Source organism: Paractinoplanes durhamensis (assembly GCF_016862175.1).
GTDB classification, from domain to species: domain Bacteria; phylum Actinomycetota; class Actinomycetes; order Mycobacteriales; family Micromonosporaceae; genus Actinoplanes; species Actinoplanes durhamensis.
In genome coordinates, this window is record NZ_BOML01000050.1 from 1 (window position 1) to 112,546 (window position 112,546).

Here is a 112,546-nt window from a genome sequence, read left to right on the forward strand (position 1 = left end):
GGGCAAGGGCTTCGCGGTGGTCGCCTCCGAGGTCAAGGACCTCGCCCAGGAGACGGCCAAGGCCACCGAGGACATCGGTGCCCGGGTCGCGGCCATCCAGCAGGACACCGGCGGCGCGGTCGAGGTCATCACCCGCATCTCCGAGGTCATCGCGCAGATCAACGACTTCCAGACCACGATCGCGTCCGCAGTCGAGGAGCAGACCGCCACCACCGGCGAGATGAGCCGCAGCATCGGCGAGGTCTCCAACGGCTCGGCCCGGATCGCCACCAACATCAGCGACGTGGCCACCGCCAGCGCCACCTCCAAGGAGGGCGTCGAGCAGACCCGCCAGGCGTCGGCCGAGGTCGCCCGCACCGCCGAGGACCTGCGCGGCCTGGTGAGCGCCTTCAAGTACTGAACTCATCCCCCCGAGGCGCCGCCGCGCCGGCCACGGATGGCCGGCGCGGCGTCGTCATTTCTCGTACGTCACGGCGTTCAGGTTCTCGCCGATGGATCGGCTGCCGCTCAGCCGCAGCGGTTCGCGGGTCGGCCTTTATGTACTCACCCTGCGCGGCGACCGGATCAGCGCGCTGACCAGGTTCGAGTCCTCATTCGGGGTATCCGCGGTTCCCAAGGAGGTCGCGACTTCGTAGCGTGTCCGGCGTGACCATCCTGGACGATTTCGCGAGCACGCTGCTGTTCCGCCGTTCCGTCACCCCACCGCCGACCCGCGACATCGAGCGCCTGTCCGACGGCGTCTACCACGTCGACCAGCACGACGAGGACCACGTCTACCTGCTCACCGTCCAGTGCATCCCGCGCGTACGGCTGGAGTTCGACCGCCCCTTCACCGTCGGCGAGATCGCCGGCGTCCCCGCCGACCTGGTCGAGGTGACCGTCGCCAACCACGTCGAGGTCACCCTGGATGCGACGCCCGGCGCGCAGCGCTTCGACGAGGGTGCGCCATCCGGCTCGTCACCGGCCGAGGAGCTGGCCCAGATCACCGTGACGGTCGCCGACGACGCCGGCACGTCCTACCAGCTCACGTCCGGCCAGGCCGGCGGCCCCGGCACCGAGTGGCAGGTCCGCTGGAACTTCCAGCCGGCCCCGCCGCCCACCGCCCGCCACCTCACCCTGCACTTCACCGCCCCCGGCACCGCACCGGCCGAGATCCGCCTCCCACTCCCGGCGAACTGATGCCCGCCCGCGCGGTCTACCCGGGCACCTTCGACCCGTTCACCCCCGGCCACCGCGACATCGTCGACCGGGCGCGGCGGTTGTTCGACGCGGTCACCGTGCTGGTCGCGGTCAACGCGGACAAACAGCCGACCACGACGCAGACCGAGCGGCTGACGGCCCTGCGCGACTCACTGCCGGCGGCCTGGACCAACGTCACGGTCACCGCATGGTCCGGCCTGACCGCCGCCTTCTGCCGTGCACACGGGTACGACGTGATCATCCGCGGCGTCCGAGGCCCGGCCGACCTGCCGCACGAATACCAGCTGGCCGCGATGAACGAGACCCTGGGCATCACGACGCTGCTGCTCCCGGCCCGCCCCGAGCTGGCCCGGGTGTCGTCCACCGCCGTGCGGGGCTGCTAGAAGGACGAGACCCGCAGCCAGCCGGGCCGCTCACCGCCGCCCTCCCACTGCCCGAGCCCGTCGAGCAGCTCGACCAGCCGAGAGGCGGAGACGCCGCTCTCCCACGCGACGAACATCCCGTCCTCCGGCCGCTCCAGCTGATACGCCGCGACTTCGGCCCGCGGCCCGTAGAACAGCGCCACCTCGGCCTCGATCACCCGCCCACGCAGCCGAAGAATCCAGGTCGGATCCATCCCGGCGGTATCCAGCGGCCCGAGAACCTCAGCGCCCCGCCGATCTCCCCACTCCCGCAAGCCCAAGCCCAAGCTTTCGTACGGCTCGTCACGCTGCGACATGCGCCGAAAGATACCCGTAGGCCGCGAATGCCTCGCGCCGGCGGACATGTCGGCGGCAACTCCGGCGCCCGTTCACCCTCCGCGTAGGCGATCAAGAAGCCCAGGAGACATGGTGCGCACTTCTGCCGACGAGCGGACGCGTTCCAATTTCCAGGATGTCGGCGTCTCAATGAGTCTGGATGGCCCCGACATCCTGGAAACTGTGTTGATCTAGGTGCAAACCAACGTACCGGGTGCGGCGGCAGCCAGCGGTCGCGGCGACGCATCCGGGTCTGCCGCCGGCAAGGCACGTCGCGCCGCCGGGGAACGGCGACGACGCCATCCGGCGACAGCCACGGTCTGGCGATCCCTGGTTGGGCTGTGCCTTCATCCGGATCGGCGGATGCCGTGCACTGGGTGTTGTCAGCTCACGTCGTGCCGAGGAGATTTCGATGACCGGATGGACCGCAAGTCAGCTGCCGAACCTGAGCGGGAAGACCGTGCTGATCACCGGGGGTGGGCGGGGGCTCGGGCTGATCGTCGCGCGTGAGCTCGGGCGGGCGGGGGCGCGCGTGATCCTCGGCGTACGGGAAACCGGGGTTGCTCTTGACGCTGTTGCCGGCATGGCCGGGGAATTTGAGGTTCGGGAGCTCGATGTTGCTGATCTTGACTCGGTGCGCGGGTTTGCCGGGGCTTGGGACGGTGAGCTCGACGTTCTGATCAACAACGCCGGGGTCATGGACATCCCGGCGGCTCGGACCGCGCAAGGTCTCGACGTGCAGACCGCGACGAACTATTTCGGGCCGTTCGTGCTCACCAACCTGCTGCTGCCGCATCTCGCCGATCGGGTCGTCACGGTCACCAGTCAGCTGCATCGCACCGGCAGGCTCGACCTCGGTGATCTTGACTGGCGGGCGCGCCGCTACAGCCGGATGGGCGCCTACGAGGCCTCCAAGCTCGCCGTCGTGCTCTTCTCGCTGGAGCTGCAGCGCCGCCTCGACGCCGCGCACAGCCCGGTCCGGTCGGTCCTCGCCCACCCGGGCATCGCCCGCACCGCCCTCGCCGCGCATTCGCGTTCCAACATCATCAACCGGCTCCGGTTTCTGACCAACGATCCAGAGCAAGGAGCACTGCCGATTTTGTACGCCGCCACGCAGGACGTTCCGGGTAACGCGTATGTGGGGCCGGACGGTTTCGGTGGCCTCAAGGGGCGGCCTGCGCCGGGTAAGCCGAGCCGCGCCGGATCGGATCCCGCGGTGGCGGCCGGGCTGTGGCGGGCGACCGCCGCCCTCACCGGAGTCCGGTAGCCGCTCCGACCAGGCCGGCTACCGCCCGCGACCGGCTGTGTGCCGGCCAGGCCAGGACCGTGGTGACGTGCGGCGCGTCGGTCAGCGGGACGGCGGTGTGGGCGCTCCACAGCCACCATCGGGACGAGGCGCAGAGGACAGCCGTGGTCTGGCCGAGGGCGATCAGCTGGGCCAGCTGCGACAGGTCGTGGATCTCCGGGCCCGGGCCCGGCTCGTAGGTGCCGTCCGGCCGCGGCCAGCGCGCGACCGGCAGGCCGGCGACCGCGCCGATCTCGGCCATGGTCAACGCCGTACGCGTGGCCAGCGGGTGTTCGGCCGGCAGGATCGCCACCTGCTGCTCGGTCAGCAGCTCCTCGGTGTCGAAGCCGGTCAGCTCGTCGAACGGCCGCTGCATGAGCGCCACGTCGGCCCGGCCGTCGCGCAGCATCCGGGCCTGGTCGCCCATGCCGCACAGCAAAACCTCGACCTCGGCGGCGTACGCGTCGAGCAGGGTACGCAGCAGCTCGTGGTTCGCGCCGGCCTTGGTCGCCAGGACCAGGCGGTTGCCGCCGTCGGTGGCGGCGCGCTGGGTGCGGCGGGCCGCGGCGGCCGCGGCGTCGAGCAGGGTGCGGGCCTCGTCCAGCAGCACCCGGCCGGCGCCGGTGAGGGCGACGCCGCGGCGGTTGCGTTCGAGGAGGGTGACGCCGAGCCGCCGTTCGAGCTGCTGGATCGCCCGGGACAGCGGCGGCTGCGCCATCCCGAGCCGGTCCGCCGCCCGGCCGAAGTGCAGGTCCTCGGCCACCGCGACGAAGTACCTGAGTTCCCGGGTCTCCAGCACGTCCATCGGGCCAGCGTACGTCGGTGATACCGGCCGAGTATCACCGACGGACCGGATCGGTGTCAGGACATCGCCGGCCGGCGACGCAGCATCGACGTCATGAGTGAGATGAAGACCGCGCTGGTCACCGGCGCGAACAAGGGACTCGGGTACGAGATCGCGGCCGGGCTGGCCGCACTGGGCTACCGGGTGGCGATCGGCGCCCGCGACCGGGCCCGCGGGGAGGCGGCGGCGAAGACCCTGCCCGGCGCGTTCGTGGTGCCGCTCGACGTCACCGACGACCGGAGTGTCGCCGAGGCCGCCGGAATGCTCGACCGGCTCGACGTGCTCGTCAACAACGCCGGCATCTCCGGCGAGACCGGGCCGGGCTGGGCGCAGGACCCGACCACGCTCGACCTCGGGATGGTCCGCGAGGTGGTGGAGACCAACGTCTACGGGGTGATCCGGGTGACCAACGCGATGCTGCCGCTGCTGCGCCGGTCGCCGCAACCGCGGATCGTCAACGTCTCCAGCAGCGTCGGCTCGGTGACCTGGCAGGCCGACCCGGCCGTCGACGTCGGCCCGATCATGGCGGCCTACTCCCCGACGAAGTCGTATCTCAACGCGGTCACCGTGCACTACGCCCGGCAGTTCGCCGGCACCAACATCCTGATCAACGCCGCCTGCCCCGGCCTGGTCGCCACCGACTTCACCGGCTTCCAGGGCCGGCCGCCCCGGGAGGCCGCGGCCACCCCGATCCGGCTGGCCACCCTGCCCGACGGCGGCCCGACCGGCTCGTTCCAGAACGACGACGGGGTCATCCCCTGGTGAGCCCGGCTGGCATCATCGGGGCATGGCCGACCGCAGGAAGCGCGCGAACCTGTTCCCGACCGACGGCGCACCCGACCCGCGCATCGAGCCGCTGCGGCAGGGCGACGAGCGGGCCACCCTGGTCCTGTTCCTGCGCGACCAGCGCCTGACCCTGGAGGTCAAGTGCCGCGGGCTGGGCCCGGAGGAGCTCGCCGCCCGGTCGGTCGAGCCGTCCACGATGTCGCTGCTGGGCCTGGTCCGGCACATGGCCGACGTGGAGCGTCAGTGGTTCCGCCAGCGCCTGTCCGGTGAGGACGTGGCGCTGCGCTACCAGACAGCGGCCGACCCGGACGGCGATTTCGACTTCGACAGCGCGACCACCGACCCGGCCGAGGCATGGGCGGCGTGGCGTGAAGAGTGTGCCTTCACCGACCGTTTCATCTCCTCCGCCGACCTCGGCACTGTCTACGACGGCATACCCGGGGTCGGCCGGATCTCTTTGCGCGAGACGGTCGTCCACATGATTGAGGAGTACGCCCGGCACAACGGCCACGCCGACCTGCTCCGCGAACGCATCGACGGCCGGATCGGCCAGTAGCGCTTGATCACGCGTTTCCGCAGGTAACCTGCCGTTTCGGAGCAATGCCGTCGGAGGGGCCGGCCGTCCACCTGGCCCAGGATCTCGACGGGCGGCGGGTGGCGGTCAAGCTGATCCGGTCCGGGCCGGCGGCCGACCCGGAGTTCCGGGCCCGGTTCCGCAGCGAGGTCAACCGGGCCCGCCAGGTGCCGCCGTTCTGCACGGCCGCCGACATCTTCGCGTGGGGCGTCCTCGTGGCGTACGCGTCCACCGGGCGCACGCCGTTCGCCGCCGACAACCCGGTCGGGAAGATCCGCACCCAGGAACCGGACCTGACCGGCCTGTCCGGGCCGATCCGCGACCTGGCCGCCGTCGCCGGCTAGCCCGCCTGGACGGGCAGTTGCAGGTACGAGGCGTGCTCGCCGCCGGTGTGGATGACATGCAGGCCCTTGTTGGCCGGGGTGTACTCGCGGAGCGCCGGCATCATCGGGCCGAGCAGGTGCCGGCCGCTGACCACCAAGCGGAGCTGTTCGCCGGGCCGGAACGAGATGCCCAGCGGGAACAGGTCGATCTCGACGGCGACGATCTGGCCGTGGTCGCTGCTTCGCGGTCTGGGGTGGCTTCGCGTCAGCGGTTGGAGACGCTGAAGTGCATGTAGTCCTTCAAGCTTCGCCACTGGCCGCCCCAGAAATAGCCGTTCGCGGTGAACGCCCTGCCCGCTCCCTCGGCGTGGATCATGCCGATCTTGTAGCTGTTGCGGTTCAGGTAAGCGCGGCCTCCGCCCGGTGACACCGACCCACCCCGGATCATCGGGTTCTGCAGCGGGTTGATGTCGATGGCCGTGCCGTACGCATGCTCCGACCACACGTCCGTGCCGCCGACCGGGCGGCAGTTGTAGCCCGCCGTCACGATGCCCATGTCGGTCTCGCCGGGCATGTTCACCGACATCGGGGCCATCGCCATGATCCGGTAGCGCCAGCGGAACAGCGTGAAGAAGATCTTCTGGACCCTGGTGACCACGTCGCGGTGCACGACGATGCTGCCGTCGTGGTAGGCGCCCTGCAGGTCGATGTAGGAGACCCACACCTTGCGCAGCGCGGCCGGCGGGACCGGGCAGCGGTCGGCCGGATCCCAGTTGACCATGGCAGGGGTGACCCATTCGACGTGCGTGCGCCAGTCGCGCAGCTGCACCGCAGGCGGGGCCAGCCGCAACGTCTCGTCGATGTGCACGGGATACGGCGGCACGATCTGGTTCCAGCGCCCGATGTCCGCCATCCGCAGCCCGGCCGCCCGCGCGATGCTCCGCATGGTCTCGCCGGGCGCGACGACATGCCACACCGAGCCGGCCCGCACGACGGCGGCCTGAGCCGGGCGCCCCGGCAGGACGGCTGCCGGGACGACCAGGACCAACAGTGCGGCGAGCAGTCTTTTCAGCACGGTTACCGACCGTACGAACAGCTTTGCCCCATCGCAGGCGAAACGCGAAAATGATACGACTTTCTCAGTTCACCGAAACATCGAGAGCTACGGGTACGGGCTGGAGCGTCACCCGCACCGCAGTGCCGGGCGTCAATGACGGCAGCAGGCCGCTGGCGACCTGGGCAACGACGAGCGTCTCCCCCACGGTGACCGTCACCCGGCTGGTCGCACCGAGGAAACTGCTGGTCAGCACGCTCCCCTCACCGTCCGCGGCGGGCGCCACGTCCACCGCCTCGGGCCGCACCAGCGCCGTCGCGGGCCCGGCCGGCGCCGGCGTGACCAGCGGCAGCGAGGTCCCGAGAACGGTGATGGACGAGTCGGCGACGACCCCGGGCAGCCGGTTGCTCAACCCCACGAAGTCGGCGACGAACGCACTCGCCGGTTGTTGATAGACCTCGGCCGGCGGGGCCAGCTGCTCGAGCCGCCCGGCCCGCATCACCCCGACCCGGTCGGCGACCGCGAGGGCCTCCTCCTGGTCGTGGGTGACGAACAGCGTGGTCGTGCCGACCTCGGTCTGGATCCGCCGGATCTCCTCGCGCAGCTGCACCCGCACCTTGGCGTCGAGCGCCGACAACGGCTCGTCGAGAAGGAGCACGGCCGGTTCGATGGCGAGGGCCCGGGCGAGGGCGACCCGCTGCTGCTGCCCACCGGACATCTGATGCGGATAGCGGTCGCCGAACGTCGACAGCCCGACGAGGTCGAGCATCGCCGCCGCCCGGCCCGGCACCCTGCGCCGGCCGCGCAGCCGGAGCCCGAACTCGACGTTCTCCAGGGCGGTGAGGTGCGGGAACAGGCTGTACGCCTGGAACACCATGCCCATGTCGCGACGGTTGGCGGGCAGCCGGGTGACGTCCTTGCCGCCGACCAGCACCCGCCCGCCGTCGGCGTCCTCCAGGCCGGCGAGCACCCGCAGCGCGGTCGTCTTGCCGCAGCCGGACGGCCCGAGCAGCGCGATCAGCTCACCGGCCGCGATCTCCAGGTCGAGGCTGTCGAGGGCGTGCACCGTGCCGAACGTGCGGCGCAGCCCCTCCAGGTGCACGGCGACGCCGCTCATGCCGGCTCCTCGCTGCGCTTCGAGCTGCCAAGAGCAAATTCCGCACTGAGCTTGCCGATTCGCTCGCTGCGCTCGTTCATGAGTTCTCCTTGGTGGAACGGCGCCGGTCGCCGGCCAGGGACAGCAGCAGGAGCAGCACGAACGCCAGCAGCAGCGCCGCGAGCGACACCGCGACCGACATGGTGGCGCTGCTCTTGCCGAGCAATTCGATGGAGACCTGCAGGTTGGTGCGGTTGAGCAGGGACGCGATGGTGAATTCGCCGAGCACCAGGGCGACGGTGAGGAACGCGGCCGACAGCACCGCCGACCGGATGTTCGGCAGCACCACTCGCAGGATCACCGTGGTCCAGCTCGCGCCGAGACTCCGGGCCGCCTCGGCCAGGGTTTTCACGTCGATCCCGGAAAGACCGGCGTCGATGGCGCGATAGGCATAAGGCAAAACCAGGATGGTGTACGCGAAGACCAGGGTCAGCGACGACCCGCCCAGGAAGTACGTGACCCAGGCGTAGACCGGCGCGAGCCCGACGACCAGCACGATCGCCGGAATGGTCAGCGGCAGCAGGCACAGGAATTCGACGAGCCGGCGGAGTTTCGGCAGACGTAGGCGTACCCAGATAGCTGTCGGAACAAGAAGAACCAGCATGAGTACGGCGGTGAGCGCGGCCTGCTCCAACGAGGAGACGATGCCCTCGGCGAGATCCGGATAGGTGTCGCTGAGCTTCGGCCAGTTGACCAGCAGCGGCCACGTCTCCGCGTTGCGCGTGCTGAATTCCACCATGGCGGCCAGCGGCAGCAGGAAGAAGATGCCGAGCACGACCAGCACCGCCCAGCGGAAGATCCGCTGTTTGCGGTGCCGGCGGGCGATCACCCCAGCCATTTCGCGGTCCTCCGCTCCAGCAGTGCGTAGAGGGCCATCACCACGGCGACCACGATGACCATGCCGAGCGCCATCGCCTTACCGAGGTTCTGCTGGCCGAGGACGACCTCGCTGGTCAGCGCGCCGCGAATCTGCAGGGGAATGATCGGGCTGCCCTGGCTGACCAGGGCCGCTGCCGTCGCGTACGCCGAAAAGGCATTGGCGAAAAGCAGCAGGGTGGAACCGAGGAACGCGGGGGCGAGCAGCGGCCCGGCGACCCGGGTCCAATACTGCCACGTGGTGCCGCCGAGGCTTTCCGCGGCTTCCCGCCACTGCGGCCGGATGCCGTCGAGGGCGGGCAGGAACACGATCAGCATCAGCGGGATCTGGAAATACGTGTAGACCAGGATCAATCCCGGAAGCTCGAAGAGCCACACGCCGTTGGCGTACAGATCAATGCTCAGATGATCTTGAAGCCAGACCGTGACGAAACCGCTCAGGCCGATGGTCGCCAGGAACGCGAACGCGAGGGTGACGCCGCCGAACTGCGCGAGCACCCCGGCCGCGGAGGTGACGACGCGCCGCAGCGTGCCGCCGGCTTTCGAGGTGACCAGGGCGTACGCGAGGAGCGCGCCCAGAATGGCACCGATGACGGCGCTGACCGCGGAGAGCGTGATGCTGCGGCCGAACGCGTCCAGGATGTAACCGTTGGTCAGCGCCTTGACGTTGGCGAAGCTGACCCCGCCGTCGTCACCGGCGAATGCGCCGATCACGACCACCAGCGTCGGGATGATCAGGAAGATCACGACGTACGCGAAGAACGGAACCGTGCCCAACAGCGCGGTGCCCCGCGGCTTGCGCCGCGGGGCCGCTACGGCCTGGTCAGCCAATGGTCTTGGCCCAGTTCGCGGTCAGGTACTCCTTCGCCTTGGCGTTCTGCGCCTCGGTCGGGACCACCGGGGTGCCCTCCACCTTGGGCAGTGCGGCGAACGCGGCCGCGTCGATGGTGCCGGCCTTCTGCATGGCGTCGGCGCGGACCGGGCGGGCGCCGCCGTTCAGCCACAGGTTCTGGCCGTCGTCGGAGTAGAGGAACTCCTCCCACAGCCGGGCGGCGGCGGGGTGCGGGGCGTCCTTGCTGATCGCCTGCACGTAGTACGACCCGAGCACCGCACCGGACGGCACGAAGGTCTTCCAGGTCTTCAGCTTGGCGGCCTCGGCCACGTTCAGGTAGTCCCAGTCGAAGACGACCGGGGTCTGGCCGGACTCGATGGTCGCCGCGGTCGGGTCGACCGGCAGGAAGTTGCCGGCCTTCTTCAGGCTGCCGAAGAACTCGACGCCCTTGGTGATGTCCTCGACGGTGCCGCCGTTGGCCAGCGAGGCCATCTGCACGCCACCGAACGCGGCACCGGCCTGGGTCGGGTCACCGTTGAGCGCGACCTTGCCCTTGTACTCCGGCTTGAGCAGGTCGGCGACGCTGGTCGGGGCCGGAACCTTGGCGCTGTCGTAGCCGATCGACATGTAGCCGCCGTAGTCGTTCACCCAGGTCCCGGCGGCCTCCTTGAGCGAGTCCGGGATGTCGGCGAAGGTGGCCACCTTGTACGGCGCGAACATCGCCACGTTGGCGCCGGCCACCGAGCCGCCGAGGTCGAACACGTCGGGCGCCTTGTCCTGGCCCTTGAGCTGGTTCGCGGCGTTGATCTCGTCCTGGCTGGAGCCGTCCGGCTGGGCCGAGTTGACCTTGATGCCGTACTTGGTGCCGAACGCCTTGATGATCTCGCCGTAGTTCGCCCAGTTCGGCGGCAGCGCGATGACATTCAGCTCGCCTTCCTTCTTGGCCGCGGCGATCAGGGCGTCGAGGCCACCGAGGTCGGCGGCGCTGGTGGCGGTCGCCGCGCCCCCGACGGCGGACTTGGAGTCGTCCTGCTTCTCCGGGGGCGAACAGGCCGCGATGGCGACGGCCGTGGTGGCGGCAATAAAGACGGCCAGGGGGCGGCCGATTGGCGTGCGCACTGAGCTCCTCCTTCTGCGCGACCGCAACCGGTGCGCGCTGGGTGGATCATGAAAGTGCTGAGTTGCGGACAAGCGTCCGTCACACGTACAGCCGGAAACATTACGGCCGGTAGTAGCGAAGAGCACAGCGGAAAATCAGGCGATGTCGGCGAACCCGTCCGTTACCGCTCATCGGCCGAGCGGAAACGTGGTGAGGACCTTCCACTGACCCTCTTCGGACACCATCACCGCGGCGTACGTCGTGCGCGCCCCGGCCGGCGGCGTGATGGTGACGAGCATCGTCCCGCCCCCGATCCCGTCCGGCGCCCACGACCCCGGATCCGGCGAGACCACGGCCCCGACCGGCACCGCCTTACCGGCGTCAGCGCCGACCCGCGCGGCCGCCGCGCTGGAAACCAGCGAGCCTGGATCAGTGCTGAGGCGTTGAAGAGCAGCCGCCACCGCCGGCCCTTGATCAGCGGCCGGCCCCGACCCGCGCAGCGCATCCGGCGACGTGGCCGTCGCCCCGGGCCGGGGATGCACCTTCCAGATCGCCACCCCGGCCAGGGCCACCGCAAGCACCCCAAGAACCGGCCACCAGAGCCTGCGCCCCAACGTCTACCCCCTACACCGGACGAACGGTGAAGATCACGATATTGAGGAGTTGGCATCCGCGAATCGCTCGAATGGGCGACGCAGGCGACCTGGCGGACGGCGATTACCGCTATCGGTCCACCAGGTGATCCTCCCTAGAGACCCGCCGGCTCGCCCTGGTCGAGCGTCTCAAGCAGATAGTGCAGCTCGGCCGCGGCCATGTAGTGCAGTTGGGCAGCGTCGGCGACGGCTGGGTCACGATCACCCGCCAGGATCATCTGAAGGCACCGCAGGACATCCGGCACCCACTCGGGAAGGTCAGTGGCGAGCAATGCGTCCAGCTGTTGATGCGCCTCAGCCTGGCGGTTGTCGCGGATTGCGCTGGACGTTACTGCGAAAAGATCGGCTAGTCCGGTGCGGTCCTCACCGCCGGCGTGCCGGTAGGCGAGGTAGCTGTCGAGCGCACGCTGCCGGGCTACCTGAGCTTGTTCGGGATGACCGGTCTCATCCTCGACCATCGCCAACATCGACCACGGCATCCAAACCTGGCCGGCATGGCCGTACGGCTCGCTGCACTTGATCGCTCGGTGCAGCTCGCCCCGCGCCTCCTCGTAGCGGCCCAGTGTGAACAGGCTGCTGCCCAAGTTGTTGCGTACGGTGCCCTCGGAGGCGAGGTTTCCCAGTCGCTCGAAGATCTCTGCAGCTTGCCGTTCGAAGGCCGCCGCTTCCTCCTCCCTTCCCATTTCCGAGTAGAGATAGCCGAGCTCAACCAGAGTGGATGCCTGGCCGCTGAGGTTGTCCTCCTTAACTCTGATCGCCAAAGCCTCGCGAAACGCTGCCTCGGAAGCCTCGAAATTTCGTACATATCGGTGCACATCGCCGATCTTTTGCCACGCGACAGCCACATGCATCCGCTCGCCCATCTGCTGGAATGCGTCGCGCACCTCCGCATAGGCCGTCAGGGCTTCGTCATACCTTTCCTGGTTCATCCGCACCGTAGCGAGCTGGCCTTTGTTCACCGCCGCACCTCGCATGTCGCCGAATGTCAGGAATCTCGGGTGCGCCTCTTCATAGATCTCCGCAGCCTTTTCCAGACGGCCCAGCAGGGCCATGCAATCGCCGAGTTCGGTAAGGATAGGGCCGATCATCCGATTGGCCGTCTCGTCACCGGCGTCGGCCAGCTGCTGAAGACCATGTAATGCAGCCTTCAGCGGAGTGATCGCCATCTCGGCCGCACGGCTGAGCTTCATTACCCGGCCGAGGCGGGCGTGCGCCATGGCGATGTCGTAGGCCGCGTGCGGGTAGGCATCCCCGCCCGCTGCGAGACTCTGGGTGGTGAGCTGTTGGGCAGTCGCGTATGCAGCGGGCAGATTTCCCTTGTCCACATGCCGGTCAATCTGCGCGGTGGCAGCAAGGTAGCCGGAGTGTGTCCAGTCATTGAGCTTCTGGGCCGCCTGTTCACGCACGGCTACGGCCCTGGCAAGGGCCTTCGGCCGTCCCAGCGGTTGCAGCAGCGTCTCCAGGTTGTGGGCGACACTCACCAATTCCTCGGCAGACTGGAGTGGCGGCAGTCGGTCCAGCATTACCATGAGGTTAGGCAGCTCGAGGGCGGTCAACCGGCGTGCATGCTGCGCATCTCTGAACGACTCCCGATACAGGCTCTTCGTGAGGGAGTACATCAGGTCGATCCAGCGGCGGCCGAAATCCTCGGCCTCCTCGGCGGTCAGCTCGCCGAGCAAGTACGGCGCCAGACCCGGGTCCAGGCGCAGATGGCCCTCGCCCAGGTATTCCCCGAGACCGACGGCGATCAGCTCCTGGGCGAGCTCCGTGACCGGCTCGATGCCCAGTCCGGTCAGCTCGGAGAAAACGCCGAGGTGCACGCCGCCGTGGCAGACGCCCAGCACCCGCACATGTTGCCGCGAAGCCGGCCCGAGGCGGCGCAGCGAGAGCTCGACGCTGGCGTAGAGGGAGTTCTCCCGATCACCGGGATGCTGCAGCTGGAGGTGGTTCATCAGCGACCGCAGATCCGCGGTGGTCGTGAGCACCCCGCGATGGGCGACCTCACGAGCCAGCAGCACCAGAGCGCGCGCATGCCGGTTGACCGCCTCCACCAGATCGGTGATTTGCTGCGGAGTCTCCCCCTCATCGCGTTCGGGCGGGGTCCAGTCGTTCCGCTTCATCACCTCGCCGACCAGCTCGACCGCATCGGCCCGATCGAGAGCGCCCAGTTCCCGCTCGCGTCCCGGCTCGCCGAACGGCGCGGGAAGCGACTCGCGGGTGGTGAAGACCAGCCGAGTGCGCTCGTCCGCGTCGAGCAGCGTCCGACAAACCGCAAAGATCGCCGCGGACGCGTCCGCCGGATCCGGCGCCTCCGCGGCCCGATCCGGCAGCACACTCTCACAGTTGTCGATCACCACGATGGTCGGCTGGTCCGCTAAGGCCCGCTCCAGAGGTCGGAACGCCTCGTCGAGTTCGCGGTAAGTCGCCACCGTGTAGTTCGGGCCGACGATCTGGTGGCCGAGGGTGTCGAGCACGGCGCGGGCGTCCTGGTGGTGTTCGAGGCTGACGAACGCGGCCCGGGCGAACCGTCCGGTTCGCACCAGCCATCGGGCCAGCTCGGCGGTCAGGGTGGTCTTGCCCTGCCCGCCGGTGCCGCGCACGACCGCCCACGACCGCCGGTGCAGCAGCCGCTCCAAGGCGAGAAGTTCCCGGCTGCGCCCCTGGAACTGATGCTCCGGCGGCTGCGGAAGATCACCGAGACTGAGCTGCCGGCGCCGTGCCTCCTGCCGGCGAACCGCCGCCGCGGGAATCCGGGTGATCAGCTGTGGGTCCTGTTCCTCCTGGTAGAGCACCGGAACGAACCAGTCCTGCAGCCTCAGCTCACCGGCACCCAGGATCTTGCCCCGCACCGGGTCGGCGTGCAGCTCCTGCTGCCCGGCCAGCATCGCGGCGCCCACTCGCGCACCCCGGGCCAGCTCGGCATAGAAGCGGTGCACGAACCGACGGGCGGTCTCCACCAGCACGCTGTGGCTCATCGCCACCACCGACGTCACACCCTCGTCGAGCAGCCGGGCCGCGACCGACGCGGTCGGGTCCACGTCGGTTGTCGCGCTCTGGCACGCCTCCAGGAACACCAGCGGAATGCGGTGCTGACGCACCAGATTGGCCAACCGGCCGGCGTCCACGAAGTCCATCCGGCGCTTCTCCAGGCGGTCCTGGTCGGCCGGGTCCTCGAAGCACAAACCACCCAGACCGAGCCGCCGGTCGTAGACGCCGTGGCCGTCGAAGTGCACCACGTCGAACGGCTGCCCCTGGTCGCCGTCGCGCAGCGCCTTCTCCAGCGCCGCATACGTGGGCGGCTGCAGCACCGTCAGCCGGGCCAGGTCACCCAGCTCCTCGACCGCCTCCACCAGCGGCAGGGCGCTCACCCGGTGGTCGATGTAGCCGACTCGGCGGTCCTCCTCGGGGCGCGGTGAGACCAGCAGGATTCGTACCGGAAGGGCGGTCGGGTGTTCGGTCTGGGGTTGCCGGTTGGGCAGGCGCCGCCGGACCCGGACCGGGTCGCGGCCCTGGAAGAGCCACCCCCGCCCGTCGTGCAGCAGCTCCCACGGCAGGGTCAGCAACCCGGTCGCCGCCTCGCTCGCCTCGGCCTGGGCTTTGGCCAGTGCGCCGCTGGGCAGGTCGCCGTCGACCATCACGGAGAAGCGGCGCTCGGCCCCGCCCGCCGCGTTCTGCCAGGCGTTGAGGGCCTCCCGCGCCACCGGATCGCTCAGCGCGGCCTCGTAGAGGTCGTGACCCCACCCCGGCAGGCGGTCCTGGATGGCCGAGGCTCGCTGGTGGAAGACGCCGACCGGCCACAGGTAGTAGCTCTCCAGGTACCACTTGAGGTCAGCCGCCTCGATCGGGCCCAGCGGCGCGGTGAACTCGAACCGACGGCTCTCGATGTTGCGGGCGCCGGCCCGGGCCGGTTCGTAGATCAGCGTTGCGGTGGCCTGAGCTCGGCGTTTGCCGTCGGCGGTCGCCAGCCGGGGGTCGGTCAGCTTCAGGACGAGCTCCGCGACCGGCTTCGCATCGGGTTCCGAGAACGGCTCGGGGTCGGTAGGCAGCCGCTGGCCGAGCGCGGCGAGCAGCGCCGGCATGGCCGCGCTCAACCCGCCCGGCCCGACCTCGACCGGGACGGCCAGGGGCGGCTCCGGGAACCAGGTCGCCAGCGCCTGCGGCGTGATCCCGGGCAGCAGTACCGGAACGACCCGGCGGCCCAACGAAAGGGCCTTGGCGATCTCCTTCGGCACCCACGGCGAGTTCACCGTGTTCGGGCTCAGCACCGCGATCACCTGCGAGGACGCGGTGATGCCCGCCTCGACCGACGGGGCCAGCAGGTCGCCGCCGCTCATGTCGCGGGAGTCCACCCAGACCGGGATCCGGAAGTCCTCCAGCCGCGCGCGCAGCTCGGCGACGAACGGGTCGTCGGCGGTCGAGTGCGAAATGAACACCGTCACAGATCCACAGTGCCCGCGCGGTCATGCACCAACCACCACCGAAGGTGGACTGTCCGATAGCCGTCAGTAGGACAAACCCGCGCCTCGCTCGAACAGCGGGTTTGCCGAGTCGTCCGGCACGTCGGCCTTCTGGGCGGACACCGCCTGCGGCGACGACGGCAGCTCGAACGGCAACCGGCCACCGGGCCGGCGATCGCCGAACACCGTTGCCAGCAGCACCTCGTCGGAGACGCCGTAGTTGGCGAGCACCGCCCGGGCCCGGTCGGCGACGTTGGTCAGGATCAGCGGGCGGTCCAGCTTCGGCACGGCCACCGTCGGGACGCCGGCCGCCACCGCCGCCTGCATGGCCCGGTAGTCGGGCTCGGTGCCGGTGAAGTTCAGGTCGGTCAGGTCGGTGCCGCCGCGCGGGTCGGACAAGCGCACGATCGCCAGGTCCGCGGTGGCCGGGTCGGGCACGGCGGTCAGGCCGCGCGCTTGCAGCGCTTCCGGGGCGATGCCGTACGCGTACACCCTGGTGCCCTGGCGACCGCGTACCGGAAGGAGGTTGCCCTTGTTGGTCAGGAGCGTCAGCGACTGTGCCTGCGCCTGATCGCCGACCGCCTGGAAGTGGGCGTTGCCGGCGATCCGGGCGGCGCGCTGCGGGTCGGCGTAGGGGTTCTCGAACAGGCCGAGCCGGAACTTCTGCTCTAGGATCCGGCGGGCCGCCTGGTCGACCCGGCTTCGCGCGATCAGCCCGGCCTCGACCGCTCGCACCACGTAGGACGGCTCGTTGGAGCCACCGATCTGGTCCACCCCGGCGGTGATCGACAGGGCGAAACGCTGCAGAACGGTCAGATCCTCCACGCCCCACGGCATGCCGACGCCCCACGGACCGATGAACGACGCGGGCGGCCGGGTGTCGCGGCACTGCTGCGGGCAGTCGCCGGTGATGCCCCAGTCGGAGACGATCACCCCGTCGAAGCCGTACCGGCCACGCAGAAGATCTTTCAGGAGGTACGGGTTGAAGCCCGCCCCCACCTGCGGCATCGCCAGGTCCTTGAGGATCGAGTAGGTCGGCATGATCCCGGCCGTGTCCGCCGCGAACGCGCCGGTGAACGGCACGATGTGCTGCGCGAACCGCCCTCCCGGGAAGATCGCGTACCGCCCGTAGAAGTAGTGGCTGTCGTAGCCGTTGGCCTGGGCGCCGTAGCCGACCCAGTGCTTGGTCACGGTGGCCACACTGCCGGGGTTCAGGCCGTCGTCTCCCTTTTGCAGACCCTCGACGTACGCCTCGACCTGCCCGCGAGCCGCCCGCGGATCGGCGCCGAAGGTGCCGTTGATCCTGGTCCAGCGCGGCTCGGTGGCGATGTCGGCCTGCGGCGAGAGTCCTTCGGTGATGCCGACCGCGCGGTATTCCTGGCGGATGATGTCGCCCAGCCGGCGAGTCAGCCGCGGGTCGCCGGCGGCGCCGATCCCGATCGCGTCCGGCATGGCGGTGGTGCCGACCCGGGACACGGTCTGCCCGGCGGTGACCGAGAAGCCGTTGCGCGGATCGGTGGAGACCACGACCGGGATGCCGAGCGGTTGCCGTTCGGCGATCTCCTGCACCGCGTTGTTCGCCGCGGCGACCCGGTCGGGGGCGGCGGCGAGCCGGGTGATGAACGTCGTGATGCTCCGGTCGGCGGCCAGCTGGGTGACGCCGGCCGGGTCGTAGCCGGTGCCGGACACCGGCAGCGTGCCGTGCACCATGAGCCCGGCCTTCTGCGCGAGGCTCATCCGGGAGAGCAGGTCGGCGGCACGGCGACCGGCCGGCAGGCGCCAGTCCTCGTAGGGCGTGAGCCGGCCGTTGCGGTCCAGGTCCCGGAATTTGAGGTGGCCGGCCTTGATGATCGGCACCCCACGCGAACCCAGCAGCGGCTGCCGCCCGCCGTGGGCCTCGGCGGCCGACGGGCTGAGCGCCAGCCCGGCACTGACCACGACCGCAACAGCCAGCGACAGATTCGCATTCATGACAGCGAAGTTACGCCGTTGTTAAGATCGTTAATAGACGGTCAGGGATCCACCACGGTGCTGTGTTGCCGCCACCAGTCGGCGGCGACGCTCGCCGATTCGTCGAGGAGCAGGGCGGCGATCAACTTGTCGTCGAAGCCCCAGGCGATCTTGAAATAGTTCTCGCCCTCGAGCAGCCCGGTCCAGCACACCATCGGGCCGGCCCGCTCGCCGTTGTGGTTCCAGTAGCCGAGGTATTCGCCGCCTTCCAGGCAGTCGCCCTGACCGTCGCCGTCGACCTGGGTGCCGAGCCCGTCGAAATAGGCCGTCATCGCCGACGTGCTCGAGAACTGGATCACCGCGATCTTGCGACCCATTGCCGGCTTTCCGCTGCACTGGACGGACGCCTCCGCACCGGCGGCCCTGGAGACGTACTCCTCGCAGGTGGACCCGCGCAGATCGCTGAGATCCAGCTTGTCGTAGAGGTCCTGCTGGGCCGGGCTCAACACGTCGCGCGCGCTCGGCGTAGTCGGTCTGGTCGTTGGCGGGCTGCTGGTCGGGATCACGATGAGCCGGCCCGGCCGGGACGACGGGCCGGGCTCCGGGGATCTGGTCGTGGTGATCACCGGCGGTGTCGTGATGGTCGCCGTGGTGGAGCCGTTGTCGTCCGAGCCGGCGATCGCGGCGTAGGCGGTCGCAGTCGCAGCGACGACCAGGGCCACGACCGCGGCCGCCACGATCACGACGCGTGGGCGGCTCTGCCATCCCGGCCGCGGCAGCGGCTCGACAGGAGGCGCCTGCTCGATGGGCGGCGACTCCTCCATCAGCTCGACCGGGATGCGGGTCAGGCGCGCCGGTGACGGGGCGGCCATGATCGAGGCGAGCGCACCCAGGCAGACCACCGCCTTCGGGTCGCCCTCGGCCACCGGCAGCTTCCCGGTGCGTTCGGCGATCAGCGAGGACACCAGCGGGATCCGGCTCGACCCGCCGGTCAGGTAGATCGCGGCGATGTCCTCGACGGTGCGCCCGGCCGCCTCGATCGTGCGGATCAACTCGTCCACCGTGGGCCGCAGCCGCTCCTCGATGGCCGTCTCCAGCTCGGCCCGGGTGATCCGCACCTGGGCGTCGGCGGCGTGCACCGGCACCGTCACCGTGGTGCGGGCGGACAGCGACTCCTTCGCCTGGGTCAGGTAGTCGAGCTGACTCACCCGGCGTTGCCGGCCGCGCACCGACGTGTCCGACCACAGCCTGTCCCACTCCGCGGCCGCCTCGTCCCGCAACTGCGCGCCGACCACCTCGCGCAGGGCCTCGCTGACGTCGGCGCCGCCGAAGCCGGGATCGCCGCCGGGCGGCCCGCAGATCTCGAAACCGCCGGCGGTGCGCCGCAGCACCGCGGTGTCGAACGTGCCGCCGCCGAGGTCGTAGACGGCGATGTGCGCCCCGACCGGGACCTGCGCGCCGCCGGTCGTGTAGTGGATGGCGGCGGCGACCGGCTCCGGGACGAATACCGGCTCGGGCAGCCCGGCCAGGGCCGCCGCGGCCGCGAGCCGGCCGGTCTCGGCGACCGTCCAGCCGGCCGGGTGGGTCAACGAGACCCGCTCGGCGGGCCGGCCGAACCGCCGGGTGGCCTCCTCGGCGACCCGGCGCAGGGTCGCGGCGGTGATCTCCACGGTGCTGATGTCACGGTCACCGAGCCGGATCTCGGCCTCGGCCACCAGGGCGCGTTTGGGCTGCCGCTCGGCGCGGCCGGGATGGATCGCCGCTTCCTGGGCGGCGTCGCGCCCGGTAACGAGGTGGCCGTCCTCGTCGAGGCAGACGACCGACGGCAAATACCGACTGTTGTCTATTTCCAGGATCTCCGACACGCGGCCGTCGGCGGATATGGCGGCGCAGGTGAAACTGCTGCCGTAGTCGATAGCCATTGACCAGCTGCCCACCGCCGCAGTTTAACGAGAGACGCACTGCCCATTCGGGTGACAAATTCCGGGCGAACGAGCTGGACGAAAGGCTCGAAGTCCGTTGTGGACGCCCGCCCCGCCTGGAGCTCCTCGATTGAGTAGGGTGCGCCGCATGGATTGGCTCGACGACACCCGCGATTCCTATGACACCGTTGCCGTCAGCTACGCCGACCTGCTGCGCGACTCGCTCGCCCGCGAGCCGTTCCAGCTCGGGCTTCTCGCGCTGTTCGCCGAGATGGTCCGGGGTGCGGGCGTCGGGCCGGTCGCCGACGTCGGGTGCGGGCCCGGCCGGCTCACCGGGCATCTGCACCGGCTCGGGTTCGACGCGTTCGGCGTCGACCTCTCCCCCGCGATGACCGACGTCGCCCGGCGTGACCATCCCGGCCTGCGGTTCGAGGTCGGCACGATGACCAAGCTGGACCTGGACGACGCGTCGCTGACCGGGCTGCTGTCCTGGTTCTCGCTGATCCACATCCCGGACGACGAGGTGCCCACGGTCTTCGCCGAGTTCCACCGGGTTCTCGCGCCCGGCGGCGCGCTCATGCTGGGATTCCACGCCGGCGACGAGATCAAGCACAAGACCGAGGGGTACGGCGGTCATCCGATGAACGTCTACGTGCACCGCCGCCGCGCGGCCCCGGTGGTCGCCTGGCTGGAGGCGGCCGGCTTCACCGTCGAGGCGGTGATGACCGCGGGCCCGGAGCCGGGCGCGGTCTTCCTGTTCGCCTACCGGTGAGGACGGTGCGGGGGATCACCGCTCTTCCGCACCCGGTTCGGCCGGGTCGCTAGGCTGTTGAGGGCGACGAGGAGGTCCGGATGCCGAGTGTGTACGAGGCGGCAGGCAGCACCGAGGGCCTGGTGCGGCTGGCCGCGGCCTGGCACGCCCGGGTGCTGGCCGACGAGGTGGTGAGCCACGCGTTCAGCCACGGCTACCACCCGGAGCACACCGGGCGGCTGGCCGCCTACTGGGCCGAGGCGCTGGGCGGCCCACCCGCCTACAGCAGCGAGTACGGCACCGAGGCCGAGGTCGTCGGCATGCACAGCGGCAACGGCCCGCACGAGGAGATGGACCGCCGGGCGATCGCCTGCTTCGACGCGGCCCTGACCGACGCCGGCTTCACCACCGGCCCGCTGCGGCAGGTGCTGCACGACTACTTCGCGTGGGCGACCACGACGACGATGACCGGCCACCTCCCGGCCGGCGCCTCCATCCCGCGCTGGTCATGGGACGGCCTTGAGACCCGCCACGACTAGACCGACCATCCGCCGGGCGTCGTAACCCGGCAACTCGGCACCGACGCACAGGTTGCCGACGCCGCGCATCAGCGTGAACGCGTCCAGGCCCGGGGCGATCTCGTCGGCCTCGACCGCCTCGGTCAGCAGCTCGGCGCAGACCGGGACCAGCCGCTGAAGGAAGTAGGCGTGCAACGTCTGGAACGCGCCGGCGTCCGACTGCAGCGCCTCGGCCAGGCCGTGCTTGGTGACCAGGAAGTCGACGAACAGGTCGATCCAGCGGGCCAGCGCCGCGTGCGGCGACGAGAACTGCGCGAGCAGCGTCGGCCCGGCCGCCGCGCACGCCTCGACCTGGTGTTTGTAGACGGCGACGATCAGGTCGGCCCGGGTCGGGAAGTGCCGGTAGATGGTGCCGACCCCGACGCCCGCCTTGGCCGCTACCTCGCGCACCGGCACGTGCACGCCGGACGACACGAACGCGTCGGCCGCCGCGTCCAGCAGCGACTGCTCGTTGCGCCGGGCGTCGGCCCGCTTCCGCTCAGCCATGGAATCCCTTGGTAAAACGGAACACGGTTCCGTATGGTGGTAGCGGAACAACGATCCGCTTTGCCGCCCCAGGATACGGAGCAACCATGCCGACCACCAGTTTCGGGATCATGACCGCGCCGATGCAGGTCGGCTACGACGACATCCGTCGCGTCTGGCTCGAGGCCGACACCGTGCCCGAGCTCGACAACGCCTGGCTGTTCGACCACCTGATGCCGATCGGCGGCGACCCCGACGGGCCCGCCTTCGAGGGCTGGACGCTGCTGTCCGCGCTCGCCGGGCAGACCGCCCGGATCGACCTCGGCCTGCTGGTGACCAGCAACCGGTTCCGGCCGCCCGCGATGCTCGCCAAGATCGCCGCGACCGTCGACGTCGTCTCGGCCGGGCGCCTGATCTTCGGCATCGGCGTCGGGTCCCGCCCCGGGCATCCGCTCGCCGCCCGCGAGTACGCCGCGCACGGCCTGCCGTTCCACGACACCGCGCACGCCGTCGGCAGCTTCGGCGAGGCGTGCGCGGTCATCCGGCGGCTGTGGAGCTCGGACAAGCCGTTCGACTTCCACGGCGAGTACGTCGAACTGACCGGGGCGTTCTGCAACCCGAAGCCGGTGCGGAAGCCGCCGTTCCTGATCGCCGGGCGCTCCGCCGCGGTGCTGCGGCTGGCCGCCGAGCACGCCGACATCTGGAACATCCCGGGCGGCGACGGCATCGCCGACCTCAAGGCCCGCAGCGCGCTGCTCGACCGCTACTGCACCGAGATCGGCCGCGACCCGGCCGAGATCACCCGCTCGCTGAACATCGGCGTCTCCTACGACCGGCCGGCCACCACCCGGGACGCGATCGCCGAGGCGGTCGAGGCCGGCTTCGGGCACATCGTGCTCAGCGTTCCGGCGCCCTACCCGGCCGGGGTCGCCCGGTGGGTGGCCGCCGAGCTGATCAGCTCGGCGCGGTGACCGGCCGCGCCGGCCCGTAGGTGGTGCCGGCCCGGTCGCGCTCCAGCCAGCCGGTCTCCACCAGCATCCGGCGAACCCCGGCGACGTCGTCGGTGACCGCCGACAGCCGGGTGTTGATCTCGGCCTCGGAGTAGAGCCCGTCGAGCGCCAGGAAGCGGGCGAACAGCTCGCCGACCTGCAGGTAACGCTCGCTCATCGTCGGCGGCAGCGTGCTCAGCCGGCCGTGCGCGAAGTTGCCCCGCAGCTGCGGATAGTCGGCCAGGTATCGGGCGATCGGCTGGGCCCGGTCGAGCGCGGTCGCCGCGTCGCGCAGGATCGCGGCGTTCGTCCGGTAGACACCGTTGCCGGTGCCGGTGGCCAGCCCCGCACCGACCAGCCGGGCCAGCAGCTCGCCGGCCTCCTGGATCGGCACGTCCAGCGTGTAGGCCAGCTCGGCCAGGGTCGCGCCCTCCTGGCCGCGGCGGGCCAGCTCGGCGAAGGCCGCCAGCCGGGCGGGGACGGCGAGCTGGGAGAGGAATTCGGACGCACGCGCGGCTTCGGCGGACATCCGCTCACCGTAGGCAGGTCTGCTTTTCCGCGCATCCGGATTTCCCGCCGGAGGCCCGGTGGGGCCCCCGGCGGTCGGTTGCGAATCAGAGATCGGCCACGAAACCCGAGACCCAGGCCAGCGCGGCGTTCCAGTTGATCGCTTCCTCGTTCGTCGACCACGACTGGATGTCGTCGATGTAGCAGAACTGCCCGACGCAGCCGGTCAGCTTGCTCTGCGCGTACGGGTCCTGGATGGACGAGTTCGCGCCACCGGCGAGCGTGCCCGCGGGCGGGTGGGGCAGCGCCGGGTCGAGCTGGTGGGCATACCACCGGCTGTGCTCGTTCTGCGAGCTCACCTCGCCGTACCCGGTCACGTAGGACTGGTTGAGCGCGTTGCGCCCGAACACGTAGTCGAGGCCGGTCAGCGCGGCGTCCTTGAACGCCGGTCGCCCGGTCAGCCGGTAACCCGTGGCCAGCACGACGATGTTGTTCAGCACCGCGCTGTTCGAGCCCCAGTCCCACGAGTTGTTGTTCGGGGCGTAGGGCACGCCGTACGCCTGGGCCTCGGCGACGGCCAGGTACTTCTCCGCCCCCTTGACCACCGACTTCTGGACGGCCGGGAGGCCGGGCAGCCGGTTCGGCACGGTGGCCAGGTCGAGCCGGCCGGCCGCGGCGGTCGACGCCCAGTCGAACGCACCGCTGCCGAACACGTCGGCGGTGTGCTCGGGCGAGGCCAGCACGTCGCTCTGGTAGGCGCGCTCCCCGGTGGTCAGGAACAGCTCGGCGGCCGCCCAGTAGAACTCGTCGCTGACCTTGCTGTCGTTGTAGGCCCCGCCGCCGACCCCGTCCGACTCCGGCGCGAGCAGCGCCGGGTTGGCCTTGGCCGCCGTGTAGGCGGTCCGGGCCCCCGCGAGGGCACGCTTCGCGAACGCCGGGTCGTAGGGCCGGTAGACCCGGGCGGCCTGCGCGGCCACCGCGGCGAGGTTGAGCGTCGCGGCGGTCGAGACCGGGTGCAGCTCGCGCGGCTGCGGGTCCTGGTCGGGCAGCAGCGGCAACCCGGTCCACGCCTGGTCGTGGATCTTGTGGTGGACCATGCCGGCGAGCGGCTTCCCGGCCGGGACCTGCATGCTGAGCAGGAAGTTCAGCTCCCAGCGGGCCTCGTCGAGGATGTCCGGGGTGCGGTTGCCGCTCTCCGGGATCGCCAGCGACACCTTCCGCACGGCGTGCGACCGTTCGTACTCGCTCAGAATCTCCCACGTGGTGATGCCACCGTTGACCACGTACTTGCCGTGGTCGCCCGCGTCGTACCACCCGCCGCGCACGTCGAGCGTGTAGTCGCACACGCCCGCCTGGCAGGGCACCTTGCCGTCACCCTGGTTGGGCGCGACGTCGACGTGCCCGGCCGCGCGGCCGTAGCCCGGCCGCAGGGTGTCGTCGATGGTTATGCCGCTGCGCTGGGTGTAGTAGAACTTCAGCGCGTCGGCCCGCAGCTTGTCGTAAGCAGCCGCCCCGATGTCGAAGGGCCGGCTCGTCTCCCCGTCCGCCACAACCGTATAGCCCGAGCCTGCCCGGGAATACCGACCAAAGTCGATGGTCTGCACGTTCTGCCCCGAGGACACGTCCACCCCGCGCGGCGTCGAGGTGCCACGGGCGACGGCGCGACCGGCGGAGTCGAGCAACTGCCACGGCAGCGGCGTGGTCGAGTCGGTCACGACCGTCGCCACCTTGGGCCCCGAAGGCAGATAGGCCACCTGGTTGACCCGCACCCGCGGCCCGGTGTCCGGCACATACACCTCCGGCGGCACCCCGCCGACCAGCGAGACGTTGTCGACGCAGAAGTGCCACGGATCAGCGCTGCCGCCGAGCTGGAACGCCACCTGCCCCTGCGTCGTGTCGGCCGCGGCGGTGAACGTGGACGAGTAGTGCGTGAGGCCGCCGAGGACCGGCGACTGCTCGACGTAGGTGTCGTACGGCGAGACCGCGAGACCCACGATGGCCCGCACGACGTGCCCGGCGTCACCGGACGCGTCGAAGCTGAACCGGTAGCTCTCGCCGGCGACCAGGGGCAGATCGTTCTGCCCGATCGCCACGTCCCAGCGGTTGGTGGTGCCGCCGGGCACGTCCACGCAGGCCTGACCGTCGGTGAGGGTCATCGGCATACCCGCGGTGGACCAGAAGGGATCGGTGGTGCCGTCGAATCCGCCGTTGCGGACCTGCTCGACCTCATCGGCGAGGGCCGGGGCGGCGGCCCCGCCAACCAGGAGGACGGTGAGGACGGCAACCGTTCGGGAGCGCTCCCATAGAGACATGGAAAGGATTGAATCGGTGCCGTGACGCGCTGTCAACGCCCCGGAAACAGCACGGTCATGGCCGGAGTCCCCGCCTCAGAGGACTCCGGCCATGGGGTGATGCGTTGGATCAGTTGGTGAAGACCGCCGGCGAGCCGGCGACCGTGGTGTCCAGGACGGGCGCGTAATTGGCCGTGAAGAAGCCCGCGCTCGGGCAGGTGATCGGCCCCGACGACTTCGTGAACGCCTGGTTCGCGAAGCTGATCGAGTTGTCGGTGTTCGCCGAGACGCCGGTGATCGAGCCGCCGTTCGCCTGGAAGACGCAGGTCACCGAGCCGAGCAGGGTGCCGAGAACGATGGTGGTCTGGATCGGGGCGCCGGCGGCACCGCTGACCGTGACCGCACCGGTCGCACTGTCGATCGTGGTCGCGAACGGCAGGTTGTTGACCGTCACGCTGTTCACCTTCGTGACGCCCAGGATGTTGGCGGTGCACGAGGCGAACGTGTGGCCGGTGGCCGACTCGGTCGCCACGCCGGGCGCGACCGGGTTGTCGACGACCGCCGCGGTGAACGCCGACGCGGCGCACTTGATGCCGGTCGTGCCACCGGACGCGGTGGTGAAGTCGGCGGTCGTGCCGGACGCGACCGCGGCGTTCAGCACATCGCCGACCGCCACGTTGGCGCCCGCGGCGCTGCCGGTGGTCAGCACGGCCACCGCGTCTGCTTCCGCGGCGCGGGCCGGGCCCGCTACCAGGGCTACCGAGAGCGCCACGACGGTGGCGATCGGCAAGCTTCTGGATGCACGCATGGGTGTTCCTCCCTACCTCGGGGACAAGGCACCCGGGCGGCCACCTGCGGGGGGATGCGGGAGACCGGGTCCGGATGTGAAACGCGCGCCGAGCTTCGATATCCGGAAGCATTGTGTACAAATATCGATACTTAGCGCCGTCGATGTATAGACCGCCCGAATGCGACAAGTCAAGCGACTTGACCTGCGCGATACCGAGCGGTAACTTCGGCCAGATACATAGACAGCGGCCTTTACATAATGTCGTTGTTCGTGAGCCACAATTTCGATACGCCTATTTGTTTATGGCACACAAGGGAGTTTCTGATGACTGCACCGGACGACGCTTCCGCCGGCGGTGTCCGCTGGCGGCGCTTCGGCGTGATGTTCGGCCTGACCGCGGTGGCCACCGGGGGCCTGATGGCCCTGACCGCCCAGGGCGTGCTCGCCGCGAACTTCTCGATCTCCGGCATGCCGTTCGTGGTCGCCGCCGACGAGCTGAACGGGCAGGGCTTCGAGCAGTTCGCGACGCTGGACACCACGCGTGAAGGCAACCCGAACCTGGCCGACGAGGGCGGGCAGAAGGTCCTCATCGTGTCGGCGATCAACAGCGCGACGCTGACCAAGCTCTGCCAGAGCGTCTCGCTCGGCGGCGCCTACCTGAAGATCACCGCCGGTGACGCCGGCACCCCGGTGTCGGCCAAGGCGCTGGTCGTCGACTCCGACCAGATCAACGGCAACGCCGACTTCACCAATATCGAGGTCGGTGGCGACGCCGGCGAGTTCAACAAGGTGAGGAACCCGAATACCGGCCAGCAGGTCGTCGGCCCGGACTACGTGTTCGGTCAGCAGGCCGACTCGGTCGTGATCAAGAATCTGTGGCAGAACAACTACGCGACCACGGCCGCCAAGTTCACCCTGCCGCACCTGCGGATGTCGTTCTCCTCGGACGGCTGCTGAGAAATGCCGGAACGCTCCGCCTTCTGGCGCTGGCGGCACGCCCGTCCCTTCTGGGGCGGGCTGCTCGTCTTCGTGGCCGGACTCGAGATCTTCCTGACCGTGATGGCCCCGTTGCCGATCATCATTCACGTCGGCATGCAGGGCTTCATCGGCTACCTGCTGCCGATCCTGCTCGCCGTGCTCGGCGGCCTGATGATCTTCAACCCGCAGCAACACGTGTTCTACGCGCTGGTCGCCGCGATCCTGGCGATCTCGTCCTGGATCACGTCGAACCTGGGCGGCTTCATCTTCGGCATCGTGCTCGGCGTGGTCGGCAGTGCCCTGGCCTTCGCCTGGTCACCGACGAAACACAAGGCTGTTCTGCCGCCGATTGAAGAAGAAGATCAAGATCCGGAAGCTACGAGTACGCCGGGGGTCCAGCCGGACACGTCGCAGAGCCTCCCGCGCCACAGGCGTCCCTCACCGGGAGTGTTGTCCGGCGAGTAGATCCGGGTATTGCGCAGGTGGATGTATTTCGTCGGGGCCAGCAGCGCGCTCATCTGGCGGTGGGTCACCTCACCGCCGATGTCCCGCTGCCGGATCGCGTCGTGGGCGAGGTCGGACTGTTCCTTCATGTGCTCGGCCATGCCGGTGTAGAAGGCGTCCTCGTAGTCGTCCATCTCGCTGACCTCGGCGAACCACTGCCACTGCGGGATCAGGTCACCGCTGACCAGCAGGCCGTGCACGGTCAGGGTGAGCGGCACCCCCGGCTCCTGCGGTTTGATCAGACGGTCCATCTGGGCCACGTACGTCCCCAGGACACTGTCCGGCTCGCTCCAGTCGGAACGGCTCATCAGCGTATCGAGCATCGGATCGGACACCATGCACCCCCGTGTCAGGCTCCCCGACCGACTCTAGGACAGCCGGGCGGGGCGCCGGACGGAAACCGGGAGAACTTCTCAGGAGTGCAGGTGGTGGCGCCAGTCGTGCGGGACCGCGCCGGCCGGGCCGGGAACCGGCTGATCCGCCGGGCGGCTGTCGGCCGGGGCCAGCTGCGGGCCGCTGCCGGCCTCCTCGGTCGCGTAGTCCCAGAACCAGTCCTCGCCCGGCTCGAAGGACTGGATGACCGGGTGACCGGTCTCCTTCCAGTGCGCGGTGGCGTGCTGCGACGGGGAGGTGTCACAGCAGCCGATGTGGCCGCACTGCGCGCAGCGGCGCAGGTGGAACCACCAGCCGCTGCCGTCGAGGCACTCCACGCAGCCGGTGCCGGACGGTGGGACGTCGGGCTGAATCGGGTCGTCGCTCGTCACGGGGGAAACCTACCGCACGCTTTCGTCGGTGACATCCGCGAACGTACCGGCCAGGGCGGCCACCGCTTCGTCCGCCGCCACCTGCAGTCCGACGCCGCGCTCCCCCGCCCCCAGGTTGATCGTCCGGCCCTCGGTGCGGGTGTCGGCGATCACCGGCCACGGCTTCGCCGAGCCGAACGGGGTGATCGTGCCGCGCTCGTAGCCGGTGGCCTCCTTGGCGGTGGCCGCGTCCGGCAGCGACAGCCGGTTGACGCCGAGCAGGGCACGCAGCTTGGGCCAGGAGATCTGCCGGTCGCCCGGGACGAGCACGAAAACGTACTCGCCCTCGGCCCGCCGCACCACGATCGTCTTGACCAGGTCCTGGATCTCCACGCCCTGCGCGGCGGCGGCCTCGGCGACGCTCGACACCGGCCCGTGATGCAGCACACGGTGGGCGACTCCGAGCGTGATGGCGGCCTGTTCGGCTGGTCCGGGCATGTGATCAACGATAGCCACCGGTCCGACCGGAGTAGGTTTCACGTATGTCTGACAAGCCGGTTCTTCAGCCCGGGCCGAACCACCCGATCACCATCACCCCCACCGCCGGCCGGGTCGTGGTGACCGCCGGCGGCAAGGTCGTCGCCGACAGCCGCAACGCCCTCACCCTGCAGGAGTCGACCTACCCGCCGGTGCAGTACGTGCCGCTGGCCGATGTCGATCAAAACCTTCTGGAGCGTACGGCCACCGAGAGCTACTGCCCGTTCAAGGGCGACGCCAGCTACTGGTCGATCCCGGCCGGCGGCGACCAGGCCGTCGACGCTGTGTGGGAATACTCGAAGCCGCACGAGGCGGTGGCCGAGATCGCCGGCCACGTCGCGTTCTGGACCGGCCGGGTCGACTCGATCGAGGTCCAGCAGTAACGCAGTCTCAGGACGCGGTCACCGACGTCGCCGTGATCGAGCCGTCGGTGGCCGTGGCGCCCTGCACCGACAGGGACTGACCGGCCTTCAGCGTGGCCAGGGTCGTCGTCTGCTGGATCTTGGTGGACTCGCCGATGGTCACGGTGACCGTCTTGCCGGCCGCGGTCTGCATGGTCAGCGCACCAGCCGTGATCGACTTGAGCGTGCCGGTGGTGGCGTTTCCTCCTCCACCAGGATTGAAACCCCCGCCGGGCCCGCCGGACGCGCCCATCCCGCCCGGCATCTGCCCGCCAGAGCGAGTGGCGGACGACGCGGTCGAACCTGCCGTCGCCGTCTTCCCCCAGTGCTTCTGCACCACGACGCCGCCGAGGAAGCCACCAGCCAGCAGAAACACGCCGAGCAGCGCCGGCGTGGCCTTGTTCGACCACCGGCGGGGCGCCGCCGACGACAGCTCCCGGGGCAGGTCGGTGTTGTCCGGGGGTTCCTCGGTGACCCCCTCCAGCACCTCGGTGTCGCTGTCGCTGCTCATGAAGGACCCCTCTTACTCGTACCGGAGCGCGTCGATGGGCCGCAGCCGGGCGGCCCGGGCGGCGGGCAGGCCGCCGAAGAACATGCCGATCACCACGGAGACCCCGAGGGCGAGCGCCACCGAGCTGGGCACCACCAGGGGTTTCACCCCGGCGATGGTGAAATGGGCGCCGATCAGCGCGGCAGCCACGCCGAGCGCGCCGCCGAGGAAGCTGAGCAGGGTCGCCTCGATCATGAACTGGGTGAGGATCACCCGCCGCGGCGCGCCGAGCGCCTTGCGGATGCCGATCTCCCGGGTCCGCTCGGTGACCGTGACCAGCATGATGTTGGTGATGCCGATCCCGCCGACCAGCAGGCTGATCGCGGCGACCGCACCGAGCAGTGTGGTGAACGTGTCGGCCGTCTCGGTCTGCGTCTCCAGGAGCTGCGAGGCGCTGCGGATCCGGTACGGCGTGCTGGTCGAGCTCGTCGACGACGTGGCGGCGGTCATCCGCTGGTCCAGGATCGTGGCGACCTCGGACTGCACGGTGGCGACCATGCCGGAGTTGGCCGCCTCGACCAGGATCGAGCTGAGCGCGCCGTAGCCGGTGAGGACCTGCCGGACCGCGATGATCGGCGCGATCGCCACGTCGTTGGCGTCCGACTGGCCGGTCGACTCGCTCTTCTCGGCGAGCACCCCGACCACGGTGAACAGCGCGCCGCCCACGGTGACCTGCTGGCCGACCGGGTCCTCGCCGGCGAACAGATCCTCGGCGACGGTCTGCCCGATCACCACCACCCGCCGGCCCTGGCTGTTGTCGTCGGCGCTGAACGCCGACCCGGTCTGCACCGGCGTGTTCGACGCGGTGAAGTAGCTGGGCGTGGTGCCGACGAACGAGCTCACGTCGTGCGAGGTGCTGCCGTAGGCGATCGTCGTCGACGTGCTGACCACCGGCGACACCGACTTCACGTCCGGCGCGAGCACCGGGTCGTCGAGTGCGTCGGCGATCTTCAGGGTGAGGCCGCTGCTGCCGGTGGCGTTGCGGCTGGTGCTCATCACGGTGAGCGTGTTGGTGCCCAGCGCCGAGATCCGGTCGCTGATCTGCTTGGCCGAACCGTTGCCGACCGCCACCAGCAGGATCACCGCGGCGACACCGATCAGGATGCCGAGCATGGTCAGGGATGACCGCAGCTTGTTCACGGCGATGCCGCGTAGCGCGAATCGGATGATCTCGAAAGTGTTCACCGGGCTCCCACCGCGTGCCGGCCGACGGCCTCCTGGCGGACGTCGGACTCGATCTGACCATCGAAGAGCTTGATCAGCCGGTCGGCCCGGGCTCCGACCTCGGGCTCGTGGGTGATCAGGACGATGGTACGACCGGCGGCCCGCAACTCGTCGAAGACGGTCAGTACGTCGTCGGTGGAGTGACTGTCCAGATTTCCGGTGGGTTCGTCGGCGAGCAGCAGGGCCGGCTCGGTGACCAGGGCCCGGGCCACCGCGACCCGCTGCTGCTGGCCGCCGGAGAGCTGGTTGGGTTCGTGGTCGTGCCGGTCGGCGAGCCCGACCGTCTCCAGGGCCCGCATCGCCCGCCGGCGCCGTTCCTTCGCATGCACCCCGGCGTAGGCGAGCGGGAGCTCCACATTGGCCAGCGCCGACGTCCGCGGGATCAGGTTGAACGACTGGAAGACGAACCCGATCAGCCGGTTCCGGACGAGCGCGAGCTGCCGGTCGGTGAGCCGGGAGACGTCCACGCTGTCCAGCAGGTAGCGGCCGGCGCTGGGGATGTCGAGGCAGCCGAGGATGTTCATCAGCGTCGACTTGCCGGACCCGGACGAGCCCATGATCGCCACGTACTCGCCGCGCGCGACGGTGACCGACACCCCGCGCAGTGCGTGCACGGTGGTGTCGCCCTCGCCGTACACCTTGGTGACCGACCGGACGTCGAGGACCGGATGCATCAGGGCGGTCCCCCGCCCCCGCCGGGGGCGCCGCCGCCACTGCCGGTGCCGAAGCCGCTGCCCGGGCCGTCCTGGCTGCTGGAGGTGGAAGTGGAGCTCGACGTCTCGGGGACGACGACCTTCTCCCCCACGGTGAGGCCGTCGGTGATCTGGTAGGCGTCGTCGCCCTGCACGCCGACCTTGACCGTCCGGGTCTCGGTGGTGCCGTCGGTGCCGACCACGGTCACCGTGTACCGGGTGCCGGAAACGGTGACGGCCGCCGAGTTGACGTACACCGCATCGGCCGCCGTGCCGGTGGTGACGGTGACCGTGACCGACTGACCGGGTTTCGCGCCGTCCGGCAGCGTCCCGATGCTGGCCGTGACGCCGTAGGTGACGACGCTGTTGCTGGTGGTCGCGGACGGGTCGATGCCGAGCACCTTGCCGGTGGCGGTGGCGCCGCTGAGCGCGTCCCAGGTGATCGTGGCCGCCTGCCCGGCCTTCAGCTTGGTCGCATCCGCCTCGCCGAAGGACGCGCTGACCTGCAACTCGTCCAGGTCGGCGATCTCCACGAAGCCGGAGCTGCCGCTGGAGCTGCTGGTCGACCCGCCCGCGCCGCCGGACGACGACGAACCGGACGTCGACGACCCGACCGTCCCGTTCACCGCGATCACCGTGCCGGCCATCGGGGCGGTCAGTTTCGTGCCGGCCACATCCGCCTGCGCGTCCTCGACCGCCAGCTTCGCGGTGGTGACGTTGTTCGCGGCGGTGGTGGTGTCCGAGCCGGCCGTCCTGGCCCGGGCGAGGGCATCCTGCGCGGCGTCCAGGTTGGCCTCGGCCAGGGCCAGAGCACGCTGGGCGGCGGCCGACCCGACCTTGGCGAGCAACTGGCCCGACTTCACCGACTGGCCGACCTTCGTGTAGACCGCGGTGACCGTGCCGGACGTCTCGAAGCTGGCGCTCGCCGTACTGGCCGTGGCCAGGGTGCCGGTGGCGGCGACGGTCGCGGTGACCGTGCCCTGCGCGACGGTCACCGTCCGCGAACCGGACGACGCCTTCGTCGTGGTGGTGCCGGTGTCCCGGACGAGCAGGATCGACCAGCCGACCGCGCCGAGCGCGAGCACGGCGAGGGCGAGATTGACCAGAAGGCTGGGAACCCGGCGCACGCCTCATGTTTACCGGCCATAGCGGTCCATCGCGGCGAAACCGGAGAAAACCTCGGCTACCAGGAGCGTACGACCAGCTCGTTCTCGGTCAGCCCGGAGAGGATCTGGGTGTACTGGCCGCCGCGCAGCCCGACCTGCACGTCGCGCTTGGTGGTCCTGCCATCGTTGGACACGAGAACCGTGCCTACGTCGTGCACGGCGGTCGACGGCACCCGCAGCGTCGACGCCACCGAGCCGGTGGTGACCTCGACCGACGCGCTCTGCCCGACCAGCAGGTCGGCCGGCTGCTTGGTGAAGGAGAGCAGCACCCCGTAGGTGACCAGGGTGCCGTCATCGGTGCCGACCGGGTCGACCTGGGCGACCTTCGCCGCGAACTCCTCGCCCACCCGGTCGGCCAGGGTGACGGCGGCGGCCTGGCCGGTGGCGACCGCGCCGGCGTCCGCCTCCGGGAACGAGGCGGAGACCTGCATGGCGTACGTGTCGGCAAGGGTGATGAAGGTGGAGCCGGAGTTGACCTGACTGCCGACCTGACCGCTCACCGACATGATCGTGCCGGCGATCGGCGCGGTGATCGCCGCGCCCGCGAGGGCCTCCTTGGCCTCGGCGAGAGCGGACTCGGCCGCGTTGACCCGCTGTTGCGCGGTGTAGATCGCGTCGGTGCCGCTGACCGACGTGTTGCCACCCTGCCCCGCGCGCACCCCGACCGAGGCGGACGGCGAAGGCGACGCTTTTGCCGTCGCCAACTGATCCTCGGCGTCGGCGAGGCTCTCCTTGGCGTCGCTCACCGCGTCGGTGGCGTCGTCCTTGTCGACCGTGGCGAGCTCGGCCCCGGCCTTGACCTTGCTGCCGGCCCGGACGTTGACCGCCGCGACCGTCCCGTCGACGGTGAACGACAGGGTCCGGGTCAGGCTGGCCTGCACCGTCCCGGTGGCGGCCACGCTGACCGCGACCGCACCGGTGTCCACCGCGACGGTGGACAGCGCCGCCTTCGGGTCGCCGCCGTCGTCCTTGCTGAGCACCGCCGACGTGACGCCGGCCCCGGCCGCGACGACCGCCAGGCCCAGGGCAATCCACCTTTTCCTCACGAATCCGGATTTTCCCGGTCAGGAAGGCCGCGCGGGGACGGTTCGGCGGAAGAAGTGGGAGGGCGCGGCCCCCGGGGGCCAAGGGCCGCGCCCGCTCGTGCGTCAGTTCGTGGACGGCTTCTGGCTGGCGCAGGCCTCGGTGGCCTTCGTCCAGGTCGCGTCGTCCACGCCGTCCGGCTTGCTGATCTCGCGGCCACCGCCGCCGCCCGGGCCACCGGACGGCATGGCGCCACCGCTCGGCGGGGTGCCACCGTTACCGCCACCCGGTGCGCCCGACGGCGGGGTGCCGCCGTTGCCACCGTCCGGTGCGCCCGACGGCCGGGTGCCGCCGTTGCCGCCACCCGGACCGCCGGACGGCATCGTGATCGTGACACCGTTCGTCGAGAGGCACTGGATGTAGGCGGCGAACCCGCTGTTGTTGCCGCCACCGCCGTTGTTGCTGGTGCCGGTGTTGCTGGTGTCGCCGCTGGAGTCGTCGCTGGAACCACAGGCGGCCAGGGTCGCCACCGTCATCGCGGTGAGCAGGCCGGCCGCCAGGCGCCGGTTACGGGTCAGAACGGCGGTTACGGACACAGGTACTCCTCATCGACCGGCCGCGGCATCGCGCCGCGGCACGAGGGGGGTAGGACGGCTCAGCGAAGGCGCTGGCCGCTGGTCAGCCGGGCAGCGATGACGGGTTCGCGGCGCCCGTTGCGCACCACCGCCCGTACGTCGTCGGCCATGCCCCGCACGGGGGCGAGCCGGTCGCACGTGGCGATCCGGACCCGGTCCACCCGGTCGGCGGTGGTGGGCGTGGCGAACGTCGACTGCTCGTATCCGAAGCGGCTGAGCCGGGTCCCGAACACCGCTTCGCAGCGTTCGATCTCGGTGGTGGTCAGCCGCTGCTGCCAGCTGCGTACCCGTTCGGTGGTGACGCTCTGGTGCGTGCGGGTGTGCCAGGTCTTGTACTCGGGGACCGCCAGGCAGGCCACCGAGTCGGGGCGGGCCATCGCCGGGTCGTAGTCCTCGCCCAGGAACCGGCACAGTTTCCGCAGGTGGCTCTCGGGGTCGGCGACCAGGTCCTCGTAGCGGACCGTGTAGTAGGTGTCCGGGGCGTAGCGGCGGGCGGCCCGCAGCGACGCGTCGGCCGAGCGCGCCCAGGACGTGATGTGGTCACCGATGTCGGCCGAGCTCCACGGCGCCTCCTTGAGGGAGGCCACGCAGTCCCGGCCGTCGCGGATGATGTTGACGATCTGCGCGTCCGGGAACATCCGCAGCAGCATCGGCAGGTTGCGCAGGTAGGCCGGCCGCTTGTCGCCCCAGCGCGGCTTGCCGAAGCGCTGGGCGTAGAGGCGGAACACGGTTCCGATGGCCGAGCCGAGGGTGGGGGGTGCGCCGACGATCGCGTCGATCACCTGCTGCGGGTCCAGACCGAGGTCGCCGAACTGGGCGGTCTTGACGATCCACTCGGCCAGGTCGCGGCGGCGTTCCGGGTCGCGCAGGTCGCCGAACTCGTGCCGCCGCTGGTAGGCCGACAGCACGAACCGGTTCTCCGGTGGGAGCGCGATCCGCGGATGCGCGTGCAGCATCAGTTGCAGCATCGTGGTCCCCGACCGGGGACAGCCGACGACAAAAACCGGGCGATCTGTAGGCATGGCGCACACCTTTTGCTCGTATGCCGCTTCTCGGATTCGTACCCTTGGCCCTGGTGGGGGCGGACCACTCAGCCGCCGGCCGGCTGCCTGATGAGTGAAGCTTCGGGCGACATGCTGTGCCTCACAGATCCGGACGCTGTCGGGACGCTATGAACCGGCGACAAGCGCGTGACCAGCCACAAGTGGTGCACCAGGCGTAGTTCGAAAATCACCAGCAGTGCCGCCGCGGCGAGGGCGGCACCGCCGATGAGAGCCGCCCCGCCGACCAGGCCGATGAGCGGGCCGATCACGAACACCGTCATCTCGAACTCGATGCCGCTGAACAGATGCACGCGAATGCGCCGGGCCGCCAGGGCGGTCTTCAGCCGGCCACGGCGAGATTCAGCCCCTATGGCGTACGCCGTCCGTCCCTGCAGCGCGGCCTCGCGCACCTGCGCCACCTGACCGCCGTTGAGATAGCGCATCAGGTCGACGGCGATCACCAGCGCGACCAGCCACAGGTAGCGGACCTCGCCGGTGCGCAGGTACTGCCCGCCCATCAGGGCGGCCGCGCAGACGATGGCGCGCACCCGATCGAGCATGAAGTCGCACCACGCGCCGAACAGCGAGCCGTCGCCGCGCAGCCGGGCCAGCTTGCCGTCCATGCAGTCGGCCACGAAGGCCAGGTGGAACAGCAGCGCGCCGGCCGCCGGCCACCACCGGCCGGGCGCCACGAAACAGATCGCGGCGCCCAGGCCGAGGACGGCGGACAACGCGGTGAGCCGGTTCGGGGTCACCCACCGCCAGGGCGAGACCAACCGGACCAGGCGCACCGCGTACGGGTCGACCAGCAGAACGGTCCACCACGCATCGAGCGGTTTGCAGGTACGACCACGGACCTCGGCGAGCGAATCCCTACGCATCCCGACATCAAAGCAACCCAAATGCCCGAATTAACACTAAATCGGCCGACAAGGTGCTCACAGCTTGGTAACGGTGGGTCAGGCGCGCAATGCGTCGCGTACGCCGTTCAGCAGCTCCGGCGCGACCGGGTAGGGCGTGTAGAACGAGATCCGGTCGATGGTCTCACCGAACCGGTCGCGCAGCCCTCGCGGCACGTCCCCGGCGACCGCGAACGTGTCGAGCACGTCGTCGGTGATCAGCGCGCTCATCTCGGCCCAGGCCTGCCGCCGGGACAGCCCGTTGAGCTGGTCGGCGAGCTCACCCCAGCCGTGCAGCTCGAGCACCGGCCGGTACGCCGGGGTGGACGCGTAGAACGCGATCTGCCCCTTGACCGCCCGCTCCGCCTCGGACCGGGCCTTCTCGTCCGCACCCAGCACCACGAACGCGCTCAGCCCCAGCTGGAAGCCGTCGAGCGACCCGCCGCGGGCCTCCCGCAGGATCGGCAGGGTCCGCTCACGCAGATAGTCCGGGCTGGTCAGCGGATGCACCAGCATGCCGTCGGCGACCTGCCCGGCGGCCGCGGTCATCCGCTCCCCCACCGCGGCGAGCAGGACCGGCGGATTCCCGTGCGGATTGGGCCCCGGGTTGAAGAAGTCGGTCATCAGCGTGTGCCGATAGAACTCCCCGCGGAAGACAAGGCGTTCCCCGGTCCGCCAGCACTCCCAGATGGCCCGCACCGCCGCAACGTATTCGGCCATCCGCGCGGCCGGCCTGCTCCACGGCATCGAGAACCGCCGCTCGATGTGCGGCTGCACCTGCGACCCGATCCCGAGCTGAAACCGCCCACCGGAGACGAGCTGCAGATCGTTGGCCTGAATGGCAAGGCTCATCGGGTTACGAGCGAACGCCACCGCGATCCCCGACTGCAGCGTGACGGTCTCCGTGGCACGAGCCGCCAGCGCGAGCGAGGTGAACACGTCATGCCGCGTCTCGGCCGCCCCGAACCCGTCGTAGCCGTCCCGCTCGGCCTGCACGGCCGCTTCTTCCACCTGAAACGGCGACGCTGCCACTCCGGCCGCAAAATCAACAAGCATCAGAGAGTGATAGCACGCCGAGCCGACCCCAGCGACGTGTTGCCCGACGTGTTGACGCTCAACACGACATCAACACATCAACACGTCGTGATTGACGTCAACATTGATTCAGTCAACATCGCGGCGAGGCCCTAGTCTCACGGTCATGTCCGACCCACATCTGGCGGGCGCTCTCGTGCGCCTGCGCGCGGCGGCTCCGGATGACGTTGCGGCGCTGGCCGCGATCCGCGCGGCCCCGGAAGTTTACCGGCGCTGGGGCGGCCGCGACGATCTGGCCGCCGAGGTGACCGACGACCTCGCCGACCCGGGGAAGCAGGTGCTGGCCATCGTGTTCGAGGAGCGGGTGGTCGGGGCCGTGCAGTGGAGCGCGGAAGAGGATCCCGACTACCGGCACGCCGGCATCGACATCTACCTCGACCCGGCGGTGCACGGCCGCGGCCTGGGCACCGACACGGTCCGAACGCTGGCCCGGCACCTCATCGACGACCTCGGCCACCACCGCCTGGTGATCGACCCGGCCGCCGACAACCACGCGGCGATCCGCTGCTACGCGAAGGCCGGCTTCCGCCCGGTCGGCGTCATGCGCCATTACGAACGAGGCCCGGACGGCACCTGGCACGACGGCCTGCTGATGGACCTGCTCGCCGGCGAGCTGCAATAAAAGCGGCAACGGTGATGGCGTCCGTCCCGGAGCGGGGGCGCTCCGGGACGGACGCTTTTTCACCGGCCCGGCCGTGTGGAGTTCGGCGTACCGCTGGGGTGGTCCGCCGGACGGGGGCCGGGGTTACCGGATCCGCTGGGGCGAACGGATCCGGACGGGCGTGGTTCGGGCTTGCCGCTGGTGCCGTTGCCGGCGCTCACGGACGGCTTCGGCAGGGTGGCGCAGAAGTTGTCGACGCGGTCGCGGTCCTTGCGGCCGGCCTCCTGCACCAGGTTGCCGAACTCGGGCTCCTCGAGGGCCTGCCCGCGCTGTTCGCCGGGGCGGGCCGTCCACTTCGCACAGAGCTTGGCGAGATCGCCGGCCGGGAAGGCAGAGTGGCTGGGCCGGGCCGACCAACTGCCGGACGGGTGCGGCTTCGGCGAGTGCGACGCGGACGCCGACGCCGGCGGGCGCGGGTGGTGGGGTTTGTGCAGCGGGCCGGGGAGCGTGCCGGTGCCGGCCGCGACCGCGACGCCGCCGGCGCTGAGGGCGGCTACGGCGGCCAGCACCTTCACGGTGAGGAGCTTCGCCAGGGTGGTCTTGAGCATCTGGATCCTCCGGGAACGTGGGGATGTCAGATGGGCAGCCGCGAAGGCCGCGACCGCCGCGTCCTCGCCGGCCAGGTGGCGGCCGGGCGACGGCGAGGACGCGGCGGTCAGCACCGCACCCAGGTGGGGATGGGTGCGGTGAGCTGCCGGGTCGCCGCGCAGCAACAGCTCCGCGGTGTCCCGGTCGAGCGGGCGGTGGTCCTCGTGGATGCTCATCTCACTCCCCTCAGCGCCGTCGCCGGTTCGGGTGTCACAGGGCCGGGAAATCGCTGGGCGAGCGTGCGCAACCCCCGGTACGCCGCGGTGCGCACGGCACCGGCCCGCTTGCCGAGGACCTTGCCGGCCGACGCCGCGTCCAGGCCGAGCACGGCCCGCAGCATCACCGCCTCGGCCTGGTCGCGCGGCAGCGACGCGATCAGCGCGACCGCGTCGTCGGTGCCGAGGATCTCCAGGACCTGCTCGGCGGTGTCCTGCGCGGCGATCAGGTCGACCGCGACCAGCTCGATCGGGACGGCGGAGACCGGTCGCCGGCGGGTGCGGCGCAGGTGGTCCATGGCGCGGTGCCGGGCGATCGTCGCCGACCAGCCGCGGAAGCCGTCCCAGTCGCCGCGGAACGAGTGCAGGTCCCGGGCGATCTGCAGCCACGCCTCGGACGCGACGTCCTCCGCATCCGCGCCGACCAGCACCGACAGGTAACGCAGCAGCGCCGGATGCTGGGCCCGGTAGACCATGCGGAACGCCGTTTCGTCGCCCGCGCGGGCCGCCGGAAGCACCGCCGCGAGCTCGTCGTCCTCAGACGTCATGACCACCCCCAAACCTCTCAGCGCACGGGGGCCGGTTTGTGTCACACACGGCGCGAGATGATGGCACACGTGACGGCGCCCACCAAGCGGGCCTTAACCTTCGTTCAGCACTTAACAAGCGCTAAGGTGAGCAGCGGCTCCTCGATCAGGCAGCCCCCGTCCGCGCCCGCGCCGCCGGCACAACCGCCAGGCCGCCCGCAAATGCGCGAGTAATCCCAAGCCTGACCAGGAGTTTCGAAAAATGACCCAGCCCGCCGTCCGCCCCGCGCTGCCCGCCCAGCGCCTCGCCGGTGTCGCCAGCTCCCCCGTCCGCGACCTGCTCGCCCTGATCGACCGGCCCGAGGTCATCTCGTTCGCCGGCGGCCTGCCCGCCCCCGAGCTGTTCGACCTCGACGGGGTCCGGGCCGCCTTCGACCGGGCACTGTCCGGCCCCGCCGCCCGCCGCAACCTGCAGTACGCGCCGACCGAGGGCAACCTCGCCCTGCGCACCCTGGTGGCGGCCCGGATGACCGCCCGCGGCCTGCCCACCACCGCCGCCGACCTCCTCGTCACGACCGGCTCCCAGCAGGCCCTGACCCTGATCGCGGCCGCCCTGCTCGACCCCGGTGACGTCGTCGCCGTCGAGGAGCCCACCTACCTGGCCGCCCTGCAGTGCTTCCAGCTCGCCGGCTGCCGGATCGTCACGGTCCCGTCCGACCAGGACGGCGTCGACCCGGACGCCCTCGAAGCGGTCATCGCCACCGAGCGGCCGAAGCTGCTCTACCTGGTGCCCACGTTCGCGAACCCGACCGGCCGCACCCTCGGCCTCGACCGCCGCGCGACCGTCGCGGCCCTGGCCGCCCGGCACGGCATGTGGGTGGTGGAGGACGACCCGTACGGCGAGCTGCGCTACCGCGGTGCGCCGGTCCCCGCCCTCGCCGCGCAGCCCGGCGCCGAGGAGCACGTGCTGCACCTGGGCAGCTTCTCCAAGATCGCCGCGCCCGGGCTGCGGCTGGGCTGGGTCCGCACCCCGGCGTCGCTGCGGTCCGCGCTGACCGTCGCCAAGCAGGCCGCCGACCTGCACACGTCCACCATCGATCAGGCCGCCGCGGCCGAGTGGCTGGCCGCCACCGACCTGGACACCCACCTGGCCGGCCTGCGCGACGCCTACCGGGCCCGGCGGGACGCGATGATGGCGGCCATCCCGGCCACCGCGCCGGCCGGCAGCACCTGGACCGACCCGGACGGCGGCATGTTCGCCTGGCTGCGGCTGCCCGGCGGCATCGACACGGCGACCCTGCTGCCGGCCGCGCTCGCCGCCGACGTGGCGTTCGTGCCGGGTGCGCCGTTCTACGCCGGCCGGCCGGACACCGCGACCATGCGGCTGTCGTTCACCACGCACACCCCGGCCGAGATCGCCGCCGGGATGGGCCGGCTGGCGACGGTGCTCAGGACGCCTGCTGCCTGATCCAGGACACGCAGGTCTTGTCCACGGTCGCGAACGGAACCCCGTACGCGTCCCGGGAGGCCTGGTCGTAGCTGTTGTCCTCGGTCAGCACCAGCCGCACGAAGGTGAACAGCTTCGGCTCGCCGTACTTCTTCGCCATGCAGTCGGCCGCCCAGTGGCTCAGCCCGTAGAACGCGTCACCCGCCCGCGCCGGGGCCTTGGGCCCCGGCCGGACCGGCACGATCGACTTCGGCGCGGCCCGGTCGAACTGCCAGCGCACGCTGTACTTGCGGAAACTCTGCGCCGCCCCCTTGGGCTGCCACCCGATGTATTCGGCGATGCCCTCGCTGAGCCAGGTGTCCTCGGCCGCGTCCATCTGGTAGGCCCCGGTCAGCGTGACGACATGGCCGAGCTCGTGCTGCACGGTGGTCCGCAGGGTGACCGGGGTGTCCATCTCGGCCATCCGGACGATGACGTCGATGCCACGCCGGTTGAGCGGCAGGGCCAGCCCGATCGCCCACTCGTCGTTCTCCCCGCCGTACCAGCTCTTCCACTGCTTCTCCCCGGCCAGGAAGATCCGGTAATCACGCTGCGGGGTGCCGTTGAGGATGCCGTACCGGTCGGCGACGACGGCCGCTTGCTCGGCCACCGGCAGCACCCTGGCCAGGTACTTCTCCTGCCCCTTGGCGACCGCGAGAACCACCCGCTTACCGCGCGCGAAGACGAGATCGGTGCTCTCCCACGGCGTCGGCTGATGGAAATCCGCATCGGCCGACTCCCCCAGCGCACTGATCACGTACCGCCCGCCGACCGCCCGCAGCGTCAGCGACTGCGAGATGTGCGGCGGTTTGGCCCATTCGGTCGCCGCGCTGGCCGGGCACATGTCGTCGCCGAAGCAGTAGACCGCGTCGACCCGGATCGCCATCGCGGCCGCGTCGCCCTTGACCGGTTTCCCGAGCCCCGGCTGATAGCTGAAACGACTGATCCCGAGCCCGCGCAGATTCCGGAAGATCATCCGGTACTTCGTCACCAGCGCGGCCTTGGACGCGTCGACCGCCCCCATCCAGCCCGCTTCATCCCCGCTGATCAGCGCGTCGGCCTGCGCCTTGAGCACCGCGACCGCCTGGTCGTAGGGCGTGGCCGGGCCGGCGGAGGAGGGCGCCGGCGCCGCGCTGGCCGCCGCCGCGGCCGCGCCTTCCGGCGCCGATTCCGGCTTGAGAACCACCAAACCGACCAGGAACAAGGCAAGAACAGCGACAACGGCCAATACGAAACGTACGCCCCACCTATGACCCGCCCGCACCGCGAGTTCCGCCGCAGACAGTTCGGCCGCAACCGCCGCCGGAGCGGACCCGGTCCCGGCCGCCGGGGCCGGCGCGGGAGCAACGGGAGCCGGGCCACCGGCCACCGCGGCCGCGACGACTTCCGGCACCGTGTCGTGGTGCGGTTCGCGCTGGCCGGGGATCGAGGGAACGTCGGGGCTGTCGGGCATCGTGTGTCCTTGTCGGCGGGGTGGATGGATCTAACCAGCCGTCGATGGTTGTTCGTAACACGGGTGGCATGTGGATCAATAGGATGCCGGGATGCCGAAATCGCTGGGGCCACTCGTGCGCGGGTCCGCGCTGGACGCGACGATCAATGCCTACCGCACGTGTGAACTGGTCACCCTGGCAAAGGACGGCACCCCGCTGGCCTGGCCGACCTCGGGGATCTCCCGCTCCGACGGCACGAGATCACCTCGCGAGCCCGGCCGACGCCGGCACCCGTGCTTTCCGCGCGGGAGGCGGGAGGTGCCCTGATCGGCGGGGAGGTCCTCACCGCGTACACATCAATGGTTCTTGCCGCGAAGGATGCCGGCGGCGCCCCGATCCTGCTCCGCACGACGGCGGCCGCGGAGGCCGGCGGTTACCGGGTGGCCGTGCCGGACGATGTTGCGGTGGCCGAAGGCCGCGGGAGCCTGCTCGTGCACCGGCACGACGACCAGCTGGCGAATCTGCACAGCGCGGTCGTCGCCGGCAGCCTGAAGTCCGACGGCAGCGGCTGGCTGCTGCTGCCGGAGCGCCTGATCGAGCCGGCCGGCGGCAGCAGGCCAAGCCTGACCGACCCGATCCGCACCGTCCGCGACTGCCGCGCCACGACGAAGAAATACCTGGCCAAGCGCGGCTGGCAGCGCCCGTCGATCCCGTGGAAGGCCTACCGCGAACTGCGCGAGAAGGTCTGACTAGACGCTGACCGAGGCCAGGAACTCGGTGACGCCGCGCAGGCGGGTGCGCAGCAGCGCCTCCGCCCGCTCGGTGTTGAGCCGGATGTCGCCGGGCAGCGGGATGCCCATGTCGGTGGTGCTGGCCGACGGGATCAGCGCCGGATCGAGACCGTCCCGCCGGGCGACGAGAACGCCCAGGTCGTAGCGGCTGATCGGGTCGGCGCCGGCCACGTTGAGCACGCCGTGGTAGTCGTTGTCGGCCAGCTCGATCAGCGCGTCGGAGATGTCGTCGACGTGCACCGGCTTGCGGATCTGGTCGGTGAACAGCACGCCGGTGCGGCGGCCCGCGATCAGATCATGGGTGAGGGTCTCGTGCGCACCGCCGCCGTCGCCGAGGATCAGCGACGAGCGCACCACCACCGCCGACGGGTCGATGGCCCGCACCGCGGTCTCGGCGGCGGCCTTCGCGGCGCCGTAGAGGTAGGCCGGGTCGGGCTGAGCGGTCTCGTCGTAGTGCACGTCCCGGCCGGAGAAGACCGCCTCGCTGGACAGGTGGATGAGCCGCGCGCCGACCGCGTAGGCGGCCATCGCCACGTGCGCGGCGCCGTCGGCGATCACCCGCCAGTCCTCCCGGCCGGCCGCGGTGTGCACCACGACGCTCGGGAAGACCCGCCGGACCAGGTCGCGGACGGCGTCCGCGTCGCGGATGTCGAGCGGCACCTCGCCCAGCTCACCGGCCGAACTGAACCGGGTGCCGACGACCATCCACCCGGCCGCCATCGCCCGCGAGGCCACTTTCCGGCCCAGGTGCCCGCTCGCGCCGACAACGAGCATCCGATCGGTCATGGGAGCGCACCTTACCGACTCACCACACTGGATCGGCACCCCTCGGATGGCCTAATCCAGAGCGGGCCCGACGGTCAGCTTGGCGGTCCAGCGGCGGGAGCTCTCGGCGTCGCAGTTGTACTGCACGGCCACCCCGTTCTCGCCAGCGCTGCCGCCCGCGATGGTCAGGCACTTGTGACTGTGCGCGTTCTCCAGCTGGACATCCTTGAACGTCAGCAGGCTGCGGCCGCTGACCTGCCACTGCCCGGCCGGGCCGCCGCCGCACACGTGCTGGATCGCGAACCCGTTGTCCTCGGCACTGTCCCCGGCGATGGTCAGGCACTTGCCGCTCCTGACGTTGACGATGCGGTAGTCGGCGCCGGCCCTCTCGAAACGCCACCGGTAGGACGAGTCCCGCGTACACCGCTTCTGGATCAGGATCGCGTTGTCGGCGAGCCCGCCCGCGGTGACCGTGAGGCACTTGCCGCTGTTGGCGTTGACCAGCTGATAGCCGAGATCGAGGAGCCCGCGCTCCTGCCCGTGGACAGGCACCGCGAACACTCCGGGAACCGCGACTCCGACGAGCGCCGCCACCCCGCAGCGACCCCAGAAGGACTTCATCACCGACCACCTCCCGCACCCCGAAGATCAGCACCGCCACGCTAGCGGCATATCCGGCATTTACCCGTTTTTCACCCGTTTAATACGCATCGGCGAGTCGGGCGCTCCGGGGCAGCGCTTGGGTACGGTGATCGGGTGGGGGTGTCGTTCGGCGTACTGGGCCCGGTCACGGCCTGGGACGACCAGGGCGCGCCGATCCCGCTGAAGGGGCCGCGCCACCGCGCGGTGCTGGCCCGGCTGATCGCCGCGCGCGGGCGGGTGGTCCCGGTCGGCGACCTGGTCACCGACCTGTGGGTGGCGCCTCCGGCAGGAGCAACGTCGGCCGTACGCACGTTCGTCGCGGCCCTGCGCCGGGCGCTTGAACCGGACCGTACGCCGCGGGACCCGCCCCGCCTGCTGGTCACCGAGGGCCCCGGCTACGCCCTGCGAGCCGCCCCCGCCGCGGTCGACGCCTGGCGTTTCGAGGACGCCGTCCGCGCAACCCCGCCCGCCGCGGTGGCCCACCTGACCGAGGCCCTGTCCTGGTGGCGCGGCCCGGCCTACGCCGACTTCGCCGACGAGCCGTGGACCGGCGCCGAGCGTTCCCGCCTGGCCGAGCTGCGCCTGCGAGCGGTCGAACAGCTCGCCGAGGCCCGCCTGGCGGCAGGAGACCCGGCCGGAGCGATCCCCGACCTGGACGCGCACGCCGGCGAACACCCGTGGCGCGAACAGGCCTGGCGTCTCCTCGCGCTCGCCCTCTACCGAACCGGCCGCCGGCCCGACGCCCTCGCCGTCCTGCGCCGCGCCCGCACCCTGCTGTCCGACCAGCTCGGCCTCGACCCCACCCCGGAGCTGAGAAGGCTCGAAGCCGACATCCTGCACCAGGCACCCCACCTGACTCCGGCAAACACGGGCAGGATCTGGGCCGAGGCGGCCGCCGACTACGACCGGCTCGTCGCCGCCGGCGCCCGGGCCCGCCTGGACTCCACGGTCACCCTGCTGCGCAGCCTCGCGGTGACCGGCGGCGGAGGCCTGGTCGCGGCTCGCCGGCACCGCACCGCCGCGATCGCCGCCGCCGAGGAGCTGAACGATCCCGCCCTGACCGCCCGGGTGATCGGCGCCTACGACGTCCCCGCGATCTGGACCCGCTCCGACGACCCCGCCCAGGCCGCAACGGTGGTGGCCGCGGCCCGCCGGGCACTGCGCACGCCGTCCGCCCCGGAGACCCGGGCGCGGCTGCTCGCCACCGTCGCCGTCGAGTCCCGCGGCGAGGCGGCCACCGACGACAGCCGTTCCGCCGCCGCCGAGGCCGTGGCCATCGCCCGCGACCACGACGATCCGGCCTTGCTGACTTTCGCCCTCAACGGCCTGTTCATGCAGACCGTGCACCGCCCCGGCCTGGCCGCCGAACGGGACGCCATCGGCGCCGAGCTGGCCGGCGTCGCCGCCCGGCACGGCCTGGTCACCGCGGAGGTGCTCGGCCACCTGATCCGCATGCAGGCGGCGAGCGCGCTGGCCGACCTGAGCGCCGCCGACGAGCACGCCCGCCGGGCCGACACGCTGGCCGAACGGCACGAGCTGCCCCTGGTCACGGTGTTCACGACCTGGTACCGGGCGCTGCGGCTGGCGATCGACGACCCGGACGCGGCCGAGCCCGCCTACCGGGACGCCGCGAAACTCCTGGACACCGCGGGAATGCCCGGCCTGGCGGACGGGCTTCCCGCGCTGGCCGGCCTCACCCTGCGGATCCGGCGCGGCCTGCCGGCCGTCAACGGCGACTTCGGACCGTACGAGCCATGGGCGCGCCCGCACCTGCTACCGGCCGATGAGGCGCGAGCCGCCCTCCGGCAGACCCCGGCTCCTCCCCCGGACCTGCTCACCGAGATGCTGTGGGGCCTGACCGCCCACGCCGCGATCCGGCTGGACGATCAGGCCACGCTGGACCGCGCCCGGTCCGCACTGGAACCCGCAAGCCACGAGATCGCGGCCGGAAGCGGGCTGGTCTTCCTGCCTCAGCCGCCGGTGTAGGCCGCGTAGCCGCGGTCGGCGCGCGCCTTGGCCACCGCCGGGTCCTCCCCGTCGGCAACGGATGCCTCGGCCCACGCGTCCGCGCTGAGCCGCATGAACAGCGCGCCCGGCCCCTCGGCCACCCAGGCCATCAGTTCTTCCGGCCCCGGCCGCACGGCCGCCGGATCGGCGAGATGCATGGCCAGCCCGAGCAGCCCCGAGTCCCACCCGATCCCGGTGGCGCCGGGCCCGAACTGCTCCCAGAACTCGTCCTTGACGTGCGCCACATGCTCCAGCTCGAACCGTGTCCCACCCTCGGCCTCGGACAGCCGCACGGTGATCCAGCTGACCTCCCCGCCGTACTCCCAGGTGGCCTCGAAGCCACGCGGCTTGTCGCAGGAGGTGACGGTGCCGCCGGCATTGCCTTCGAGCTGGTAGTGGCCGCCCTCCTTGAGCTCACCGCTGACCGGCATGAACCAGCGCTCGATCCGCTCGGCGGTGGTGACGACGGTCCAGAGGTCGTCGATGTCGGTGTCGTAGACCTGGCTGATCGTGGAGACGCGGGCGTCCCCCGCTTCCAGGCTTCGGCTGCCGAGCGTGCGCCGCACGCTGCTGATCTGCTGTCGGACGTCGGGCATGGCCATGAGTCAGTTCCCCTCGTCGGCGAGGCGTCGTTGTCGTTTGCCGCGGGCCACCTCGGTGGCCATGGCGGCGAGGTGCGGCGTCCAGAACCGGCGAAACCGGCTCAACCAGGCGTCAGCTTCCAGCAGGGCGGTGTCGTCAACCGCATAGAGCCGCCGGGCACCAACGGGCCGCACGGTGGCAAACCCGTTGTCCCGCAACACTTTGAGGTGTTGAGAGACGGCAGGTTGCGAGATGCCGAACTCCCCCCGGATGACCTCGGTGACCTCACCGGAGGAGAGCTCGCCATCGACGAGCAGCTCCAGAATGCGCCGGCGAACCGGATCCCCCAGGACATCGAACGCGTGCACAGGGGCACGCTATCAAACACTGCTTATATAAGCCACTGCCTAATTACCCAGACCCGCTGCGCAGCTCCCCGTGCCGGGCAGAGTATTATTGCTTGCCTAAGCAACTTTCCTCGAGGAACGGATCCACCCGGTGAGCGATCTGAATCTGCTGGTAGTAGTCGCAAGCACCCGCCCAGGCCGCAACGGCCTGCCGGTGTCGCAGTGGTTCGTGGACGCCGCAAAGGCCCACGGCGGCTTCCAGGTGACGGTGGCAGACTTGGCCGAGGAGAACCTCCCGCTGCTGGACGAACCCCACCACCCGCGCCTGTCGAACTACCAGCACGACCACACCAAGCGCTGGGCCGAAAAGGTGGCCGCCGCAGACGCTTTCGTCTTCGTGATCCCCGAGTACAACTACAGCATCGGCGCCCCACTGAAGAACGCCATCGACTACTTGCACAACGAGTGGCGCTACAAGGCCGCAAGCGTGGTCAGCTACGGCGGCGTCTCGGCGGGAACCCGCTCAACGGTGGCAATGCTCCCCGCAACATACGCCTTGAGCATCTATATGATCCCCCAGGCGGTAAACATCCCGTTCGTCATGAACCAGATCGTGGACGGCAAATTCGACCCCTCAGAAACAACAGAGGCGGCCGCCACCACAATGCTGAACGAATTGCAAAAGGTAGCCCAAACCTTGAAGCCGCTGCGCGGCTGACCACCACCCGGTTTTGGCTTGGGTGATCTCCTTGCGGCGGCACAGACGCCCGGCCACAAGCTCAAGGCAGCCCCCGCCAGGCCAACAACAGCCCCGGTTTTGGCTTGGGTGATCTCCTTGCGGCGGCACAGACGCCAAATCGCAGTGGTGGGTGGCGCGCAAGCGGGGTGTGCTTGCGCGTCGCCCGCCGCTGTGATCGCCTAAAGTGCCGCCGCAAGGAGATCACCCAAGCCCCGCCCCGACCAAAGCCCAACCAAAAACAAACCCCGAAGACGCCCGCCAGAGTGATCTCCGCAGCGCGTGGCCGGGGTGTGGGGCAGAGCCCCACGGTCTTAAGACAAGCCCCACGGTCTTAAAGCAAAACCCTCGGCCTGTAACAAACCCTAAGCCCGCCCGGCATTAGAAACAATGGCGTCAACAATCTGCCCCCACAACTGAACCGGCAGATCATGCCCCATGCCAGGAATGACCAGCAAAGACGCCCCAGGAACGGCAGAAGCAGTAGCTTCCCCGCCGTCAAGCGGAATCAGCGGATCATCCGCCCCATGAATGACGACAACCGGCGCGGAAACCTCACGCAGCCCCGGCGTCCGATCAGGCGAGGCGACAATAGCCGCATACTGCCGCAGAGTCCCAGCAGGCCGATACCCGCGGTCATACTTGGCCCCCGCCCGCCGCTCAAGCTCAGCCTGAGGCGCCGGATACCCGGGCGACCCGACAACGCGAGCAGCCCCCACAGCTCCAGCAACAGCCTCAGCCCGATCAGCAGACGGCGGCCGCATCAAGACAGCAGCAGCTTCCGGCTTGGGCCGCCCAACCCCACGGGCCCCGGTAGTAGACATGATCGACGCGAGACTGACCACCAGCTCAGGATGATCGAGCAGAAGCTGCTGAGCGATCATCCCGCCCATCGAAGCCCCCACCACATGGGCCCGGGAGATCCCGAGCTCTTTGAGCAACCCCGCCGCATCCCCCGCAAGATCAGAGATGAGATAGCCCACGGAAGACCGATCCCCCGCCAGAATCCCCGGCACATCAGGAACGCCCAATTCATCAAACCCGGTGGACAACCCCGAATCCCGGTTGTCAAAGAGAACGACGTAGAACCCCCGCCCCGCCAACTGCTCGACAAACCCCGCCGGCCAGTCGATCAGCTGCGCCCCGAGCCCCATGACAAGCAGCAGAGCAGGATCCCCAGGATCGCCGACAGTCTCGTACCAGATGTCGACCCCGTTGGCGCGAACCTCAGCCACCGCAACTCCCTCCACCGGACCGCAACAGCCCCATCCTCGCGCACCACCCCGATTGACCGATAGTCAGATCATCTTTATATTGCGAACCATGGCGAAGCCCATGCGCGAACCCACGTTCTGGATCCTGACCGCCCTGGCCCGTTCCCCGCGGCACGGCTACGGGATCATCCAGGAGGTCACCGCCCTGTCCGAGGGCCAGGTAACGCTGCAGGCCGGAACGCTGTACGCAGCACTGGACCGCCTGCACGCCGAGGGCCTGCTGGAGGTCGACCGGGACGAGAAGGTGGACGGCCGAGACCGCCGCTACTACCGCCTGACCGACCACGGCGCCGCCGCCCTGAACACGGAGGCCGCCCGTCTGGCCGCAAACGCCCGCACCGCCGGCCGGCAGCTTGAGGGCCGCCGCCGAAACCCGGGCCCGGCGACCGCATGACCCGCCTGGCAAAGCAGTACCGCCTGCTGCTCAGGGCCTACCCGCCCGGCCACCGCCGGACGGAGCTGCTCGACACCCTCCTGGACGCCGCACCGGCAACCCGGAACCACCCCACGGCGAGAGAGACCGCGAACCTGCTGCGGCACGGCATGCGCGCCCGGCTGGGCCGCCCCGGCGGCCGAGCCGTCGTGGTGCTGGCCACCTTGATCGCCCTGACCGCCGGCTTCATCGGCGCGGCCGCCGCAACAAGAGCAGCCTGGGAGCTGGTCCCCGGCTACCCCACCGGCACAGCCTTGGCGGAGATCTCCGACACCGTCTTCCCCAGCCACCCCACCACAGCGGAGCCCAACGGCACCGGCCTGTTCTTCGACGTGGGCGAGCGAAATACCGCCGAAGTGCTGCTGCAGGGCCACGACGAGGACTTCGAGTTCGCCACGGTGACGATCGCCCCCGAGCCATATTTCCTGCCCGGCGACTTCCGCACCTGGACGGCCACGACCGAGGGCCGCTTGGTGAAGGCGGGCTGGCAGGTCGGCCCGGCCGAGGTGACCGGCGCGACGACGATCGCCACCGGCGAGGTGGACGACACCGGCCGCCGTTTCACCGCGACCCGCGACGGCCTGGCCCTGACGATCGAGCCCACGACGGACGTGGTGGACACCCCGCGGGGTTCGTTCTACGTGACCGCCACCCTGGACCGCCTGACCCCCGGCTACGTCACCGCGGCCGGCGCGCTGGGCCTGCTGACCGGCGCGTTGATCGGCTGGCTGCTGACCGGCTGGGCGAGCCGCCGCACCGAGTCCGGCCACACCCCCGCCCGCGCAACAGCCGCCGTGTCAGCGGTATTCGCCCTGGTCCTGCTACTGCCGCAGGCCCTGCTGGGCTTCCTGATCCTCGGCTACCAGATGCACTCCGACGGCCCACCCGGCAAACCCTTCTGGACCCTGTCGTTGACGTACGGCTTCGGCTGCGGCCAACTCGGCGCCGTCCTGATCGCCGTGGCCCTGATCGCGGCCGCCGCCGCCCGGCGCCCGGCCGAGGAGGTGTCTCAGATAGCCGCGAGCCGGTGGCGACGCTCGTGGGAGAGGTCGCCGTGATGCTCGGGACCGGGGTGGCTGGCCGGGTCGACGTGGACGGTGACGCTGGTCAGCCGGGCCACCTGATGGGTGAGTTGATGCTCGGCGTCGGCGGCGATCTCGTGCGCGGCGAGCAGGCTGAGGTCGGCGTCGACGACGACCGCGGCCTCGGCGTGCAGCCGATGCCCGATCCAGCGCAGTCGGAGCCCGGAGACCCCATGCACGCCGGGAACGGCCCGTAGCGCCTGCTCCGCCCGGTCGACAAGCGAAGGATCGACCCGGTCCATCAGGCGGCGGTAGACCTCGCGGGCCGCATCCTTGAGAACGAACGCGATCGCCACCGTGATCAGCAGCCCGGCGACCGGGTCGGCCCAGCGCCACCCGAGCCAGGCCCCGCCCGCGGCGAGCACGACGGCGAGCGAGGTGAACCCGTCGGTGCGGGCGTGCAGCCCATCGGCGACCAGCGCGGCCGAGCCGATCCGCCGCCCGACCGCGATCCGGTAGCGGGCGACGATCTCGTTGCCGAAAAACCCGATGACCCCGGCCACGAGGACCCACGGCAGGTGCGTCATCTCCCGCGGGTCGACCAGCCGGTCGACCGCGAACCAGGCGGCGGCGACCGACGACCCGGCGATGACCAGCACGATGATGACGCCGGCGAGGTCTTCGGCCCGGCCGAAACCGTAGGTGTACGCCCGGGTGGCGGCCCGCCGCCCGAGCCAGAACGCGATCCCGAGCGGCACGGCGGTCAGCGCGTCGGCCACGTTGTGCAGGGTGTCGCCGAGCAGCGCCACCGAGCCGGAGAACACCACGATCAGCGCCTGCAGGGCCGCGGTCAGACCGAGCCCGGCGAGCGAGATCCACAGCGCCCGCATGCCGTCGCGGGACGCTTCGAGCGCCGAATCGACCTTGTCCGCGCTGTCGTGCGAGTGCGGCCGGAGGCCGTGGTGGTGCCGATGCTCAGCCATGGCCCCACGATAGGCCCCGGACTAGGCATGCGACAACAGGGTAACTGCCAATGAGCTGCAGTAACGTCACCTTGGCGGTAGCACGTCGCCGGTCAGATAGCGCTGCACGGTCGGGCCGATCGCGGCCACCAGCTGCTCGGCGTCGATGGACGCGATCGGATCCAGGTGCAGGACGTGCCGGGTCACCGCCACCCCCACCACCTGGGACAGGACCAGGGCGGTCCGCAGCGGCGCCTCCGCCCGGTCGATGCCGAGCCCGGCGATCACCCGGCTGAGCAGCTGGGAGACGATGAACTCGCGCATCATCCGGGCGATCTCCACGTTGCTCATCGCCGACCGCAGCACGGCCACCGCGGAGGCGCCGGCCGGCGAGTCCCAGACGCCGACCATGGCCCGCACGAGCCGGACACCGACCTCGTCGCGAGGTGCGCCGAGGACCTGCTTCACCAGCGCGTCCAGGTCGATCGGGACGTTCATGCCGGCCAGGAACAGCTTGTCCTTGGTGCCGAAGTAGTGGTGCACCAGCGCCGGGTCGACCCCGGCGCCGGCCGCGATGCCGCGGATCGAGGCGCCGTCGTAGCCCTTCTCCGCGAAGGCTTCCCGGGCGGCGGCCAGGATCTGGTCGCGCGTGGACGTGTCGCCTGGTCGGCGCCCGGTGCGGCCGGCCATGTCAGATGACGTCGCGGCGGCGGAACCCGGCGAACGCGACGACGGTCAGCAGGACGGCGACCAGCCCGACCCCGGCGAGGCCGGCCCAGCCGGGGGCGGCGACCGTGACGTTCGGGACGTGCCACAGCGGGCTGATGCCGAGGATCCAGTCCCACAGCTTGAAGAGTGGCCCGAGCAGGGTCAGCGCGAAGGTGACCACGACCGCGAGCCACCCGGCCAGCCGCACCTGCGGCCGCGCGCCGACGGTCGCGAGCGACACCGCGACGATCGTCCACACCGCCGGGACGGTGGCGAGGGCCTGCCGGACGACGTCGCCGGCGGCGAGGCCCGGTTCGGCGGCCGCGGCGATCAGGCCGATCACCGTGCCCGCGATCAGCAGCGCGGCGGCCGGCGCCAGGAAGGCGATGATCGCGTTGCTGGCCAGGTATTTCGCCCGGCTCAGCGAACCGGCGAGGACCGGCTCGACCCGGTAGGCGACCTCCTCGGCGTAGATCCGCATGACGATCTGCACACCGAAGACCGACGCGATGATGCCGGCCAGCTGCAGGATCGTCACGATGAACGCGAAGATCAGCCCGGCCTCGGTGGTGGCGTTCGACTGGACCAGCGGGCTGTTCCCGAGGACGTCGCCGACGCTGGTGGCCAGGAAGCCGAACACGGTGCCGAGGCCGGCGAAGGCGATCAGCCAGGAGATCAGCGGGCCGCGGTTGATCCGCAGCGCCAGCCCCCACACCGAGGCGACCGCGCCGGCGCGGGCCGGGCCGGGCCGCGGGGCGATCATGCCGAGGCCGAAGTCGCGGCGCCCGTGCAGGATCAGCGCGACCCGGGCGAGCACGATCGCGAAGGCGACCGCGAGCAGCAGCGGCCAGGCGTTGTTGCCGCTGGCCGGGCGCACCTCCTCGAGCCAGCCGAACGGGGTCAGCCAGGTCGCCCACTCGCCGGTCTGACTGGCGTCGATGTAGCCGCGGACGATGTAGGCGATGCCGATGGTGGCGACCGCGATGCTGTTCGCGGTGCGGGCGTCCGAGCCGATCTGCGCGGCCACCGCGGCCACACCGGCGAACATGATGCCCGAGGCGGTGTACGTCGCGGACAGCGCGAGCGAATTCAGCAGGCCGCCGCCGCAGGCGATGGTGAGCAGCCAGGACACGATGCCGAGCCCGATCGACGCCTGCACCGCCATGATCAGCGCGACGGCGAGCCGGGTCTGCCGGCCCATCACCCCGGAGGCGAGCAGCTCGGCCTGGCCGGAGTCCTCGTCGGCGCGGCTGTTGCGGATCACGATGAAGGTGGTCATCAGGGCGGCGAAGAAGGTGCCGAGCGCACCGGCCCGCCAGGCGTTGAAGCCGTCCGCGGTGAGCAGGTCGCGGGGCACGCCGAAGATGAGGCTCAGGGCCGGGTTGGAGCCGAGGGTGGCGGCGAGTTCCTGCCGGTCGGCCAGGTCGGGGAAGACCCAGGCGTAGGCCAGGACCGAGGTCGCGGACAGGGCGCTGATCAGGACGATCCACGGGCCGATGTTGCGGACGTCCTGTTTGAGGGCGGCGCGCAGCAGCGGGGGCGCGCCGGTCAGGGTCTGGTTCATGCCGCATCCCCGTACTGCCGCAGGAAGAGCTCCTCGAGCGACGGCGGTGCCACGGTCAGCGAGGTGAGCGGGTGCCGGCTCAGCTCGGCCATCGCGGCGCTGAGCTGGTCGTGGTCGACGGCGCCGGTGAACCGGCCGTCGGCCAGCCGCGCGTCGTGGATGAAGCGCAGGTCGGCCAGGTCGGCGGGCGGCTCGGCGAAGACGGCGTGGATGGTGGTGCGGGTGCGGTGCCGCAGCTGGTCGAGGGTGCCGGTCTCGACGACCTGGCCGGCCCGGATGATGCTGATCCGGTCGGCGAGCGCCTCGGCCTCGCTCAGGATGTGGCTGGACAGCAGGACGCTGCGGCCGCGGGCCTTCTCCTTGGCGATCTCCTCCTGGAAGATCGCCTCCATCAGCGGGTCGAGCCCGGAGGTCGGCTCGTCGAGGATCAGCAGGTCCACGTCGGAGGCGAGCGCGGCGATCAGCGCGACCTTCTGCCGGTTGCCCTTCGAATACTGCCGGCCGCGCTTGGTCGGGTCGAGGTCGAACCGCTCGATCAGCTCTTTGCGCCGCGGCTCGTCGAGGCCGCCGCGCAGCTTGCCGAGCAGGTCGATCGCCTCGCCGCCGGTCATGCCCGGCCACAGGGTGACGTCGCCGGGCACGTAGGCGAGCCGCCGGTGCAGGCTCACCACGTCCTTCCACGGGTCGCCGCCGAGCACCCGCACCTGCCCGGCGTTGGCGCGCAGCAGCCCCAGGAGCACCCGGATGGTGGTGGACTTCCCGGCCCCGTTGGGCCCCAGGAACCCGTGCACCTCGCCCTGGGCGACGGTGAGATCCAGACCGTCCAGGGCCCGGAACGATCCGAACGACTTGACCAGACCTTCCACGTGAATGACCGACGAGCTCATGACGACGCCTTCCCGGGTGAGCACGATTTCAACGGTTGATGAGTTCACCTCGTACGGTAAATTCATCAGCCGTTGAAGTCAACGCTCAATGAAATGTGTCGGGAACCCAACCGAGCTTGGGGGCGACGGTCTCGGCCAGGTCGGTGAGCAGGCGGATGTTGGCGGCCAGGCCGAAGGCGGGCGGCAGGAAGAGCACCACCTCGTCGGCCGCCGTCAGGCCGGGGTCGGCCAGGACCGCGTCGGCCACCGCGGCCGGTTCGCCGTGGTGGACCGGGCTCATCAGCATCCCGGTCGGCAGGTCGGCGGAGAGGGTCGGTTCGAGCGCGCCGCGCGGGCGGGACGCAGCCGGGCCGTTCGTCCGGCGGTCCAGGTCGTACTCCGCGTAGGCCCGCCGCAGCACCGGGGTGGTGCCGGGCAGGATCGACGCGGCGACCGCGACCGGCGGGGGCGTCGTGTCGTGGGCGGCGATCCAGGCGTCGCGGTAGGCGGCGATCAGGTTCGCCTGGTGGGCCGGGAAGGACACGCCCGCGGGTACGTCGTGCAGGATCGTGCCGGTGATCAGGCGCAGGCCCTGGCCGGCGGCGGTCACCGCGGAGGCGATGCTGCCGGAGCCGTACCAGATCCGGTCGCGCAGGCCGGGGCTGTGCGGGGTCACCTTCAGCTCGGTGCCGGGCGGCGGGCCGCCGATGCCCCTACGTTCGGTGACGGTGTGCAGGGTCTCCCCCGCCACCCCGGCCAGGAAGCGGGCCAGCCGGCGCTGCCCCTCGGTGCGGGCGTCGGTGGCGACCGGCCCGAAGACGTCGTCCCAGGCGTCGGTCCCGCTGGAGAAGGCGAGGTGCAGCCGGCCGCCGATCAGCAGGTCGGCGGTGCCGGCCGCCTCGGCGAGCAGCACCGGATCCTGGTAGCGGGCCGGGATGACCGCGCTGCCGAGAGTGATCCGGCTGGTGTGCTGGCCGGCCGCGGCGAAGAATGGCAGCGGGGACGACAGGTAGTTGTCGAAGTGCCGCTGGTAGGCCCAGCCGGACTGGTAGCCGAGCTGTTCGGCCGCGCGGAACAGCTCGATGCCCTCGCGCAGGCCGCGGGCCGCCTCCCCGGTCGGGAAGGACACCCGGGTGTTGAAGCCGAGTCGGTTCATGATTGCCCTCCGGTGTGCCGGTTCCAGGCGGCGACCAGGTCCGCGTACGGGCCCGGGACGCCGGCGAGTGTGTGGTGCGGGCCGGCCTGCACGATCCGGCCGCCGGCGAAGACCAGCACCCGGCCGGCGGTCTCCGCGGTGATCATCCGGTGCGCGATCGAGACGGTGGTGCGGCCGCGGGTGAGGCTGGCCAGGGCGTGCTGCACGGCGACGTCGGTGGCCGGGTCGATGCCGGAGGTCGCCTCGTCGAAGACGACCAGGTCGGGGTCGGCGAGCGAGGTCCGGGCGAGGGCGACGAGCTGCCGTTCGCCGACCGAGAGCCGCTCGCCGCGCAGCCCGACCGCGGTGGCCAGGCCGTCGGGCAGGGTGGCGAACCATTCCCGCAGCCCGAGCGCGGCGAGGATGGCGAGCAGGTCGGCGTCGGTGGCCCCGGGCCGGCCGAGCCGGATGTTGGCGGCGAGCGTGCCGTCGAACAGGAACGGGTCCTGCGGGACGATCACCACCCGCCCGGCCAGGGAGGTGTCGTCGAGCTCGTCGAGGGCGACGCCGCCGAGCGCGATCGTGCCGGTCGCCGGTTCGATCCGCCGCGTGAGCAGCTTCGCGAAGGTGGACTTGCCGGAGCCGGTACGGCCGACGACGGCGAGATGCTCGCCGGGTTCGATCCGGACGGTCACCTCGTGCAGGACGAGCGGCCCGTCGCCGTAGCGGGCCGAGACGCCCCGGACGTCGACGCCGACCGGCCCGGCCGGCAGCGGCGCGCCGTCGTGCACGACCGCGCTGGGGGTGGTGACCAGCTCGAGGGCCCGCCGCCAGCCGGTGAGCGCGTTCTGCGCCTCGCCCAGGCTCTGCACCAGGAACTGCAGCGGGCGGACGAAGAACGTCACCAGGAAGACCATCGCGACCACCTGCCCGGCGGTGAGCCGGGGCTGGGCCGGGTCGCCGGTGAGGGCCCACCAGACGCCGCCGAGCAGCACCGACACGGTCATCGTGGAGATGGCCAGCTCGCCGAACGAGGTGTTGGCGTGCAGCGGCGGCAGGGTCCGCAGCAGGCTGTCCCGGGCCCGGTCGACGGCCTCGTCGAGCTTCCCCCGGGCGCGCTCGCCGGTGCCGGTGGAGCGGATCACCGGCGCGCCGAGCACCGACTCGGACACCGCGGTCTGCAGCCGGGCCAGGTCGCGCCGGGCCCGGTCGTAGCGGCGGGCGATCAGCCGCTGCATGAGCATCATGACCACCAGCAGCAGCCCGGCGATCACCACCACCGGCAGCGCGAGCTGCCAGCTGAACACACTCATGATCACCAGGGCGATGAGCAGCTGGGCGGCGTTGGTGACGAACTGGATGCCGCCGCCCTGCAGGAACGTGGTGACCTGGTCGACGTCGCTGGTCAGCCGGGACACCAGGTCGGCGCTGGGCACCCGGTCGGCGGTGTGCGCGGCCATGTCGTGCACCCGGCGCAGGCCGGCCCGGCGCACCCCGGCGAGGGCGTGCTCGATGCGCTCCTGCAGCCGCCGGTTGAGCACCATCGACGACGCGCCGGCCACCACGACCGCCGCGGCGCCGAACGCCACCGACCGCACCACGGTGGGCGGTGCGAGGCCGGCGTCGATCGCGTGCTGGATGGTGAGCGGCGCGATGATCCGGCCCGCGCCGGCCAGCAGTGCCAGGCCGGCGGTGACGGCCAGGCCCTGCCGCAGCGACGGAGAGACCCGCACGGCGGTGCGGATCAGCGTGCGCGGCCCGGCCGCGCTGAGGTCGGCGAGCAGTTCAGGATGCGCGGGAGCGGTCATCGCCGGCCTCCTCGGGGTGCTGGTAGGCGGTCACGATCCGGCGGTACTCGGCGACCGCGGCCAGCTCGGCCGGGGTGCCGGTGGCGGCGATCCGGCCGGCCCGGACGAGGACCACCTGGTCGGCGAGGGCGACGGCGCCCGGCCGGTTGGTGGTGACCAGCACGGTCGGGCCGCCGTCGGCGACCAGCCGGGCCAGGCCGTCGAGCACCTGCCGTTCGACCCGCGGGTCGAGGGCGGAGGTGGCGTCGTCGAGGACCAGCAGCCGGGGTTCGCGCAGCACCGCGCGGGCGATGCAGAGCCGCTGGCGCTGGCCGCCGGAGAGGGTGGCGCCGCGCTCCCCGACGATCGTGTCGAGGCCGCCGGGCAGGCCGCGGACCACGTCGTCGGCCGCCGCGACGTGCAGCGCCCGCCACAGTTCCCGGTCGGTGTAGCGGCGTTTCTGCCGGGGGTGCCCGGCCAGGGTCAGGTTGTCGCGCACCGACTCGGCGAACAGGAACGGGCTCTGCGACACCACCGCGACGTTCTCCGGCACCGCGCCGCGGGCCAGGTCGCGCACGTCCTCGCCGTCGAACAGCACGGTGCCGTCGGTCGGGTGGCTCTGCCCGGCGGCCAGGTCGAGCAGGGTGGTCTTGCCCGCGCCGACGGCGCCGACCACGACGGTGATGGTGCCGGGGTCGAGCACCAGGCCGGCGGCGTCGAGGATGCGCCGGTCCTGCCGGGTGACGCCGGCGTCGCGGACCTCGACCCGCAGCGGGCGCACCGCGCGCAGCCGCCGCTCGCCGAAGCGCACCACGTCCGGGTGGTCGAGCACGGCGTGCACCCGTTCCCGGCCGGCTCCGGACATCGGCAGCATGGACAGGAAGCGGCTGATCACGTTGAGCGGGATGGACACGGTGATCAGCAGGTAGACGACGCCGACCAGGTCACCGACGCTGAGTTCGCCGCTGCCCACCCGGGGTGCGCCGACCGCCAGTACGACCAGCACGGCCACGGTCGGCAGCAGTTCCAGCAGCGGGTCGAAGACCGAGCTGACCGTGGCCATCCGCATGTCGGCCGTGCGCAGCCGCTCGACGGCCGGCGCGAACCGGGCGTCCTCGGCGTCGGTGAGGCCGAGGCTGCGCACCACCCGGCCACCCTCGATCGACTCGTGCGCGACGCCGCCGAGGGTGCCGCGGGCGGCCTGGGCGGCCCGGGCCCGCGGTGCCAGCAGCCGCTGGTAGCGGACGTTGAGCGCGAGGACGCCGGCCACCAGGGCCAGGCCGACCAGGCCGAGGACGAGGTCGCGGCGGAACAGCTCGATCAGGGCGAGGACGAGCATGAAGACCATGCCGACCGCGAAGTACGCGAACTGCATGGGTGACCAGAGTGCGTCCACGTCGGACACCGCGTGGGCGAGCAGCTGGCCGGGCGATCGGCGCCGGTGCCAGCCCAGGTCGAGCTCCAGGTAGCGGCGCACCACCGCGCGGCGGGTCTCGGCCTGGGCACGGTACTGGACCCGGCCGGTGGCGATCCCGCGGATGAAGATGGTGGTCCACCGGATCGCCGAGATGCCCAGGACCAGCGCCGCGCTGATCCACCAGGCACTCGCCGGGACCGGCGAACCGGAGAGGGCCGGGACCACGAGGTGGTCGGTGGACCAGCCGATCGCGGCCGCCCCGACCACCATCGTCGCGCCGTTGATCAGGCCGGTGACCGTGGCGACCAGGGCCGGGCCGGGGTGGGCGCGGGCGCCCGCGAACTGTGCCGCCATGGCCGAGCGGCGGTGGGTCTCAGGCCGCATCGACCACGCGCCGGCCAGGGATGGCGTCGATCAGCTCGCGGGTGTGGGCGCTCTTCGGGTTGGTGAAGACCTCGGCGACCGGGCCCTGCTCGACGACCCTGCCGTGGCTCATCACCGACACGGTGTGCGCGATCTCGGCGACCACCGACAGGTCGTGCGAGACGAACAGGTAGGACAGGCCGAGGGCGGCCTGCAGGTCGGCGAGCAGTTGCAGGATCTGCTCCTGGACCAGGACGTCGAGGGCGGACACCGGCTCGTCCAGCATGATCAGGTCGGGGCGCAGGGCGAGGGCGCGGGCGATCGCGACCCGCTGCCGCTGCCCGCCGGAGAGCTCGCTGGGCAGCCGGTCGAGGTAGGAGTGGGGCAGCGCGACCTGGTCGAGCAGCTCGCGGGCGCGCTGCAGGCGGCTCCTGCGGTCGCCGATCCGGAACGAGACGAGCGGCTCGGTGACCGACTGGGCGACGGTGAACTTCGGGTCGAGGGTGGCGAACGGGTCCTGGTGCACGAGCTGGGCCTTGCGGCGCAGCGGGCGCAACCTGTTCCAGGACAGGCCGCTGATCTCGTCGCCGTCGAGCACGACCGAGCCGCCGGTCGCGGTCTCCAGGCCGAGCGCGATCCGCAGGGTGGTGGTCTTGCCGCAGCCGGATTCGCCGACCAGCGCGTGCGTCTGCCCGCGCGGGACGGTGACGCTGACCTTGTCGAGCGCGTTGAAACCGCGGGCGCCGCGCCGCAGATCGTTCACCGGGAACGTCTTGCTGACGTCGGTGAGCTGCAGGATCGGCTCGGGGGCGACCTGGTCGCGGACGTCGAAATGCGGAACCACCGGCCGGGCGGCCGCGATCAATTGCCGGGTGTAGTGCTCCCGCGGGGTGCGCAGGATGGTGGCCGGGTCGCCCTCCTCGACCTTGCGGCCGTGCTGCATGACCACCACCCGGTCGGCCCGGTCGGCGGCGACCGCCAGGTCGTGCGTGATGATCAGCAGCGAGATGCCCTGCTCGTGGACGAGACCGCCGAGGTGGTCGAGGATCCGCTTCTGGACGGTGACGTCGAGGGCGCTGGTCGGTTCGTCCGCGATGATCAGCTTCGGCCGGCCGGCCAGCGCGATCGCGATCAGGGCCCGCTGGCGCAGGCCGCCGGAGAGCTCGTGCGGGTATTGCCGGGCGCGCAGCTCGGGATCGGGCACGCCGGCCTGGGCGAGATGTTCGAGGACCTCGGCCTGCACCGCCGCGCCGGCCAGGCCGCGCAGCTTGACCGCCTCGGCGATCTGGTGACCGACCCGCTGGGTCGGGTTGAGACCGACCATCGGGTCCTGCGGGATGAGCCCGACCACCGAACCCCGAAGACGCCGGAGCGTACGCTCGCTCGCCCCGGCGGTCTGGATGCCGTCCACCACGGCCGAGCCGGCGGTGATCCGGCCGTTGGCCGGCAGCAGGCCGATCAGCGCGTTGGCGGTGGTGGTCTTGCCCGAGCCGGACTCGCCGACGATCGCGACCACCTCGCCCGCCGCCACGGTCAGGTCGAGCCCGAGCACGGCGGGTGTCACCCGGCGGTGCCGGACGTACCCGACGTCGAGGCCCTTGATGTCGACGAGCGTCATCGGGTCAGCTCCTGCAGGGTCTTGGAGATGTGGTTGAGGCCGAGCACGAGCAGCGCCACGAACACGCCCGGCAGCAGGCTGAGCCACCACGCGGTAACCAGGTAGTTGCGGCCGTCGGCGATCAGGGTTCCCCACTCGGCGGCCGGCGGTGCGGCCCCGAAGCCGAGGAAGCTCAGCGACGCGATCGCGATGATCGCCACGCCGGCGTCGAGGACGGCGAGGACGGCGACCGGGCCCCACGAGTTGGGCAGGATGTGCCGCAGCAGCACCCGGCCCCAGGAGGCGCCGCCGGCCCGGGCCGCCTCCACGTAGGGCAGCGTCTTGACCCGTAACACCTCGGCCCGGGTGGTGCGGGCGAAGCCGGGGATGATGGCGACGCCGACGGCCACCGCGACCGGGATGGTGCCGTAGCCGAGGGCGGTGACGATCGACAGGGCCAGCAGCAGGCCGGGGATGGCGAGCAGCACGTCGATGATCCGCATCAGGACCGCGTCGATCAGGCCGCCGAAGAAGCCGGCCAGGATGCCGAGGCCGAGGCCGACGACCAGGGCGATGCCGACCGCGATCAGGGTCGCCTTGATGGTCAGCGGCGAGCCGTAGAGCACCCGGGTCCACAGGTCCCGGCCGTAGATGTCGGTGCCGAACAGGTGCTGCGCGCTCGGTGCCTGGGCGGCCGACTCGGGATAGGTGTCGTACGGGCCGAACGACGTGAACAGTTTCGGGCGGAACGCCGACACGATCACGAACAGCACGTACAGGGTGGCCAGCAGGAACACCGGCTTGCGGGCCAGCTGGACGAGGTTGGCGACCAGGTTGGCGCGGCGGCCGCCGGCCTCCTCGGCCGGGCGCGGGGCGTCCTCGGTGACGACGTCGGCGATCGTGACGGTCATGTGGTCACCACTTCCGGGGTGGCGGGGCGGACACGGCCGCGGGTGTGCGAGATCCGCGGGTCGAGCAGCGGGTAGAGCAGGTCGACGACCAGGTTGACCAGCACGAACATGGTGGCCGCGATGGTCACCACGGCCAGCACCACCGGCACGTCCTGGGCCAGCACCGCCTCCTGGGCGAGCTTGCCGACGCCCTCCCGGGTGAAGACCGTCTCGACCACGATCGAGCTGGTCACGGTGAGTCCGACCAGGACGCCGAGGATGGTCATGGCGGGCAGCGCCGCGTTGCGGAACGCGTGCTTGAGGTGTACCGCCGAACGGGACAGGCCTTTGGCCCGGGCGGTGACGATGTACGGCTGGCGCAGCGTCTCGTCGAAGCTCTTGATCAGCACCTGGGCGAGCACCGACGAGGTGAGCACGCTGATCGTGACGACCGGCATCACCAGCGACTGGATCCCTTCGGTGCCCAGCGCCGGGAACCAGCCGAGCTGGAACGAGAAGAACTGGATCAGGAAGAGGGCCACGAAGAACTGCGGGAACGAGGCGCCCAGGGCGGGCAGCCGGGTGAGGAACACCCGCAGCGGGTTCCAGCGGGCGAACGTGGCCAGGTAGGCCAGCAGCGACCCGGCCACCAGCGACACCGTCGCGGCGGCCGCGCTGAGCAGCAGGGTCTGGCCGATCCGCTGCCCGATCAGGTCACTCACCGGTATCTGCTGGCTCAGCGAGGTACCGAAGTCGCCGTGCAGCACGCCGGTCAGGTGGTGCCAGTACTGCGCCCAGATGGACTGGTCGAGACCGAAGCGCTGCTTCATCGCGGCGAGCTGATCCGGGGCCAGGCTGTCCTCCTGGATGCCGGCCGCGGCGAGCTGCAGCTCCATCGGGTCGCTCGGCAGCAGGTAGAGGATGGCGAAGGTCAGCGTGAACGCCGCCCAGAGGACGACGACCGCCTGGATGATGCGACCCACGATGTACCGGGTCATGAGGGGCCCTCCCGATAGGGGTGTGCCCCGCCCGGACCCGGGCGGGGCACACCGTCGATCAGTCCTTCCAGACGTCGTTGAGCTTGAGGAAGCTCTCCGACGTGAAGGCGAATCCGTGCACCTTGTCGCTGACGCCGGCCTTCTGCACCCGCTCGTTCAGCGGGAACGTGATGCCCTGGTCGATCAGGTAGTCCTGAAGCTCGCCGTACGCCTGCTCGGTCTGCTTTTCGTCGGTGGTCTCGATCGCCTTGGCGAACAGGGCCTGGATCTGGGCGGTCTGCTCGGGGGCGGCCGCCTGGGTGGCGAGTGCCTTGGAGTTGGCGACGGCCGGGTTGATGATGAACTGCAGCGCACCGGGGTCGGCGCGGGTGAAGTAGGTCGAGGTCAGGTCGTAGCTGCCCTCTTTCAGGTAGGTCGCGATCTGCGCGGTGGTGAGGGTGCGCAGCTTCAGGTTGATGCCGACCTTCTTCAGCTGCGCCTGGAGCAGCTCGGCCCCGGAGTTGAAGGTGGTCAGCGGGTAGTCGATGGCCAGCTGGACACCGTTCTTGGCCCGGTAGCCGTCGGCCCCGAGGACCCAGCCGCCCGCTTCCAGCTCCTTGCCGGCGCCGTCCGGGTCGTAGGCGAGCTTGGCCGCCTCCGACTTGAAGTACGGCGTGGTCGAGTTGAACGGCCCCTGCACGATCGGATAGTTCGCCCCGAACAGCGTGGTGGCGTACGTCTTGACGTCGATCGCCTTGGAGAACGCCTTGCGCAGCACCGGATCCGCGAGGGGGTGCCCGGCCGACGTGTTGCCGAAGAGCGTCAGCGAGACGCCGGGCAGCGACCGGGCCTCCACCGTGTCCCCCGACTTGCTGATCAGCTGCTCGTCCTGCGGGCTGAACGGGTTACGCGGCCAGGCGATGTCGGTGGCGCCGCTGATCAGGTTGCCGGTGCGGACGCTGTCCTCGGCCACGTAGTTGAAGATCACCTTTTCGAGGCGGGCCTCACCGGTGTTTGTCGAGGTGGACGAGCCCCACGCGTAGCCGGCCCGCTTGGTGAGGACCGTCTCCACCTTGGCCGTGTAGTGGTCGAGGACGAACTGGCCGGAGCCGACCACGCCCTTGCCGGTGCACCGGTCGGCCGGGGTCTCGGCGAACTCGGCCGGGTCGGTGATGGCCAGGTTGGTGGTGGAGGTGGCCTGCAGGAACGACGAGTTCGGCTTGCTCAGGTGGAACACCACGGTGGCCGGGTCGGTCACCGTCGCACCGGTCAGGCCCTGGATGTACGAGGAGCCGTACGCGGCGCCGTTGGTGGCCTTGACCGTGGCGATCCAGCCGGTGGCGTTGTCGGCTACCGCTTGGGCGTCGAGTTTCTTGCCGTTGGCGAAGGTGACGCCGTCGCGCAGGTGGAACGTGTAGGTCAGGCCGTCCGGGCTGATCTCCCACTTGGTGGCCAGCCACGGCACGATCTTGCCGGTCTTCGGGTCCTGGTCGGTGAGCGAGTCGGCGTAGTTACGGATGATCGTCCGGCTCTCGATCCAGTAGACCTGGAACGGGTCGATGCAGGAGAAGGTCGGGTTGTCCGGCCAGAACGAGACCTTGAGGGTCCCGCCCGCCTTGGGGCTGCCGTTGCCGCCGGAACTGGCGGCGTTGCCACCGCAGGCGGCAAGGGCCAGCACCGCCGCGGCGGCAATGATCGGTCTCAGATATCGCATATCTCTTCCCTATTTTTGAAGAATCCGGCGGCCACCGGCGATCAGCACGGCGTCCTCCTGGGGCGGGTGCACCCGGATGCAGAGGGCGTCGCGCAGGTGCCGTTCGAGCGGGTTGTGCCGGGAGAGGCCCGGGTTGCCGAGCGCCGCCACGGCGGTCTGGGTCGCGGCGATCACCGAGCGGGCGATCGCGACCTTGAGGTTGGACAGTTCGGCGGCGATCGGGTCACCGGCCTCCAGGCGCAGCAGTGCGCCGTGCAGCAGGGTTTCGGCCTGCACGACTTGCAGGTCGATCTCGCCGGCCACCGCCTGGATCCGCTCGGTCCCGGCGATCGGTTTCCCGAGTGCCGAGGGAACCCGGTTGCGGGCGAACTCGGCGAAGGCGGTGCGGGCGGCCCGCGCGACACCGATGTAGAGCGCCGGGTGGCCGAAGCTGCCGGGGCCGGCCGCGGCGGCCGGGTCCCGGTAGATGCCGTCCGGGCCGCGCGGGATCTCGACGAACGCGTCGGCCGGCAGCCGGACGCCGTCGTAGATGACGTCGTGCGTGTTGGAAGCGCGCAGGCCCAGGTGGTCCCAGGTGTCGACCCAGGTGATGCCGGGCAGGTCGCCCGGCACGATCAGGTGCCCGACGCGCGGGCGGTCCGGGTCGCCGTCCGGTTCGTCGGCGACCGCCCACACCACGTGATAAGCGAGACCGGTACCGCCGGTGGCGTACGCCTTGCGGCCGTTGAGCACCCAGCCGTCGCCGGTGCGGGTGGCGGTGGTCTTGGGCAGGCCGCCGCGGGCGGGCGCGCCCAGTTCCGGCTCGGCCCGGACCGCGTTGACCAGGGCCGGCCCGCTCTGCGACCGCAGCAGCAGGTCGTCGTAGTAGGCGGCCGGCCAGTGCGGCCGGGCGGCCTGACCGGCGTGCGAGATCAGCAGGTTGGAGGCGAGCAGGCCGACCGACGCGTCGCCCTCGCCGATCGCGGTGAGGATCCGGGCGGTGTCGCGCGGCCCGAGGCCCGGCCCGCCGAACTGCCTGCCGACGGTCGCGGTGAGCAGGCCGGCCCGGTGCGCGGCCTCGACACCCTTCCAGGGCAGGTCGCCGGTGCGGTCGTAGTCGGCCGCGGTGGCCGCGATCTCGGCGGTGACCTCGGCGAGGGCTTCGACCGACAGGTCCGGGGTGGGCAGCGTGGCGGTCACGATCGGACCGCGGTGGCGAACTCGCCGTACTCTGGGGCGTAGTTGCCCAGGTGCTCGGCCTGAAGCCGGCCACGCTGGCCGGTGGTCTTGCGGTGCGCCAGCTCCTGGCGGACCAGCGGCAGCACGTAGCGGCCGTAGTCGACCGCGTCGGCGAGGGTGTCGTAGCCGCGGATCGAGACCAGCGACGCGCCCTGGTCGATGTAGTCGAGGATGGCGGCGGCGACCGTCTCGGGCGAGCCGACCAGGGCGGTCGACGCGCCGGCGGCGTTGGTGACCGCGGCGGTCCGGGTCCACAGGGCCCGGTCGTACAGGTCGGAGCGGTTGGCGAAGTCGAGGGCACGCTGGGAGCCGACGTTCTGCGGCTTCCCGGTGTACCGCGAGAAGTTGGCCTCGACGAGCTTCACGTACTCGTGCGCCTTGCGCCAGGCCAGCTCGTCGGTCTGGGCGATGATCGGGCGGAACGTCACCCAGATCCGCGGCAGCGTGGTGCGGCCGGCGTCGCGAGCCAGCTGGTGCACCCGGTCGATCTCGCTGCGCAGGTCGGCGAGGGGCTCGCCCCAGAAGCTGAAGATGTCGGCCTTGGCGCCGCCGACCGCGAACGCCTCGTCGGACTGCCCGCCGATCGAGATCGGGATGGAGCCGGCGTACGGTGCGAAGCCCGGCCCGAACTCGTCGAACTTGTAGAACTCGCCGTCGTGGCTGAACGGCGCCGGCTCGGTCCACGAGCGGCGCAGCAGGTCGACGTACTCGGAGGTGCGGGCGTAGCGCTTCGCCTTGGGCAGGTAGTCGCCCTGCCGGGCCTGCTCGGCGTCGTTGCCGCCGGAGATGATGTGGACCACCGCCCGGCCCTCGGTGAGCTGGTCGAGGGTGGCCAGCTTCTGCGCGCCGACGGTCGGGAACGTGGTGTTCGGGCGGAGCGCGACGATCGGCTTGATCCGCTCGGTGAGCTGCCCGACCGCACTGGCCGTGACGAACGAGTCGGCGGTGCCGGACCCGTACGGCAGCAGGGTGTAGTCGTAGCCGCCCTCCTCGAGGGAGCGCACGTAGCGGCGGAAGTACGTGAGGTCGATGCCGCGTGACGGGATCGGCTCGAGCTCGGTCGACGGGTTGAGGTGCGAGAGGCTGATGAACTCCGCCTCCGGCGACGCGGTCGGCGGGATGCTGGTGTCGAAGGTGGTCACGCTGCCGGCTCCTTAGCTGTCGCGGCCTGCCGATGGGCGAGCTCCTGGCGGACCAGAGGCAGGATGAAACGGCCGTAGTCGATGAGGTCGTTGAGGTTGTCGTAGCCGCGGATCGAGATCAGGTCGGCGCCGAGGTCGACGTAGTCGAGGAGCGCGGCGGCCACCGTCTCCGGCGTGCCGACCAGCGCGGTCGAGGCACCGGCCGCGCCGGTCGCCGACGCGGTCGGGGTCCACAGCGCCCGGTCGTGCACGTCCTTGCGGGCGGCGATCTCGAGGAGCCGCTGCGAGCCGACGTTCTGCGGCGACGGGCCGCCGAGGTTGTTGCGCCACCACGCGGCGGCCGGGCCCTCCTTGAGGACGGCGAGGATGCGGTGCGCCTTCTCCCAGGCGAGTTCCTCGGTGGCGGCGATGATCGGCCGGAAGGTCACCCAGATCCGCGGGCGATCCACCCGGCCGGCCTTGGCGGCCTCGGCGTGGACGGCGTCGATCTGCTTGCGGGTGTCGGCGAGCGGCTCGCCCCAGAGCCCGAAGATGTCCCCGCGCGAGCCGCCGACCTGGTACGCCTCGGCCGACGAGCCGCCCACCGAGACCGGGATCGTGCCGTTGGTGGGGCGTACGACGCTGCGGAAGTTCTCGAATTTGTAGAACTCGCCCTCGTGGTCGAACGGCTCGGTGTTCGCCCAGACCTTCCGGACGATGTCGATGTATTCGGCGGTGCGGGCGTAGCGGCGGTCCTTGGGCAGGTAGTCGCCCTCGCGGGCCTACTCGGCGTCGTTGCCGCCGGAGATGAAGTGCACCACCGCCCGGCCCGCCCCGAACTGGTCGAGGGTGGCCAGGGCCTTGGCGGCGACGGTCGGGTAGATGGTGTTCGGGCGCAGCGCGACGATCGGGGCGACCCGCTCGCTGCGGGCCACGATCTGGTTGGCGATGGCGAACTGGTCCTGGAAGGACGACGCGTACGCACAGAGCGTGTAGTCGAACCCGGCATCCTCGAGGGCGTTCACATAGCGCTTGAAGAACGGCAGGTCGATATCCGTACGCCCGAGGCGGTTGAGCTCGTTGCCGGGGTTGACGTTGACCGCGCTGATGAACTCGACGGTCATCGGGGATCACCCAGCGCTTCGGTGACCGCGATCGGGGTCAGCGCCGAGCTGCCCCGCAGCCGCTCCAGGAACAGCACGACGGTGGCGGCGACGGTGCGGTGCGTCTGGTCGTTGAGGACGTCGTGCCGGCCGCCGGCGATGGTGACGAGCTCGGCCCGGGGTGTCGCCGCGTACCAGGCGCGGGCCTCGGCCACCGGGCTGATGTCGTCGTCGCGGCCGTGCAGGCCGAGCACCGGCAGGTCGACGCCGGCCGGCACCGCCGGGTCGAACCACGCGGCCGGCAGGTCGGTGAACAGCTCGGCCGGGCGGACCCCGGCCGCGCTGATCCGGCCGCGGTGGGTGCTGCAGAACGTGCGGGCGTCCAACTCGTCGTCCCAGTCCCGGGCCGGCGCGGCGGCGGCCGCCACCGGCAGACCGGCCAGGACGAGGGCGGCGACCCCGGTCAGCTTGCCCTGGGCGGCGAGATGAGCGGCGTACGCGGCCCCGGCGTCCGACCCGACCACGATGCGCGGGGTGCCGACGTCGGCCGTCTCGATGATCTCCGCCAGCTGCTCGTGGGCCCGCTCCGGCGAATCGCTGGGGGCGGTGCCGAGCACGTGCACCCGGTAGGCGTCGGCCGCGAGCCGGCGGCCGAAGCGCTCGTAGATCGGGGCGGACTCGCCCCGGCCGGGCAGCACGACCAGGGTTCCGCGCAGCGGCACCGGATCGGGTTCGGTCCAGGTGATGACCGCGTCCTCGCGAGCGGGTGTCATGAGGTGCCTTTCGGTGGCGGGCGTCAATCCCTACAACGCCTACCAACCTAATAGGTCTTTGGAAAAGCTGTCCAACGATGATCCGCGATCGGCCCGATCGCGAATGCTTATCGATCCAGCGCCGCCCGCAGCCCGGCCGCCACGGCCTCGGTCACCTGCGGGTCGGCACCGGAACGAGCACGCATGCTGATCGGCGCCGGCGACACCGGCGGCAACTCCGGCAATTCGGCGAGACCGTCCGGAACCGACGGTGCGGTCGCCATCAGGGCCACCCCGAGCCCCGCCCGGACCGCGTCGAGCACCCCGGCGACGTAGCCCGAGTCGCAGACCACGTACGGGTCGAGATCGCTGGAGGACAGCGCGGCCAGGGCCCGGCGGCGCAGCACGCACGGCTCCTCGATGGCCACCACCGGCAGTCCGCGCCCGGCCGGCGGCTGCCAGCCGGCCGCCGCATACCAGGTCAGCGGCAGCGAACCGACCGGAACACCCTCCGCCGACGACGCCTCGGCCATGTGCGCGGCGAGGTCGAGCGCACCCCGGTCGATCGCCGCGTCGAGCCGGCGGGTGCGGTCGATCCGGAACCGGACCTGATGGCCGGGCAGCGCCGCGGTGACCGCGGGCAGGATCAGGTGGGCGGCGTGCTCGGTGGTGCCGACCGTGACCGTCGGCCGCTCGGTCCCGACCAACCGGCGCAGCGCGTTGTCGTGCACGGCGAGGATCTGCCGGGCCTCGCCGAGCAGGGCCTGGCCGTCCGGGGTGAACACCGCGGTCCGGCCCTGCCGCTCGACGATCGGCCGGCCGATCACCTTCTCCAACCGGCGAACGTGCTGGCTGACCGCCGACTGGCTGACCCCGAGCACCGCCGCCGCCCGGTGGAATCCACCGCAGTCGGCCACCGCAACCAGGCTGCGGAGCGCGAAGATGTCCAGGACGTGACCCATGCGCCGGACGCTAGCAACAGATTGATAAGAAGTTGTGTTCGATTCCGATCGGATATCCGCGTTGGACGCCGGGCGGGCCGCCGCGGATATGCTGGGCACGGTAATTCCTATCGGAACCATAGGTTAGGCAGGTTATATGAGCCGGTATGTCGTCGTCGGAGCCGGCGCGGTCGGTGCCTCGATCGCCGCCGAGTTGCACCGGGCCGGAATCGACACGCTGCTGGTCGCGCGGGGCGGGCAACTCACCGCCCTGCGGGAGAACGGCCTGCTTTACGTACGCCCGGACGGCGAGCACCGGCTACGCCTGCCGGTCGCGGCCGGGCCGGACGAGGTGGACCTCGCCGACGACGACGTGCTGATCCTGGCCACCAAGACCCAGGACACCGAAGCTGCCGTACGCCGATGGGCGTGGCGCCCGGTGAAGCGGTCCGACGGCACCACCGGCACCGCCGCCACCGATCTGCCGGTGGTGACCCTGCAGAACGGCCTCGACAGCGAACGGATCGCGCTGCGCTCGTTCGCCCAGGTCGTCGGCGGTGTGGTGTGGATCCCGGCGACCTTCGTGGTGCCCGGCGAGGTGATCAACCACGGCGCCCCGGTCCCGGCCGTGCTGTGGCTCGGCCGCTACCCGGGCGGCCCGTCCGCGGTCGCCGACCGGATCGCCGGCGACCTGCGCACGGCCGGCTTCACCACGCACACCATCGACGACATCACCGCGCACAAGGCCACCAAGCTGATCGGCAACCTGGTCAACGGCCTGGACGCGCTGTACCCGCCGAGCGAGCTGCGCGATGCCGCCGTGGCCACGCTGCGCGACGAGGCGCGCGCCGTCTACGCGGCCGCCGGCATCGTGCCCGCCACCTCGAACCCGGGCGACTTCCGGCTCGCCGAGATCCCCGGCCGGCCCCGCGGCGGGAACTCGACCTGGCAGAGCCTCGCCCGCTCCGGCGACTCCGAGATCGAATTCCTGAACGGCGAGATCGTCCTGCTGGGCCGCCTGCACGGGGTGGACACGCCGGCCAACGCCGCGGTCCAGGCCCGGCTGCACCGGGCGGTCGCCGAGGGCACCCGCCCCTGGTCGCTGGACGACGCCGACCTGGCCGCCACCGTCGCGGTCCGGGAGCCGGTGCTGATCGGGGCGGCCGAGGTCTACCGCCGGGTGGCCGAACCGGAGCCGCCGGTGCTGCTCGACGTGCGCTGGGCGCTCGGCGACCCGCACGGCGCCGAGCACTACCGGGCCGGCCACCTGCCCGGCGCCGTCTACGTCGACCTGGACACCGAGCTGTCCGGCCCGCACTCCCCCGGCGCCGGCCGGCATCCGCTGCCGTCCGTCGGTCAACTGCAGGAGGCGGCCCGCCGCTGGGGCATCACCGCCGAGCGCGGCGTGGTGGTCTACGACAACACCGGCGGTCTCGCCGCGGCCCGGGCCTGGTGGCTGCTGCGCTGGGCCGGCGTGCCGGGCGTGCGCATCCTCGACGGCGGGCTGGCCGCCTGGCGCGCGGCCGGGTATGCCGAAGGCACCGGGGAAGCCCGCCCGCAGCCGGCCAGCGACATCGTCCTCGACGGCGGGCACCTGCCCACCCTCACCGCCGACGAAGCCGCCGCGCTGCCCGCGGCCGGCACCCTCCTCGATGCCCGGGCGGCCGAGCGTTACCGCGGCGACGTCGAGCCGATCGACCCGCGGGCCGGGCACATCCCCGGCGCGGTCAGCGCGCCCACCGGCGGGAACCTCCAAGATGGCGTGCCGCTGTTCAAGACCGCCGAGCAGCTGCGCGAACGGTTCGCCGGGGTGACCGGGCCGGTCGGCGTGTACTGCGGGTCCGGGGTCACCGCGGCCCACGAGATCGCCGCGCTCGCCGTGGCCGGCATCGACGCCGCCCTCTACCCCGGCTCCTGGTCGGCCTGGTCCGCCGATCCCGAGCGCCCGGCGGCCACCGGCGACCAGCCGTGACCGCCGTCCGGCCGGCCGGCACCGGCCTCGACTGGCTGGCCACGACCGGCGCCGACTGGACCGTCGACCCGGCCGTCATCGCCTCCCGGCGCCTCGACCGCTCCGGCTGGGAACCGGACGGCGAACCCCGGGCGGTGGTCTTCCCGCGCACCGCCGAGCAGGTCCAGGCGGTGCTGCGGGGCGCGCATGCCACCCGTACGCCCATCGTCGCCCGCGGCGCCGGAACCGCGCTGACCGGCGCAAGCGCCGCCGGAGCCGGCGAGATCGTCCTCGACCTCGGCCGGATGAACCGCATCCTGGCCATCCGGCCGGCCGACGGCATCGCCGTCGCCGAGCCGGGCGTCGTCACCGCCGACCTGGACCGGGCGGCGGCCGAACACGGGCTGCGCTACGCCCCCGACCCGGCCAGCCTGGAGCTGTCCACCATCGGCGGCAACATCGCCACCAACGCGGGCGGGCTGCGCTGCGCGAAGTACGGCGTGACCCGCGACTCGGTACTCGGCCTCGACGTGGTGCTCGCCGACGGCACCCGGATCGGCACCGGCCGCAGCACCCTCAAGGGCGTCGCCGGATACGACCTGACCAGCCTGTTCGTCGGCTCCGAAGGCACCCTCGGGGTGATCGTGGCGGCCACCCTGCGCCTCCGGTCGCTGCCGGTCCCGACCGCGACGATCGCCGCTTCCTATCCGGACATCGCCGACGCGGCGGCCGCGTCGGTGGCCCTGGCCGACGCCCGCATCCAGCCGGTCCTCGCCGAGCTGCTCGACGAGGCGACCCTGACCGCGATCGACGCGGCCCAGGGCACCAGCCTGCGGGCGGCCGGCGCGGCCCTGCTGATCGTCCAGACCGACGGCAGCCCCGACGAGGCCGAGCGGGCGATCGCGGTGCTCGGCCAGGGCGCCAGCAGCCTGCGCAGCACCACCGACCCGGCCGAGACCGCCGCGCTGCTGGCCGCCCGCCGCCAGGCCCTGCCATCGATCGAACGGCTCGGGCGCCCACTGATCGAGGACATCGCGGTCCCCCGCTCCCGCCTGGCCGAGGCGGTCCGCGAGATCGCCGCGATCGCCCGCCGCTACGACGTGCCGATCTGCACCGTCGCCCACGCCGGCGACGGCAACCTGCACCCGCTGATCGTGGCCGGCCCGCACGGCGCCCCGATCTCCGCGGCGGCAACCCGCGCCGGCGACGAGATCTTCGGCCTGGCACTGCGCCTGGGCGGCACGGTCACCGGCGAGCACGGCATCGGCGTCCTGAAGCGAGCATGGCTGGAACGCGAGGTAGGCCCGGACAACCACGCGTTGCAGCAGAAACTGAAGGCCCTCTTCGACCCGAACGGAATCCTCAACCCCGGCAAGGCCCTCTAGCGCCTCAGCGGATGGCTCGCAGGGTTCGGCGGCCGGCCAGGACGGCCACGCCGGCGAGGATCAGGAAGGCCGCCGCGGCGGCGCCGAGCATCGTGGTCGGGCGCGGTGCGGACGGCAGGGGCAGGGCCGGTGGGGTCAGGCCGGCCAGCGGCAGGGCCCAACCGGTCAGGCGCCAGCCCAGCAGGGCGATCGCGGTGCCGGCCAGCACGGCCGCGCCGACCAGCACCGGGTAGGTCCACAGCGTCGCCCGGCGGACCGCCGAACGGGCCAGGCCCTGACCCCGCAGCGCGGTCAGGTCCTCGATCCGGCGGGCCCGGTCCACCGCCGCCGCCAGGATCAAGGCGCCGGCCGCGAGGGCCACGGCCAGGCCGGCGACGATGACGTAGAACCACAGGGCGAGGGCCGGGCCCTGCTTGTCCAGCTGGGATCGGACCTGGTCGGCCCGGATGTCGGAGGTGACCACCAGGCCCTGGTCGCGTAGCCGGGTCAGGACGTCGGCCGGAGCCGCCGGAGCGAGCCAGACCTGGGCGGTCGTGCTCGGGTCGGCGTCGGTCGAGGCCCGGTCGGCGTAGTCGAGGTCGGTCAGCACGGCCGGTGCGCCGAGGCCGGGCACGGCGGCGATCCGGGCCTTCTCGGCGATCGGCTGGGCACGGCCGTCGAGGCCCAGCACGGTGGGCCGGACCGCGTCGCCGGCGATGGCCACCGGCAGCGGGTCCGGCACGTCGGCGGGCTGCAGGAACATGCCGTCGGGGAGCCCGTTCAGGGAGGTGATCTCGGCCTGCACGCCGTCGGCGGCATCGGTCAGTTCGCCGCCGGCGCTGAGACGCCAACGACCGGTCAGCGCGTGCACGGTGAAGCGGCCGGTCAGGTCGAGCGAACCCTGCCGGCCGGCGATCTGCAGCGCCTTGAGCCGGCAGCCGTCGGCGCAGGCGGGGGCGTCGAAGGCGTACGCGTGCCGGCCGCCCTGGAACTCCCCGAGCTCGACCTTCAGGTCGGCCGGGCCGCCGACCGGCGCCAGCGTCACGGTGGCCAGCAGCGGTTTGCCGGCGGTCAGCCCGGCCGCGGTCATGTCGAGGCTGAGCCGGGCACCGCGCAGAACGACCGGCGCCCCGGCCGCCGGTTGCAGATCGCGCAGGTCAGGAACGGCGCCACCCCAGTTCGCGACCGCCTTGAGGCCGCGGACGTCGACCGCCAGGACCGGCGGCTGGTCCTTCGACGCAGGCAGCCGGACCACGGCCATCGCGAACGCTCCGGTCGCGTCGACCGCGTGCACGGCGGACAGCAGGCCCTGCCGGCTGACCGGCCCGACCGCGACCACCCGGGCCGCGCCGGTGCCGACCCCGGCCTGCACCTCCCGGCCGCGGGCACCGACGTCGACCGCGCAGGCCGCGTAGCCGACGACCGCGACGGCCGCGGTGAGCAGCGCGAACAGCCGGGCCCCGCCGGGCCGGCGGGAGAGCTGGAAGGCGGCGACCGCGGCGGCGAGGCGGCCGTCGCGGAGCTGCCGGCGGGCGAAGACGGTGGCCCACGGCAGCAGCAGCCGGGCGGCGACGAGGGCGGCGGCGACCAGGACGAGGCCGGTGGCGAAGGTGCCGACCCCGTCCAGGCCGCCGTCGCTGACGATCAGCTGGAGGACGGCCACCACGGCCAGCAGCACCACCACGGCTTCGGCCGCGATCGCGGAGGCGACCCGGGCCTGCGGTGGCACCCGGCGCAGCAGTTCGGCGACCGGGCGGCCGAGCTGGCGGCGTTCGGCCAGCAGCGCGGTGACCACGGCGGCCAGCGCGGCGACCGGCGCCCAGCGCAGGGCGGCCAGGCCGGGGTCGGCGCCGAGGCCGGGGAACCGCCAGGCGGCGAACGCGTCCACGATGAGCTGGCCCGCGACGCAGCCGAGGATGGTGCCGGCCAGGATCGCGACCAGGTTCTCGCCGGTGGCCAGCCACCAGCGCTGGCCCCAGCGGGCGCCGCGCAGCGCGACCACGGCCAACTCGGGGCGGCGGCCCTCGGTGCCGTAGCCGACCGCCAGGTAGATGGTGAGGCAGGCGAGCAGGACCAGGCTGACGGCCAGGACCGGGACGATGCGGTGGGCGGCGGAACGGCCGGCGTCGATCCGGGTGAGCAGGTCGGGGATGCCGGTGTCCACCTCCAGGCCGGTGCCGAGAGCGGTGGCCCGGGCCTGCACCCGGGCCAGCCCGTCGCGGACGGCGGGGAGCCGGTCGACGGTCAGCGCGCCGGGGCCGGTGCTGCCGTCCAGGCTGAGCTCGACGGCGCCGTGGTCCATGCCGGTCAGCGAGGCGTTGGTGACGAACGCGGGCTCGCCGGCCCGGCCGCCGGTGTCGGCGCCGAAGTAGTTGTGCCGCCCCCAGTAGGCGTCGCCGGCGTCGGTGGCGTGGTAGACGCCGGTGATCAGGAACCGTTTGGGGGTGCCGTCCGCGACGAACGCGGCGACCCGCGGGTCGGAGTTGTAGAAGGCGTACTGCAGGGTGATCTCGTCGCCGGGGGCGAGGTGCCGGCGCTGCGCGGTCTGCTCGCCGATGACCACGTCGGACTCGCCGATGATGCAGCGCCCGGCGGTCATGGTGAGGTGCGCGCAGGCGTCCTGGCGGTAGACGAACCGGGTGCGGATCTTGTCGGTCGGTTCGACGCCGAGGGTGGCGTACTCGGCGGCGTACACGTAGTCGAAGCCGGGGATGGCGGCCAGCGACGAGCCGGTCTCGGTCAGCTTGACGTCGGCCTTGACCGCGTCGGGGTTGGACTTGCCGGGGCGCGGGTCGTGCTGGCGGGCGATCAGGGTGAGGCTGCGGGAGGCGGCGTCGGCGGTGGCGACCTGACCGGCGGCGACGGCCCGGTCGGCGGCGCGCAGGTAGGCGGGGGCGGCCACCGCGGCGGCCACCCCGAACATGGTGAGCAGAGCGAGGGTGACGGCCTGGCCGCGGCGGGTCCACACCATGGCCAGGACGAGGGCGATCATCGGGCACCCCCGCGCAGGCCGCGCACGGACAGCCGGCCGGCCAGGGCGAAGACGGCCAGGCCGATGCCGGCCGCGGCCGCGAGGACCGGGGCGCTGAGCACGCCCGGTGGCGGGATCACCCGCCAGCCGTCCGGGAACGGCGGCGCGGTGACCGCGGCCAGGGGCCGGGCGACGGCCGTGGCAAGCAGGCCGCCGGCGACGCCGAAGACGATCAGCGCGGCGGTGCCCGCATAGCCGGCGGTCAGCGCCCGGCCGGTGTCGAGGCCCTGGGTGCGCAGGGCGCGGAGCATGGCCAGTTGCGGTTCGCGTTCGGCCGCGGCGACCACGCCGATCATCGCGGCCGCGACGACCAGGGCCAGGCCCGCGGCGAGCAGGCCGAACGACGAGGTGATGACCCGGCCCTGGGCGGCGAGGGCGGTGCTGCGGGCGGCGGCGGTGCGATCGGCGAGGACGGTCAGGCCGTTGTCGCGCAGCGCGTCGATCAGTGCCGGTCCGGCGCCGGGGGCGAGCCAGACCTGGAAGGTGCCGCCGAGGTCGGCGTCGCCGGCCACCCGGCGGGCGGCGTCCAGGTCGGTCAGCAGGCCCTCCCGGCCGAGGACCGGCAGGACGGCGGTGGCGGCCGCGACCCGCACCGGGGTGGTGGTGCCGCCGAAGCGCCCGGACATGGCGTCGTCGAAGCGCCACTGGTCGGGCCGGGTGCCGGCCACCACGACCGGCACCGGCAGGGGCGCGTCCACGGCGTACACCTCGGTGCCGTTGGTGCCGTCGGCCCGGAGCGCGAGGCCGGCCGGTGTGCCGGACATCCGGGCGACGACGCCGGTGAAGCCGGCCCGCCAGCGGCTCACCTCGGCCATCCGGGCGCTGTCGAGCACCACCGCCATCGGCGACTGCTGGCCCACCGATCGGATCGTCAGCCCGCCCGCGCCCGGGAACAGCTGCCACCCGACCAGCCGGCAGCCGGGGGCGACGGCACAGCTCGGCACCGCAACGGTCGCCGTCTGCGGCCCGGGGCGCAGGCCTCGGAACTCCACCCGGAACCCGTCGCCGGTGCCCTCGTGCTGCAGGATCGCGCCGAGCAGGGCCGGCCCGCCCGCGTTGCGGGTCAGCGCGACGGCGAGGGTCGTCCCGGTGATCAGCGGCGCCGCGGGTGGCAGGTGGACGGCCGCGACGGCGTCCGGCAGGGCGGTCACCGGCCCGTATTCCGGCCGCCACCGGGCGATGGCGGCGAGCCGGGAGCTGTCCACCGCGAGGACCGGCGGCTCGGCGGTGGTGTCGACGACCACGGCCATCGCCTGTGTGCCGTCGGGGTCGGCGCGGCGGACGGCGTACTCGAGGGCGGTCCGGGATGCGGCGGCCACGGTGAGCACCCGGGCGGCGCCGAGTTCGACGTCGGCGCGGTCAGCGCGTTCCGAACGCCCGGCGGCGAGCCCGCCGGTGGTCAGCGCGAGCAGCGCGACCGCCACCACGAGCAGCGCGAACACCCGGTCGGTGCCGGGCTGGCGGGAGATCTGCACGGCGGTCAGCCCGAGCCGCAGCCGCCCGGCCCGCAGGGCCGCCCCGCCGATCCGGTCGGCGACCCAACGCAGGAAACGGGCCAGCAGCAGCCCGACGGCGAGGGCGACGAGCCCGGGCGCGGCGACGCCGAGGCCGCTGTCCGGGCCGCCGGTGCGCGCCTGGTAGACCGCGCCGGCCGCCAGGGCCACGAAGAACACGTCGACGAACCGGGACCGCCAGTCCCGGCGGGCCCCGGACACCCGCTGCAGCAGGACCACGACCGGCGCCCGCTGGGCGATCCCGTCCACCCCGGTGAGCACGAGCAGCCCGATCAGCTCGACGACCAGGATCGCCGCCACCGACACCAGCAGCGCCAGCCACCATTCGGCCCGGACCGGCAGCTCCCCGGCGATCAGCCGGGCGGCGGCGATCCCGGCCGGCAGCCCGGCGGCCGCGCCGATCGCCAGCGGCACCACGTGCTGCCCGGCGGCCAGCCGCAGCAGTCCGCCGCCGGTGGTGCCGCGCAGCTTGAGCAGCCCGGCGTCGGCCCGCCGGTCGCGCCCGGTCAGCCGGCCGGCCAGCCCGAGCGCGAACCAGGCCAGCACCAGCACCTGGGCCAGCGCGACCAGCACCCCGACGATGACCGTGCGCCGGTCGGCGAGGACCGCGTCGAACAACTCGCCGGTCGGGTTGTCCAGGTCGAGCTGGGCGGCGGCGAACCGCGGGCCGGCCGCGTTGAGCACCCCGTTGAGGTCGTAGTTGTTGTCGCCGCGCAGCAGGGCGAGCGGCACCGGCGTCGCGACCGACAGGGTGGGCCGGCCCAGCTGCGGCGAGCTGAACGCGGACAGCGTGGTGAAGACCGGATCGAGGTCGCCCTGGGCGCGGAACAGCGGGTCGGTCCAGTACGGCCCGGCCGCGTCGGTCACCACGTACACCCCGGCCACCCGCAGCTGCAGCGGCCCGACCGCGCCGTCCGGGCGTACCTCGAAGGTGTCCCCGGTCTTGAGCCCGATCCGCCGGGACACGTCGGCGCTGATCGCCACACTGTCGGGAGTGGACGGGCACGCGCCGGTCAGGCGCACGTGGGCGCAGAAGTCGTCGCGGTAGGCGACCGCCATGCCGGTCCGGGCCGACCCGTGCGGCACGTCGGTGTAGAAGGTGTCCTGCGCGGCCCCGAGGATCGGCGTGACGCCGGGCAGCGGGAGCAGGTCGCGGGTGGTGGCGGCGAGCGCGTCGAGGGCCGCCCGCGGGTCGCTCACCGCGGCGCCGTCCTGGTGCACGGTGATGACCTGCTCGGCGGCGGGCCGGGAGGTCACCTCGGCGCCGGCGGCGCGGGAGGCGACGGTCAGGCCGTAGACGGTGCCGGCGGTGGCGGCGGCCGCGGCGAGCGCGGCCAGGAGGGTGAGCAGGGCCGCCTGGGTGGTGCGGCGCCGCACGGCACCCCAGCTCACGAAGTACATCCGGCCCCGTTTCCCCGTGTGTCACCGCAACCGTGCGGCCCGCATCGTCAGGTACCGCCGCTCGGGCAGGCTGCTGGTTCGGGCCGCCGCGGCAGCGTACAACCGCGCGGCCGTCGATGGGTCCCCCGCCTGTTCGTGCAGGTGCGCGCGGACCGCGTCGAGGCGGTGATGGCCGGCGAGCCGGTCGCCGAGTTCGTCCAGCATCGCCAGCCCGGCGGCCGGCCCGTCGACCATGGCCACCGCCACCGCCCGGTTGAGCGCGACGACCGGATTGCCGCCGACCCGTTCGAGCAGGCCGTAGAGGGCGGCGATCTGCGGCCAGTCGGTCGTCGCGAACGACAGCGCCCGGCAGTGCAGGGCCGCGATCGCCGCCTGCAGCTGATATTCGCCGATCGTGCCCTGCGTGACCGCCGCGTCCAGGATCGCGGTCCCTTCGAAGATCAAGGACCGGTCCCATTGCGTACGGTCCTGCTCCTCCAGCGGCACCAGATCGCCGGTGGGTGACACCCGGGCCGGCCGGCGCGCGTCGGTGAGCAGCATCAACGCGAGCAGCGCCGCACTCTCGGCGTCCACGTGACAGATCTGGCGGGCCAGCCGGATCGCCTCGGCCGACAGCTCGACCCGATGCAGCGCCGGGCCGCTGCTCACCGCGTACCCCTCATTGAAGATCAGGTAAAGCACCCGGCGGAGGGCGGAAAGGTCGGCCGAAGGCCCGAAGGGCCGGCCGCGCAGCTTCTGTTTGGCCCGGCTGATCCGCTGCGCCATCGTCGCCTCCGGCACCAGGAATGCCGCCGCGATCTCCGCCGTGGTCAGCCCGCCCGCGGCCCGCAGGGTCAGCGCGACCTGCGACTGCGGGGTGAGATCGGGATGGCAGCACATCATCAGCACGGTCAGCGTGTCGTCGGCCGGGTAGGCGTCGGCCGGCTGCTCCAACCGCGACGCCAGCTCTTCGCGCCGCCGCCGCGCTTCCTCGCCGCGCACGTGGTCGATGAGCTTGCGGGACGCCGTCCGCAGCAGCCACCCCCGCGGGTTGTCCGGGATGCCGCGCGAAGGCCAGTGCAGGTGGGCCGCGATCAGCGCCTCCTGCACCGCGTCCTCGGCGTCGGCGAACGACCCGCACCGCCGCGCGAGCACGCCCAGCACCGGCGGGGCGTGCTCGCGCAGCAACGCGTCGATCACGCGCCCATGGCCTCGAAGTCGGCGCTGTCCATCACCCGGCGGATCGTGATCGGCTGCCGCAGCGGTACTCCGCCCGGCCCCGGCACCGCGGAGACCAGCGCGGCGATCTCGATCGCCCGTGCCTCCGACTCCACCTCGACGATCTGGAAGCCGGCCAGGATCTCCTTCGCCTCGGCGAACGGCCCGTCGGACACGATCGGCGCCGACGCACCGTCGCCGATGACCTGTTTGCCGTGCACCGGCGGGGTCAGCGCTTCCATCCCGACCAGCTCGCCGCTCTCGGCGAGCGCCTTGTTGAGAGCGCCGTAGTAGTCCATGTGGGCGGTGATCTCGGCCGGTTTCCACTCGTCCATCGGGGTGGCGTCGTCGCCCGGGCGGTAGTCGACAATCAGCAGGTAGCGCGGCATGTGATTCCTCCTCGATCGGATCCTCTACCCCGGGAACGAAGCTGAGCCGCCCCCCTCGACATGATCACGTGGATTAAGTTGCGGGTATGAGTGTGCGCTTCGGAGTTTTCGTCCCGCAGGGCTGGAAGATGGACCTCGTCGAGATCGCCGACCCGGTCGAGCAGTACGAGGCGATGACCGCGGTGGCCAAGGCCGCCGACGCCGGCCCGTGGGATTCGATCTGGCTCTACGACCATTTCCACACCGTTCCCGAGCCCACCATCAACTCGGTCTTCGAGGTCTGGACGGCGACCGCGACCCTCGCCCGGGACACCAGCCGGGTCAACATCGGCCAGATGGTCGGCTGCAACGGTTACCGCCAGCCGTCCCTCTACGCCAAGATCGCGTCGACGGTCGACATCGCCAGTCACGGCCGGCTCTACGCCGGGCTCGGCGCCGGATGGTACGAGCACGAATGGAAGGCGTACGGCTACGAGTGGGCCGAGGTGCCGCAGCGGATGGCCGCCTTCCGCGAGGCCGTCGAGATCGTGCACCGGATGTGGACCGAGGAGCGGCCGGTCTTCCAGGGCAAGCACTACCGGATCGACGGCCCGATCAACGAGCCGAAGGGCGCCCCGAAGCTCTGGCTCGGCGGTGGTGGCGAGAAGGTCACCCTGAAGCTGGTCGCGCAGTACGCCCAGGGCAGCAACGTCGGCAACGGCAACCCCGAGGTGATCCGGCAGAAGCTGGCCGTCCTGCGCGAGCACTGCGACCGGCTCGGCCGCGACTACGACGCGATCGCCAAGTCGACCACCGTGGAGGTCGACCTGACCTGGTCGAACGCGCAGGCGATCGCCAAGGTCGAGTCGGTCGTCGAGGCCGGCGCCGACTACGTCATCTTCTACATCCCGCGGGTGGCCTACGACCACGAGCCGCTGCACCGCTTGGCCGCCGAGGTGCTGCCGCAGTTCGGCTAGGGCCGTTCAGAGCGCCGGCAGGGAGACCGTGAACGTGCAGCCCCTGTCCGGCGCCGGCCCGGCGGTCAGCGTGCCGCCGTGCGCGTCCACGATCGCCTTGGTGATGGCCAGGCCCAGGCCGGTGCCCTTGATCCCCTGCTGCACCGCGTTGCTGGCCCGGAAGAAGCGGTCGAACAGGTGCGGGTACTGGTCGGCCGGGATGCCGATGCCGGTGTCGGTCACCTCGATCACCACGACGCCGTCGCCGACATCGGAGTTCGTCGGCGGCTCGTGCCGGACCGTCGCGGTCACCCGGCCACCGGCCGGCGTGTACTTCACCGCGTTCGACAGCAGGTTGTCCAGCACCTGCCGCAGCCGCACCGGGTCGGCCTGCACCAGTTGCTCCCGCGGCGCCGCCACCGTGACGGTCAGCTGCTTCGCGTCCGCGGCCGGCTGCAGCGCCTGCACGACGTCGCGGATCAGCCGGGTCACCGACATCGGCCGCGGCTCCAGGTGCAGCTGCCCGGCCTCCAGCCGGGCCATGTCGAGCAGGTCGTCGACCAGCGCCTGCATGTGCGCGCTGCGCCGGTCGATCACCTCGGCCAGATGCCGCTGGTCGTCGGAGAGCTCGGTGTCCTCCAGCAGCGTCTCCGAGTAGCTGCGGATCGCGCCGAGCGGATTGCGCAGCTCGTGGCTGACCAGCGCGACCAGTTCGTCCTTGAGCCGGTCGACCCGGCGCAGCTTCTCGTTCTGCGCCCGCTGGTCGACCAGCAACTTCTCGCGCTGCTCGGCCAGCACGTGCCGGTCGGTCACGTTGGTGCTGATCCCGTCGATCAGCAGCCGGCCGTTCTCCCGCCGCGGCATCGCCCGGGTCCACACCCACCGGTTCACCCCGTCCGGGCCGATCAGCCGGACCTCGTTCTCGGCCGGGCGGCCGGCCAGGACCTTCGCCACGAACGCGTCGTACTCCACCAGGTCGTCCGCGTGGACCCGGCCGTTCATCGCGGCCGCCATGTCCCACTGGATGGCCAGCCGCTCGCCGAACACGCCGCTGCCGTCCGGGCTCGCGTAGATCGAGCCGATCGTCCGGTCGGCCCGGATCTCGACCGTCCACACGTAGTCGTTGACCTGCTCGATCACCCGGTCGAAGTCGCGCCGCGCCGCCGCCAGGGCCAGCGCCAGGTCCTCCGTCCGGCGCCGCTCCACATACCGGCCGAGCTGAGCGCCGATCAACTCCAGCAGGTCGATCACGTCCGCGTCGCGGTCCTCGGCGGCCGCGCTGAACAGCAGCAGCACCCCGAGGATCCGGTCGCCGGAGCGGACCGGCACGCCGAGCGCGCTGTGCAGCCCGGTCGCCCGGATCTGATCGGCCCGGATGAGCAGCCGCGGATCGTCGGCGACCTCGGTCGAGAACAGCTCCGCCTCGGTCGACCAGATGTGCCCGGCCAGGCCCACCCCGCGGTCCATGCTCAGCGGCCGGTCCTCGGCCAGCGGGCTCACGTCGTAGCCGGGCTCCACCCAGTGCCCGACCCGATTGATCACCCCGGCGTCCTCGTCGGTCTGCCAGAACTCGCCGTACACCCAGCCCAGCGCCCGGGCCACCGCCGCGAGGGTGCGCTCGGCCGCCTCCTCGGCGCTGGCCGCGTCGGCGAGGGCGCGGGCCACCGCGTACCGGACGTCCCGGGACCGTTCGGCGAGGCGCTGGTCGGTGATGTCGTGCAGGGCCACCACCGCGCCGAGCCGGTGACCGTCGGTGGACTCGATGGTGCGGGCGTTCGCGTGGAAATGATGCGGTGGCCGGCCGTGCGGGGCGACGACGATGTGCTGCCGGTCGACGGTCTCGCCGTGGAACGCCCGGACCAGCGGCAGCTCCTTCTCCTCGAGCGGGTCCCCGTCCGGGCCGTACAGGTCGTAGGCCACCGGCCAGTCGCCGGCCGGCACCGGCTTGGCGTCACCGCCGTGGATCTCCCGCATCGCGTGGTTGAACAGGGTCAGCCGGCCGTCCGCGTCGCACGCGCCGACCCCCACGTCCAGGCTGTCCAGCAGGGTCTGCAGGAACGTCCGCTCGTACTCCAGTTGGCGGCGGTCGGCGGCCCGGTCGCTGATGTCGTGCAGGAACGCGTGGAACACCGACGCACCGACCTGCAGCGTCATCTCGATCGGGAACTCCCGGCCCGAGTTGTCCCGGGCGGTCAGCTCGATCCGGTGCCCGGCCAGCCGGGACTTCCCGCCGGCGCCGATCCGGGCCAGGCCGGCGGCGTGCGCGGACCGGAACCGGGCCGGGATGATCAGGTTGGCGACCTGCCCGCCGAGCGCCTCCGCGGCGGAGTAGCCGAACAGCTCCTCGGCGGCGGCGTTCCAGGCCAGCACCGTCCCGGCGGCGTCGATCGAGACGTACGCGTCCTGGCAGGCGTCCAGCACCGTCTGCAGCCGCCGGGCGGTCGTCGCGTGCGTCCGCACCTCGGCCCGCATCGCGATCTCGGCCTCCGCGGCCGCCGCCAGATCCTCGACCAGCAGCATTTCCCGCGGCTCCCAGTCGCGCGGCTCGTCGTGCAGCACGCAGAACGACCCGAGTGGTTGCCCGTCGAGGCTGCGCATCGGGAACCCGGCGTACGCGATCACGCCGTCCTCGATCGCCGGATGCCCGGCCACCCGGTCGTCGGTGCGCGCGTCGGTGACCAGCAGCGGAGCATCGGTGTCGACGACCAGCCGGCAGAACGTGTGGGAGACGGCCGGTCCGGCCGACCCGGCCACCACCCGCCGATCGGCGGCGACCAGCGACACCTGGGCCCGGGAGGTGCGAAGCTGATGGGCGGCGGCCCGGGCGAGACGATCCAGTGACGGACTGGCGTCACCCTCGAGCAGACCGCTGTCGCGCATCCGGCGCAGCCGCGCCGCATCGCTCAGCCGCCCGTCCGCCCCCGTCGTGCTCGCTTGCGACCCCACTCTTTCCAAGTTCGGACAGAAACGTCAGAGGCTGAGCCGGTTTACGGAAGTCGTCGCTTCAACCTCTTGTCAGCTGCGGAATCAGTGGAAAGATGGGCCGGAAAGTGTCCGATCCTGTGTCTGGAGATGTCGTGACCGCCAAGTCCGTGCTGCACAACTTCATCGGTGGCGCCCCGGCGGCACCGGCCGAGGGCCGATACGAAGACCTGATCGACCCGGCCACCGGCGAGGTGTTCGCGTCCGCGCCGGTCTCCGGCAAGCCGGACGTCGACCGGGCCATGCAGGCCGCGTCGGGCGCGTTCGAGACCTGGCGCAACACCACGCCCAGCCAGCGCCAGCAGGCGCTGCTCAAGTTCGCCGACGCCATCGAGGCCCGCACCGACGAGCTCGTCGAGGCCGAGTCGCGCAACACCGGCAAGCCGCTCGGGCTCACCAAGAGCGAGGAGCTGCCGCCCGCGATCGACCAGATCCGCTTCTTCGCCGGCGCCGCCCGCCTTCTGGAGGGCCGCTCCGCCGGGCAGTACATGAACGGCTTCGAGTCCTACGTCCGGCGCGAGCCGATCGGCGTGTGTGCGCAGGTCACGCCGTGGAACTACCCGCTGATGATGGCGGTCTGGAAGATCGCGCCGGCGCTCGCGGCCGGCAACACGGTCGTCCTCAAGCCGTCCGACACCACCCCGGTCACCAGCGTCCTGCTCGCCGAGATAGCCAGCGAGTTCTTCCCGGCCGGCGTCTTCAACGTGATCATCGGCGACCGGGACACCGGCCGGCAGCTGGTCAGCCACCCCACCCCGCAGATGGTGTCGATCACCGGCAGCGTGCGGGCCGGCATGGAGGTCGCCCAGGCCGCCTCCGCCGACCTCAAGCGCACCCACCTCGAGCTCGGCGGCAAGGCCCCGGTCGTGGTCTTCGACGACGCCGACATCGCGGCCGCGGCCGAGGCGATCGCGATCGGCGGCTACTTCAACGCGGGCCAGGACTGCACCGCCGCCACCCGCGTCCTGGTCTCGCCGGGCGCCTACACCGACTTCGTGGCCGCCCTCGCCGAGCAGGCCAAGGGCACCAAGACCGGCGCCGCCGACGACGAGGACGTGCTCTACGGGCCGCTGAACAACTCTCGGCAGCTGGACCGGGTGAAGGGTTTCGTCGATCGTCTGCCGGACCACGCCTCCCTCGACGCGGGCGGCGCCCGGGTCGGTGACCGCGGCTTCTTCTACTCCCCCACCGTCATCTCCGGCCTCCGGCAGAACGACGAGGTCGTCCAGGACGAAATCTTCGGCCCGGTCATCACCGTGCAGCAGTTCTCCGACGAGGACGAGGCGGTCCGCTGGGCCAACGGCGTGGAGTACGGCCTGGCGTCGAGCGTCTGGACCAAGGACCACGGCCGCGCGATGCGGATGACGCAGCGCCTGGACTTCGGCTGCGTGTGGGTCAACTGCCACATCCCGCTGGTCGCCGAGATGCCGCACGGCGGCTTCAAGCACTCCGGCCACGGCAAAGACCTTTCCGTGTACGGCCTGGAGGACTACACCCGCATCAAGCACGTGATGCACTCGCTCGACTGATCCCCTTTCTTGGAAGCCCGGCCCGAGGGGGGCCGGGCTTCCGGTTTTCCCGCGGTTGACGGTCGGGGGCGGGGATGACCACGCGCGACTGCGGGGCGGGTTTCATCCGTTCTGTTGACCCTGGTCAGCTTGGGGTGGGCGGATACTTGAGGGGAAGCCCGGGTCGAGGCGGCCCGGGCTTCCCTAATTCCTACTGTTCCCGCATCTCCCATGGGGAGCCGTATTCTCGGAGCTTGTCGAGGAACGGCAGCGGGTCGAACGCCTCCGGGCCCAGCACGCCGGAGCCGTGCCAGCTTCCCTCGGCCAGCAGTTCCAGGGCGATTATTGGGTTTACCGCTGTTTGCCAGACCACGGCCTGGGCTCCGTATTCGCGCATTGACCACTCGTTGTCTACCACGTGGTAGAGGTAGACCTCTCGGGGCTCGAAGTCCTTGCTCAGGCCTCGGACCACGGTGCCGGCGCAGGTTTTGCCGGTCATCTTGTCGCCCAAGGTTGCCGGGTCGGGCAGGACGGCTGCCACCACGTCTCGGGGGGAGACGCTCGCGTTGCCTACCTTGACCGGGTCGGTTCGGTCCAGGCCCAGTTTGTGCAAGGTTTGCAGGACCTCGATGAACTCTCGGCCCAGGCCGTACTTGAAGGTGACCCGGCCCGCGTCCACCCAGCGCGGGATCAGCAGGACCTCCTCGTGTTCCACGTGTACGCACTCGACCGGGCCGATGCCGCCGGGGAAGTCGAAGATCTCGGGCTCGCTCAGCGGGACCGTGGTGAACCAGCCGCGGCCCCTCTCGTAGATGACCGGTGGGTTCAGGCACTCCTCGATGGTGGTCCATACCGAGAACGACGGGGCGAACTCGTAGCCCTCCACCACCAGGTTGCCGCCGTCGCGGACGCCCACCTCGTCGATGCGGGAGAACAGGTGGTCGGCGGCGAACTTCGCGAAGATGTCCGAGAGGCCGGGCTCTACGCCGATGCCGACCAGGGCCAGCCTTCCCTTTGCCGCCCAGGCGGACGCGGCGGCGAACTGCTCGTCGCCCAGCTTCACCCCGGTCTTGTGGAACGGGTCGTCGGGGTGTGGGTGGGACAGCGACATGGCCATGTCGAGGTAGTCGGCGCCGGCGGCGTAGGCGCCTTCGAAGACCGGCATGACGAATCTCGGATCCACCGCATTGAGTACGTGCGTGATGGCGTGCTCTCGGCACAGCTTTGTTACCGCGGTGGCGTCGGAGGCGTCGATCCGCGCGGCCACGAAGCGGTCGTCGGCCACGGTCTCGACGACGCGGGTGGCGCGGGACAGGTCGTAGTCGGCGACCACGTAGTGGCTGAAGAAATCGCGGCGGCAGGCGATGCCGGCCGCTGCGGAACCGACACCGCCCGCGCCGACACCCAGGACGCGCATGAGAAACACACCTTTCGTGTTATAGCGGTCTCCAGATCTACTGAAACCGTGCCCCAGCAGCCTGCTCACGACCGAAACCCTTGTCAATAGCGATCAACTCTGCGATAAACGCAGTTGCCACGTCGGTTCGGAAGGGATGTCCAGTGCTTGATCGGTACGGATTCCATTGATCACGGCAAACCGGACGAGCGATTCCATTGCCGTCGCTCCGCACCCGGGGAAGAATCGCGGCGTGAGCGCGGACCTGGCACTGGATCAGATCAACAAGCAGATCATCGAGCACCTGCAACGCGACGGCCGCATGTCGTACGCGACGCTGGCCAAGGAGATCGGCCTCTCCGAGGCGGCGGTCCGCCAGCGGGTGCAGCGGCTGCTCGACGGCGGGCTGATGCAGATCGTGGCGGTGACCGACCCCCTCACGCTCGGCTTCGCCCGGCAGGCGATGGTCGGCCTCAAGGTGAACGGCGACCTGCGGGCCATCGCCGACGAGATCGCCGCCATCCCCGAGGTCGACTACGTGGTGATCTGCGCCGGCGGCTTCGACCTGCTGGTCGAGCTGGTCTGCACCGACGACGAGCACCTGCTCGACCTGCTCAACGAGAAGGTCCGCCCGATCAAGGGCGTCACCTCGTGCGAGACGTTCATGTATCTGAAGCTGGCGAAACAGACCTACGCATGGGGTACGCGATGACCGCACCGTCCTACTGGTTGCACTCCCTCGGCCCGGTCACGCCGCGGCCGCCGCTCGGCGGCGACCTCGAGGTGGACGTGGCGATCGTCGGGGGTGGCTACACCGGGCTCTGGACGGCGTATTACCTGTCGCAGGCGGCCCCGCAGCTGTCGATCGCGATCGTCGAGGCGGAGTACTGCGGTTTCGGCGCCTCCGGGCGCAACGGCGGGTGGGCGTCCGGCCTGTTCCCGGTGTCGGAGGCCAAGCTCACGCGCCGCTACGGCGCTTCCCGCGCGGCGGCGATGCATGCGGCATTGGCGGGTGCGGTCGACGAGGTGGGCCGGGCCGCGGCGGCCGAGGGCATCGACTGCGACTACGCCAAGGGCGGCACGATCACCCTGGCCCGTACGCCCGCGCAGCTGCGCCGGCAGCGTGGCTCGGCCGGCTTCCTGGACGCCGAAGCGGCATCCGAGATCTGCGGCGCCGAGGGCGTGCTCGGCGGCGTCTACAGCCCCGACTGCGCGGCCCTGCACCCGGCCAAGCTGGTGCGCGGGCTCGCCGCGGTGGTCGAGGCCCGCGGCGTCCGGATCTTCGAGGGCACCCGGGTCCGCAGCATCGCCCGCGGCGCCGTCGACACCACCCACGGCCTGATCAAGGCCGGCACCGTGGTCCGCGCGCTGGAGGGCTACACCGCCCGGCTCGCCGGCCACCGCCGGGCACTCGCCCCGGTCTACTCGCTGATGATCGCGACCGAGCCGCTGCCCGAGTCGAACTGGGAGCGGATCGGCCTGCGCCGCCGGGAGACCTTCTCCGACGAGCGCCACATGGTCATCTACGGCCAGCGGACCGCGGACGACCGGCTCGCGTTCGGCGGGCGGGGCGCGCCCTACCACTTCGGGTCACGCATCGAGCCGTCGTACGACCGGGTGCCCGGCGTCTTCGACAGCCTGCGCGACACGCTCACCGAGATGTTCGGGATCCGCCCGGAGATCGCCCACCGCTGGGGCGGCCCGCTCGGCATCCCCCGCGACTGGATGCCCTCGGTCGGCCTGGCCGACGGCATCGCGTGGGCGGGCGGCTACGTCGGCGACGGGGTCGCGGCGGCCAACCTCGCCGGGCGTACGCTCGCCGACCTCATCGCCGGCACCGACAGCGACCTGACCACCCTGCCGTGGGTCGGCCACCGCTCCCGCCGCTGGGAGCCGGAACCGATCCGCTGGATCGGCATCAACGCCGCCCTGCACGCGACGACCCTGCGCGACGCGCTGGAGCGCCCGCGAGTGTCCTAGGTGGACTATGCGCTACCACAGCCAGGTCGCCACCAAGCAGACCCGCCGCTCCCGGGCCGAGACCACCCGCTTCTTCGACGGCCTCGACCTGGTCGAGCCGGGCGTCGAGCAGTGCCACCGCTGGAAACCCGCCCCCGGCGCGGACACCACGCGCGACGTCAGCGGCTGTGCCGCGGTCGGCCGGAAAACCGCGTGACCCGACTCCCCCGGCGGTGGCATGCTGAAGCCATGACGTCGCTTTCCTTTACCCGGCCCCTTTCGGTGACCGGCTGACTTTTTCGCGTACGTCTTCTGGCCGCCCACCGGGCGGCCATTTTCGTCTCCGGCCTCCCGCGTGGGCTCCCGCACCCACCGCACTCCCCGGAGGATCCGATGACCTACCTGACTCCCAGCGCGCTCGCCGCCGACCTGTCCGTCCGTGACCTGACCGACCCGGCCGCGGGACCGCACGCCATCCAGCTGATCGTCGATGCGGTGCTGCGGGCCGCCACCGACCGTTCACCCAGTGTTTCCCTGTTGGTCCACTGCGGTGCCCGGATAGTGGACGTCGCCGACAACTACGACCTGCTCGGCCACTCCCCCGGCGCCGCCGCCCGCGACGCCCGCTACACGCGGTACGTCGCGCCCGGCCGGATGCTGCGCTCGCAGACATCCGCCCTGATCCCGGGCGCGCTGCGGACGCTGACCGCGGCCGATGCGCTGATCGCCTGTCCCGGCATCGTCTACCGCCGGGACGCCATCGACCGGTTGCACACCGGCACCCCGCATCAGCTCGACCTCTGGCGGGTCACCGCCGCCGACCGGCCGCCGGACCTGATCGACCTGGTCGCGACCGCGGTGAGTGCGGCGCTGCCCGGCACGCCGTGGCGGACCCGCCCGGCCGAGCATCCCTACACGACCGGCGGCCTGGAGATCGAGGCGTGGTCGGGCGAGGCGTGGGTGGAGATCGGCGAATGCGGCGTGGCCGCCGCGCAGGTGCTGCCGGCCGGCCGGTGCGGGCTCGCGCTCGGGCTGGGCCTGGATCGCCTGGTGATGCTGCGCAAGGGGATCGGCGACATCCGGCTGCTGCGGTCGGCGGACCCACGGGTGGCCGGCCAGATGACCGACCTGACCCCGTACCGTCCGGTGCCCTCGCAGCCGGCCGCCCGCCGCGACCTCTCGGTGGCGATGCCGCCCGGCGTGACCGCCGAGGATCTCGGGGACCGGGTGCGCGACCTGCTCGGCGCCGACGCCCACCTGGTGGAGGAGGTGGCGATCCGCTCGGTCACCGCGGCCGCCGACCTGCCGGCGGCGTCCCGCGAGCGGCTGCGGATCCGCGACGACGAGGTGAACGTGCTGCTCCGCGTCCTGCTGCGCGACCCGCACGCGACCCTGCCGGGCGACCGCGCGAACGAGCTGCGCGACCGCATCTGGGCGGGTCTGAGCCGAGTCTGAGGGGCGGAAAATACGGAGACGGCCGATCTCCCCGGGAGATCACGCGGATGTGGCGGATCTCGACCATGGGTGACCGGCCGTCACCATACCCGGCAAACCTAGTTCAGGGCTGCCGAGTAGTTACATCAGAGCGGACGGATGTTCTCCGCCTGCAGACCCTTCGCACCCTGGGCCACGTCGAACTCGACGCGCTGGTTCTCCTCCAGGCTGCGGAAGCCCGAAGTCGCGATAGCTGAGAAGTGCGCGAAGACGTCGCCGCCGCCGCCATCCTGGGTGATGAAGCCGAAGCCCTTGTCCGCGTTGAACCACTTGACGGTACCGGTGGCCATTTATCTACTCCTTGACTGACCGTGAGGCCCCGCACCGTGCGAGACCTCGCGTCGCCGTTGTTGATGACCCGGTAGACCGACGAAACCAAAAAAGCCTGGTGGGCCGAGATGCCCATCAGGCGTTGAGAACGTCTTAGGAAATCAAAACTGCAACGCGGCCAAACTAGCACAGAAATTGGGGCACAGCTCCCCTGGCCGCATTCGAGTCGCGGTTGGCACGCAGCAAGGCTTCTCGCACCGTCGCCCTGGTGCGGATGCAGGCTATATCGACGGCCGGCAGCCGGGCGAGCGAGCCGTCGCGGCGCCGGGGCACCGCGACGGCTCATCGGTGGTTCAGCCGGCGATCACCTTCCGCACCAGGGTGTACGCCCGGGCATCCGAACCCGCGGTCCGGGCCCGGTCGGCCTCGGCCAGATCGGCCGCCCAGCCGGCGCCGCCGCGGCCGGCCGCCACCCGGGCCTGCGCGGTGTCGAACAGCGCGTCGAGCACCGCATCGGCCGAGCGCGGGGTGCCGTGGTCGCCGGTGCGCAGACCCCAGCCGTACGGGAAAAGGGGTTGGTAGTTGCGGTCGCCGACGTTGATCGGGACCTGACCGACGGTGGCCGGCCAGCTGACCGGCAGGCGGCCGGTGAACGGGCGCCGGCCGAAGAGGACATCCGCGACGCCGGCCCCTTCGCTGCCCGGCAGCCAGGAGGCGACCAGGGCGTCGATCTCGCCGAGTTGATCGGTGACGACCTGCGGGCGGCCGGAGACGACCAGCACGACGCACTTGGCGACGACCGTGCAGACCCGGTCGACGACGGCCTTGTCGCCGGGCTGCAGGGTCAGCGACTTGGGTTCGTTCTGGGCCGGGGTGCACCAACCGCACTGCGGGCCACCGACATCACCGAAGCCTTCCGCGTACGGCGTTTCGCCCACCACGACCACACCCACGTCGGCGCCCGCCGCCGGGGCGGTGCCGTCGAGGCTGTACGTGACGTTCGGGGCGACCTGGCGGATGGCCTGCAGAATCGTGGTGCCCGGGATGGCCGCGCCGGACCGGCCCTGCCAGTCGATGGTCCAGCCGCCGGCCTGGTTGCCGATGTCGTCGGCATTGCGGCCGGCCACGTAGATCTTCGCGGACTTGCGCAGCGGCAGCAGACCACCGGAGTTCTTGAGCAGCACCTGCGACTCGGCCACCGCTTCGCGGGCCAGCGCCCGGTGCGCGGCACTGCCGACCTGGCCGGCGTTGTCCGCCGTCGCGTACGGATGCTCGAACAGCCCGAGCTCGAACTTCGTCCGCAGAATCCGCCGCACGGCGTCGTCGATCCGGCTCGTCGCGACGCCGCCGGACGCGACCTCGGCCTTCAGCACCTGCTCGAAGCGGGCCGCGGTGTTCGGTTCCATGAACATGTCGGTACCGGCGTTGACCCCGGTCCGGACCTGACCGGCCGTCGGCAGCGGCGACCCCGCCGGGGCGGACGGGTCGGGAATCTGGTGGATGCCCTCCCAGTCGCTGATGACCAGGCCGTCGAAGCCCAGGCCGCGCTTGAGCGTGCCGCCGATCAGCTCGGCCGAGGCGTGCATCTTGACCGGGTTGCCGACGCCGTCCTCGGTCCAGTCGACGCTGGAGAACGACGGCATGACGCTGCCGACGTCGTGCTTGCGGATCGCGGCCGCGTAGGGCGCGAGGTCGAGCCGGGCGAAGTCGGCCCGGTCGGTGACGGTGACCCCCTGGTCGATCTTGTAGTCGCCGCTCGCCGAGCCGTACTCCGTGTCGCCGTCGCCGGCGTAGTGCTTGACGGTGGCGAGCACCCCGCCGTCCTGCAGGCCGTCGATCGCGGTCTCCATCGTGATCACCAGCGACGGATCCTCGGCGAAGCTCTCGTACGCACGCCCCCAGCGCTCATCGCGGGAGACGCACACGCACGGCGCGAAGTCCCACGGGATGCCGGTGGCGCGCACCTCGGCCGCGGTGGCCCGGTAGACGCGTTCCACCAGATCCGGGTCGCGGGTGGCCCCGAGGCCGACGTTGTGCGGGAAGACGGTCGCGCCGTACACGTTGCTGTGCCCGTGCACGGCGTCGATCCCGTACAGCATCGGAATTTTGAGGGGCGTGCTCAACGCGTACGTCTGGAAGGTGTTGACCATGTCCACCCAGGCGGCCGGGGTGTTCGGCGTAGGCACCGACCCGCCGCCGGAGAGCACGGAGCCGAGACGAAGCGAGGCGACCTGCGAGGGATCGGACGCCATAGCCCCCCGCTCGGCCTGCGTCATCTGCCCGATCTTGTCGTCGAGCGTCATCCGCCGCAGCAGATCCTCGACCCGCTTGCCGACGGGTTGCCGGGCATCGAGATAGGCAACGTGTGGGGTGGTGACCGCCGGAAGCGGAAGAAGCATGGCGGCAAGGGCACCGGCCGCCGTCGTTCGGAGTTTTGGTCGCACGCCGTTCCTCCACAGTGGGGAAGGGCCGCCTTTCAGGCCGGCCCAGGCTTGACCTAGCTCGCCCGATCATCACCCGAGCGTGACTGTCAGGTAACCGTGAGGTTTCCACCCTGCCCGCACCAACCGGCATATCGACGTTCGCGGATACCCTTTGATCGAGCCGCTACCCTGCCCCGGTGCTCTTCGAAGTGCCGGACGACTCCGGCTTCCTCGCGTTGATCGACCCCGACACCTACCCGGGCTTCGTCGCCGAAGACTGGGACTTCGATTCGGTGATGGCGCACTTCCGGACGGCCATGGCCGCCCGGTCGATGCTGCTGTGGCACACCGGCGGCGGCTGGTGGCAGGTCGAGGTGGGCGACTCGGCGCCGACTTCCGGCTTCCGGCGTACGGCCGGCCCGATCCACTCCGCCGAGGGCCGCCTGCTGCTGATCAACTACGAGTCGCTGACGATGGTGGCCCAGGGCGCCGATGAGCCCGTCGATCTGCTCCGCGCTGTCGCTCAGGTACGGCAGGGTCGGCGCGACGAACACCGTCGGGGCGAAGCCGGAGTCGCGCATCGCCCGCAGGGTGCCCAACCGGGCCGCGAGGCCGGGCAGCGCGCCCCGGCGCCATCGCGTCGATCCGCCGGCCCGCCCAGCGCAGGTCGCTCCGCCGGGTCTGAAGAGCCCGTTCGTCCACGCGCGGACCCTACAGCGACCCATCGACAAAACAGCCCCGGCGAGGTCGCCGGGGCTGTTGAGCAGGACCGATCAGAGGCGGTTGGAGGCCTCGGTCAGGACCGAGCGCAGGATCTGCTCGATCTCGATGAACTGGGCCTCGCCGGCGATCAGCGGCGGCGCCAGCTGGATGACCGGGTCGCCACGGTCGTCGGCGCGGCAGTACAGGCCGGCCTCGAACAGGGCGCTGGAGAGGAAGCCGCGCAGCAGCCGCTCCGACTCCTCCTCGTTGAAGGTCTCCTTGGTGGCCTTGTCCTTCACCAGCTCGATGCCGAAGAAGTAGCCGTCGCCGCGGACGTCGCCGACGATCGGCAGGTCGTAGAGCCGCTCCAGGTACGAGCGGAACAGGCCGCTGTTGTCCCGGACGTGGCCGTTGAGGTTCTCCCGCTCCATGATGTCGAGGTTGGCCAGGGCCACCGCCGAGCCGACCGGGTGGCCGCCGTAGGTGATGCCGTGCGCGAACCAGTTGGTGCCCTGCAGGAACGGCTCGGCCAGGCGCTCCGACGCGATCATCGCGCCGAGCGGAACGTACCCGCTGGTCAGGCCCTTCGCGATGGTGATGATGTCGGGCGTGTAGCCGTACTTCTGGCCGCCGAAGTATTCGCCGAGCCGGCCGAAACCGCTGATCACGTCATCCGAGACCATGAGTACGTCGTACCGGTCGCAGATCTCGCGGACCCGCTGGAAGTACCCGGGCGGCGGCGGGAAGCAGCCGCCGGCGTTCTGCACCGGCTCCAGGAAGACCGCGGCGACCGTGTCGGGACCCTCGAACTCGATGGCCTCGGCGATCCGGTCGGCCGCCCAGACGCCGAACTCCTCCAGGGACATGTTCTCGTCGGGGCGCCGGTAGTAGTTGGTGTTCGGCACCCGGAACGTGGACGGCACCAGCGGCTCGAAGTCCTGCTTGAGCGCGGGGATGCCGGTGATCGACAGGGCGCCCATCGAGGTGCCGTGGTAGGCGATCGACCGGGACAGCACCTTGGTCTTCAGCGGCTTGCCGGTGTGCTTGAAGTAGGAGCGGGCCAGCTTCCACGCCGACTCGACCGCCTCCGACCCGCCGGTGGTGAAGAAGACCCGGTTGAGGTCGCCCGGGGTCAGATCGGCGAGCCGGTCGGCCAGCTCGACGGCCTTCGGGTGCGCGTACGACCAGATCGGGAAGTAGGCCAGCTCGCCGGCCTGCTTGGCGGCCGCCTCGGCCAGCTCCTGCCGGCCGTGGCCGGTCTGCACGACGAACAGCGCGGACAGGCCGTCGAGGAACTTACGGCCGGTGCTGTCCCACACGTAGCAGCCGTCGCCGCGCACGATCATCGGGATGTCGTTCTTCTGGTACGACGACAGCCGGGTGAAGTGCATCCACAGGTGATCGCGGGCGTCGCCGGCGAGCTTCGCGTAGTCAGGTGACTGAAGGTCGGTCAAGATCTGCTCCAAGCAAACGGGGGGCCGGACGGCGGTTCAGAGAGTGGAGAAAGCCTGTTCGAGAAGGGTCAGCCCGCGGTCGAGCTCGTCGTCGCTGATGACCAGCGGCGGCAGCAACCGGATCACGTTGCCGTAGGTGCCGCAGGTGAGCAGCAGCAGCCCCGACTCGTGCGCGGCCTTGGCCACGGCGGCGGTGCTCGCGGCGTCGGGCTCGATGCCGCCCGGCACGACCAGCTCGAGGGCGAGCATCGCGCCCCGGCCGCGGATCTCCCCGACGATCGGGTGCTTGGCGGCGAGGGCCTCGAGCCGCGGCCGGGCCACCGACTCGATGTGCCGGGCCGCGCCGGCCAGGTCGAGCTCGCGCATCGTCTCGATGCTGGCGAGCGCGGCCGCGCAGGCGATCGGGTTACCGCCGTACGTGCCGCCGAGACCACCCGGGTGCACCGCATCCATGATCTCGGCCCGACCGGTGACGGCGGCGAGCGGCAACCCGCCGGCGATGCCCTTGGCCGTGGTGATCAGGTCAGGCTCGACACCTTCGTCCTCGCTGGCGAACCAGGACCCGGTGCGGCAGAAACCCGTCTGGATCTCGTCGGCGATAAAAACGGCGCCGGCCTGCTTGCTCCAGGCGGCGAGCGCCGGCAGGAACCCCGCCGCCGGCACGACGAACCCACCCTCGCCCTGAACGGGCTCGATCAGAACGGCGGCGACATTGCTTGCGCCGACATGCTTCTCGATCTGCCCGATGGCGTACGCCGCGGCCTCCGCACCCGATCGACCACCATCGCGGAACGGGTACGACATGGGCACCCGATAAATCTCCGGGGCGAACGGCCCGAAGCCCTGCTTGTACGGCATGACCTTGGCGGTCAGCGCCATCGTGAGGTTGGTGCGGCCGTGGTAAGCGTGGTCGAACACCACAATGGCCTGCCGCCCGGTCGCATGCCGAGCGATCTTGACAGCGTTCTCCACCGCTTCGGCACCGGAGTTGAACAGCGCCGACCGCTTCTCGAAGTCACCCGGGGTGAGCGCGGCCAGCTCCTCGCAGACCGCAACATACTGCTCGTACGGCGTGATCATGAAGCACGTGTGCGTGAAGAGCTCCACCTGCTGCTTGATCGCCGCCACGACCTTGGGCGCGCTGTTGCCAACATTGGTCACGGCGATGCCGGCCGCGAAGTCGACCCACTCGCGCCCGTCCACATCGGTCAGCGTGCCGCCCGCCGCGCTGCTCACGTAGGACGGGATCATGCTGCTGACCCCGCGCGCGACAACCGCGCTCCGGCGCCGACCCAGGTCGTCGGAGGAAGGCATCTCTCAACTCCTTCAAGCTTTGAGCCCCGATCATTTCACCGATTCCGTCGTTTGCAAGAGCCAGTACAACTATTTCCGCGCCGCCAACCGGGTTACGCTCCCGCCGTGATCCCCTTTTACATAGCCGGCCGCCCAGCCACCAGCACCGAAACCCTTACGGTCCGTCACCCCTACGACACGCAGGTGGTAGGCGAGACCTCCCTGGCAACGGAGGAACAGGTAGCGGAGGCCGTTGCCGCGGCCGCCACCGCCGCGGCCCCCGCCGCAGCGCTCTCCGCGGCCGACCGCGCCGCAGCCCTCGACGAGATCAGCACAAGAATCAAGCGCAGAAGCGAAGAGTTCGCCCAGCTGATCACCGCCGAAAACGGCAAACCGCTCAAATGGGCACGCGCCGAGGTGGCCCGCGCGGTCAACACGTTCCGCTGGGCAGCAGAGGAGGCAAAACGCTTCTCCGGCGACCTGCAGCGACTGGACACCGACCCGTCCGCGGCCGGCCGGATCGCCCTGATCCGCCGGGCCCCGCGCGGCCCGGTCCTGGGCATAGCCCCGTTCAACTTCCCGCTGAACCTGGTAGCCCACAAGGTGGCCCCCGCGCTGGCGGTAGGCGCCCCCATCATCGTGAAGCCGGCCCCCGCCACGCCCCTGACCGCCCTGCTGCTGGGCGAGATCATGTCCCGCCTGGACCTGCCGGCCGGCATGTTCTCGGTCCTGCCGATCCCGAACGACCGGGCGGCAGCCCTGGTGGCCGACCCACGCCTGCCGGTCGTGTCATTCACCGGTTCCGGCCCGGTAGGCGCCCGGATCCGAGCCGCCGTCCCCGAGAAGCACGTAACGCTGGAACTGGGCGGAAACGCAGCCGCGCTGATCTGCCAGGACTGGCCGGACTTGGACCAGGCGGCCCAGCGAATCGCCACGTTCGGCAACTACCAGGCCGGCCAGAGCTGCGTAGCCGTGCAGAGAGTCTTCGTGCACCGGGACCACATGGCAGCCTTCACCCCGAAGCTGATCGCCGCGGTGGAGGCCCTGAAAACCGGCGACCCACGCGACGAGACGACCGACGTAGGCCCAGTGATCGACGAGAAGGCAGCAGCCCGAATCGAGGAGTGGATCACCGAGGCAACCGCGAAGGGCGGCCGAATCCTGACCGGCGGCACCCGCGACGGCCGCACCATCGCCCCCACGGTGCTGACCGACGTCCCGGCCGACGCAAAGGTGTGCGCCGACGAGGTCTTCGGCCCGGTGCTGGTCCTGACCGAGGTGGACAGCGACGACGCCGGCCTCAAAGCGGTGGACGACTCGGCCTTCGGCCTACAGGCGGGCATCTTCACCAAGCGCCTGGACCTGGCCTTCGAGGCCCACCACCGCCTGCACGTAGGCGGCGTGATCATCGGCGATGTGCCCAGCTTCCGGGCCGACCAGATGCCCTACGGCGGCGTGAAGGGAAGCGGCGCGGGCCGAGAGGGCATCGCAAGCGCCATGGACGACTACACCGACCCAAAGGTCATGGTCCTGACCGGCCTACAGCTGTAGCGGACGCGCGGCCGGCAACGGCCCTTACTCGGCGAGGCCTGCCCGGTAGGCGTAGACGGCCGCTTGTACCCGACTGGTGAGGCCGAGTTTGCCGAGCACGGCAATCACGTGGATTTTCACGGTGCCCGCGGCCAGGTGCAGACGGCGGCCGATCTCGGCGTTGGACAGGCCCGCTCCGACCAGTGCAAGCACGTCTCGCTCCCTGGGGGTGAGGGCCTGTACCCCGCTGCGGGCGGCCAGCCGGTTCCGCAGCTCGCCCCCGTGCAGCACGTGGACGATCCGGTGCGCGACCGCGGGGGCGAGCACCGTACCTCCGTTCATCGCGGCTTTGATCCCGCCGATCAGCTCGTACGGGTCACCGGACTTGAGCAGGAATCCGTGTACCCCGGCGTCGAGCGCGCGAGCGATGTACCGGTCCTCGTCGAACGTCGTGATGATCATGACGCGGAGGGCTGGATGGCTGGCGCGCAGCGACTCGGCCGCGGTCAGGCCGTCCATGCCCGGCATCCGGATGTCGAGCAGCGCCACATCGGGTCGCGACCGTTCGACCGCGGCCAGCGCGGCCCGGCCGTCTGCCGCCTCGGCTACCACCTGCAGGTCGGGGTCGGAGGCCAGCACGGTGTTCAGCCCGGCGCGCACCAGCGGCTGATCGTCGGCAAGCAAAATTCTGATCATCAATTCCGCCCGGTGAGATCTTCCAACCGGGACACCCGGTTCCCCGAGAAGCAGACCACATAGTTCCCATATGCCAGCGGATAGTTCCCGTCCGTGAAGTAGCGGCATCCCGGCTTGCCCGGGCCACCCCACCGGACCGGTGCCTCCCGCCCTGGTAGCACCCGGATCGCAGCCATCGCCGGCATGCCGACCCGCAGCCCGGCGAACACCCGGTCCTCCATCGACGCGTCACGGACCGCCCACGTGTAGAAGCCGGTCGCGACCACGAGCAGCACAGCGAACGGAATCAGGACCGTGCCGGCCAGCATGCGCCGAATTCGGCGGCGACGGGACCGATAGTCGGCGCCGAGCCGGCTGCTGTCCTCGTCCATGTCGGCCGGCACGTCGGCGACCAGGTGGAACATGCCTCCGGCGGTGTGCGCCGTCAGCGAACCGCCGGCCTGTTCGAGACGCGCCGACAGCATCGCCAGTCCGGTGCCCGGCCGACCCGTGGCGGCCTGTTCCGGCACCGGGTTGGCGATCCTCACCCGCCGGCCGGCGAAGGTGACGGTCACCCGGGCGCCGGGCGCGTGCCGGACAGCATTGGTCAGTGCCTCGGTGACGAGCCGGGCCACGAACGGCTCCCGGGGCACGGTGCCCCTGACCTCGAGGGTCATCCCTGCCTCCCGGGCACGGTCGAGCACTGTCGCGACGTCGGCGTCCGCGTCAACGTCCAGCAGATCCACGATCCGGCGGACGGTCTCGATCGCCGCCGCCGAACCCGCGCGGACCGCCGCGGCCTGCTCCCGGGTCTCCGGATCCCGCGCCGTCACCTGGATTCCGGCCGCCTGCAGCGAGAGCAGCGCCAGGTCATGCCCGAGCGTGTCGTGCAGTTCGGCGGCGATCCGGGTTCGCTCGTGCAGCCGCGCGTCGCGGGCGTGCGCCCAGCCCCGCTCGACGAACTCGCGACGCAACCGGCGGTACGCGCCGGCCACCGCCGCGAACACGGCGAGCACCACCATGACCTGGTCGATGAGCCAGGACACGGTGTCCTGGGTACGTGCGACGGCGACCGCAGCGGCCACCTCCACCGCACTGAGCAGCGCGATCACCGCCCAGACGCGACCACGCCCCCCGCACAGAAAGCAGCTGACGACCACGGCTGTCGCCGCGAGCACGTACCACTGGCCCCACCCGTGCATGCCGACAGCCTAGGCATCTCGACGGGCCAGCAGAAACCCGGCGGCCAGCTGGGCGGCGGCGGTCCAGGCCGCCAAGACCCACAGATTGCGTACGCCGTCGCCGGCCACGAACGCGACGGCCGCGCCGGCCGGCAGGTACTGACCGATCCGCGGGTCCACCAGTTGCAGGCCGACGAGCAACACGAACATCGTCGTCAGGGTGCCGGCGGCGCTGCGCAGCAGGAACCCGGCCGCGACGGTGAACATGCAAGCCAGCATCGCCACCACGGACAGCCGCAGGCACGCCGCGACCGGTTCACCGGGCCCCGCGTGATCACCCAGCAACAGCGCGGCCGCCGCCCAGCCGGCCGCCGCCGATGCCAGACCGGCCGCGAAACCCGCAACGGCGGCGACCGCGGTCTTGGCGAGCAGCACGTCACGTCGCCGCGGACGGGCCAGGAAGGTGGAGCGGATCACTCCGGTGCCGTACTCGGAGGTGACCACCAGCATCGCCAGTGCGACGAGAGCGAACTGGCCGACCTGCATCGCCTGCGTCAGCGGGTCCAGCACAGCCAGCGTCTCGGATTCGGGCAGGCGTCCCTGCGTGATGTCGTAAAGGAAATCGTTGGCCAGCGTCGCAGCCATGCCGACGGTGAGTAACACCGCCGCGACGATGCAGAACCAGGGTGAGCGAAGCGACCAGATCTTGCCCCACTCGGCGGTGATCGCGTTCTTCACACCGCCACCGCCACGTATTCGGCCTCGTCCTCGACCAGGCGGACATACGCCTCCTCCAGGCTCGGCGCGTCGGTGCGCAACTCGCGCAGCACCGCGCCGGCCTGCTGAGCCCGGTGGCCGACCGTCCCCGCGGGCAGGCCGTGGACCCGGAGGCGGTCCGCACCGATCCGCTCCCCGTGTTCGCCCAGCGCCACCGCCAGCAGCCGGAAGGAATTGTCGTCTGCCGCTGCCACCTCGACGGCAGCGTGCTGCCCGGCGGTGAACTCGGTGACCGTCGTATCCGCGAGCAACCTACCTCGGCCGAGCACCACCACGCGGTCGGCGATCAGCGCCACCTCACTCATCAGATGGCTGGAGACCAGGACCGTGCGTCCGTCGGCCGCCCACCGCCGCACCAGCCCTCGCACCCACCGCACGCCGTCGGCGTCGAGGCCGTTGACCGGCTCGTCGAGGATGATCGTGCCCGGGTCGCCGAGCATCGCGCCGGCTATCCCGAGTCGCTGCGCCATCCCGAGCGAGTAGGTTCCGGCACGTTTGCCGGCAACCGCGCCGATCCCCACCGCATCGATCACGGCCTCGACCCGGGCACGCGGAAAACCGTTGTAGCGGGCCAGCGCGCGCAGCCCGGCGCGCCCGGTACGCCGCGGATGGAAGGCACGCGCGTCCAGGTGAGCGCCGACCAGCCGCAGCGGCTCCTGCAGCGCGGCATACCGTAACCCGTCGATCAGCGCGGTCCCGGAGGTGGCCCGGTCAAGGCCGAGCACCATGCGCATAACAGTGGACTTCCCAGCACCATTAGGCCCGAGAAGCGCAGTGACCTTCCCCGACGGCACGGTCACGGTGACCCGATCCACCGCCGTCCGGTCCCCATAACGTTTGGTCAGTTCGCAAAGCGAGATCATAAATCCCAGCCTCACAAACACCCCACCCGCACACATCGACCGCCGGTCAGCACCCACCTATGCCAAAAGACATACCGCAACCCACCCGCAAACGAACCGCAGGGCCCTATAACGACTTCGGGGCAACAGGCCACCCCAATGCCCCCCAATGCCCAGCAACTTCTCCACGGCGCGAACACGCAAGCAACAAACAGAATTTGACCAAGCCCCACCCGTACCCCCCACGGGTTTGACTGTCGCCGCAACCGGCGCGGAATGTTCGCATGACCCACCACCAAGGCCGGCCCGGGTGACAAGACCCCCTGGCCACAACACAGCGCGGCAGCCAGACCGCCCGCCGTCAGGGGACCGCCGGGCTTGATCGTGCATCCAGCAGCGGGTGACCGAAGTCCTGGCCGCAAGGTGCTCCCATGCAAGGCTGAGGGCCGGGGGTGACCACGCAGGGCATAGATGCTTTACCGCCCAGCGTGGTCACCCCCGGCCCTCAGCCGTCCCAGCGAAAGTCAGCCGCGCTTCCCGGAGCGAGACCGGATATTGGTGATAACAGCGATCAGAACACCCACAGCAAAGATCAGAGTGCCCATCACATTGACCTGAGGAGGCAACCCAACCCGAGTGGACCCCCAGATCCACAACGGGAACGTCGTAACAGACCCCGCCGTGAAGTTGGTGACCACGAAGTCGTCGATAGAGAGCGCAAACGCCAGCAGCACACCCGAGAACACCGCCGGCAGGATGATCGGAAACGTCACCTTCCAGAACGTCGTCCACGCCGACGCCCCCAGATCAGCAGCCGCTTCCTCGATAGACCGATCAAGGGTCACGACCCGGGCCCGCACGATCGTAGCCACGAACGAGATCGAGAACATGACGTGCGCGATCGTGATCGTCACGGCCCCAAGACCCAAGGCCAACGAAACGAACAGACTGAGCAGAGAAGCACCCATGATCAGCTCAGGCGACGAGATGGTCGCGAACATGATCAGGTTGAGCGTGCCGGACCCGCGGAACCGATAACGCCCCAGGGCATACCCGATCCCGGTCCCCAGCGCCCCCGACAGAAGACTGGAGATGACGGCGATGATCAGCGACGTCCACAGGGCTTTGGTCAGATCCTCGATCTCGAAGATCTTCCCGTACCACTTGAACGTGAAGCCCTGCCACTCCTGGTTGTAGCGGCCCTTGGTGTCGTTGAAGCTGAACGCGATCATCACGAAGATCGGCACGATCAGCCAGAGGATCACCAGCCACGTGTAGATGAACAGCAGCGTGCCGCCGCCGAGCCGGCGCTTGGGCCGGGCCGCGTGGGCCGGTTCCGCGGCCGGCGCCGGCCGTTCGAGGGTCGTCTGGCTCATCGGGCCGCCACCTTCATCACGTCCTCGGTGCCCAGCGCCCGGGCGTAGGCGAAGATGCCGACGAGAAGCACCGCCATCAGGATGAACGAGAGCGCCGACGCCGTCGGATAGTCGGAGTTGACCAGGTATTGCGCCTGGATCACCTGCCCGATCATGGTGGTGGACGAGCTGCCCAGCACCTCCGAGTTGACGTAGTCCGAGCTGACCGGCACGAACGACATCAGCACGCCGGCGAACACGCCGGGCAGCGCGAGCGGCAGGATCACCTTGCGGAACGCGGTGGCCGGGTTCGCGTACAGGTCACGCGCGGCCTCCACGACCCGCGGGTCGATCCGCTCCAGGGCAACGTAGATCGGCAGCACCATGAACGGCAGGAAGTTGTAGACCAGCCCGCCGATGACCGCCGCCGGCGTACCCAGGATATGGTACGAATCGGACAGCAGCCCGATCTCCTTCAGCGGCTTCAGCACCGGCCCGTCGTCCGTCAGGATCTGCCGCCACGAGATCGTCCGCAGCACGAACGACACGAAGAACGGCAGAAGCAGCAGGAACAGGTACGTGGACTTGCGCTTGCCGCCGTAGAAGGCGATCCAGTAGGCGACCGGGAACGCCAGCACGATCAGGAAGATCGTGGCGACGGCGCCGTAGATCAGCGACCGGATCAGCTGGGTGTGGTAGCTGTCGATCGCGTCGGTGTAGTTCTGCCAGTGGAACGTGAACTGGTAGCCGTTGACGATGTCGCCCTGCTGCAGCGACAGCGACAGCATGGCGATCATCGGGATGGCGAAGAACAGCAGCAGCCACAACCCGCCCGGCAGGACGAGGAAGTACGGCGCGAGCTGGCGTTTTACTCGATCCATATCAACCCAGCACGATCGGTTCGAAGGTCTTCTGGAAGGCCTGCTGCTCGGACGCGGCCTCGAAGGACACGTAGTAGTGCAGCTTCGCGTACTCGGCGGCCGACGGGAACACCAGCTTCGAGTTCGCGATGGCCTCCATCGCGGTCTTGTCCGCGCCGCTCAGCTTCGCGGCGTCCTTGATGATCTGCTCCTTGGCCGACGGCACCGGGGCGACGTAGTTGATGTACTCAGCCAGGGTCGCGGCGACGTCGGTGCGGTAGAAGAAGTCGATCAGCGTGATCGCGTCGACCGGCGCCTTGGCGGTGATCGGGATGGTCATGTTGTCCGTCCAGATCGTGCCGCCCTCCTCCGGGACGAAGAACTCGAAGTTGCGGTTCTCCGAGAGGTTCTTCTGGAAGATGTCGCCGGACCAGGCCTGGGTGATCCAGACCTCGCCCTTGCCGAGCGCGTCGACGTAGCTCTGGTCGTAGTACTTCCGGACGATGCCGGCCTTCTTCTGCTCCTTGAGGTGGTCGGCCGCCTTCTGCCAGTCGTCGGAGGTCGACTTGGCCGGGTCGATGCCGAGCGCGAGCAGGCCGAAGTTGCCCAGCTCCTGGGTGTCGGAGAACATGCCGACCTTGCCCTTGAACGCCGGGTCCCACAGGTCGGCGAGCTTGGTGAGCTTGCGGCCGACCTTGTCCGGGTCGTACGCGATGCCGGTCATGCCGGACGCCCACGGCACGCTGTAGACGTTGCCCGGGTCGAAGGCTTCCTTGGCGTACGCCGGGTCGGCGTTCTTCGTGTAGTTCGGCAGCTTCGAGTGGTCGAGCGGAGCCAGGAAGCCGGAGTCACGGAACTGGCTGAACTGGAAGCTGTTGGTGATGACCATCAGGTCGTAGCCGATGGACTGGCCCGCGGCGAGCTGCGGCTGCACCTTGGCGAACCAGGGGCCCATCTCCTGGATCACCTCCTGGTAGTTCACCTCGATGCCGGTCTCGGCGGTGAACTTCTTCAGCTCGGGGTGCTTCGGGTCCATGTAGAGCGGCCAGTTGGCGAAGTCGATCTTGTTGGTCTTGGCCTTACCGGCCCAGAACTTCTCCACGGCGTCCGGGGCGGCGCTGGCGCCGGGGGTGCCCTTGCCCTGCACACCGCACGCGGCGAGGGCGGCACCGAGACCTGCGAGACCGGAGAGTCGGAGTGCGTCCCGCCGGCCGAAGCGGCGCTGGGTCATGCCGCGCAACAGGGACGGGTCAGAAATATTCGCAGACATTTCGTCAGACTCCGATCATGTATGAATGCTGGGGGGCCCAGGTCAGGTAGACACGATCGCCGCGATCAGCAAGATCCTCGGCGTTCGAAGCATTTTGATCGAAGACAGTAAAGTCCGCACCCGCCGCGGTGGCTACGGTGTAGTTGGTGGAAGTTCCGTGATAAACAACCTCGTTGACAACGCCGGAGAGCACGCTCCCCCCCGTCGAGGTCACCGGCGGCACCCCCCGGTGCATGTCGATCTTCTCCGGCCGGATCGAGACCTCGACCTTGTCGCCGACCCGCACCGCGCTGCCGACCGGCACCACGACCCGGTCCTGCGCGGTGTAGCTGACCAGGGCCAACCCGTTCTCGGTGCGCTCCACGTGACCCTCGACGATGTTCGAGGTGCCGATGAAACCGGCCACGAACCGGGTCGCCGGCCGCTCGTAGATCTCCCGCGGCGAGCCGAGCTGCTCGATCACGCCGGCGTTCATGACCGCGATCCGGTCGGACATGGTCAGCGCTTCGCCCTGGTCGTGCGTGACGTAGACGAAGGTGATGCCGACCTCGCGCTGGATGCGCTTGAGCTCGATCTGCATCTGCTGGCGCAGCTTGAGGTCGAGGGCGCCGAGCGGCTCGTCGAGCAGCAGCGCCCGCGGGTGGTTGACCAGGGCCCGGGCGAGGGCGACGCGCTGCTGCTGGCCGCCGGACATCTCCTTGGGCGCGCGCTTCTCCATGCCGGTCAGCGAGACGATCTCGAGCATCTCGCCGACGCGCTTCTTGATCTCGGCCTTGGAGACCTTCTTGCGCTCGAGACCGAACGCCACGTTCTGGTACGTGTTCAGGTGCGGGAAGAGGGCGTACGACTGGAACACCATGTTGACGTCGCGCTTGTTGGGCGCGACCCCGGTGACGTCCTTGCCGTCCAGGTAGACCTTGCCGCCGGACGGCTCCTCGAACCCGGCGATCATCCGCATGGTGGTGGTCTTGCCGCAGCCGGACGGCCCGAGAAGCGAGAAGAACTCACCCTGCGCGATCGCCAGGTCCATGCGCTTGACCGCGGGCACCGTGTCGCCGTGCGACAGGTAGTTCTTGTGGACGCCGGCGAACCGGATGGCCGACTGCCCGGTGGCAGCCGATCCGGGTGGGCCGGCGACGGCGCTGTGCTGGGGGGTGGTCATAGTGTTCCTCTTCGCGCGGGGGGACGAACGTACGGCCGACGCTGGTCAGGGCGTCAGCCCAGATAACTCATCACATGCTTGATCCGGGTGTACTCCTCGAACCCGTACATCGAAAGGTCCTTGCCGTACCCGGAGTGCCCGTAACCGCCGTGCGGCATTTCCGACACGAACGGCAGATGTGTGTTGATCCACACGGCGCCGAAGTCGAGGCGGCGCGAGACCCGCATCGCCACGCCGTGATTCTGCGTCCAGACGCTGGCCGAGAGGCCGAACCGGACGTCGTTGGCCCACCGCACCGCCTCCGCCTCGTCGCCGAACTCCTGCACCGTGATGACCGGGCCGAACACCTCGTCCTGGATCATCTCGTCGTTCTGTTTCAGGCCCGCTACGACCGTCGGCTCGAGGAAATAACCTCGGTCACCGATCCGCTTGCCACCGGCCACGATCGACGCGTACTCGGGGGCGCGTTCGAGGAAGCCCTGCACCCGGGACAGCTGGTTGGCGTTGTTGACCGGCCCGAAGAACGCGTCGGTGTCGTCCGGACCGCCGACCTTGAGACGCCCGGCGGCGTCGGCGAGCGCCGCGGTGAAGTCGGCCGCGATCCGCGAGTGCACCAGCACCCGGGTCGCGGCGGTGCAGTCCTGCCCGGCGTTGAAATAGCCGGCGCCGGCGATCGCTTCGGCGGTCGCCGCAATGTCGACGTCGTCGAAGACGATCACCGGCGCCTTGCCGCCCAACTCGAGGTGGGCTTTTTTCAGGTCGGCCGCCGCCGCCACGGCGACCTCCATCCCGGCTCGCGTGGAGCCGGTGATCGAGACGAGCTGCGGCGCCGGGTGAGCGACAACGGCACGGCCGGTGTCGCGGTCGCCGCAGACAACGTTGAGAACGCCGGCCGGGAGGAACTCGGCGGCGATCTCGGCGAGCAGCAGGGTGCTCACCGGGGTGGTGTCGGAGGGCTTGAGCACCACCGAGTTGCCGGCCGCGATGGCCGGCGCGAACTTCCAGACGGCCATCACCATCGGGTAGTTCCACGGGGTGATCTGCGCGCACACACCGATCGGCTCGCGCCGGACGTAGGACGTGTGGTCGCGCAGGTACTCCCCGGCCGACTTGCCTTCGAGGATCCGGGCCGCGCCGGCGAAGAAGCGCAGCTCGTCGACCATCGGGCCGATCTCTTCCTGCCGGGTGGCCGCGACCGGCTTGCCGGTGTTGCGGCACTCGGCCTCGATCAGCTCGTCGGCGCGGGCCTCCACCGCGTCGGCGATGCGCAGCAGCGCCCGCTGCCGGTCGGCCGGGGTCGCGTCCCGCCAGGCCTCGAATCCCGTGTCGGCGGCGGTCATCGCCGCGTCCACGTCGCGGGCCGAGGAGACCGGGGCGAGAGCGTACGCCTCGCCGGTGCTCGGGTCGACGACTTCCGACGTCGCCCCGTCCTCGGTGCCGGTGTAGGCGCCACCGACAAAGTTCCGCAGCTCGGGCACAGCGTTGCTCACGTAGTAGACCTCCCGGTTGGGCGCTTGTGACAGGCCCCACAGATCGACGTCAGGGACCTTGTCACACGCGCGTGACCTTAGACAAGGGAATCCGAAGTAATTTCCAAAACTGAAACGGAATCAGGCGTCGAGCCCCCGTCACAGCTACGCAATCCGGCGTCAGCCTGCGTAATACCTGTCGGCCACCGAGAGCGCCTCGTCGAGGATCGACAGGCCTTCACGGACCTCATCGACGGTGGCGGTACAGGGCGGCACCACATGCACCCGGTTGAAGTGCGTGAACGGCCAGAGACCCCGCTCCTTGCAGGCCGCGGCCAGCTCGGTCATCGGCCCGGCGGCCGCTCCCGAGGCATTGAACGGCACCAACGGCTCGCGGGTCGCCCGGTCCCGGACGAGTTCGATCGCCCAGAAGACGCCCAGGCCACGCACCTCACCGACGCTCGGGTGCTTCGCGGCCAGCTCGGCCAGGCCGGGGGCGATCACGTCGTCGCCCAGGGCGCGGGCGTGCTCGATGATCCCCTCCTCCTTGAAGATCTCGATGGAGGCGACGGCCGAGGCGCAGGCGAGCGGATGCCCGGAGTAGGTCAAGCCACCCGGGAACGGCCGCTCGGCGAAGGTGGCGGCGATCTCGTCGGAGATGATCACCCCGCCCAGCGGCAGGTAACCGGAGTTGACGCCCTTGGCGAAGGTGATCAGGTCCGGGGTGACGCCCCAGCGGTCGACCGCGAACCACTCGCCGCAGCGACCGAAACCGGCCATCACCTCGTCGGCGATGAACACGATGCCGAACTCGTCGCAGATCTCCCGCACGCCGGCCAGGTAGCCGGGCGGCGGCACCAGGATGCCGTTGGTGCCGACCACGGTCTCGATCAGCACGGCGGCGATGGTGCCGGCCCCTTCGAAGACGACGGTCTCGCGCAGGTGCGCCAGCGCACGCTGCGTCTCCTCCTCCGGAGACGAGGAATAGAACGGCGACCGGTACGGGTACGGGCCCCAGAAGTGCACCACCCCCACCGCGGTCGGCTCGTTGGCCCAGCGCCGCGGGTCGCCGGTGGCGGTGATCGCGGCCGCGGTCGAGCCGTGGTAGCTGCGGTAGGTGGAGAGCACCTTGTGCCGGCCGGTGTGGCCACGGGCGAGCCGGATGGCGTTCTCGTTGGCCTCGGCGCCGCCGTTGGTGAAGAACACCTTGTTCAGGCTGCCCGGGGCCAGCTCGGCGATCAGCCGGGCCGCCTCGCCGCGCTTGTCGTTGGCGAAGGCCGGCTGGATGGTGCAGAGCTTGGCCGCCTGCTCCTGGATCGCGGCGACCAGCCGCGGGTGCTGGTGCCCGATGTTGATGTTGACGAGCTGCGACGAGAAGTCGAGGTAGGGCTTGCCGTCGTAGTCCCAGAAGTAACTGCCTTCGGCGCCGGCGATCGGCAGCGGGTTGATCAGGCCCTGGGCGGACCAGGAGTGGAAGACGTGGGCGCGGTCGTCAGCCCGTACAGAAGCTTCGGTCATGGCTTTTATCCGGTCTTTATCGGGTTTGCGGGAAGCCGAGGTCGACGGACGACGTGCCCGGGTCGGGCCAGCGTGAGGTGACGACCTTGGTGCGGGTGAAGAAGTGGATGCCGTCCGGGCCGTACATGTGGGTGTCGCCGAACAGCGAGGCCTTCCAGCCGCCGAACGAGTAGTAGGCGACCGGCACCGGGATCGGCACGTTGACGCCGACCATGCCCGCGTTCACGTCGAACTGGAACTGGCGGGCCGCGCCACCGTCGCGGGTGAAGATCGCGGTGCCGTTGCCGTACTCGTTGTCGTTGATCAGCTTCAGGGCCTCGGCATAGGTGTCCACGCGGACGACGCCGAGGACCGGGCCGAAGATCTCGTCGGTGTAGACCGACATGTCCGGCTTGACGTTGTCGAGCAGGGTGACGCCGAGGAAGTAGCCGTCGGACGGCACCTCCGACGTCCGGCCGTCGGTCACCACGGTCGCGCCCGCGCCCTCGCCGGCCGAGATGTAGCTCGCGACCTTCTCCTTGTGGGCGGCGCTGATCAGCGGGCCCATCTCGGAGTTGGGGTCGTTGCCGGCGCCGATCTTCAGCTTCGGCAGCCGCGCCGCGATCGCCTCGACCAGCGGATCGGCGATCTCACCGACGGCCACGACGACGGAGACGGCCATGCAGCGCTCGCCGGCCGAGCCGTAGGCGGCACTGACGGCAGCGTCGGCGGCCGCGTCGAGCTCGGCGTCCGGCAGCACCACCATGTGGTTCTTGGCGCCACCGAGGGCCTGCACGCGCTTGCCGTGCGCGGTGCCGGTCTCGTAGATGTACTTCGCGACCGGGGTCGACCCGACGAAGCTGACCGCCGCGATGTCCGGGTGGGTCAGGATCGCGTTGACCGCCTCGACGTCACCGTTGATCACCGTGAACACGCCCTCCGGCAGCCCGGCGTCCTTCCACAGCTGGGCCAGGAACAGCGCCGCCGACGGGTCCTTCTCGCTCGGCTTGAGCACGAACGCGTTGCCGGCCGCGATCGCCGTGGTGCACATCCACAGCGGCACCATGGCCGGGAAGTTGAACGGGGTGATGCCGGCGACCACGCCGAGCGGCTGGCGGATCGAGTAGACGTCGACGCCGGTCGAGGCCTGCTCCGAGTAGGAGCCCTTCATCAGGTGCGGGATGCCGGTGGCGAACTCGGCGTTCTCCAGGCCGCGGGCGACCTCGCCGCCCGCGTCGGACAGCACCTTGCCGTGCTCGCTGGTGATGACGGCGGCCAGCTCGCCGGACCGCTCGGCGAGAAGCTCACGGAACTTGAACAGCACCGCCGACCGCTTCGACAGCGAGGCCGAACGCCAGGCGACGGCGGCTTCCCTGGCGACCGCGACGGCGCCGGCGACCTCGGCGGCCGACGCGAGGTCGACCTCGCCGGTCTGCTCGCCGGTGGCGGGGTTGAAGACGGGGCCGACCCGGCCCGAGGTGCCGGCGTGCGAGGCGCCGCCGATCCAGTGCGCGATACGAATCATGAGGCCGAGATTACGTAACAGGTATAGACCGAACAATGCTAAAAACGTACTGTCACAAAATGCTTCAGGCCGTACGATCCAACCTCACCGATCTGACCGCCCGGGGCCTGGCGTCCGCGGTAGGGCGCGCCATCGGCGACGGATCGCTGCTCCCCGGCACCAAGCTTCCCCCGGTCCGGACGGTCGCCGCCGAGCTGCATCTCTCCCCCACCACGGTCAGCGCCGCCTGGCAGTTGCTCCGCCGCTCCGGCACCATCCAGACCGACGGGCGTCGCGGCACGGTGGTCGCCGCATCCCGGATGGGCGGTCCAGGCCGCTACCGGGCGGCGCTGCGCGGTCGCGCCGGCTTCACCCTCGATCTTTCCACCGGCGTACCGGATCCGTTGCTGTTGCCAGATCTGCCGGCCTTGGCCGGTCTGTCCCCCGCCCCCACCAGTTACCTGGACGAACCGGTCCTCCCCGCATTGGCCGAGGTCCTGCGCGATACCTGGCCCTTCCCACCGGAACGGCTGGCGATCTTCGACGGCGCGATGGACGCGATAGATCAGATTGCCTCGGGTTTGTTACGCCTGGGTGACCGGGCGATCGTGGAAAACCCCTGCTTCCCGCCGCTGCTGGACCTGCTGGAGGCCCTCGGCGTCGAGCCGATCGGCGTAGACACCGACGACGAGGGCATGATCCCGGCCCTGCTGCCGGCGGCGCTGGCCGCCCGCCCGGCCGCGATCTTCCTGCAGCCGAGAGCCCTGAACCCCACCGGCGCGTCGTGGTCCGGCTCGCGGGCGGCGTCCCTGGCCGAGGTGCTTGCGCTGAGTCCGCAGACGTACGCGGTGGAAGACGACTCAGCCGCAGACGTGTCGTCCCGCCCGCTGGTGTCCCTGGGCGCACACCTGCCCACCCAGACCATCCA

The 112,546-nt window shown here is 71.0% G+C and carries 104 protein-coding genes and 3 pseudogenes (1 of these 107 cut by a window edge); 32 read left to right on the forward strand and 75 right to left on the reverse strand.

The annotated features are described in order from the left end of the window. The 4 genes from Adu01nite_RS30120 to coaD form a co-directional block, all read left to right on the forward strand. Window positions 1–400: methyl-accepting chemotaxis protein (locus Adu01nite_RS30120; RefSeq protein WP_239132797.1), on the forward strand; the 400-nt coding region annotated here is incomplete at its 5' end. Window positions 401–491: 91 nt separating this feature from the next. Beyond that, the gene (locus Adu01nite_RS30125; RefSeq protein WP_203731714.1) at window positions 492–635 is read left to right on the forward strand and encodes a hypothetical protein; all 144 of its coding nucleotides are present in this window, start codon (window positions 492–494) and stop codon (window positions 633–635) included. A gap of 10 nt (window positions 636–645) precedes the next feature. After that, window positions 646–1,179 (forward strand): hypothetical protein, encoded by a 534-nt coding sequence (locus Adu01nite_RS30130; RefSeq protein ID WP_203731716.1) that lies wholly within the window; start codon window positions 646–648, stop codon window positions 1,177–1,179. Beyond that, a complete protein-coding gene (gene coaD, locus Adu01nite_RS30135; RefSeq protein WP_203731717.1) occupies window positions 1,179–1,583 on the forward strand; it encodes a pantetheine-phosphate adenylyltransferase in 405 nt (134 codons plus the stop codon). The genes Adu01nite_RS30130 and coaD overlap by 1 nt, the downstream gene beginning before the upstream one ends. Here the strand turns inward: coaD and Adu01nite_RS30140 are convergent. Next, window positions 1,580–1,918: a hypothetical protein gene (locus tag Adu01nite_RS30140; RefSeq protein ID WP_203731720.1), complete on the reverse strand. Its 339-nt coding sequence runs from the start codon at window positions 1,916–1,918 to the stop codon at window positions 1,580–1,582. The two genes, coaD and Adu01nite_RS30140, sit on opposite strands and share 4 nt — an antisense overlap. 431 nt (window positions 1,919–2,349) lie before the next feature. On the opposite strand from Adu01nite_RS30140, the gene Adu01nite_RS30145 reads away from it, so the two are divergent. Further along, window positions 2,350–3,204 carry an SDR family NAD(P)-dependent oxidoreductase gene (locus tag Adu01nite_RS30145; protein ID WP_239132798.1) on the forward strand — a complete coding sequence of 285 codons (855 nt, stop codon included), beginning with the start codon at window positions 2,350–2,352 and terminating at the stop codon, window positions 3,202–3,204. Here the strand turns inward: Adu01nite_RS30145 and Adu01nite_RS30150 are convergent. Continuing rightward, window positions 3,188–4,018, reverse strand: a complete 831-nt coding sequence (locus Adu01nite_RS30150) for a LysR family transcriptional regulator (protein ID WP_203732144.1) — start codon at window positions 4,016–4,018, stop codon at window positions 3,188–3,190. The two genes, Adu01nite_RS30145 and Adu01nite_RS30150, sit on opposite strands and share 17 nt — an antisense overlap. A gap of 102 nt (window positions 4,019–4,120) precedes the next feature. Between Adu01nite_RS30150 and Adu01nite_RS30155 the strand changes: the two genes are divergently transcribed. Genes Adu01nite_RS30155 through Adu01nite_RS30165 form a run of 3 tightly spaced genes read left to right on the forward strand, consistent with a single transcriptional unit; the run spans window position 4,121 to window position 5,770 of the window. Next, on the forward strand, window positions 4,121–4,831 hold the full coding sequence (locus Adu01nite_RS30155) for an SDR family NAD(P)-dependent oxidoreductase (protein ID WP_203731722.1): 711 nt from the start codon (window positions 4,121–4,123) through the stop codon (window positions 4,829–4,831). 22 nt (window positions 4,832–4,853) lie between these two features. Continuing rightward, complete coding sequence (locus Adu01nite_RS30160) at window positions 4,854–5,408, forward strand: DinB family protein (protein ID WP_203731724.1); 555 nt, start codon at window positions 4,854–4,856, stop codon at window positions 5,406–5,408. Between the two features lie 44 nt (window positions 5,409–5,452). Further along, window positions 5,453–5,770, forward strand: coding sequence for a hypothetical protein (locus Adu01nite_RS30165; protein ID WP_203731725.1), 318 nt, complete (start codon window positions 5,453–5,455; stop codon window positions 5,768–5,770). On the opposite strand, the gene Adu01nite_RS30170 is transcribed toward Adu01nite_RS30165, so the two are convergent. From Adu01nite_RS30170 to Adu01nite_RS30215, 11 genes and pseudogenes are all read right to left on the reverse strand, one after another. Then, window positions 5,767–6,063: a CocE/NonD family hydrolase C-terminal non-catalytic domain-containing protein gene (locus Adu01nite_RS30170; protein WP_203731727.1), complete on the reverse strand. Its 297-nt coding sequence runs from the start codon at window positions 6,061–6,063 to the stop codon at window positions 5,767–5,769. The genes Adu01nite_RS30165 and Adu01nite_RS30170 overlap by 4 nt on opposite strands. Further along, window positions 6,015–6,824: a M15 family metallopeptidase gene (locus tag Adu01nite_RS30175; RefSeq protein WP_239132799.1), complete on the reverse strand. Its 810-nt coding sequence runs from the start codon at window positions 6,822–6,824 to the stop codon at window positions 6,015–6,017. The genes Adu01nite_RS30170 and Adu01nite_RS30175 overlap by 49 nt, the downstream gene beginning before the upstream one ends. A gap of 64 nt (window positions 6,825–6,888) precedes the next feature. Beyond that, complete coding sequence (locus Adu01nite_RS30180) at window positions 6,889–7,920, reverse strand: ABC transporter ATP-binding protein (RefSeq protein WP_203731729.1); 1,032 nt, start codon at window positions 7,918–7,920, stop codon at window positions 6,889–6,891. Between the two features lie 76 nt (window positions 7,921–7,996). Further along, a complete protein-coding gene (locus Adu01nite_RS30185; RefSeq protein WP_203731731.1) occupies window positions 7,997–8,797 on the reverse strand; it encodes an ABC transporter permease in 801 nt (266 codons plus the stop codon). After that, on the reverse strand, window positions 8,785–9,612 hold the full coding sequence (locus tag Adu01nite_RS30190) for an ABC transporter permease (RefSeq protein WP_239132800.1): 828 nt from the start codon (window positions 9,610–9,612) through the stop codon (window positions 8,785–8,787). Before Adu01nite_RS30190 ends, Adu01nite_RS30185 begins: the two co-directional genes overlap by 13 nt. Before the next feature lie 46 nt (window positions 9,613–9,658). Beyond that, window positions 9,659–10,786, reverse strand: coding sequence for an ABC transporter substrate-binding protein (locus Adu01nite_RS30195; protein ID WP_239132801.1), 1,128 nt, complete (start codon window positions 10,784–10,786; stop codon window positions 9,659–9,661). A gap of 168 nt (window positions 10,787–10,954) precedes the next feature. Continuing rightward, window positions 10,955–11,380 (reverse strand): hypothetical protein, encoded by a 426-nt coding sequence (locus Adu01nite_RS30200; RefSeq protein ID WP_203731735.1) that lies wholly within the window; start codon window positions 11,378–11,380, stop codon window positions 10,955–10,957. A gap of 134 nt (window positions 11,381–11,514) precedes the next feature. Further along, the gene (locus Adu01nite_RS30205; protein ID WP_239132802.1) at window positions 11,515–15,498 is read right to left on the reverse strand and encodes a CHAT domain-containing tetratricopeptide repeat protein; all 3,984 of its coding nucleotides are present in this window, start codon (window positions 15,496–15,498) and stop codon (window positions 11,515–11,517) included. A gap of 138 nt (window positions 15,499–15,636) precedes the next feature. Then, window positions 15,637–15,858 (reverse strand): annotated as a pseudogene (locus tag Adu01nite_RS48975) (toll/interleukin-1 receptor domain-containing protein); the annotation flags it as partial. A 63-nt stretch (window positions 15,859–15,921) separates the two neighbouring features. Then, window positions 15,922–17,847, reverse strand: a complete 1,926-nt coding sequence (locus Adu01nite_RS30210; protein WP_203731739.1) for a glycoside hydrolase family 3 protein — start codon at window positions 17,845–17,847, stop codon at window positions 15,922–15,924. 41 nt (window positions 17,848–17,888) lie between these two features. Beyond that, the gene (locus Adu01nite_RS30215; RefSeq protein ID WP_203731741.1) at window positions 17,889–19,763 is read right to left on the reverse strand and encodes an Hsp70 family protein; all 1,875 of its coding nucleotides are present in this window, start codon (window positions 19,761–19,763) and stop codon (window positions 17,889–17,891) included. A 133-nt stretch (window positions 19,764–19,896) separates the two neighbouring features. On the opposite strand from Adu01nite_RS30215, the gene Adu01nite_RS30220 reads away from it, so the two are divergent. Then, window positions 19,897–20,520 (forward strand): class I SAM-dependent DNA methyltransferase, encoded by a 624-nt coding sequence (locus tag Adu01nite_RS30220; protein ID WP_203731743.1) that lies wholly within the window; start codon window positions 19,897–19,899, stop codon window positions 20,518–20,520. Between the two features lie 80 nt (window positions 20,521–20,600). Then, complete coding sequence (locus Adu01nite_RS30225; RefSeq protein WP_203731745.1) at window positions 20,601–21,038, forward strand: group II truncated hemoglobin; 438 nt, start codon at window positions 20,601–20,603, stop codon at window positions 21,036–21,038. On the opposite strand, the gene Adu01nite_RS30230 is transcribed toward Adu01nite_RS30225, so the two are convergent. Then, complete coding sequence (locus Adu01nite_RS30230; protein WP_203731747.1) at window positions 21,006–21,563, reverse strand: TetR/AcrR family transcriptional regulator; 558 nt, start codon at window positions 21,561–21,563, stop codon at window positions 21,006–21,008. The two genes, Adu01nite_RS30225 and Adu01nite_RS30230, sit on opposite strands and share 33 nt — an antisense overlap. A gap of 86 nt (window positions 21,564–21,649) precedes the next feature. Here Adu01nite_RS30230 and Adu01nite_RS30235 point away from each other — a divergent pair, with 86 nt between their 5' ends. Further along, entirely contained in the window at window positions 21,650–22,513 is an 864-nt protein-coding gene (locus Adu01nite_RS30235; RefSeq protein ID WP_203731749.1) for an LLM class flavin-dependent oxidoreductase, read from the forward strand. Here Adu01nite_RS30235 and Adu01nite_RS30240 read toward each other — a convergent pair. The 3 genes from Adu01nite_RS30240 to Adu01nite_RS30250 form a co-directional block, all read right to left on the reverse strand. Beyond that, window positions 22,497–23,060, reverse strand: a complete 564-nt coding sequence (locus Adu01nite_RS30240; protein ID WP_203731751.1) for a DUF2087 domain-containing protein — start codon at window positions 23,058–23,060, stop codon at window positions 22,497–22,499. The two genes, Adu01nite_RS30235 and Adu01nite_RS30240, sit on opposite strands and share 17 nt — an antisense overlap. Window positions 23,061–23,145: 85 nt before the next feature. After that, window positions 23,146–25,350: a glycoside hydrolase family 9 protein gene (locus tag Adu01nite_RS30245; protein ID WP_203731753.1), complete on the reverse strand. Its 2,205-nt coding sequence runs from the start codon at window positions 25,348–25,350 to the stop codon at window positions 23,146–23,148. A gap of 109 nt (window positions 25,351–25,459) precedes the next feature. Beyond that, on the reverse strand, window positions 25,460–26,137 hold the full coding sequence (locus Adu01nite_RS30250; protein ID WP_203731755.1) for a Tat pathway signal sequence domain protein: 678 nt from the start codon (window positions 26,135–26,137) through the stop codon (window positions 25,460–25,462). Window positions 26,138–26,443: 306 nt separating this feature from the next. Here Adu01nite_RS30250 and Adu01nite_RS30255 point away from each other — a divergent pair, with 306 nt between their 5' ends. After that, window positions 26,444–27,076, forward strand: a complete 633-nt coding sequence (locus tag Adu01nite_RS30255; protein ID WP_203731757.1) for a DUF6230 family protein — start codon at window positions 26,444–26,446, stop codon at window positions 27,074–27,076. 3 nt (window positions 27,077–27,079) lie between these two features. Next, complete coding sequence (locus tag Adu01nite_RS30260; protein WP_203731759.1) at window positions 27,080–27,562, forward strand: DUF6114 domain-containing protein; 483 nt, start codon at window positions 27,080–27,082, stop codon at window positions 27,560–27,562. Here the strand turns inward: Adu01nite_RS30260 and Adu01nite_RS30265 are convergent. The 3 genes from Adu01nite_RS30265 to Adu01nite_RS30275 form a co-directional block, all read right to left on the reverse strand. Further along, on the reverse strand, window positions 27,460–27,924 hold the full coding sequence (locus Adu01nite_RS30265; protein WP_239132804.1) for a GvpU-like protein: 465 nt from the start codon (window positions 27,922–27,924) through the stop codon (window positions 27,460–27,462). The genes Adu01nite_RS30260 and Adu01nite_RS30265 overlap by 103 nt on opposite strands. A 90-nt stretch (window positions 27,925–28,014) precedes the next feature. After that, window positions 28,015–28,365, reverse strand: a complete 351-nt coding sequence (locus Adu01nite_RS30270) for a UBP-type zinc finger domain-containing protein (RefSeq protein WP_203731761.1) — start codon at window positions 28,363–28,365, stop codon at window positions 28,015–28,017. A gap of 9 nt (window positions 28,366–28,374) precedes the next feature. Beyond that, window positions 28,375–28,842, reverse strand: coding sequence for an aminoacyl-tRNA deacylase (locus Adu01nite_RS30275; RefSeq protein ID WP_203731763.1), 468 nt, complete (start codon window positions 28,840–28,842; stop codon window positions 28,375–28,377). A 44-nt stretch (window positions 28,843–28,886) separates the two neighbouring features. Between Adu01nite_RS30275 and Adu01nite_RS30280 the strand changes: the two genes are divergently transcribed. Then, on the forward strand, window positions 28,887–29,264 hold the full coding sequence (locus tag Adu01nite_RS30280) for a DUF427 domain-containing protein (protein WP_203731765.1): 378 nt from the start codon (window positions 28,887–28,889) through the stop codon (window positions 29,262–29,264). 7 nt (window positions 29,265–29,271) lie between these two features. Here the strand turns inward: Adu01nite_RS30280 and Adu01nite_RS30285 are convergent, their stop codons facing one another. The 9 genes from Adu01nite_RS30285 to Adu01nite_RS30325 all read right to left on the reverse strand — a co-directional run bounded on the left by Adu01nite_RS30285 (window position 29,272) and on the right by Adu01nite_RS30325 (window position 37,570). Further along, window positions 29,272–29,793 carry a DUF5666 domain-containing protein gene (locus Adu01nite_RS30285; RefSeq protein WP_203731767.1) on the reverse strand — a complete coding sequence of 174 codons (522 nt, stop codon included), beginning with the start codon at window positions 29,791–29,793 and terminating at the stop codon, window positions 29,272–29,274. Between the two features lie 12 nt (window positions 29,794–29,805). Beyond that, window positions 29,806–31,017 (reverse strand): ABC transporter permease, encoded by a 1,212-nt coding sequence (locus Adu01nite_RS30290; protein WP_203731769.1) that lies wholly within the window; start codon window positions 31,015–31,017, stop codon window positions 29,806–29,808. Further along, window positions 31,014–31,730, reverse strand: a complete 717-nt coding sequence (locus Adu01nite_RS30295; protein WP_203731771.1) for an ABC transporter ATP-binding protein — start codon at window positions 31,728–31,730, stop codon at window positions 31,014–31,016. The genes Adu01nite_RS30290 and Adu01nite_RS30295 overlap by 4 nt, the downstream gene beginning before the upstream one ends. Continuing rightward, the gene (locus Adu01nite_RS30300; RefSeq protein WP_203731773.1) at window positions 31,730–32,875 is read right to left on the reverse strand and encodes an efflux RND transporter periplasmic adaptor subunit; all 1,146 of its coding nucleotides are present in this window, start codon (window positions 32,873–32,875) and stop codon (window positions 31,730–31,732) included. The genes Adu01nite_RS30295 and Adu01nite_RS30300 overlap by 1 nt, the downstream gene beginning before the upstream one ends. A 56-nt stretch (window positions 32,876–32,931) precedes the next feature. Further along, the gene (locus Adu01nite_RS30305; RefSeq protein WP_203731775.1) at window positions 32,932–33,960 is read right to left on the reverse strand and encodes an efflux RND transporter periplasmic adaptor subunit; all 1,029 of its coding nucleotides are present in this window, start codon (window positions 33,958–33,960) and stop codon (window positions 32,932–32,934) included. 102 nt (window positions 33,961–34,062) lie between these two features. Beyond that, window positions 34,063–34,533 carry a hypothetical protein gene (locus Adu01nite_RS30310; RefSeq protein ID WP_203731777.1) on the reverse strand — a complete coding sequence of 157 codons (471 nt, stop codon included), beginning with the start codon at window positions 34,531–34,533 and terminating at the stop codon, window positions 34,063–34,065. 59 nt (window positions 34,534–34,592) lie between these two features. After that, the gene (locus Adu01nite_RS30315) at window positions 34,593–35,594 is read right to left on the reverse strand and encodes a sulfotransferase family protein (protein ID WP_203731779.1); all 1,002 of its coding nucleotides are present in this window, start codon (window positions 35,592–35,594) and stop codon (window positions 34,593–34,595) included. A 68-nt stretch (window positions 35,595–35,662) separates the two neighbouring features. Beyond that, window positions 35,663–36,496: a CDP-alcohol phosphatidyltransferase family protein gene (locus Adu01nite_RS30320; RefSeq protein WP_203731781.1), complete on the reverse strand. Its 834-nt coding sequence runs from the start codon at window positions 36,494–36,496 to the stop codon at window positions 35,663–35,665. Window positions 36,497–36,574: 78 nt separating this feature from the next. Next, window positions 36,575–37,570 (reverse strand): TIGR03617 family F420-dependent LLM class oxidoreductase, encoded by a 996-nt coding sequence (locus Adu01nite_RS30325; protein WP_203731783.1) that lies wholly within the window; start codon window positions 37,568–37,570, stop codon window positions 36,575–36,577. Window positions 37,571–37,715: 145 nt separating this feature from the next. Here Adu01nite_RS30325 and Adu01nite_RS30330 point away from each other — a divergent pair, with 145 nt between their 5' ends. Continuing rightward, window positions 37,716–38,231 carry a GNAT family N-acetyltransferase gene (locus tag Adu01nite_RS30330; protein WP_203731785.1) on the forward strand — a complete coding sequence of 172 codons (516 nt, stop codon included), beginning with the start codon at window positions 37,716–37,718 and terminating at the stop codon, window positions 38,229–38,231. 59 nt (window positions 38,232–38,290) lie between these two features. Here the strand turns inward: Adu01nite_RS30330 and Adu01nite_RS30335 are convergent, their stop codons facing one another. Continuing rightward, window positions 38,291–39,034: a hypothetical protein gene (locus tag Adu01nite_RS30335; protein ID WP_203731787.1), complete on the reverse strand. Its 744-nt coding sequence runs from the start codon at window positions 39,032–39,034 to the stop codon at window positions 38,291–38,293. Then, window positions 39,031–39,621 carry an RNA polymerase sigma factor gene (locus Adu01nite_RS30340; protein WP_203731789.1) on the reverse strand — a complete coding sequence of 197 codons (591 nt, stop codon included), beginning with the start codon at window positions 39,619–39,621 and terminating at the stop codon, window positions 39,031–39,033. Before Adu01nite_RS30340 ends, Adu01nite_RS30335 begins: the two co-directional genes overlap by 4 nt. 241 nt (window positions 39,622–39,862) lie before the next feature. On the opposite strand from Adu01nite_RS30340, the gene Adu01nite_RS30345 reads away from it, so the two are divergent. Then, window positions 39,863–41,068 (forward strand): aminotransferase-like domain-containing protein, encoded by a 1,206-nt coding sequence (locus Adu01nite_RS30345; protein ID WP_203731791.1) that lies wholly within the window; start codon window positions 39,863–39,865, stop codon window positions 41,066–41,068. On the opposite strand, the gene Adu01nite_RS30350 is transcribed toward Adu01nite_RS30345, so the two are convergent. After that, window positions 41,049–42,539 (reverse strand): hypothetical protein, encoded by a 1,491-nt coding sequence (locus Adu01nite_RS30350; protein WP_203731794.1) that lies wholly within the window; start codon window positions 42,537–42,539, stop codon window positions 41,049–41,051. The two genes, Adu01nite_RS30345 and Adu01nite_RS30350, sit on opposite strands and share 20 nt — an antisense overlap. 273 nt (window positions 42,540–42,812) lie before the next feature. On the opposite strand from Adu01nite_RS30350, the gene Adu01nite_RS30355 reads away from it, so the two are divergent. Continuing rightward, window positions 42,813–43,268, forward strand: a complete 456-nt coding sequence (locus Adu01nite_RS30355; protein WP_203731796.1) for a hypothetical protein — start codon at window positions 42,813–42,815, stop codon at window positions 43,266–43,268. Here Adu01nite_RS30355 and Adu01nite_RS30360 read toward each other — a convergent pair whose 3' ends face one another. Both Adu01nite_RS30360 and Adu01nite_RS30365 read right to left on the reverse strand, forming a co-directional pair. Next, the gene (locus Adu01nite_RS30360; RefSeq protein WP_203731798.1) at window positions 43,269–44,096 is read right to left on the reverse strand and encodes an SDR family oxidoreductase; all 828 of its coding nucleotides are present in this window, start codon (window positions 44,094–44,096) and stop codon (window positions 43,269–43,271) included. It lies immediately after the preceding gene. 51 nt (window positions 44,097–44,147) lie between these two features. Continuing rightward, window positions 44,148–44,696: an RICIN domain-containing protein gene (locus Adu01nite_RS30365; protein WP_203731800.1), complete on the reverse strand. Its 549-nt coding sequence runs from the start codon at window positions 44,694–44,696 to the stop codon at window positions 44,148–44,150. A gap of 135 nt (window positions 44,697–44,831) precedes the next feature. On the opposite strand from Adu01nite_RS30365, the gene Adu01nite_RS48580 reads away from it, so the two are divergent. Next, window positions 44,832–46,703, forward strand: coding sequence for an AfsR/SARP family transcriptional regulator (locus tag Adu01nite_RS48580; RefSeq protein WP_203731802.1), 1,872 nt, complete (start codon window positions 44,832–44,834; stop codon window positions 46,701–46,703). Here Adu01nite_RS48580 and Adu01nite_RS30375 read toward each other — a convergent pair. Together Adu01nite_RS30375 and Adu01nite_RS30380 are read right to left on the reverse strand one after the other, a co-directional pair. After that, window positions 46,688–47,320, reverse strand: coding sequence for an SRPBCC family protein (locus tag Adu01nite_RS30375; RefSeq protein WP_203731805.1), 633 nt, complete (start codon window positions 47,318–47,320; stop codon window positions 46,688–46,690). The two genes, Adu01nite_RS48580 and Adu01nite_RS30375, sit on opposite strands and share 16 nt — an antisense overlap. 9 nt (window positions 47,321–47,329) lie before the next feature. After that, window positions 47,330–47,674, reverse strand: a complete 345-nt coding sequence (locus Adu01nite_RS30380; protein ID WP_203731807.1) for an ArsR/SmtB family transcription factor — start codon at window positions 47,672–47,674, stop codon at window positions 47,330–47,332. Window positions 47,675–47,804: 130 nt separating this feature from the next. Here Adu01nite_RS30380 and Adu01nite_RS30385 point away from each other — a divergent pair, with 130 nt between their 5' ends. Beyond that, entirely contained in the window at window positions 47,805–48,371 is a 567-nt protein-coding gene (locus Adu01nite_RS30385; protein WP_203731809.1) for an NADPH-dependent FMN reductase, read from the forward strand. A 383-nt stretch (window positions 48,372–48,754) separates the two neighbouring features. Here Adu01nite_RS30385 and Adu01nite_RS30390 read toward each other — a convergent pair whose 3' ends face one another. Beyond that, window positions 48,755–49,624, reverse strand: coding sequence for an alpha/beta fold hydrolase (locus Adu01nite_RS30390; RefSeq protein ID WP_203731811.1), 870 nt, complete (start codon window positions 49,622–49,624; stop codon window positions 48,755–48,757). A 100-nt stretch (window positions 49,625–49,724) separates the two neighbouring features. On the opposite strand from Adu01nite_RS30390, the gene Adu01nite_RS30395 reads away from it, so the two are divergent. Beyond that, entirely contained in the window at window positions 49,725–50,057 is a 333-nt protein-coding gene (locus Adu01nite_RS30395; RefSeq protein ID WP_203732152.1) for a PadR family transcriptional regulator, read from the forward strand. After that, window positions 50,054–51,154 (forward strand): hypothetical protein, encoded by a 1,101-nt coding sequence (locus Adu01nite_RS30400; RefSeq protein ID WP_203731813.1) that lies wholly within the window; start codon window positions 50,054–50,056, stop codon window positions 51,152–51,154. The genes Adu01nite_RS30395 and Adu01nite_RS30400 overlap by 4 nt, the downstream gene beginning before the upstream one ends. On the opposite strand, the gene Adu01nite_RS30405 is transcribed toward Adu01nite_RS30400, so the two are convergent. From Adu01nite_RS30405 to Adu01nite_RS30485, 16 genes and pseudogenes are all read right to left on the reverse strand, one after another. Next, window positions 51,106–52,101, reverse strand: coding sequence for a cation diffusion facilitator family transporter (locus Adu01nite_RS30405; RefSeq protein WP_203731815.1), 996 nt, complete (start codon window positions 52,099–52,101; stop codon window positions 51,106–51,108). The two genes, Adu01nite_RS30400 and Adu01nite_RS30405, sit on opposite strands and share 49 nt — an antisense overlap. Before the next feature lie 66 nt (window positions 52,102–52,167). Next, on the reverse strand, window positions 52,168–52,770 hold the full coding sequence (locus tag Adu01nite_RS30410; protein WP_203731817.1) for a TetR/AcrR family transcriptional regulator: 603 nt from the start codon (window positions 52,768–52,770) through the stop codon (window positions 52,168–52,170). A gap of 1 nt (window position 52,771) precedes the next feature. Then, window positions 52,772–54,352 carry an ABC transporter permease gene (locus tag Adu01nite_RS30415; RefSeq protein WP_203731819.1) on the reverse strand — a complete coding sequence of 527 codons (1,581 nt, stop codon included), beginning with the start codon at window positions 54,350–54,352 and terminating at the stop codon, window positions 52,772–52,774. Next, window positions 54,349–55,239 (reverse strand): ABC transporter ATP-binding protein, encoded by an 891-nt coding sequence (locus tag Adu01nite_RS30420; RefSeq protein WP_203732154.1) that lies wholly within the window; start codon window positions 55,237–55,239, stop codon window positions 54,349–54,351. Before Adu01nite_RS30420 ends, Adu01nite_RS30415 begins: the two co-directional genes overlap by 4 nt. 85 nt (window positions 55,240–55,324) lie before the next feature. After that, window positions 55,325–56,374 (reverse strand): LLM class flavin-dependent oxidoreductase, encoded by a 1,050-nt coding sequence (locus Adu01nite_RS30425; protein ID WP_203731821.1) that lies wholly within the window; start codon window positions 56,372–56,374, stop codon window positions 55,325–55,327. After that, window positions 56,371–58,161, reverse strand: a complete 1,791-nt coding sequence (locus Adu01nite_RS30430) for an ABC transporter ATP-binding protein (protein WP_203731823.1) — start codon at window positions 58,159–58,161, stop codon at window positions 56,371–56,373. Before Adu01nite_RS30430 ends, Adu01nite_RS30425 begins: the two co-directional genes overlap by 4 nt. Further along, entirely contained in the window at window positions 58,139–59,911 is a 1,773-nt protein-coding gene (locus tag Adu01nite_RS30435) for an ABC transporter ATP-binding protein (protein ID WP_203731825.1), read from the reverse strand. The genes Adu01nite_RS30430 and Adu01nite_RS30435 overlap by 23 nt, the downstream gene beginning before the upstream one ends. Window positions 59,912–59,930: 19 nt before the next feature. After that, the gene (locus tag Adu01nite_RS30440) at window positions 59,931–61,538 is read right to left on the reverse strand and encodes a dipeptide ABC transporter ATP-binding protein (RefSeq protein WP_203731827.1); all 1,608 of its coding nucleotides are present in this window, start codon (window positions 61,536–61,538) and stop codon (window positions 59,931–59,933) included. Then, complete coding sequence (locus Adu01nite_RS30445; RefSeq protein WP_203731828.1) at window positions 61,535–62,428, reverse strand: ABC transporter permease; 894 nt, start codon at window positions 62,426–62,428, stop codon at window positions 61,535–61,537. The genes Adu01nite_RS30440 and Adu01nite_RS30445 overlap by 4 nt, the downstream gene beginning before the upstream one ends. Next, a complete protein-coding gene (locus tag Adu01nite_RS30450) occupies window positions 62,425–63,405 on the reverse strand; it encodes an ABC transporter permease (RefSeq protein ID WP_203731830.1) in 981 nt (326 codons plus the stop codon). Before Adu01nite_RS30450 ends, Adu01nite_RS30445 begins: the two co-directional genes overlap by 4 nt. A gap of 58 nt (window positions 63,406–63,463) precedes the next feature. Then, window positions 63,464–65,098: an ABC transporter substrate-binding protein gene (locus Adu01nite_RS30455; RefSeq protein WP_203731832.1), complete on the reverse strand. Its 1,635-nt coding sequence runs from the start codon at window positions 65,096–65,098 to the stop codon at window positions 63,464–63,466. 9 nt (window positions 65,099–65,107) lie between these two features. Further along, window positions 65,108–66,277: an acyl-CoA dehydrogenase family protein gene (locus Adu01nite_RS30460; RefSeq protein ID WP_239132805.1), complete on the reverse strand. Its 1,170-nt coding sequence runs from the start codon at window positions 66,275–66,277 to the stop codon at window positions 65,108–65,110. Further along, complete coding sequence (locus Adu01nite_RS30465) at window positions 66,274–67,458, reverse strand: LLM class flavin-dependent oxidoreductase (protein ID WP_203731835.1); 1,185 nt, start codon at window positions 67,456–67,458, stop codon at window positions 66,274–66,276. Before Adu01nite_RS30465 ends, Adu01nite_RS30460 begins: the two co-directional genes overlap by 4 nt. Continuing rightward, a pseudogene (locus Adu01nite_RS30470) lies at window positions 67,455–68,561 on the reverse strand (LLM class flavin-dependent oxidoreductase). Before Adu01nite_RS30470 ends, Adu01nite_RS30465 begins: the two are co-directional and overlap by 4 nt. Next, window positions 68,558–69,313, reverse strand: coding sequence for an alpha/beta hydrolase (locus Adu01nite_RS30480; protein WP_203731838.1), 756 nt, complete (start codon window positions 69,311–69,313; stop codon window positions 68,558–68,560). The pseudogene Adu01nite_RS30470 and the gene Adu01nite_RS30480 overlap by 4 nt, the downstream one beginning before the upstream one ends. Window positions 69,314–69,420: 107 nt before the next feature. Then, window positions 69,421–70,254 carry a LysR family transcriptional regulator gene (locus Adu01nite_RS30485; RefSeq protein WP_203731840.1) on the reverse strand — a complete coding sequence of 278 codons (834 nt, stop codon included), beginning with the start codon at window positions 70,252–70,254 and terminating at the stop codon, window positions 69,421–69,423. 136 nt (window positions 70,255–70,390) lie between these two features. Here Adu01nite_RS30485 and Adu01nite_RS48745 point away from each other — a divergent pair. From Adu01nite_RS48745 to Adu01nite_RS30500, 3 genes and pseudogenes are all read left to right on the forward strand, one after another. Continuing rightward, window positions 70,391–71,290, forward strand: a pseudogene (locus Adu01nite_RS48745) (ketopantoate reductase family protein); the annotation flags it as partial. Between the two features lie 60 nt (window positions 71,291–71,350). Beyond that, window positions 71,351–72,205, forward strand: coding sequence for a sulfurtransferase (locus tag Adu01nite_RS48750; protein ID WP_438871105.1), 855 nt, complete (start codon window positions 71,351–71,353; stop codon window positions 72,203–72,205). After that, a complete protein-coding gene (locus tag Adu01nite_RS30500; protein ID WP_239132807.1) occupies window positions 72,202–73,569 on the forward strand; it encodes an FAD-binding oxidoreductase in 1,368 nt (455 codons plus the stop codon). The genes Adu01nite_RS48750 and Adu01nite_RS30500 overlap by 4 nt, the downstream gene beginning before the upstream one ends. Before the next feature lie 4 nt (window positions 73,570–73,573). Here the strand turns inward: Adu01nite_RS30500 and Adu01nite_RS30505 are convergent, their stop codons facing one another. Genes Adu01nite_RS30505 through Adu01nite_RS30520 form a run of 4 tightly spaced genes read right to left on the reverse strand, consistent with a single transcriptional unit; the run spans window position 73,574 to window position 81,080 of the window. Then, window positions 73,574–76,540 (reverse strand): FtsX-like permease family protein, encoded by a 2,967-nt coding sequence (locus tag Adu01nite_RS30505; RefSeq protein WP_203731842.1) that lies wholly within the window; start codon window positions 76,538–76,540, stop codon window positions 73,574–73,576. Beyond that, window positions 76,537–79,494, reverse strand: coding sequence for an FtsX-like permease family protein (locus Adu01nite_RS30510; protein WP_203731844.1), 2,958 nt, complete (start codon window positions 79,492–79,494; stop codon window positions 76,537–76,539). The genes Adu01nite_RS30505 and Adu01nite_RS30510 overlap by 4 nt, the downstream gene beginning before the upstream one ends. Before the next feature lie 21 nt (window positions 79,495–79,515). Next, a complete protein-coding gene (locus Adu01nite_RS30515; protein WP_203731846.1) occupies window positions 79,516–80,673 on the reverse strand; it encodes an RNA polymerase sigma factor in 1,158 nt (385 codons plus the stop codon). Then, the gene (locus Adu01nite_RS30520) at window positions 80,670–81,080 is read right to left on the reverse strand and encodes a YciI family protein (protein ID WP_203731848.1); all 411 of its coding nucleotides are present in this window, start codon (window positions 81,078–81,080) and stop codon (window positions 80,670–80,672) included. Before Adu01nite_RS30520 ends, Adu01nite_RS30515 begins: the two co-directional genes overlap by 4 nt. Before the next feature lie 86 nt (window positions 81,081–81,166). Between Adu01nite_RS30520 and Adu01nite_RS30525 the strand changes: the two genes are divergently transcribed. Beyond that, window positions 81,167–82,036: a TIGR03560 family F420-dependent LLM class oxidoreductase gene (locus tag Adu01nite_RS30525; RefSeq protein ID WP_203731850.1), complete on the forward strand. Its 870-nt coding sequence runs from the start codon at window positions 81,167–81,169 to the stop codon at window positions 82,034–82,036. A gap of 6 nt (window positions 82,037–82,042) precedes the next feature. Here the strand turns inward: Adu01nite_RS30525 and Adu01nite_RS30530 are convergent, their stop codons facing one another. Further along, window positions 82,043–84,961 carry an ATP-binding protein gene (locus tag Adu01nite_RS30530; RefSeq protein WP_203731852.1) on the reverse strand — a complete coding sequence of 973 codons (2,919 nt, stop codon included), beginning with the start codon at window positions 84,959–84,961 and terminating at the stop codon, window positions 82,043–82,045. A gap of 92 nt (window positions 84,962–85,053) precedes the next feature. On the opposite strand from Adu01nite_RS30530, the gene Adu01nite_RS30535 reads away from it, so the two are divergent. Continuing rightward, window positions 85,054–86,526: a gamma-aminobutyraldehyde dehydrogenase gene (locus Adu01nite_RS30535; protein ID WP_379135302.1), complete on the forward strand. Its 1,473-nt coding sequence runs from the start codon at window positions 85,054–85,056 to the stop codon at window positions 86,524–86,526. Between the two features lie 190 nt (window positions 86,527–86,716). On the opposite strand, the gene Adu01nite_RS30540 is transcribed toward Adu01nite_RS30535, so the two are convergent. Further along, a complete protein-coding gene (locus Adu01nite_RS30540; RefSeq protein ID WP_203731856.1) occupies window positions 86,717–87,922 on the reverse strand; it encodes a saccharopine dehydrogenase family protein in 1,206 nt (401 codons plus the stop codon). Between the two features lie 232 nt (window positions 87,923–88,154). On the opposite strand from Adu01nite_RS30540, the gene Adu01nite_RS30545 reads away from it, so the two are divergent. The 4 genes from Adu01nite_RS30545 (at window position 88,155) to srmL (ending at window position 91,315) form a co-directional block, all read left to right on the forward strand. After that, entirely contained in the window at window positions 88,155–88,613 is a 459-nt protein-coding gene (locus Adu01nite_RS30545) for an Lrp/AsnC family transcriptional regulator (protein WP_203731859.1), read from the forward strand. After that, entirely contained in the window at window positions 88,610–89,881 is a 1,272-nt protein-coding gene (locus Adu01nite_RS30550; RefSeq protein WP_203731860.1) for an NAD(P)/FAD-dependent oxidoreductase, read from the forward strand. Before Adu01nite_RS30545 ends, Adu01nite_RS30550 begins: the two co-directional genes overlap by 4 nt. A 7-nt stretch (window positions 89,882–89,888) precedes the next feature. Further along, window positions 89,889–90,077, forward strand: a complete 189-nt coding sequence (locus Adu01nite_RS30555) for an SAM-dependent methyltransferase (RefSeq protein WP_203731862.1) — start codon at window positions 89,889–89,891, stop codon at window positions 90,075–90,077. Window positions 90,078–90,253: 176 nt separating this feature from the next. Next, on the forward strand, window positions 90,254–91,315 hold the full coding sequence (gene srmL, locus Adu01nite_RS30560; protein ID WP_203731864.1) for a PheS-related mystery ligase SrmL: 1,062 nt from the start codon (window positions 90,254–90,256) through the stop codon (window positions 91,313–91,315). Window positions 91,316–91,440: 125 nt separating this feature from the next. Here srmL and Adu01nite_RS30565 read toward each other — a convergent pair whose 3' ends face one another. The 5 genes from Adu01nite_RS30565 to gabT all read right to left on the reverse strand — a co-directional run bounded on the left by Adu01nite_RS30565 (window position 91,441) and on the right by gabT (window position 97,517). Continuing rightward, window positions 91,441–91,644, reverse strand: a complete 204-nt coding sequence (locus Adu01nite_RS30565; RefSeq protein WP_203731867.1) for a cold-shock protein — start codon at window positions 91,642–91,644, stop codon at window positions 91,441–91,443. A 333-nt stretch (window positions 91,645–91,977) separates the two neighbouring features. Continuing rightward, entirely contained in the window at window positions 91,978–94,068 is a 2,091-nt protein-coding gene (locus tag Adu01nite_RS30570; protein ID WP_438871101.1) for a glycoside hydrolase family 3 protein, read from the reverse strand. A gap of 86 nt (window positions 94,069–94,154) precedes the next feature. Then, complete coding sequence (locus Adu01nite_RS30575; protein WP_203731871.1) at window positions 94,155–94,628, reverse strand: hypothetical protein; 474 nt, start codon at window positions 94,626–94,628, stop codon at window positions 94,155–94,157. Window positions 94,629–94,820: 192 nt separating this feature from the next. Next, window positions 94,821–96,203 carry an aspartate aminotransferase family protein gene (locus Adu01nite_RS30580; protein ID WP_203731873.1) on the reverse strand — a complete coding sequence of 461 codons (1,383 nt, stop codon included), beginning with the start codon at window positions 96,201–96,203 and terminating at the stop codon, window positions 94,821–94,823. A gap of 36 nt (window positions 96,204–96,239) precedes the next feature. Continuing rightward, the gene (gene gabT, locus Adu01nite_RS30585; RefSeq protein ID WP_203731875.1) at window positions 96,240–97,517 is read right to left on the reverse strand and encodes a 4-aminobutyrate--2-oxoglutarate transaminase; all 1,278 of its coding nucleotides are present in this window, start codon (window positions 97,515–97,517) and stop codon (window positions 96,240–96,242) included. Between the two features lie 105 nt (window positions 97,518–97,622). Here gabT and Adu01nite_RS30590 point away from each other — a divergent pair, with 105 nt between their 5' ends. Continuing rightward, entirely contained in the window at window positions 97,623–99,047 is a 1,425-nt protein-coding gene (locus tag Adu01nite_RS30590) for an aldehyde dehydrogenase family protein (RefSeq protein ID WP_203731877.1), read from the forward strand. A 24-nt stretch (window positions 99,048–99,071) separates the two neighbouring features. Here the strand turns inward: Adu01nite_RS30590 and Adu01nite_RS30595 are convergent, their stop codons facing one another. From Adu01nite_RS30595 to Adu01nite_RS30645, 11 genes are all read right to left on the reverse strand, one after another. Beyond that, the gene (locus tag Adu01nite_RS30595) at window positions 99,072–99,722 is read right to left on the reverse strand and encodes a response regulator (protein WP_203731879.1); all 651 of its coding nucleotides are present in this window, start codon (window positions 99,720–99,722) and stop codon (window positions 99,072–99,074) included. Further along, on the reverse strand, window positions 99,722–100,903 hold the full coding sequence (locus Adu01nite_RS30600; RefSeq protein WP_203731881.1) for a sensor histidine kinase: 1,182 nt from the start codon (window positions 100,901–100,903) through the stop codon (window positions 99,722–99,724). The genes Adu01nite_RS30595 and Adu01nite_RS30600 overlap by 1 nt, the downstream gene beginning before the upstream one ends. A gap of 9 nt (window positions 100,904–100,912) precedes the next feature. Continuing rightward, window positions 100,913–101,620, reverse strand: a complete 708-nt coding sequence (locus Adu01nite_RS30605) for a hypothetical protein (RefSeq protein ID WP_203731883.1) — start codon at window positions 101,618–101,620, stop codon at window positions 100,913–100,915. Further along, window positions 101,617–102,558, reverse strand: a complete 942-nt coding sequence (locus Adu01nite_RS30610) for an ATP-binding cassette domain-containing protein (protein WP_438871106.1) — start codon at window positions 102,556–102,558, stop codon at window positions 101,617–101,619. Before Adu01nite_RS30610 ends, Adu01nite_RS30605 begins: the two co-directional genes overlap by 4 nt. 467 nt (window positions 102,559–103,025) lie before the next feature. Beyond that, window positions 103,026–103,877, reverse strand: a complete 852-nt coding sequence (locus Adu01nite_RS30615; RefSeq protein WP_203731887.1) for an ABC transporter permease — start codon at window positions 103,875–103,877, stop codon at window positions 103,026–103,028. Then, entirely contained in the window at window positions 103,874–104,737 is an 864-nt protein-coding gene (locus Adu01nite_RS30620; protein ID WP_203731889.1) for an ABC transporter permease, read from the reverse strand. Before Adu01nite_RS30620 ends, Adu01nite_RS30615 begins: the two co-directional genes overlap by 4 nt. Window position 104,738: 1 nt before the next feature. Beyond that, window positions 104,739–105,986, reverse strand: coding sequence for a polyamine ABC transporter substrate-binding protein (locus tag Adu01nite_RS30625; protein ID WP_239132808.1), 1,248 nt, complete (start codon window positions 105,984–105,986; stop codon window positions 104,739–104,741). A gap of 4 nt (window positions 105,987–105,990) precedes the next feature. Beyond that, entirely contained in the window at window positions 105,991–107,148 is a 1,158-nt protein-coding gene (locus tag Adu01nite_RS30630) for an ABC transporter ATP-binding protein (RefSeq protein ID WP_203731891.1), read from the reverse strand. A 53-nt stretch (window positions 107,149–107,201) separates the two neighbouring features. After that, window positions 107,202–108,638, reverse strand: coding sequence for a gamma-aminobutyraldehyde dehydrogenase (locus Adu01nite_RS30635; protein ID WP_239132809.1), 1,437 nt, complete (start codon window positions 108,636–108,638; stop codon window positions 107,202–107,204). Window positions 108,639–108,797: 159 nt separating this feature from the next. Beyond that, window positions 108,798–110,135, reverse strand: a complete 1,338-nt coding sequence (locus Adu01nite_RS30640) for an aspartate aminotransferase family protein (RefSeq protein WP_203731893.1) — start codon at window positions 110,133–110,135, stop codon at window positions 108,798–108,800. 16 nt (window positions 110,136–110,151) lie between these two features. Beyond that, entirely contained in the window at window positions 110,152–111,639 is a 1,488-nt protein-coding gene (locus tag Adu01nite_RS30645; protein WP_203731895.1) for a CoA-acylating methylmalonate-semialdehyde dehydrogenase, read from the reverse strand. 59 nt (window positions 111,640–111,698) lie between these two features. Between Adu01nite_RS30645 and Adu01nite_RS30650 the strand changes: the two genes are divergently transcribed. Beyond that, window positions 111,699–112,546, forward strand: the 5' portion of a protein-coding gene (locus Adu01nite_RS30650; RefSeq protein ID WP_203731897.1) for a GntR family transcriptional regulator. Its footprint extends 481 nt past the window's final position; only the first 848 of its 1,329 coding nucleotides appear in the window; it begins with the start codon at window positions 111,699–111,701; its stop codon lies off the right edge, out of view.

What these genes read in the sequence shown, in the direction of transcription:
- Adu01nite_RS30125 (WP_203731714.1), top strand. Translation starts at nt 492, where the DNA reads ATGGATCGGCTGCCGCTCAGCCGCAGCGGTTCGCGGGTCGGCCTTTAT.
- coaD (WP_203731717.1), top strand. Translation starts at nt 1,179, where the DNA reads ATGCCCGCCCGCGCGGTCTACCCGGGCACCTTCGACCCGTTCACCCCC.
- Adu01nite_RS30140 (WP_203731720.1), bottom strand. Translation starts at nt 1,918, where the DNA reads ATGTCGCAGCGTGACGAGCCGTACGAAAGCTTGGGCTTGGGCTTGCGG.
- Adu01nite_RS30145 (WP_239132798.1), top strand. Translation starts at nt 2,350, where the DNA reads ATGACCGGATGGACCGCAAGTCAGCTGCCGAACCTGAGCGGGAAGACC.
- Adu01nite_RS30155 (WP_203731722.1), top strand. Translation starts at nt 4,121, where the DNA reads ATGAGTGAGATGAAGACCGCGCTGGTCACCGGCGCGAACAAGGGACTC.
- Adu01nite_RS30160 (WP_203731724.1), top strand. Translation starts at nt 4,854, where the DNA reads ATGGCCGACCGCAGGAAGCGCGCGAACCTGTTCCCGACCGACGGCGCA.
- Adu01nite_RS30165 (WP_203731725.1), top strand. Translation starts at nt 5,453, where the DNA reads ATGCCGTCGGAGGGGCCGGCCGTCCACCTGGCCCAGGATCTCGACGGG.
- Adu01nite_RS30180 (WP_203731729.1), bottom strand. Translation starts at nt 7,920, where the DNA reads ATGAGCGGCGTCGCCGTGCACCTGGAGGGGCTGCGCCGCACGTTCGGC.
- Adu01nite_RS30185 (WP_203731731.1), bottom strand. Translation starts at nt 8,797, where the DNA reads ATGGCTGGGGTGATCGCCCGCCGGCACCGCAAACAGCGGATCTTCCGC.
- Adu01nite_RS30205 (WP_239132802.1), bottom strand. Translation starts at nt 15,498, where the DNA reads ATGCCGGCGCTGCTCGCCGCGCTCGGCCAGCGGCTGCCTACCGACCCC.
- Adu01nite_RS30210 (WP_203731739.1), bottom strand. Translation starts at nt 17,847, where the DNA reads ATGAATGCGAATCTGTCGCTGGCTGTTGCGGTCGTGGTCAGTGCCGGG.
- Adu01nite_RS30220 (WP_203731743.1), top strand. Translation starts at nt 19,897, where the DNA reads ATGGATTGGCTCGACGACACCCGCGATTCCTATGACACCGTTGCCGTC.
- Adu01nite_RS30225 (WP_203731745.1), top strand. Translation starts at nt 20,601, where the DNA reads ATGCCGAGTGTGTACGAGGCGGCAGGCAGCACCGAGGGCCTGGTGCGG.
- Adu01nite_RS30230 (WP_203731747.1), bottom strand. Translation starts at nt 21,563, where the DNA reads ATGGCTGAGCGGAAGCGGGCCGACGCCCGGCGCAACGAGCAGTCGCTG.
- Adu01nite_RS30235 (WP_203731749.1), top strand. Translation starts at nt 21,650, where the DNA reads ATGCCGACCACCAGTTTCGGGATCATGACCGCGCCGATGCAGGTCGGC.
- Adu01nite_RS30240 (WP_203731751.1), bottom strand. Translation starts at nt 23,060, where the DNA reads ATGTCCGCCGAAGCCGCGCGTGCGTCCGAATTCCTCTCCCAGCTCGCC.
- Adu01nite_RS30245 (WP_203731753.1), bottom strand. Translation starts at nt 25,350, where the DNA reads ATGTCTCTATGGGAGCGCTCCCGAACGGTTGCCGTCCTCACCGTCCTC.
- Adu01nite_RS30250 (WP_203731755.1), bottom strand. Translation starts at nt 26,137, where the DNA reads ATGCGTGCATCCAGAAGCTTGCCGATCGCCACCGTCGTGGCGCTCTCG.
- Adu01nite_RS30255 (WP_203731757.1), top strand. Translation starts at nt 26,444, where the DNA reads ATGACTGCACCGGACGACGCTTCCGCCGGCGGTGTCCGCTGGCGGCGC.
- Adu01nite_RS30260 (WP_203731759.1), top strand. Translation starts at nt 27,080, where the DNA reads ATGCCGGAACGCTCCGCCTTCTGGCGCTGGCGGCACGCCCGTCCCTTC.
- Adu01nite_RS30265 (WP_239132804.1), bottom strand. Translation starts at nt 27,924, where the DNA reads ATGCTCGATACGCTGATGAGCCGTTCCGACTGGAGCGAGCCGGACAGT.
- Adu01nite_RS30275 (WP_203731763.1), bottom strand. Translation starts at nt 28,842, where the DNA reads ATGCCCGGACCAGCCGAACAGGCCGCCATCACGCTCGGAGTCGCCCAC.
- Adu01nite_RS30280 (WP_203731765.1), top strand. Translation starts at nt 28,887, where the DNA reads ATGTCTGACAAGCCGGTTCTTCAGCCCGGGCCGAACCACCCGATCACC.
- Adu01nite_RS30285 (WP_203731767.1), bottom strand. Translation starts at nt 29,793, where the DNA reads ATGAGCAGCGACAGCGACACCGAGGTGCTGGAGGGGGTCACCGAGGAA.
- Adu01nite_RS30295 (WP_203731771.1), bottom strand. Translation starts at nt 31,730, where the DNA reads ATGCATCCGGTCCTCGACGTCCGGTCGGTCACCAAGGTGTACGGCGAG.
- Adu01nite_RS30315 (WP_203731779.1), bottom strand. Translation starts at nt 35,594, where the DNA reads ATGCCTACAGATCGCCCGGTTTTTGTCGTCGGCTGTCCCCGGTCGGGG.
- Adu01nite_RS30320 (WP_203731781.1), bottom strand. Translation starts at nt 36,496, where the DNA reads ATGCGTAGGGATTCGCTCGCCGAGGTCCGTGGTCGTACCTGCAAACCG.
- Adu01nite_RS30325 (WP_203731783.1), bottom strand. Translation starts at nt 37,570, where the DNA reads ATGCTTGTTGATTTTGCGGCCGGAGTGGCAGCGTCGCCGTTTCAGGTG.
- Adu01nite_RS30330 (WP_203731785.1), top strand. Translation starts at nt 37,716, where the DNA reads ATGTCCGACCCACATCTGGCGGGCGCTCTCGTGCGCCTGCGCGCGGCG.
- Adu01nite_RS30335 (WP_203731787.1), bottom strand. Translation starts at nt 39,034, where the DNA reads ATGAGCATCCACGAGGACCACCGCCCGCTCGACCGGGACACCGCGGAG.
- Adu01nite_RS30340 (WP_203731789.1), bottom strand. Translation starts at nt 39,621, where the DNA reads ATGACGTCTGAGGACGACGAGCTCGCGGCGGTGCTTCCGGCGGCCCGC.
- Adu01nite_RS30345 (WP_203731791.1), top strand. Translation starts at nt 39,863, where the DNA reads ATGACCCAGCCCGCCGTCCGCCCCGCGCTGCCCGCCCAGCGCCTCGCC.
- Adu01nite_RS30350 (WP_203731794.1), bottom strand. Translation starts at nt 42,539, where the DNA reads ATGCCCGACAGCCCCGACGTTCCCTCGATCCCCGGCCAGCGCGAACCG.
- Adu01nite_RS30360 (WP_203731798.1), bottom strand. Translation starts at nt 44,096, where the DNA reads ATGACCGATCGGATGCTCGTTGTCGGCGCGAGCGGGCACCTGGGCCGG.
- Adu01nite_RS30365 (WP_203731800.1), bottom strand. Translation starts at nt 44,696, where the DNA reads ATGAAGTCCTTCTGGGGTCGCTGCGGGGTGGCGGCGCTCGTCGGAGTC.
- Adu01nite_RS30375 (WP_203731805.1), bottom strand. Translation starts at nt 47,320, where the DNA reads ATGCCCGACGTCCGACAGCAGATCAGCAGCGTGCGGCGCACGCTCGGC.
- Adu01nite_RS30395 (WP_203732152.1), top strand. Translation starts at nt 49,725, where the DNA reads ATGCGCGAACCCACGTTCTGGATCCTGACCGCCCTGGCCCGTTCCCCG.
- Adu01nite_RS30400 (WP_203731813.1), top strand. Translation starts at nt 50,054, where the DNA reads ATGACCCGCCTGGCAAAGCAGTACCGCCTGCTGCTCAGGGCCTACCCG.
- Adu01nite_RS30405 (WP_203731815.1), bottom strand. Translation starts at nt 52,101, where the DNA reads ATGGCTGAGCATCGGCACCACCACGGCCTCCGGCCGCACTCGCACGAC.
- Adu01nite_RS30410 (WP_203731817.1), bottom strand. Translation starts at nt 52,770, where the DNA reads ATGGCCGGCCGCACCGGGCGCCGACCAGGCGACACGTCCACGCGCGAC.
- Adu01nite_RS30415 (WP_203731819.1), bottom strand. Translation starts at nt 54,352, where the DNA reads ATGAACCAGACCCTGACCGGCGCGCCCCCGCTGCTGCGCGCCGCCCTC.
- Adu01nite_RS30420 (WP_203732154.1), bottom strand. Translation starts at nt 55,239, where the DNA reads ATGAGCTCGTCGGTCATTCACGTGGAAGGTCTGGTCAAGTCGTTCGGA.
- Adu01nite_RS30425 (WP_203731821.1), bottom strand. Translation starts at nt 56,374, where the DNA reads ATGAACCGACTCGGCTTCAACACCCGGGTGTCCTTCCCGACCGGGGAG.
- Adu01nite_RS30430 (WP_203731823.1), bottom strand. Translation starts at nt 58,161, where the DNA reads ATGACCGCTCCCGCGCATCCTGAACTGCTCGCCGACCTCAGCGCGGCC.
- Adu01nite_RS30435 (WP_203731825.1), bottom strand. Translation starts at nt 59,911, where the DNA reads ATGGCGGCACAGTTCGCGGGCGCCCGCGCCCACCCCGGCCCGGCCCTG.
- Adu01nite_RS30440 (WP_203731827.1), bottom strand. Translation starts at nt 61,538, where the DNA reads ATGACGCTCGTCGACATCAAGGGCCTCGACGTCGGGTACGTCCGGCAC.
- Adu01nite_RS30445 (WP_203731828.1), bottom strand. Translation starts at nt 62,428, where the DNA reads ATGACCGTCACGATCGCCGACGTCGTCACCGAGGACGCCCCGCGCCCG.
- Adu01nite_RS30450 (WP_203731830.1), bottom strand. Translation starts at nt 63,405, where the DNA reads ATGACCCGGTACATCGTGGGTCGCATCATCCAGGCGGTCGTCGTCCTC.
- Adu01nite_RS30455 (WP_203731832.1), bottom strand. Translation starts at nt 65,098, where the DNA reads ATGCGATATCTGAGACCGATCATTGCCGCCGCGGCGGTGCTGGCCCTT.
- Adu01nite_RS30480 (WP_203731838.1), bottom strand. Translation starts at nt 69,313, where the DNA reads ATGACACCCGCTCGCGAGGACGCGGTCATCACCTGGACCGAACCCGAT.
- Adu01nite_RS30485 (WP_203731840.1), bottom strand. Translation starts at nt 70,254, where the DNA reads ATGGGTCACGTCCTGGACATCTTCGCGCTCCGCAGCCTGGTTGCGGTG.
- Adu01nite_RS30505 (WP_203731842.1), bottom strand. Translation starts at nt 76,540, where the DNA reads ATGATCGCCCTCGTCCTGGCCATGGTGTGGACCCGCCGCGGCCAGGCC.
- Adu01nite_RS30510 (WP_203731844.1), bottom strand. Translation starts at nt 79,494, where the DNA reads ATGTACTTCGTGAGCTGGGGTGCCGTGCGGCGCCGCACCACCCAGGCG.
- Adu01nite_RS30520 (WP_203731848.1), bottom strand. Translation starts at nt 81,080, where the DNA reads ATGCCGCGCTACCTGCTGATTGTCGACTACCGCCCGGGCGACGACGCC.
- Adu01nite_RS30525 (WP_203731850.1), top strand. Translation starts at nt 81,167, where the DNA reads ATGAGTGTGCGCTTCGGAGTTTTCGTCCCGCAGGGCTGGAAGATGGAC.
- Adu01nite_RS30535 (WP_379135302.1), top strand. Translation starts at nt 85,054, where the DNA reads ATGGGCCGGAAAGTGTCCGATCCTGTGTCTGGAGATGTCGTGACCGCC.
- Adu01nite_RS30540 (WP_203731856.1), bottom strand. Translation starts at nt 87,922, where the DNA reads ATGCGCGTCCTGGGTGTCGGCGCGGGCGGTGTCGGTTCCGCAGCGGCC.
- Adu01nite_RS30550 (WP_203731860.1), top strand. Translation starts at nt 88,610, where the DNA reads ATGACCGCACCGTCCTACTGGTTGCACTCCCTCGGCCCGGTCACGCCG.
- Adu01nite_RS30555 (WP_203731862.1), top strand. Translation starts at nt 89,889, where the DNA reads ATGCGCTACCACAGCCAGGTCGCCACCAAGCAGACCCGCCGCTCCCGG.
- srmL (WP_203731864.1), top strand. Translation starts at nt 90,254, where the DNA reads ATGACCTACCTGACTCCCAGCGCGCTCGCCGCCGACCTGTCCGTCCGT.
- Adu01nite_RS30565 (WP_203731867.1), bottom strand. Translation starts at nt 91,644, where the DNA reads ATGGCCACCGGTACCGTCAAGTGGTTCAACGCGGACAAGGGCTTCGGC.
- Adu01nite_RS30575 (WP_203731871.1), bottom strand. Translation starts at nt 94,628, where the DNA reads ATGCGCGACTCCGGCTTCGCCCCGACGGTGTTCGTCGCGCCGACCCTG.
- gabT (WP_203731875.1), bottom strand. Translation starts at nt 97,517, where the DNA reads ATGCCTTCCTCCGACGACCTGGGTCGGCGCCGGAGCGCGGTTGTCGCG.
- Adu01nite_RS30595 (WP_203731879.1), bottom strand. Translation starts at nt 99,722, where the DNA reads ATGATCAGAATTTTGCTTGCCGACGATCAGCCGCTGGTGCGCGCCGGG.
- Adu01nite_RS30600 (WP_203731881.1), bottom strand. Translation starts at nt 100,903, where the DNA reads ATGCACGGGTGGGGCCAGTGGTACGTGCTCGCGGCGACAGCCGTGGTC.
- Adu01nite_RS30610 (WP_438871106.1), bottom strand. Translation starts at nt 102,558, where the DNA reads ATGTGTGCGGGTGGGGTGTTTGTGAGGCTGGGATTTATGATCTCGCTT.
- Adu01nite_RS30615 (WP_203731887.1), bottom strand. Translation starts at nt 103,877, where the DNA reads ATGAGCCAGACGACCCTCGAACGGCCGGCGCCGGCCGCGGAACCGGCC.
- Adu01nite_RS30620 (WP_203731889.1), bottom strand. Translation starts at nt 104,737, where the DNA reads ATGGATCGAGTAAAACGCCAGCTCGCGCCGTACTTCCTCGTCCTGCCG.
- Adu01nite_RS30625 (WP_239132808.1), bottom strand. Translation starts at nt 105,986, where the DNA reads ATGTCTGCGAATATTTCTGACCCGTCCCTGTTGCGCGGCATGACCCAG.
- Adu01nite_RS30630 (WP_203731891.1), bottom strand. Translation starts at nt 107,148, where the DNA reads ATGACCACCCCCCAGCACAGCGCCGTCGCCGGCCCACCCGGATCGGCT.
- Adu01nite_RS30640 (WP_203731893.1), bottom strand. Translation starts at nt 110,135, where the DNA reads ATGACCGAAGCTTCTGTACGGGCTGACGACCGCGCCCACGTCTTCCAC.
- Adu01nite_RS30645 (WP_203731895.1), bottom strand. Translation starts at nt 111,639, where the DNA reads ATGATTCGTATCGCGCACTGGATCGGCGGCGCCTCGCACGCCGGCACC.